Here is a 115,343-nt window from a genome sequence, read left to right as displayed (position 1 = left end):
GAACGTAATGGAGATTTGCACCTCGCAATAAAGAAATTACTTGATTTCAAAACTACCTAGCAATTCGGCCTTGGCCGATGATGGCCCAATCAATAATTTAACCTTACCCGTTATGGTTCCCAAATCATCTTTAGCATCAACATAATGTTGTATATCTGTATAGTTTAATTCGAAGTTTACTGCTTTCGTTTCCCCTTTTTTAAGGTGAATTCTTTTAAAGCCTTTTAGTTCTTTTAGTGGATAATGATCGCCCTCTTGCTTAATGTAAAGCTGTACCACTTCATCGCCATCGTAAACGCCTGTATTACTAACGGTTAAATTTATTCGTAATGGTGATTTGATGGTTAAAATTGAACTCGATAACTTTAAATTTCCATAGGTAAAATGAGTATAACTCAATCCAAATCCGAACGGGTAAAGCACCGATTTAGTAACATAGCGATACGTTTTACCTTCCATACTATAATTGTCGAATGCAGGAATATCTGCAATTGATTTATAAAAAGTAATCGGCAATCTCCCTGCTGGATTATAAATACCTGAAAGGACATCCCCAATGGCTTGTCCGCCTCTCTCGCCACCATACCAGCCTTCTACTATGGCATCAAGGTTTTCATTTTCCCAGTTAATGGATAAGGCACTTCCATTTAATAACACCAGAACAATCGGTTTTCCTAACTTCTTTAATTCCTTTAACAAATCGGTTTGTACTTGAGGCAAGTTTAAATCCGTTTTATCACCACCTAAAAAGCCAGGTACTTTAATCTTTAAGTCTTCACCCTCTAAACGCGGCGAAATACCACCCACAAAAACAATAACTTCGGCCTTTTCAGCTACAGTCAATGCTTCAGTGTATTCTTTTCGGCGATTGTACCCGGGTGTATCGATTACTACGCATCCTTTAGCATAGGTTATGTTTGCGTTAGGAAAAGCCATTTTCATCCCCTCTAGAGGGGTAACAATGTGTTTAGGTGTACCGTTATAATTGCCTAATAAAACTTCGGCATCGTTCGCATTCGGACCAATTAGGGCAATCTGTTTTAATCCATTCTTAAGTGGTAAAATACCGTTATTTTTAAGTAATACTATCGATTCTCTAGCCATAGTTAAGGCTTGCGCCTGATGAGCTTCATTGTTAACCACATTGTAAGGAATATTGGCGTAGGGGTTACTCGCATCAGCATCAAAAAAACCAAGTTTAAATTTAGCTCTTAGTAAGCGAGCAACCGCAGTATCTAATTCACTTTCTTTTAATAAACCTTGTTTAATTGCTGGAATTACAGCTTTGGTATAGCCATAACATTGATTATCGGCCCCTGCCTTAATGGCTTGTGCAACCGCCTCAATGCTATCCATCGCCGTTTTATGGAACATATAAAAATCGTACACTGCTCCGCAATCTGTTGCTACAAAACCTTTAAAACCCCATTTGTTTCGTAAAATATCGTTTAATAAAAAGGCATCACTACAACAAGGTTTACCATATAGGCGGTTATAAGCACACATGAAAGAATATACATGCCCCTCTTGGGTTAACATTTTAAAGGCAGGCAAATAGGTTTCCCATAAATCGCGTTTACTTGGCTTTGCATCAAATTCATGCCTAGTAGGTTCAGGACCACTATGTACTGCAAAATGTTTTGCGGTGGTAATGGTTTTAAAATAAGTTGGATTATCGCCCTGCATACTTTTCACAAAAGACACCCCCAATTTACCTGTTAAATAGGGATCCTCGCCAAAGGTTTCGTGGCCGCGCCCCCATCTGGGGTCCCGAAAAATATTTACATTAGGCGAATAAAAAGTTAAACCTGTATACTCTCCCCTGTTCCCATCTCGTATAAATTGATGATGTTTTGCCCTTGCTTCGTCGCTCACCATGGTACCCATGGTAAACATACTTTGTTCGTTAAAAGTGGCAGCCAAACCAATAGGTTGAGGAAATGAAGTAGCTAAGCCGGCTCTTGCTACACCGTGTAAAGCTTCGTTCCACCAATTATAAGCAGGGATTTGCAATCTTGGTATTGCTGGTGTTCGATTATCCATTTGCAAGGCTTTTTCCTCTAAAGTCATGCGTTTTAATAAATCGTTAACACGAGTTTCGAGTGGTAGCTTTGGGTTTAGATAAGGTAATTGCTGTGCGAAAGTAGCATTACAGATTAATAGAAGGAAAAAAGATAGCTTAGCGTTCATAATTGATTTATTGGCGGTAAGTTCGCTATTTAAGGCGAGAATTTAAAAGAACACACTTGCATTTATTAAATTAATTCCCTTATAAATCAGTAGTGTACGAAGAGGTGTTAAAAAAATCTTGCATTAAAGGGGTTATAATTCTATATTTGCACCACTTTAAAGAAAAGTATTAACAATTCTTTAAACGATTCCGTAGCTCAGCTGGTAGAGCATTACACTTTTAATGTAGTGGTCCTGGGTTCGAATCCCAGCGGGATCACAAGATTCAACATCAAAACGACACAAAACCCTGCAAATCAAATGATTGCAGGGTTTTTGTTTTTAGGGAAAACACCAAATTATGCACCAATTCTCATATAAATGGTGAGTGATTCGGTGAGTAGTTTTGAAATATTGTACGACTCACCGAATAAGTTATAACTAATTGTAAAACAACTAGTTCAGTAACTGTACATCTTGTAAACATCATTCTGCAAAGCTAAGTTTACATCGTTAATTAAATTGTTTTTTAATGGCGATGTAGCTCTCGTCCCGAAAATCGGGTCTCGGGTTGTTTAACTAAAATCATTGAATGATGAAAACTAATTTTAGCCTGCTCTTCTACATGAAGAAGCAAAAGAACTACACCAAGGGCATTGCCCCTATCTACATGCGTATTACCGTCAATGGAAAAAGGGCAGAATCTGCAACTGGCAGATACTGCGAACCTGAACGCTGGAATTGCAAATCTGGCAGGTCAATTGGTACGAAAGAGGATTCCAGATCGTTGAACTCATTCCTAGATCAATTGCAAAATATGGTCTATAATGCACACGCAACACTTCTCAAATCTGGACATCAAATTACTGCCGACTCAATCAGGAACATCTTTATGGGCAGGGAGGTTAAATCACAAACGTTGATACAGGCCATCACCGAGCATAACGAAAAGGTGGAGACTCTTGTTGGAAAGGAATTTGTACAGGGAACTCTCAACAGGTACAAGGTACTTAAAAAGCACTTGGAGATTTTTTTAACTTTTAAGTATCAAGTTAAAGATCTTGATATGAGGAATGTTGATGTCGCATTTCTGAATGAGTTTGACTATTACCTAAGGTCAGAGAAATCCTGTGCCAACAACTATACCGTTAAAATGATCAAGAACCTTGGCAAGATCATCAATATCAGCTTTGAAAATGGACATATCCAGACCAATCCATTTGCTTTTTATAAGGGGAGAACTAAAAAGGTAGACCGCTATTTTCTCAATCAGGAAGAAATACAGATAATAGCAAACAAGAAATTCGCTTCCGAAAGACTGGATATGATTCGGGACGTATTTCTTTTCTGCTGTTTTACGGGACTAGCCTATGCCGATGTAAAAAAATTACATCACTCCCACATCAGCAAGGGCATTGATGGCGAACGCTGGATCATCAAGAACCGCCAAAAGACCAATACAAGATCTGCCATAGGTTATTTTCATAATGATTAAAACTTATTAAACTATCTTAATAAATATATCATTAAATGCAAAAATCTGACTATTTTAAATCTTTTTTATTTATTTAGATGCCTTGCACAAACAGTCTAGTTCTATATAACATTCCCTGTTGCCCATAAGTGAAAACGTAGCGATCTCCATAAGTCAATTCCAATCTTGAAATTATATTTACGAGACCTGTACTTTCAACTCGATTATCATAAAGTCCACCACTTTTTGGCAGGTTGCAGGTAATAACCTCCAAGCCTTCTATATCACTTTTTACTATAATTTCCCCTGGGTATTCTTTGTTAGTCAAATCCCCATGCTTAAATAAGTTTTCTACCAACGTAAGCAACACAATGGGGAGTATCAAAATATGCTCGCGTTCTAGTTCAGTTCGATAGTTGATATGTAAGCTGTTGCCAAATCGCAATTGATTTAGACTAATTATATTTTCTATCTGTTTAAGTTCCTGATCAAGTTCAACAAATCCGTCCTTGGCACTGCCTTTTTCCATTGCAAAGGTCATAATTTCCGAAAGCTTGATGATGGCTTCGTCTGCCTGGTCTGGCCGATTTTTGGCAGCATACTTTACAAAGTTCAATGTATTAAACAGAAGATGTGGATTAATCTGGGAACGCAAAAAATCCATTTGCGCTTTTGTAAGCTCAAGATTTAGACGTTCCATTTCAATAGCTTCTTGCATTTGTTGCCGAAGTTTATCCATATAAGAAATCATAAAATAATATCCAGTTGAGAAAAGGATAAAAAGCGATCCACGCCAAATTATTGAAATATAGACTCGCCAATCAAATATAAGTGGTTCTTTTCGCGCATTAATTATATGGAGAAAATTACTAAAGAAAATGGACAGCACAACATATATTCCCATTTCCAATACAAGTAATAAAGGCAAACGCAAAAGTGATGATGGAATATTCCTAAAGGAACTTCGCATCACAATCAAAGCATGGGTATAAAACAAACCGACATTGAGAAAATAGAAAAAAAGATAGTAAAGAAAATGACTATATCTTCCTGAAAGGGCTCTGGACACTAAAACCTCATACCCAATATAAATACTCCAGCACAAAATATGCAACCAAGCCCGCCTATTATTCCATTTTATTGATTTCATATAATATTTCTGATGGTTAATATAATAAAGATGCGGATGAAATTCTGATGAAATATCCTTGGTTTTAATTAAAAAACAAAACCATTGATATTATGAAAAAAGCAAAACTTACAAAAAAAACACTCATCTTTTATTCAAAAAGCACTTCGGGTAAATATTACTTCGAGACTGACCCCACTACGTCAACCATTACAACAACAACCTTAACTGGTATCTTTAATAATGTAAAAAAGTTAAGCAGTTAAGAATTTAAGGTGCGTTTCCTTAGAAATTCGTGAAACGCATCTCTATATTTTTCACCAATTGTGAATGCTCCACCATCATTCAGTTTTACTACGTGGCCATCCACCCTATCCACAAAATTTAAATTTATAATAGAGGATTTAGAAATTCTGAAAAAATTAGCTTTCTTCTTTAATATGTCTTCCAGTTTTTTTAAGCCTACATATGTAATTTCATCTCCTTTTAACGTATATATTTTAACATAATTCAACATGGCCTCAATACGGACTATATTGCTGAGTGTTAATTTAATAAAAGCATTCTTATGGCTACCTTTAATAAAAATAAGATCTTGATCAACATCCCTCTTCGGATTTCTTATATCCAGTGTTATTTCTGCAATCTTGGTAACAAAAGCTTCTATACTAACTGGTTTTAAAAGATAGCCTGCTGCGTTAACACTGAACGCATCTATGGCAAAATTTCTATGCGCAGTAACATATATCAAGTAATCACAATATGTCTTTAAGATATTCGCTGCAGAAATCCCATTTATAAGTGGCATATCAATATCCGAAAAGATGATGTCAACATGATGACCATCACTTAAAAATTCTACTGCATCGTTTACGTTATTAAACGAAGCGAGTAGCCCGATACCGGGAGTTCTTTTAATCATATCTTCTAGCTCACTTATGGCATGTGGCTCATCATCTATTATTATGCTGCAAATCTCCATTCAAAGGTTTTAAGGTCACCTACAATTATAATAATAAATTCGTTCATTCAAGTTGAGAAATATAAGCACTTCATATAATAATTGAGGTAGTTGATATAAAAAAATATCAAACAGAAAAAATTGTATTTAAATTGATTTGTATTCATTCACCTAATCAAATAATATTAAATTATCATGCAACGAATTTTTTTAGTATTACTTATATCCATTTTTTTCTCATGTGGATCAAAAAATGTAATGTTTGATGATAGTGATAAACTTGAAGCATTTATTAAGGTTAAAACAGGATCAAGTTTAAATGATAGCAAAACAAATAGTTTATTAATCATTTTGCAAAATGAAGATTGCATTTGTACAGACCCTGATATGCAACTGACTAAAGAATTATTTGAGGACGAAAAATTCAGAACTTTCAAAAAAATACTTATCGTTAAAAACAAAAATCATAAGGTTTTCAAAAAGATATCAAAGCGTACTATGGAAAACTTAGTATTGATATACAATGAAAATAATGATTTATTAAGTGCTGGTTACCTTGCTCTAACGGATAGAGTTATACGTTACGAGAATGGCAATTGTTCTTATTATGGGGATTTACATATTAAAAAACCAGCTGTAGTTAAAACAGAATTATTATAGAATTATTAACCAATAACTAAATTAAAATCAAAAATGAAAACAAAAATCAAACTATGGAGCCCATTGTCGGCTTTTGTACTAATTGTATTATGTACAATTTCAGTTAACGCTTTTGCAAAAACAGAAGAAACAGGGCAAACGTATACTACAGAAAAATGCGAGTACTTTTTAGGCGATGGCAGCGCAATTGATGGAACAAGATGTTATCCTCCTGATCCAAATGGACCTTGTGATAGACGCTCAAATTGTCACATATAGCATCAAACTAATAAATATTCATAAATAATTAATCCATTTAAAATGAAAAAGAAAATTAAATTTTTAGGCCTAATTTCAGCTTTTGCATTTATTGTAGTATCTGCAATATCTATGAAGAGCTTTGCAACCGAAGAAAACCCAGCCGAACGATACGATACAGATGCTTGTATAGTTCACTATGCAGATGGTGGATGGGCTCTTGGATCTAGATGCATAACCCCTAAAGCCTTGGGACCATGTACTAGAATCTCAGATTGTATATCATCAAACTGATATAGAAATTTTTGTTTGTAAAATTATTTGCAAAGGGAATTTATATATTCTTTTACAATGAAAGCATCATGAGTATACTGCTCACAACGAGAGGAATATACTCATGATAGCTTCATTACTGCTAAAAAACAAATAACATTTAATGAAAATAATGATTTATTAGGTGTTGATTAGCTTGGTTTAATGAATAGAGTTCAAGTAACAAATTACAAATCAAAATGAAAACAAAAATCAAACTAGGAAGCCTATTATCGGCTTTTGTATTAATTGCATTATGTACAATCTCAATTAAAGGTTTTGCAAATACAGAAGAAACAGGGCAAACGTATACTACAGAAACTTGTGAGTACTTTTTAGAGGATGGCAACGCAACAACTGGATCAAGATGTTACCCTCCTGATCCACTTGGACCTTGTACTGTGCGTTCAAATTGTCGTATATAAGTGATTAACTTCGATACAGGCTGGTATCATTATAAGTCTGGCTACATTTCTAACTTGATTTATTAAGTACCAATTAGCTTACCATTACGAATAGCGTTACAAATAACTAATTAAAAATGAAAAAGAAAATTAAATTTTTAGGTCTAATTTCAGCTTTCGTATTTATTGAAGTATTTGCAATAAATATGAAAAGCTATGCAACCACTGAAGAACCAGACAATCTTTACGATATTGAAGCTTGTTTTTATTTCCTTGAAGATGGTTCACCCGCTGTTGGAACTAGATGCATAACCCCCTCTGCCAATGGACCATGTATGAGAATCACAAATTGTATGCCTTAATCCTATCAAACTGCTATAGAAATTTATGCCCGTAAAATTATGTAAAAAGGGAATTTATATATTCTCACTTCTTATTCTTTTCTCTTGTAAACAGAAAGAAGATTACCAAATTGTTCGACCGAAACTATCCGATCAAAAAATTGCGTTAGATACCTCATATTTAGAAATTCAGATAGATAGTAATGGTCTTTTTGAGTATCCAACTTCGTCATATACTCAAAATGGCATATATTGTGGCTATAATTTCAAATCAAATTCACTAGATTTTTTTGACCTTATTCATAAAAAACAATTATTTAAAAGTAAATTGAAAACGGATAGTAAAATTGGATACATTGCTGGCTGTGCCCTTATAAATACAGATTCGGTATTCCTTTTAACAGATAATAGTCTCCTTCTTGCAAATAAAAAAGGAGAAATAACAAAGTCTACAAAGATAAATTTTGATTCACAGGACCCTTTTTTTAAAAAAAATTATTTAATTGAATTTCAAAGAAGCCGGAGTTTCCTTTACGATCCATCAAAGAGGAAAGTAATTGCCACCAACGTAAATCCCAAAGGAATGCGAGAAACGGAAGATTTTAATGCTTCTCCTGCTGTAGAAATTGGTATTAATGAAAAACTGAATTTTGAAGGTATTCCAATATCTTGGAGTAAATTATATCAAAGAGGCAATTACGGATATTTAATCAAGCCCTATCTAACTTCGATTCAAGAAAATCTAATTGTAAGTTTTCCAATAGACCCCAACATCTATGTTTATAATGAAAATAGTAAAAAGTTAAAAGTGTACGGAGGTTCACCAGATTTCAAAAGTTCCAATCCAATTCCTTTGCCTTTAGACCCAAAGTTCATAGATGATGCGGATAAAAAGATGATGCATTTATTTGAAAATATAAATTATGGAAAAATTATCTCTGAAGCTGATGGTAGATTGCATTATAGAGTTATCAAATCGGCATTGACTGGTGAGGATAAAATTAAACATGATTTTAGCAAAAGAAAAAATTCCTTAGTGGTATATAATAGTAAATTTGAAATTGTAAAGGTGCTAGATTTAAATGACTATAAATATGTAGTAGATGCAGCTTTCGCAATAAAGGATAATTTATATATACCCTGTATACGCGGCGCTAATAACTTAAGATTTAAAGTGTTTAAATTTAAAATATAATGAGAAATCAAATTTCTTTAAGCATGTATTAATTTACCGCTATCGAAGGGAATTGGATGCATTATATATTATATTAGTCATTTAATTAGCGTCATCACAATTAAAAAACAACTTATATACAGATGAAAAAAAAGTTTTATACGCTGCTAATCCTATCAACACTCTTTTTTGTAGCTAATGCCCAGGAAGATTATATTGATGTTTCAAAAACGCAAACATTAAGGTTAGACCCAAGGTCGACCCGAGGGTTAACCGTTTCGCAACTTTTCGATGAGGTAAAATTTGTTCCCCTTGAAACTACCCCCGAAAGTCTTTTTGGCAGAATATCTCGATTGGAAGTTGCGAATAACTGCTATATTATATCCGATCAGGATACCTACTGCATATTGCTGTTCAATCTGGATGGAAGTTTTAAGACAAAAATAAAACTGGAAAAGAAGCCCTTTAACTTTGAATATAGATTGATAGACGAACCTCTTGAGACTAAGATCTTTGTACAGAATGGCCTTACCGAGCTAACCTATGATCTAAATGGGAAACTGTTAAAAAAAGAAGATATAAAACAGAACGAGTTTAAAAGACCTTCATATTACCTTAAACCAGAGGGGATAGAAGTGAATCTCGAATATATTTTGGATGACAAGGTCTATGAAATTGCAGCGTTAAAAGATGGTAAGGTAATCTATAAGGTATTTCAGCACGAGAGGGATTATATTTCTAAACAACCTGATTTGCGAACACGTTCAACTTATCCCAACATGCCAAATGAACTGTTTTTTACAAGACCTTTTGAATACAATATATATAGGATTTCCCCAAAGGGGATCAAATTGGATTATAAACTTATTTTCCCCAGTGAATTCTCTTTAGCTGAAGGCTTCACAACCGTTTATGATAATTATATTAAAAGGTCAGATTTTAAGAATAAGAATAGAAAGATTTTTTATGGGCTAAGCAACCCAATCAAATCAGGAAACTATTTATTTTTTGGCGCCAAAGGCTTTGTTTCAACAAGGGGCGAAAAGAGAGATTTTGTATACAATTTTAAGACAAATAGTTTAATTGCATTGGTAGATATAGAGCCTGATGCACTTTCTTATTACCTACCGGTAACCTCGATTGCACTAAATCCTGACTTCAGCATGTCTGGTGGTTTTAGTTTATTCAAGAACAACTATATGTATACAAGCTTCTCTTCTCTCGATATGAAAGCGCTAAAAGACCAAAACCCCAATAAAAATGTGAAATACAATAGCGCATTGGCTAAGTATTTCGAAAACTATAAGAGTTCGAATAATCCGGTGTTGGTGGTGCTTAAACCTAAAAAGGATTGATAGATGAGGGTATGCACATGCATTCTATTTTTAACCATATTTGCTGTTCAAGCTGTTCATTCACAGCAAAAAACGGAAGTATTAGGTTCGGTAAAGGGAATAGTGCGTGATACAGCCAATAATTATGTGCTTAGGTCGGCCACGGCATCTATATACAAGGCTAGCCCACAAGATATTACGCTGTTAAGCTATCAGATCACCAATACTTACGGTGAATTCAATTTTACCAACCTGCCTTTAAATAGTCCGTTAAAACTGATCGTTAACAATGTGGGCTATCATGTGCTAATTAAAGAATTTTCAATTCCAGCCGACACAAAAACATTAGATTTAAAAACATTAATAATGTCAGAAAGAGCCACTTCCCTAAAAGAAGTTGTAATTTCTATACCGCCCATTAGCATGAATGGGGATACATTGGAATTTAATGCGGCTGCATTTAAATTGGATAGTAATGCGGTGGTAGAGGATCTTTTGAGGAAGATACCCAATATTGTAGTATGGGGTGATAACACCATCACCGTAAACGGACGTGAAATAAAAAAGTTAACGGTTAATGGAAAAGATTTTTTTGGTGGCAACTTTAAGGTAGCCACGCAGAACCTTTCTAAGAATGTAGTTGATAAGGTACAGGTTTTTAGCACGGCTATTTCGAATACGCTTGATTCGACCCTTAATATGAACATTAAGCTAAAAAAGGGACAGGAATTTGGGTACTTTGGCAAAATTGGGGCTGGCCGTGGTACGGATGGCCGATACGAAACAGATATGAGTATAAATGCATTTAGCCCCAAAATGCAATTCGGTATCGTAGCCGCTATAAACAATATCAATAAATTAGCAAATAATGTAAATACCATACTTACCAATAGCACCTTTAAGGGGGTTGGTACCGCTATAGAATATCGTCCGGATTTTAGCATGGGCGGAATTACCAGGTCAAAGGCTATAGGGTCTACCTTTACCTATAACTTTGTTGAAAAGCCTACACGTGTTGAACGGAATACCCTAAATGTTAATTACTTTTTTCGCGATAGGGATACAGAAAATGCTTCTAATGCCAGAACCATTACCGCTAGGGGAAATTTGGACAAGATTATTGACGACAATATAAACAACATCTTCTCCAACACCTTGGGGCATAAGCTCGATTCGAAATATGAATGGACTGAAAATAATCACGCATTAACTGTAAATCAGTCTTTTATTAACGACAGAACCCAAAATAATATCCAGACACAAAGTCGCTCACGTAACGAGCAAGATTTGGCGATAAGCAAGTATTCGGGCATCAATGCTACAGATGAAAATAGGAACACCTATAATCTTTCGATTAACTACGAGATGAAGGAAAAGCAGGGGAAGAAATTTAAAGGATTATCGACCACTTACAGCTTAGGTGTCGACAATAGAGAGGAGAAACGCTTAAACCAAACAGACTTCTTGTCGTTCATCACCCCCCTATCCAATCAACGTTTTAACCGAAAATACAATACCGACTTAAAAGAAGTAGATCAGGTATTAAATTTCTCACTTAACGATTTGAAAACGGTATTTTTTGACCGGACCAAATTTTCTGGCTTCGATTTTTCATTAAGTAATGATCTAAAATTAAACCATAAAAGGGAGGGCAATATAATTGAAGACTTTAATCCTTCTACTTCCTTGTATGAGCATAATCGGTACTTGACCAATAACGTAAGGACCAACACTACGGAAGATGCACCGGCATTAATAGTAAGCAAATCTATTAGGTCTACTTTGTCAGATCGGTTTGCTAAAGACTGGACATTCAGGTTAGTGGCGAGACATTTATTTATTTATCAGGAGAACAGATCGGACAAAGCTTTTCAAAATATCAATAGAACGTATAGCCAGTTTGCTCCTGAAGCATCCATTAATTATACAAACAGGCAATGGGGCAAATACAGCGAATACTATGACCTGAGTTTTAATACAGGCATAAAGGCGCCAACTTTACAGCAGCTTGCGCCATTGATAGACAGTACCTCAATAACTAATATACACCAAGGAAATTTGGACCTGCTTGCTGCTGTAAATAGAAATATCCAGCTTAGTTATAGGCATGAAGATCAGACTGGAAAAAATACCCTTAACTATAATTTTGCTTTCAATCTTAATTATCTACAAAATAATATTATTGATAGTGTTTTAATAAGTGATGATAACAGACGAAACATCTATCCGGTAAATGATTCACATGCCAATAATAATCTTAGTTTTAATGCAAATATCCGCAAGGCCTTGAAGTTAAAAACAGCTGAATTTCAGCTCGGTTTAACCACAATAATCGGTAAATCTAAAAACGGTGCTTATTTGAACGGAGGCTACACTTTTTCGGATAATTTGAATGCCATCATCAAGCTTAATACAAATTTCACGTATAAAGATAAGATTGCCCTTGAAGTTGTTCAATCGTATTCGATGTACAGCCTGAAACAGGCGGCATTTAACACAAAGTATAACGGTGTCCTTTCATCAACAACCCTCAGTTCCAGTTATAGGCCTACCAAGAAAATAACCCTGAATAGTGATATTACTTATAACCGGAATACATCGACAAATTTAGCTGCCATTGATTTTACATTATGGAATGCAAGTGCAACCTGTAGGTTTTTAAAAGGAAATAACCTTGAACTTAAACTTTCTGCCTTGGATCTTCTGCGCCAGAATAGCAGCATCATCAATGAAGGAAGTTCGACCAATTTTACCGTTGGCACAAGAAATGTGCTGAAACAATATTTTATGACAACGGTTTCATATTATCCAAGGCACTTTGGGAAAAAGCAAAAGCAGTAAGGATAGTTAAAACGTATCCACTGTAAATTATGCCAATAAAAAAACTAAAAGTCCAAGATCTTATTAGCTAATTGATCAATTTTTGTTATCTTTAACTAATAGCATTTGCAGCTAAAACGTATATAAAAAAGGTGAGTGATTCGGTGAGTACTAAATCAAAAAGCCTCAGAATATTGAATAAACCCATAGAATTCGACTAGGTTCGAATCCCAGCGGGATCACAAGAATTCAAAAACCTTTCAGAAATGAAAGGTTTTTTTGTTTAATATCCCCATCCCGATGGGGTTCGAACTGAAGGGTTGGCCAGGGTTCGATTTGAAAAAGGCACAGGGCCAAGTGCGGGCGTTGTGGGGCTGTGCCAATCCCAGCGGGATCACAAGAATTCAAAACCTTTCAGAAATGAGAGGTTTTTTTGTTTAATATCCCCTTCCCGATGGGGTTCGAACTGAAGGGTTGGCCAGGGTTCGATTTGAAAAAGGCACAAAGTTGAAAGTTGGCTTACCTATAAAAATAAGCCAGTCTTTAACCAACTTGTAATCTGAATTGTATATAAATACTTTTTCGGTTGCATCCATATTGGGCTTGTCGGGATTGATTGACTTTTCAGCAACAGCTAAACCATTTTTAAACTCGTATTCCCAACTGACATAATAACAGCATTGCCCACTTCCGTCAAGTTTTTGAAAAATATATTCTATTCAACTTTATCAACGTCTCGACTGATTTTGCGATACATCCTGTCTTCAGCAATATTTAACTGCTGTATGTGATAGAGTCTAAAAGAAATAATAGTATAGTTGAAAATATCTTCATTTTTAATTGGTTTTTTTATGCTTCAAGTGCCTTTTATTTTTACAGTTGATGTACTTTTATCAGTCAATAAACCCAAGCTTTATTTTATAACGGTACATTTTTCCATTTACTTCCTGTTCCAGTTTAAGCACTTCTTTTGTTTTCTTGCTAATCCAAAATTTTTCTTTATTTCCTGTTGTTTCATGAGTTAACATCCAACAGGCAACCTTTTCATTATCATATCCCGTTAACTGGTCTTCTCCCGAAACAGTGTAGAAAATATTATCAGGCTCTTTATATCCTGCTTCGTAGAAAGGTATGGCATAGGTTGTTCGGAATGCAAGTGGCAGTGTAGAAAAAACTTCAAGGTCTAAATGCCAGTTAAGATGATAAGAATCCGCAGCTTTTAAAAAGCCTTCATATAACTGCCTGTCATTTATTGAACTATCTTTTAAGGCCTCATTTCCATTAATGATTATCTGCTTTGTTGCATAGTTATACACCGAGGTTAATATTTTACCTCTTACTTTCCACCAGCTTTCGTGAAATAGGGGTTTGAATGTTTGGGCATCACAGATTGATTTTGCAGTGTGTATAATACTATCTTTGTCTTCCCAGGATTGATAAACTTCTATTATATTTCTTTTGTTATCAGTCTTTCTTTTTACCTCTCTCGTCCAAAACTGTGTCATTGTGCGTGTTGCCTCTTTATGTTCTTTGTAATAGACCAAATAGACACTTTTTCCTTCTTTTAAGTTATCAACCTTTATGTTCTTTGGATTGATATAAACAGTATCACTTTTTTGAGCGAAACTAATATTGCTTATCAGGATAAGGCTTAATATATAAAGATAAAATTTCATTGTTTTCTGTTAATAGTTTAGTTGTTTCTTGATTGCTTACCGGGTAGTGTTTGATATTATTTCTTTTGCTTGTTCTTTAGCTAAGCTATCATTTCGGATAAATCCTAAAAGTGAAGCTCCAATTCCAAAAAGTTCATAATCGTATTTTTCAAATAATATTTAACTGCCGTAATTTTCTTTCAACTTTCGCATCAAAAGTCTTACACCTTGCTGTGTTTGTTGGTTAAAGGAATTCGTGAAAATTATGTAAGCAATGTTTTTTGTTCTGTCTATATGCACAATTGTGAAGTAAGTAAAAGCGCCAGTTCCTGAATGCACAGACAGCTCTTTCCTATTTTCATAGACATTGAACCATCCTAATGAATAATTTTCTATGCCTTTGTGAATAAATCTATAAGTTCTTGATTTTAGGTAATTGTCTTGTCCTTCAAGTCCTAATAAATTGAGTTGGATAAATTTGACATAATCGACGAGTTTTATGTTTAAATCACCTGCTGGCTCGGTGTAATCTAAGTGATAATTCCAGTCTGAAGAAACGGGTTTCAGGCTATCATTTTCTGTAAGATGTCCCCAAGTATCTTTTATTTTTTGATTTTCAGGCCAGGATAGCTTCACGTTTAATTTCAAATCTTTATTAAAGACTTTTCGCACGAGTTCTTCCCAGCTTTTACGGGTCACCTTTTCCACCATTAAGGTCGCCAATGTATATCCCGCATTTGAATAAATGAACGGATTATGGTCGTCAGGTTTTACGGGTTCTAAGGTTAGTACAAACTGACTGAATTGTTTTCTTTTTTCAGGGTTGGTTCCTTTATAATCGGGGATTTGAGGGTCATTTTCTCCCTGAAAGGGTTGAATTCCTGCTTTATGTGAAAGCAAATCTTGTAAGGTAATATTTGCATATTCAGATTTGCTTTTTTCTTTCCATTCTGGAAATAAATCAAAGAATTTAGTCGTCCATTTTAGTTTTCCTTTTTCCACATACCTGGCGATAATAAAAGCTGTCATCGCTTTGGTATTTGAGCCGATATGGAAACGGTCGTCTAAAGTTGCAGTATCTGGAAGATTGATGGAGTGCTTACCCAATACTGCAATTTCTAAAGTAGATTTTGAATTAACTACTGCATAACTTATTTCAGGAATGTTATAAGCATTACGAATAGTGTCTGCAAATTGAACCGTTCGTTGTCCGTAGCTGATTGTTGAAACTGTTAATAGAAATATTGTGGCTATTTTTTTCATATGATTTAGGTTTTATATTCCCATTTTATTTTTCATTGTCATCAAACTGATAAAAATAGTAATTGACAACAATGTACCTAAAGGAAGATACCATAATGTAAACAATGAAATTATCAGCCCGAAAATATATGCCCAACTTTGTGTTGTACATAAAGCATAAACCCAAATGAGCCACAGTATACCGAAAGTAATAAAAATCGGTCCTAGTTTGAAGACATCGATGTTTAGTTTATAGAATAAATTTGCCCAAGGCCCAGGTTTATCCGTCCCAATAAATTTTCCTTTAAGCATTACAAATACTCCATCAACTAGCATGTATCCGCCATTCAGAAGCCCGAGCATTGTCAAAAATATTTTCATCTTGTTATTAGTTCCTTTTTATTTACGCATCCGTTAGTGGTCCGTAATTGTTTTTATTTTGTATTTATTCAGTAACACGTTTAACGGCTCTACATTGTGCTTTTTTCTTTCTTCATCATTTGCCAAAGTTGTATCAATAGGAGCCAATAACATTTCACCAGTTTTGTCATCAAATACAAATTGAGTTCCGAATTTTTGGTAGCCAAATGTGAATAAAAGGTATCTGTCATAATTTAAAGCCACAATTCGTGGAATGTTCTCTTGCCTGATTGTTAAAGTATCTTTTTCCTTTTCGAGTTGAGATAGCGCAGCTGAAGATAACTTGTAAGCCAACAGAAAATTTTCAGGGCTTATACTTGTTAATTCTCCTTCACAAAGTTTAGCTGCCGTGTGCTGTAAAATCCAAGCAGCCCTAATTTTATCCTTACTCGTTAAAACCTTATTTTCGGCAAGTAACTGAAATATTTGCTCACGGTGTATTTTATCATAATTCTCTAAATTAACAGTATCTGTTTTTGCGTCAAGTTTTCGTATTTCAACATCATTAAGATAAAGTGATTTGATTAAGGCGTTGTCTTTTATATCTAATACCTGCATATTATTTTTAATTGAACAGCCAATGATAGAAATGAAAAGAAAAAAAGAAAAAAATTTTACTGTAAATTTACTCATACATTTTTAGACTATTATTTTCTGCTCATAATGAATACAGATACTGATTTTAATACTAACTTTTTAAAAAACCACTACCGGTGCTGCTTTTGTAAAACTGCCCGACGCATCTGCCGTAGCAACAGTAGGTGTGCCTACAACTATATTTCCTCTTTTTATAATTAGTGTTACTTGTTGCCCGGCTGTACCTCCATTTCCTGAAACCGCAATATTAGCGGCTGTTACATTTGAATTGTATGTGATTTCTCTATCCCAAGACAAAATGTTAATCTGTTCATTGCTTGTTCCGCCATTGGCTGTAGTGTAGGAAACTATGAGATTAGTACCTGAAAAATTGCCAGTTAAGCTATAATGAAGTGTGCGCGATGTGTTTATAGTTTCTTTGTCGTCATCTTTACTACACGAATAAAAAAATGTAAGTAAAGTGAATACTATCAATGCTATTTTTTTCATAATACAGATTTTAGGGTATTTATTATAATGTCTTTTTTAGTTTTACCTCTACCTTTTCGCCTTCTTTTTTAATACTAACCACTTTTTGAATATTTGCAGTAGAATTTGATGAGTAAGAAAAAACGCTGGTGTAAACCTCATCGCCCTGATAGGTGCCGTTTACAATTACGGAAGCTCTGCCAGTTTCTTCTGTTTGACGAGATGTGTGCTTATAACCAAAGGCTGTTACGAGCAAGTATTCTCCGGGCTTTAAATTAGTAAATTCAAAATTACCGTCGTCATCATATACAGTTGTTCTTTTAAAACAGTCAAAAGCATCTTTTGGTAACGGTATTGGTTTTGCATTTTTAATTTCGTGTTGTTTTTCGTTTCGTGAAATCCATTCTTTGAAATAAGCTGTATATGGAATTAAAACAATTTCAGTTCCTTTGGCTGCATATTGTTTTTTATTGATGTTAAGCACAGCCATTCCTTTTAACCCGCCTTCGTTTTCATTATCACGGGCAAAAGCAGTACCTTTAATTACAGCGCTTCCATTTTGTACCATTGCAAATGTTGTTTTTTTATCAAACGGGGCTTTGAAAGGGTTAAAATCTGCTTCAATATTTGTCATTGCTATTTTATCTCCTTTGGCAGAAACGATATTGATCTTCCATATCCTCCTGTTAGCTTTGTCAATAAAATAGTCGAAACGATGTCCCGTATTTCCTTCTAAAACAGCTACTTTCCAAACTTTATGCTCTCCTGTAAGGTGGGAAGTGTGTACATCACTTTTTACTTCAATAATTTCTATATGATGTGTTTTAGCCTTATCAGTTGCTTCATAATCAAATATGGGCATTATTGCTCTGTACCCAACATCTAATGGAAGCATTTGAATGATGTATGGATAAACCGAAACATCAAAGCAATTTTTGGGTAAATCTTCATTGATTAGCTTTTTCTTTTTTGATTTCTTATCCAAAAAGAAGCCTGTTATCCTATTTGAAAAAGATAAAGACAAGGTTCTTTCGTCCCTGTCTGAGTAACTGCTTAAAGGCAAGAAACTGTTTGCATCTGCTACAAAATTTTCAGTCCATTGGATATTTGTTTTTGTAAAAGAAAGTGAGGTATTCACCTTCAACTGGTTTTTTACAAAGGTCAGTTCAGTAAAATATTGGCCAAGCGGCACCCATTTATTATTGTAATTAATGGTATAAGCCATCGTGTAGGTACCTGGTTTAAGCAGAAATGTATTAATAGATTTATCACCCGGTAAAACAGTTACTTGTGCAAAGCAAACTGTTTGTAAAAACACGAATATAACAGTCCATAATTTTTTCATTAGATAATGTCTTTTGTACAGGCAATTTTATAAAGATTGGATGTTTTAATCCGTTAACTTAAGTTAATAAAGTAAAATAACTTTCATTTTCCATTCAAGAAGTAGGATATCATCAACAAATAATTTTGCTATACTGTATATCCTTTTCAGCATATTTCTCAAGGTATAGAAATACGTTCTTTTTGCATAAATGCTTCATTTTGTAGTTGTATATTTTTTAACTGAAGACGTCAACTTGAAAATGTAAACCTGTTTGTTTTCTTCTGGCATCAACAAAACCATTAGTTTCAACAGTAACTTTTTTCATTGGTTTTTATGATTCCATACTAGGCCATTTCCACGCAAAGCGAATAATCAAACAAAGAAGAATTACTTCTACAACAGCGGCAAAATACATATGCAACCAAGCCTCGCCTGCCAAATTAAAAAGCATATAAGGAATGAATATTGTGGCTACAATTAGGTTTGTCGAACGATTTACTTTAGCAGGAAGAGCAACAGAAAGGAAAATCATAAGGGTTGGAATGGTTACCAAAATCATTACTATAAGCAGAAAGCCGTATGAAATATCAAATACAAATACTTTTCCTTCCAAAATACCTTTTATCGAGCCAGGCATATATAAGTGGAAATAATCAACGTAGGCGTATAGAAACATAAAACTCGCCCACAGCATTGCAAGCTTCAGTTTTATACTTACTTTGATGTCCTGCAATACATTGTTTGAAGTATTCATAGTTTTTCTGCTAAAAGTTAAATCCAACATTAAGTCCTGGTTCAGGAAAAATGAATTTAGACCATTTATCATCCAACTGTTTAAATCCATCAGGTAGTTGAGTATGATAGGCACGATGGGTCACACAAATAGATGGTTGAAAGAAAAATTTATCCTTGCAAAGTTTGATATGATAACCCATTCGGTATGAATTGAAAATCTGAAAACCATCATCTATTTTCTTGCTTTTATCATTCGCAAAAACCTGATAGGTGGGCATTACATCAAGCTGGGCATATAAGCCTTTCCATAAAAACCGGGCATAAGAAGCGGTTACCCCATACTCACGTACATAGCCAGGAAATTTTTCTTCCGGTTTTTTGTAAGCCTTATTTAAAAATGGGTGGATACCGTTAGGCCAGGCGTATTTCCAGGTTTTTGGAGAAATTCTGATGACATCTTTACCTGTAATGCGATATCCAATATCTAGCTGAACAAAATTGGGTGGGTTTTCTCTGTCAAAATTCCCGAATAATACAAATAAAGAGGTACCAATAAACCACCTATTATACGTACTATCGGTTTTGGCATATTGTGCATTCACCTGTAAACTGCTTGCCAACATCGTGACAATTACAGTCAATAAAACTTTCTTTTGCATATCTTTTTATTATTAAATGATACTGCAAAAGTAGATTAGAGATATGCTATAATTCGTTCACTAAAGTTAAGAAAGGATGTCTTATTAGACAGAAAGGAAGATATTATTTCTTTACAAGCCGGCTTCTTAACCTACTAAGTGATTGAGGCGTGATGCCCAGATAACTTGCTAACTGGTGCTGTGGAACGCGTTGAAGCAGATCTGGTCTTTTCTTTACTAAACTCAGGTACCGTTGTTCAGGCGAAGAAGTTTTAAACTCGTCAAAATCAATTTGTTGTTTGGCTAAAACTTCTGCTGAAAACATTCTACACATTACATCAAACTTTGGAAATTTAGTATTTACTTCTTCTTGCATATCAGCATTTGAAATAATAAGTAACGTGTCTTCTGTGCAATTTATATAATATTCGGAAGGAGTTTTGCTTAATGCACAAGGAGGTGTAAGGGCTTCCATTTCAGTGTAGAAAGCAGTAGTTCTTTCCTCACCATCTACAAAATAATAACACCGAATACAGCCTTTTAGAACGAAGTAACTATCTGTAGATTTTTGTCCTTCTTTGAGTAAAACCGTTCCTTTCTTTAGGGAGTGAAACAGGTTTAACGAAAGTAATATGTCCTTTTCCTCCTCCGTAAGCGAAATATATTTAGATATAAAGTCGAAAAGTATTTTTTCCATTTTTCTACGATCAAAATCCTTTATTTACAAAAACAAAGGTATTAAAAAACAAGGTTGGGAAGTTATAAATCATTGTCTTTTAGCGATAGCTATTTAAAATTTCATTATTAAACAGCATGAATAAATTTAACTGCATAACGCGAAATTTTGGTTGTTATGTTTTATTAAGCCTAATAAAACTAAAAATCAAAAGCTCAAAAATTAAATGGAAAAATTTTACAACGACTTGCTTTGTGAACTGGAGATTGAAATCAACGAATTAGAAATTGAAGCCCATTGTCACATCTAAAGGATAGAAAATGTTATACACATAATTATACCAAACTATAGATATTTGCGCTATCGAAGAATTATTCTTTTTGTTTCTGGGTTCTTAGTATTGCAAGCAGTTAAGAATATACAAATGCCAGTGCTAAAAATAGCCAAGACTGCACAAAGCTAAGTAACTTGTACAGCCATGGTTTAAAACTTTTAATTGGCTACTTCAATCTCAGTTCTTCTATTTAACATTCTTCCAGCTTCATTTGCATTGCTACTGATAGGATCTTTATCGCCATGCCCTACAATTTTAAAATTAGCAGCGTTTAAACCCGCATTTACAAAATACGATTTAACGGCATTTGCACGATCTACCGATAACGATAAGTTATGTGATGCTGAACCTTCTGCAGAAGAATGTCCGTTAAGGATAAATTTCGTATCTGGGGCTTTTTTCATCTCGGCAATTGCCCTATCTAAAATGGGTAAAGAAGCAGTTTTTAGCACAAATGAATTAAACTCGAATTGAACATTTGCGATGTTAAAATTGGGCTTTTCTATTGGAGCTGGCTTTTCTTCTTCCTTTTTTACAGGGCTAGGCTCTACTATTTTCTCCTCTACTGGGGGTGATGGAGGAGCAACTGCAACTGGTGGTTTTACAACTGCTTTTTTTGCTTTACAAGATTGAAATGCCATCGCTGAGAGACCGATAAGGCATAGTGCTAAAATTTTCTTCGTTAAATTGATCATAATTTGATTTTGTGTGGTTAAAGCCCCTAATATAAAAATAATGGTAAAATTTAGAGAGTTTTTGTTGTAAATGTATTGTTATCGTTTATAACGTGCAATGAGGTCTAAAAATTGCATCATCGGTGTTTCCCTCGTCAATCAAGTAAATGTGAAATATATTGCCAAGAGATTAAATCTATCAAAATAATGGCTAACAAAAACAAATTATAAATCGTGGAGCGGTAATTGCATGCTAGGTTTATGCCTCATTTACAACTGCTTATCCTTAAACATTCCATTATGAAATATGCTGATCATACGCTCATTGCCAACCAACTTAGGCTAGCTAACGATAATCTCGCCTCTCAGTATCATGAAAAGGAAAAACGTGCAGAAGAACTTATCATCGCAAATAAGGAACTTGCCTTTCAGAATAAAGAGAAAGACGCCAGAGCAACTGAACTCATCGCTATTTACAAAAATCTTAAAAAAGCCGAAACGTATCAAAAAGAGTACATAAAAGGCTTAGAAAAAATGATGTATTTAATTTCACATCGCGTTCGTCAGCCTGTATGCCAAATTGTTGGAATTTCTAATTTACTTGAAACTCCAAACTCGGCTGAAGAAGTTAAAAAAATGTTAGGTTATATAAAAGCATCAGCTTCATCTTTAGATGTATTTACAAAAGATTTAACAAAGTTGATTAAAAAGTTAAAGAATAAAAGTCATTTGAATCAAGAAAGCGTTCTTGTATTTCCAGCAAAAAATTAACTGCATTCGTCTAACAAATAAACAATCGACTCATAATTTTTCCCTACCGCTTCTGAAAGTGCAATTTCGCAGGTTTTACCGCTCGAATAATAGCCATCGTAACATTGCTGCTTTACTTCTTCAGCCTCTGGCTTAGTGGCAGAAGCTGTTAATTCAGGAAACAAGAAACCTCGATCTCCAGCCATACCACAGCAGCCTGCCTTTAATGGAACGTTAACCTCATGCGCCAATTGTTTGGCAATATTTATAAACTTATTCTCTAAGCCCATCTTTTGAAGCGAACAAACGGGATGCAATACTATTTTATCTTTCTTTTTGATGATGTTTACCTTAGGCAAAAGATAATCCATCACATAATCTACACTATCAATTATTTTAATGTTCTCAAATTTTCGTTTGTTTTCAGGTGTAAGTGCATGGCCACAGTCTTGCAACGTTAGTGTACACGAGGTAATGTCGATTACAATTGGCAAGGCACCCTGATTACTCCACTCCCATAATTTACTTACTGTATCGTTAACGGTATATTGGTAAGCCAAACTAAATCCTTTCGATGAGAAAATTTGACCACAACAGGTATTTTGAATTTCTTTAGGGATAATAAAGCCAATACCTGCTTTATTCGAAATGCTAATAAACGTGTCGATAATATTCTTTCTACCCGCAACATCACCCCCCATTACTCTTGAGATGCAGGTTGGATAATAGACTACTGCTGGCGTTGTAGTTGAACTATCTTTTGTTAAATAAGTAGAAAAATTTGCAGTGGGCTTAATTTGATTAGACCATAAAGGTACTGCAGGAATAACTTTTTTAACTCTTTTGGTAAGATTAAGCATCGCATTTTGCCCAAACAATTTGTTAACCGCAACTGCTGCAAATAGGCCAGTTTTTACAACGGTTGTTATCGGTTTAAAGTTTTTGGCGATGCGCAAGGCTAATCCGTTAGCAAATGCGCTATGATTCTCCCTTCGTAACCGCTTTACTAATGAACCTGTATTAATATCAACGGGACAAGCAGTAGCACACAGACCATCTACCGCACAAGTATCTAAGCCATCGTATTGGTATTGCTGTAAAAGTTCTTTATATGGTATCAAATCGTTTTTTCTTTTCAGCTTAAGAAGCTCCCTACGTACTACAATTCTTCTTCGCGGCGTAAGGGTGACGTTTCGGCTCGGACATTTATATTCACAAAAGCCACATTCCATGCATTTATCAACTTCTTCTTCTACTTTAGGTAAGTCTTTTAAAGCGCTTAAGTGGGCGCTTTTATCGTTGTTGATAATTACCCCTGGGTTAAGCAGGTTTTGCGGATCGATAACCTGTTTTAAGGCTTTCATAATCTGATAAATTTCGCCTCCCCATTCGGTTTCTACGAAGGGAGCCATGTTACGTCCTGTTCCATGTTCTGCTTTTAAGGCACCTTGGTATTTCTCAATCACTAATGAAACCACTTCCCTTAAAAAGTAGTCGTACCGCTTTATTTCTGAATCGGTATCGAAAGCTTGAGTTACCACAAAGTGGATATTGCCATCTTTCGCGTGACCAAAAATGATAGCATTCTCGTACTTGTGTTTGATAAATAATTCTTGCAAATCAAGTATGGCATCTCCCAAACGGGCTACGGGTACGGCAATATCTTCTAAAATTACAGTTGTGCCACTCGCTCTTACCGAGCCAACAGAGGGGAACATTCCCTTTCTTACTTTCCATAAAAAGGCCTGTTCGGTAGCATCATTAGTAAAAACCGGCGTTTCGAGCAATGTAAGTAAAGGTGCAACGGCTAAGAAATTATCAGATTTTAACTTTAGTTCTGCTACCGTATTACCTTGATACTCGACTAATAAAGCCGCTGCAGTTTCTGGTAGTGTTTTGATAATTGCCGGTACACCTTTCATCAATTCTATAGAACGTAAAGACGCACGATCCATCAGTTCTACTGCTTCGGCGCCCGATTCGGTTAAAGGAACAATGGCTTGGCAAGCTGCATAAATATCACGGAAATAAAGTAAGGCGGTGCTTTTTACCGGATAATCTGGAACGGTGTTTAACACCGCTTCGGCAATAAAACCTAAGGTTCCTTCAGCGCCTACCAACACATGCGCTAAAATATCGAGTGGGTCTACATAATCGATAAACGCATTAACAGCATATCCTACCGTGTTTTTGGTTTTATATTTATGCCTAATAAGTTGATGAAGGTGTGGGTTGGCTAAAATTTGATTGCGTAAAGCCTCAATTTCATAATATATTTCAGGGCACTCTGATTTAAAACGTGTATAGTCTTCTTTACATTCTGTAAAATAAACTTTACCATTTGGTAAAATAAACTTTACATTTTTTATCGTATGGTAAGCGTTCTTGCTTACACCACAACACATTCCGCTGGCATTGTTAGAGATAATACCCCCCATCATGGCAGAATTTATGCTTGCAGGATCTGGACCTATTTTACGTCCGTACTTCCTCAGTTCTGAGTTAACAACTGCTCCAATCACACCAGGATGAACCCGAACAGTTTCCCCATTATTCTCTACCCGTACAAAATTCCAGTGTTGACTTAAATCGACCAAAATGCCGTCAGAAACCGATTGTCCAGATAAACTCGTACCCGCTGCACGAAAAGTAATAGGTATTTGGTATTGGTGGGAGAATTTAAACAGGGAAATGATTTCATCGTCAGAAACAGGTTGCACTACAGCTTTTGGTCGGAGGTAATAAAACCCAGCGTCGGATGCAAATGCGACTACATCTATTAACCTAGCTTTAATCCTGTCTTTGGATAAAATAGTTTCTAATAATTTGGCTATGTTAAGCATGGTTCAAAGATAATACATCGCAACGGAAAACGAGTACATGAGATTTGAGAATTGCGTACTTAGATAGGTTGCATAAAAAAAGTCCCAACTCAATAGCTGGGACTTTATGTTTAATTGAACGAAAAACCGTTATAACTAGGGTTTGGTGTTACTGGGTTCTGGTGCTTTACCAATTAACTCCATAAATTGATCTAATTTAGGCGTAATAATAATTTGTGTACGTCTATTCTTAGCTTTTCCGGTTTCCGAATCATTGCTAGCCACCGGATTAAATTCGCCTCTACCTCCTGCGGTTAAACGTTTTGGATCAACACCATAATTGTTCTGTAAAGACTGAACCACTGATGATGCTCTCAATGCACTTAAATCCCAATTGTTACGGATGTTTGCCATGCTAATAGGCACATTATCGGTATTACCCTCAATTAACACATCATAACCATTATAATCTTTAATAATTTTAGCGATCTTGGCAAGGGTTGCTCCTGCTTTATCTGATATTTCGTAGCTACCCGATTTGTACAACATATTATCGGCAAGAGAAATATACACTACGCCTTTTAGTACCTTTATATCTACATCGCTCATTTCTTCACGACTTAACGAACGAGTTAAATTATTGGTTAAAACTACGTTAAGTGAATCGCTTTTGTTTTTGCTATTTACCAATTGCTGGATGTACTTGTTAGAAGCATTAATCTCATCAACCAATTTTGAAATATTCAAATTACCCTGATTACCAGAATTTAAACACTTGTTTAAGGCCGCTTGTAAAGAGGCAACATTTGCCCGTTCAGAGGCAATTTGTTCGTCTAAACTTTTAATCCTGATTTTAGAACCCGATAATTCACTTTCACTAGCTTGTAACTTCGAATTAAGTTCTTGATTGCTTTGCTGAAGCTTTGTATTGTTTGCTTGTAACTCTGCGTATTTTTTGTTGCTAACACAACTCTGAGTTAATGTTGCCGCAACGAGTAAGCATGATGCTAATAATGGTAATTTCATAACGTTTAATTTTATTCTTATTTAACTTGATAGTTAAAGAACAATCTAAACGCTATAAAGTTTGAAAGGCCTATTTCTTAGGATTTGATAAAAGTTTTAGTTCTTTCTTCGTCATCTCCTTTTGTATGATCTGCGGAGTTGAGGCGACGATATATGTTTTTTGAGAAACAAGAACTTCATTTAAACTGTCTTCAGTCATAAAATGAGGAGTTATAAAACCGTAAAAGCTTTTTGATTTTGATAAAGACGTAGATCTATTTTCGAAATCGGCCGATTTTAGATAGGTTATCATAATGGATACATTATATTTCCCGTTCTTATCGTATCTGCTATTTACACCTAATAATGTTCCTGGAAACACCGTTTGGCCTACCTTTACCGTAAAAGTACCTTTTTTAAAACCTCTGTAAGTGGCAAGCGTACCATCCTCATGTTCGATTATTAATTCGTTTGTTTTACTGGTATAGGCCACAGCATTTTCATCAATAGTTTCATATAAATCCTTAATTTCAACAACTATCCCTTTCCGAATTGCAGTTACAGTATCTTGCTCGTTTGTGTAAAAACGATACGATTTCCAATCGTCGGGAGTAGTATCCCCAAAATAGGTTGCCCCTAAGAAATTAGATTCGGAAACTTGCACTTTTGCCGCATCTTTATAGGGAAGAAGATAAATAAAATCGACATCATATTTAGGCTTTAATTTACCTCGTATGTAAGAAAAGCTATAGCTATATCCAATTCCTTGTTCCTTAACCGTAGGGGTTAAACTAAATAGACGACCGCTATAGTCAGCCGCTTTAAAAAAAGTTCCAGGATTCGAAGTATTGCTAAGATTACTAAAGTTAAGCACTACCGTGTAGGTTCCAGGATCTGTTTTCTGAAAATTAAAATCGACACTTTGATTTTGATTTCGTTTTGGCTCTAACTTAATTGGGCGTTCTTGGGCGTTTGCACTTAAAAAAATGAAGAAAATGGAAAGGCTAAATAATATTGTTTTCATAGACCACAAAGCTACGAAAAAGCCCGACTTTTAATCGGGCTTATTGTTAGGCTTTATTTTCGTGCTTTCGCGTATTGTCTTTATTCGAGGTCTGATCAGAACGCTGACCACCTCCATTGCTTATACCATTCATTTTTTTGTCTGCTTTAACATCATGATGGCTACGGTCTGCAATCGGACTTCCTTGGGTAGTCGGATTGTTTTTAGGTGCATTTACATCTTTCATAGGATTAAATTTTAGTTAATTTTTAATTGATGTGAGCGTTATTAATTAACGTGAAACTATACGTTTTGTTTTTTTTAATAAATAATTGCCATTCATAATATTAATTTCTATATTTGCCCCTCCTTAATCATAGGGAATGATTCCGTAGCTCAGCTGGTAGAGCATTACACTTTTAATGTAGTGGTCCTGGGTTCGAATCCCAGCGGGATCACAAGAATTCAAAACCTTTCAGAAATGAAAGGTTTTTTTGGTTAATATCCCCCATCCCGATGGGGTTCGAACTGAAGCGTGGGCCAGGGTTCGATTTGAAAAAATTTATTTTCTACTGGTGATAGCATGAGATCTCTTCATTACTTTGTCGTCATTTTTGTGTCTATTTTGCAGGAGTAGTTTCAATTTCAAATCGTCATATAATATTCCAATAATTAGCACTGCAGCTGCAATTGCTAACACATGAAGCTTTAAAGTAGAATAGAAGATCCCGCCTAAAAGTCCACCCAAAAAAAAGAAAGTGATGATGGTCAATCGTAATTTTATGGAAGAGTAAAGTTTTTCCTTTTGTTCTTTTTGCCTATAAAAAAACAATTGGGATAGTTCAATTCCTAAGTCTGTGAACAGTCCGGTTAGGTGTGTTGTACGAACGGTTGCGTTTGAAATTGTCGTTACCAATGAATTTTGTAAACCCATTGCAAAAAGTAAAGAACAAGCAAGAAGATTTGGATTTTGTGCGACTAGAAACCGTCCGAATACAGCTAAAGAGAACAAAATAAGACTTTCGATAATTGTTGGAATAATATAAATCAATCTATTGTTTGTCTTAGCTATAATTTCAACTAATAAGTTTGATACAAATGAACCAAAGAAGAAGAAGAAAATGTATAAAAAATAGATAAACCCTTGCCAAAAATTCAGTTTAAAAATTTCGTCTACAAAAAAGGCAAAGTGTCCTGTTACATTTGTGGTCAGGCGTTGAACAGCCAGAAATCCAGCCACATTCACAATTCCAGCTACAAACGACAGCAACGATGCAATTCTTAAATTATGCTTTAATTTTCTTGTTTTTCCTTTGTGTCTAAACATACATTTGTTGTTATTTGTGAAGATATCTGTCTAAAAGTGAAGGTAGAAGCTTTTTCCCCACTTGCCCAACTGTTAAGTTTGTCATTTCTTCAGCCAGCTTGCTCATAAATATAAGTTAGATCCGCCCGGGAGTCTATGATAATTTAATTATGGCCATACCTAATGCATCAGCAGCAGCATCAGCTCTGTCAGACATGTTTGAAATGTGCCGGTATACCTCTCTAAGTTTTAATACCCTCTGCAGGTTGTCTGCTAGTTTGTCCTTATCTTCAAACAATACTTTTATGGCATCTCTATATAATCTGTCAACCTTTGTTTCAAGCTTCGATACATTTAATACATGCTCATAAGCAATTCTCGGATTTTTCATCAACCTTGTAATGGCGTTTAATAGTTCCGTTGCTTCTGCATTTACTTTTTCTACCATTTCAAGAATAAACGAATCCGGAGTAACCTTAAGAAAATAAATCTCCTCCAATGTAGTCTCTGCATACTTTGCCATTTCGAATAAGCAAACAGAAATATTATAAATATCTTCCCTATCTATAGGGGTAATAAATGTATTGTGAAGATCATCCATCAAAAGCATTTTAATATCGATGATCTCATCGATCAGCAGTTTGCTTTTTTTAATGATGTTATCATCAGCCTTGCTCATGTTCCGTTCCAGAAAATCCACACATCCTATGGTTTTCTCTGCTTGCAGTTTCAGTTGTGAAATGAAGCTATTTTCTGTTGTGTTTGTGCTAAATAATCCCATAATTATGGTCTATAAAAAGAAGAATTTTAAAAGTAAATAAACTGGAACAGCAAATACGACAGTGAACGGGATGGTTAATATCCATGATAAAAAAATGTCTTTCAGTGCCAGCCATCTTACCTTCGACAATCTTTCCCCGGCACCTGCTCCCACAATAGACATGCTTACCACCTGGGTGGTGCTCACAGGCCCACCAAGTATCGACGACAAGGTGATAACAGTTGAGGATGCTAATTGTGAGGTAAAGCTATGAAGGGGCTTTATTTTATAAAAACCCGCCCCCATTCTACGTATAAGCCTCCAACCACCCACTAATGACCCGATACTTTTAGCGCCGGCACATACCAATACTACCCATAAAGGGACGAAAAAGTGGTCTTGATATCCAGCACTCATCAATCCGAGTGTAATAATCCCCATTGTTTTTTGTGAATCATTTGCTCCATTGCTTGCGGCAAGTATAATCGCAGTAGGAATTTGGCCTAACTTAAAAAAATAATTTATCCCTGGTGTGGCGTTCTTCAACAGCCGATACATTATCTTTATGGTTATCCAGCCAAAAAACAACCCAGCGGCAGGTGAAAAAAGTAAAGCTATACAGACTTTAATAATGCCACCCAAAAGTAGCACTTTCATACCGCTACCTATCATAACAGCCCCTATTAGCCCCCCTATCAAGGCATGCGAGGAACTTGAAGGTATGCCATAAGCCCAGGTAATAAGGCTCCATACCGTAGCACTGGTTAGTGCGGCTGCCAATACCGGAGTACTTATATATTGAGCAACTACAATATCACTTGCAATCGTTTTAGCAACCGCAAAACCAAAGATAAATGGTCCTGCAAAACCTGCAATCATGGCAATTCCAAGGGCGGTTTTCACACTCATAGAATGAGAAGAAATAATCGTTGCAGTTATATTTGCACTGTCATTAAAGCCATTGAACACATCAAAAATAATCGAACAAACAATTAATACAAGCAACCAATTTAATGGATCCATAATATGACCTTACTTTCTATACCATTCGTTTTATTCTCAAAATTATGCGGTTCATAGCGCTTTAGTCATGATTACCATCATACAAAAATCTGAGGGTCATCATAACACAATACATGTACATAGACATGCTGGATCAATAATTCCTGCAACAAGGTAAGGTTCCAAGTGGCCCTTAGAAAAACACCCCATTAGGTGTATAATGTAAATAGCGAAGTAAGGTCATTCCCCAGATGATGATCATTATCCAGGCGATAAACATCATTATAATTCCATATTTAAACGAATCAACCATACTATATTGATTAGTAGAATAAAGTAATATTGCAGGCTTGCTGTTAAAAGGAAGTACATACACGTGTTCAATAAGCAGCGCAACGGGAAAGGCCAAACTCATTATTGGGTAGCCAAATTTCTGTGCAATACCAATAGCCATTGGAACGAAGATCAGCGCTCTTGTGGTTTTAGACTGAAACAGTACTGCGCTAAAAAGCATCACAAAAGTGAGCCCTAGATATAAAATCCAAAACGGGGTTGTTTTTGTAATATTAAAATGAGTAAATAATGCGTCGATCATACTGGCAGGAAGATCTGTTGTATCGAGCCCAATACCCAACGCATAGGCACCCGCCGAAAATATCATTAAATGCCAGGGTATATCAACGTCATTCCATTTTACCACACCTACTTTAGGGAGCAGCGCTACAATAGCACCCATTAATGCAACAGCAGTTTGAGATATACCATGTTGTTTATCTGTAGCCCACAAGACCAGAACAACAACAAATATGGCGATGGATTTGTATTCATTAGTGGTCATTTTACCCATGAGTTTATATTCCTTTCGCAATCGCTCCATCCCGCCAGCAATCTGTGGTGTTTGTTCGCTTAACTTCATCGGAAAGATTAGCTTTGTCCCAAAAAACCACCCCGTTATAATCAGAATGATCGAAAGTGGAAACGCAGCAATAAACCAATCTTGGAAGCCAAAGAACTTCCTACCTAATGCTCCGGCAATAATCGAACCCGCCAACAAATTAGCGCCAGAACCAGTAATAAAGCCGCTAGCACCTACAGTGATCTGATACAGATTTTGAAGCACGATGTTTCTCCCGAAATTATTTCGATGAGTTGCACCAGCTCCATAAATGGCTGCAATAACCATAAAAATCGGCAAAAGAATAGTGGCTTTGGCCGTAGTAGCAGAAATGAAAATGGATAAGACAAGATTGATTACGATAAAGCTGAAAAAAATTCCTGTAGCGTTCTTGCCAAACCGTATAACAAACCATAAAGCAAACCGCTTAGCTACATGAGTGGTTACCAACATGCTAGCAAGTATAAATGATAAAATATTCAGCCACATTACCGGATGCCCTAATTGCGCATATGCTACTTCTTCCGACGTAACCCCAGTGAGTACCATTGCGAGGATTACCATCAATGAAGTGAGGTAATTTGGAATAGCTTCAGTTATCCATAAAATAATGGCCGAGGCAAAAATTGCCAACATCGCATAATTAATGTGACTAAATTTAATAGCCCCCAATTCTTTTAACCGTTGTAAGCCACCTGATTGAAGTACATCGGCTTTAGCATGATTGAGATAAGAAATATTTGCAAAATAATAGATAAAAATAAAGGATACAATTGCCGCTGGTAAACCGAATATCTTCATCCACCTTTCGAAACCAACTTTTTCAGTAGTTTTGAATAGTTCAACTCGATAATTGTTCATATCCAAAGGATCGATGATTTCTTCGATATCTGTAGGCGTTTTAGTTTTCATCGCTATTGAATTACCATTTCATAAATGGTTTTTTGATTAACATCGCATTATAATATTTTTGATCACCCGTTACTTCTGCACCTAGCCACAAAGGTCTTTCAAAATAATCATCTTCAGCCTCAAGTTCTATTTCAGCAATTACAAGACCTTGATTTTCTCCATAAAATTCGTCTACCTCAAACTTATAGCGTGGCTTTGCATTTACTTGAAAACGAGTTTTATCAATAACCCCAGGCTCACAGATTTTTAATAATTGTTCTGCTTCTGCTAAGGGAATTTCTATTTCCCACTCATATCTCGATACCCCCGAATCGTTTCCAATACCTTTTATCGTAAGAAAACCTGATGAGCCTTTAATACGAACCCGCACTGTACATTCGGGAACGGATGATAAGTACCCCTGTTTGATGCGTATTTCTTCAACAGCTTCTTTTTTAAAAATATCGGAATTGACTAAAAACTTTCTTTCTATTTCTTGGCTCATGTTGAATGTGTTAATAGTTGATTATTCATGCCGATTATCCTTTTTATTGCCTTAATATAATTCACGTTCTCAACGCTACCTAATCCAATATCTTCAATTGTTGCCTTAATATCCTCTATTTTAGTAGATTCTGAACTTATAGTTAAAATTTTTGCTCCATTAATAAAGACCGTAGCTATTTCACAAATTGTATTATTTACATTATAACTTGATCTCTGTTTATGTACACTTACAGCTTGCAGAGATGAGTGTAAACTCACCAAAGCAATAAAATCATCGCAACTATAGATCGGTTGATCAAGTTCGGGTGTTTTTACAGACAGCGCCTTAAACACATCATTTATTAATCTTAAATCAGCTATCGGAAATTGAGCTTTCATTACAGGGCACCATTGTTCAAGTCCATCTACAGATTTAACAAAAGATTTTATATCTATCTTACCCTCCCGGATCTTTACATTGCAAAGATCATTTTCGCGAGATAAGATATAGACTTCCTCACTTTTCCTTTCCCATTCGCTTTCTGGAACAGGTATCGAAAGGCGAGCCATTCGTTTAGCCGAAATATCAAAGTCTTGACCAAATGCACGAAATTCAAATCTCAATTCTGGATAATCTTCAATTTTAAATTCTTTTCTGCTCATTTGAATTTTCAATTTGAATAAACATAAACCTCTAAATTTTCAGCGGCTTACGCAATGTCGCTAATTATTTGAAGTTCCTTTTGTTGGTGTATTAAAAATAGCCAAAGTGGAAGATCCGTCTGGCTGACGGCCGTATGATTTCTTACCGGAAAGATTTATAGTAAGAAAATCCAATGAAGCAACAATTTCGCCGCTGGTATTTTCGAGATATGCCCCATCTCCAGAAGTACTTAAACCAAACTCAACTGCATATTCGCCTCCCGTATATTCAGTTTTTAAAACCAAAAAACCTTTAGCTTGAATAACCGCGCCAGCATTGAGGATACGTTTAGGCTTAGCACCTCCCGAAGTTTTAATACCATCGTCGTAAAAAGCGTAACCACTTAAATCGATAGGTATATCGGAACCATTATATATTTCTACCCAATCAGGATCTGTGGCATCTTTAGTGCCATCTGCAAAAACCTCGTTAATGTAGAGCTTAATCACATTAGAAGCACCAACGGTATAATTTGCAAGTTGGTTGGGTGCTGTTGATGGATACACTGTAGTAAAACCCCCACTATTTTTAGCTTCAACATAATATTCAACTTTTGTTCCCATTGGCAAAGCAGGGATGGTTGCGTTGTAAAGAAATCCCGAAGCAACCGCTGCTAGTGAGGTGAATGTTCCGGTAGATGAGGTTCTGTAAAATATTTTCACAGATAAAACCTCCTTTAGATCAGTTACTCTAGCGGTTATCACCACATTGTCAGTAGATTTTGGACTTTCTGGAAGGAACGATACCTTCTCTATATCAGCAGCTCCATTGTAAACCTCATCTTTTACACATGAGGTAAAGATCATCATCAGGAGCAACAATACAGCGTATAAATTATTAGGTTTCATGATTTATGGTTTAGAAATGTATGATTTTAAAAATTAATTTCGAAGCGGATACCTAGCTGTTTGTAGTCTTCTCCCGCTTTTCCTGCAGCTGTTGCCACCTTTTTGGGATCTTTAGTTAATTCCCCAGTAAGGTCCTTACCCACATATAGCTTGTTTTTTCCACTCGCATACCTATCATGATTTATGCTACTTAAATTGAACTGGAATTTTATGTTTCTTGATGCATAAAAATTTAGACCACTGGTAAATGCCTCTGCAGATCCTCCATAAACAGTTTTATCATTTAGATCGACAAAATCATATCGCAGTGCCAGTTCAATATCGCCCCACTTTTTCCCCCTGTCTGGTTGGGTAAATTCTCCTTCCGATTTATTATATACCTGCCTGCCACCAAACAGCATGTAAACAGCCTGAACGTAATAACCTCCGAAATTCAGCGCTTCGAGATCATTTTTTCGTTGCGTACGGTTATTAATCAGCTCTGCTTGTACTGCAAAACCTTTATAATAGACAGCCATCTCGATATTACTTAGTAGCTGATTTCTGAAATAAGGAATCACATCTGTATCCAGATACTTTTTGCGGTTGATATTACTGATTGAACGGGTATTGTAACGAATACCGCCATATTCTGAAGGATCGACATCGGTTTTTGGTTGGCGGTATGAGTAGGCATAAGCTAAATGTAATCCATAATCCCTATTTTCTCCAAACGGTTGAAAAACGAATTTTCCGGTAAGCGAAATGCCTTGATCTCTTCCAAAATCTTTATTGTTATCTTCAATATAGGTTTGAGTTTCCTGATCCTTTACTTCCTGAAAGAAAACTCCAGCTGATGCAAAAAACCGTTTTCCGTTATATGCACCTTCCCATCCGATATGACGGGATGGAGCAAAAGTAGTAACTACCATACCGCGTTCCATAAAATTAAGATATCGAGAAGAAGCAGTCTCAGACATAGAGAACCTTTCCTTGTAATTGCCCACCCGCGTTATAAATCCATTTAAAAAGTTATAGCTGAGATAAGCATCTTCAAGTTCCAATACGCCGTTGGCAGCATTGAGATCAAGTTCGCCATACCAATTTTTACCAAGATTAGCTTTAGCTGCAAATCGAGCACGGCGAATAGTTACCCCGTTGCCAATCGGATTCATAGTTTTACCAAGCGTTATTTGCCCATCTGTTTGCACACGAATATCGAACCACAATCTATACGTTTGATCTTTTGACTCGAAGACCAATATTCCATCACGATTTTCAGTTATCAGAGGGGTTCTATCCACTCTTCTTCCATATTGGTCAGTCCTGGCGGCAGTATCAAGAACTTCTTGACCAAATAGGCTACTGGAAAACAAAGCCAACACCGCTATTAATACTATTTTTTTCATTGCATTATCGTTTTGGGAAGTAAATAGATGTAAAGATGCCATGCCAAAACGGATAATGAGATGATGGTGGTCACAACAGATTATGTTTTAAATCAGATGTCAACCAATAAACGTCTATTTAAAATTCACATCCATATCTACCATGTTCACATTCTACCTATTTCTTGTAGCTGAAGCGTATTATTTTTGATTTTAAATCAACTAGAATATGAAAACAATAAAAAATTTAATCCTGGTGTTCATACTTTTTAGCCATTTTTTGGCTGGTGCTCAAGAAGTAAATACGATGTCCAAACGTATCCAAGAAATGAATAAAGAGCAAGTTCCTGAAAAAAATGTGGCTACTATGTTTAGCATCATTAAAGAATATAAATTAGATACGCTAAAAAACGTAGAGGAAATTGACGTGTTGAAAGGACAGGTCGCTCTTTCCTATCTTAATGTGGGAGCTTTTAACGAATTTGAAAACTATATCAAGCGTATCAAAAACAAGTTTAATCAAACCTCATATATGAATATGGCGGCCGATGAATTGCTGCGCAAACAAACCCATTTGAAAACGGCTGCAATTATAGCTCAAAAAACAGTATTGGCATACGAATCTTATAAAGATGATCCAACTGCAAAGCCAAGCACATTCCCGTTAGCAGACTGGTCTAGGTTTATGAAAATGGCGGCGTATCCCTATTATGAAACTTATGCAAAGGCACTTCACCTGCTTAATAATGATGTAAAAGCTTTATTTTATGAAGAAAAAGCAATCGAAGGTAAAGACATTGAAGAACTAATGCAACCGTCTGTTGAATTGTATACCGAACTTTTAACTGGTGCCGGACAAACAGAAAAAGCATGTAGCCTACTTCTAAAAATGGCAAGTATAGGCAAATCGAGCTTAAAAATGAATGCGCAGTTAAAAAATTTACTTGTAGCGAAATTAGGGCCGAAAAAATCAACTATATTTTTGGATTCTTTACAGCGAAATACCGCCAAAATCTATAAAATTGAAGTTGCTAAAAAAATGATCGAAAATACCGAAGCACCAAACTTTACTTTATCCGACTTAAATGGGAAACTTGCCAGCCTTATTGATTTTAAAGGTAAGGTAGTAGTGCTCGATTTCTGGGCAACGTGGTGTGCTCCGTGCATTGCAGCAATGCCGGCCATGAAAAAAATGATGGAGCATCATCCAGAAGTTGTCTTTTTATTTATAGCTACCCAAGAGATCGGTGCTGATGCAGAAGCTCGGGTTAAAGCATATGTAAAGCAAAATAATTTCCCAATACATGTATTAATAGATAAACCAAATCCAAAAAACCCAAAAATATTCCCGGTAGTTGCCGCTTACAACGTAAAGGGTATCCCCGCAAAAATGGTTATCGATAAAAAGGGCAATCTTCGCTTTGCTACCGAAGGTTTTTCAACGGATAGCGAATTGATTAATGAGCTAACAGCCATGATCTCGATAACTGAAGCCCAATAATTAGTGTTTAAAACAGTATATTAGCAGTAATCATGAAATCAAAGTTCATTCGTTTTATATCCCGCTCGGCTCACTGTATTGTCCTTACATTATCCCTATCACTACCTATATTTAATTTGCAAGCTCAGCAACAGGTTGCATATTTTGATTTTACAGCAGCCGGAACAAATAGCGGTCCGATAAAGACATTTCATCAAAAAAAATTAGTTAGGGTGCTAACTGTTGGTGGTTACGTAAATATTAGGGCTACAAAAGCGCTAAGAATAAAAGAAGGTATTGGTTTTCGGGCCTATTTCATAAGTAAAAAAGAAGAAAAAATAATCGAAAATCCATTTAATGGCCCTATTTATCTTTTTCCCGGAACTGAATTTTTTATTGATTTATTTGAAATCAATACGAATAGAATTTTAATTAGGTATATTCTTCAACGTCCATTACTTTATCCGAAAATAGACTGTTACAAGGAAGATAATCATCATTTTCTCACTTCTAAAACAGATGGGGGAAATGGTGAATTTAGTTTATCACCTAATGAAAAAATTAGAATAGAATTCATCCAGCCTAACGATTTTGAAGGTATGGAAGTAGAATATTCATTGCAGAACCTACGCACAAAGCGATCGCAACAAGGAGTAAATAAATACAATATTAAAGACTTAAACTTTGAAGAAAATACCGATTACGTACTTCGGCTTAATTATACAAATCAAAAGGAAAGTACGGCCGTAATTTATATCCATGTAAAACCTTATTGGTATCAATCTCCAATTACGTATGTTAGCTTTTTGATTATTTTAATGGCAATGGGTGTTTTGTTATTAGCCAGATCCTTTAAAAAAAGAATCAACATTTCGAGAAAGGAACAGCAGAACCTAGAACAGGCTGCCATTAGATTGCAGTCGCTTCTTAATCCGCATTTTACCTTTAATGCTTTGAGTTCTATTCAAGGGTTAATGAACACCAATCGTATTGATGAGGCTAACCAATATTTAGAAGAATTTAGTGCTTTGTTAAGGAAAACCTTAGCAGCCAGTAAACAAGTTTATACCACTTTAGATCAAGAATTGGAAATGATGCGATTGTATATTAAGTTAGAAGCCTTTCGATTTAATTTTTCTTGGGAAATAGAACTTTCAGCCGATTTAAATCCAAGTACAATTGAAATTCCAACCTTGTTGCTACAGCCACTTATCGAAAACGCTATTAAACATGGAATTGGTAATTTAGCAGATCGTGGGAAATTACTTATTAAATGTAAGACAGGTGATAAAAAAGATACCTATGTAATTGTAATTAAAGATAATGGAACATGGGTAAATAATGTCGTAAGTAAAGGTTATGGCATTTCTTTAACTGAAGAAAGAATACATACGATTAATAAAATGAAAAAAGAACAAAACATTGTATTAAGATTCAATAAAGATAATGGAACTGAAGCCATTTTAACATTTCATAACAGCCTATGATCACTGCCATTTTAGTTGACGATGAGCTCATCAATATCAGTAATTTAAAAGCATTAGTTGTTCGGCACTGCCCACAAATTGATATTATAGCAACAGCTACTAGTGCCGATGAAGCCCGTAACTTAATTCTTGAATTTAAACCTGATGTAGTATTTCTAGATATTGAAATGCCCGGAAAGAATGGCTTCGATTTGTTAAGATCATTTCATGAACCTGAATTTGATGTTGTTTTTGTAACTGCATATGATAGCTATGGCATTATGGCCATCAAATTTTCGGCATTAGATTATCTATTAAAACCAATCAATATAAACGAACTTAAAAGTACAATCGAAAGAATCGAAAAATCTAATAAAGTTAAAAAACAAAACGCACGAGTTGACAATCTACTTCGATTATTGGATAAAAAGCAAATAGATGATCATCAAAAAATAGCCTTGGCTACACTGAAAGAAACTTATTTAGTACCCGTTAAAGATATATTGAGGTGCGAATCTTCAAACAATTACACTACATTTTATTTAACTAGCGGATTAACACATTTAATTTCTAAACCTTTGTATGAATATGATGAATTATTAAGTCCGTATGGGTTTATACGATGTCACCAGTCTCACTTGGTAAACAAAGTACATGTGAAAAGTATACTAAATGAGGATGCAGGCTATTTAATTATTGATGGGGATAGTCAAAGAATCCCGATCTCCAAACAACGAAAAAATGAAGTTAAAACTTTACTGAAAATGTAAGGTATTGTTAATTTCTATTTTTCACTGCTTCATTTATTTACAAATGCGATTGCGCTTTAAGCGTATAATTGTCTCTTTTTAAGTGAAGCCTAATACGCAATTTATCAGCCAATTAGCTTTTAACAAGAATGCGAATTAACCGTATAAAAAAAGTTTATAACAATCTATATATCAATATGTTATGCTTAAATAAATTTGTTATCTCATTTATTATTACGCTATATTTAGGCTAACCTTATATAAAACCAATTGATATGTACGTAACCAAGTTTTCGAAATTGCACTTTTGCATTGCGATTTTAGCCCTACCCTTTAGTTTTATCACCTGTAAAAAGAAAGTAACCGAAACTAAAATAACGCCTATCCCAACAATAGTTTTACCCGCAACTTCTTCTACATTTGATTTTGTTCACCCTAGCATCTTAACTACCAAAAGCAGTTTAGATCTCATTGCAGCCGAAATTGAGGCAAACAATGCCGAACGTTCAAATGCCTTTAAAAAAATACTAGACTACACCAATGTTGCCAGTCGATATCCTACTTCGTTCCCTTCCATAGTAATTGTAGGCTCAAATGGAGCTACCACACCGTCGAAAGACCAAATTAGGCAAAATGCTGAATTAGCCTATGCAACTGCTCTACGATGGGCCGCAACGGGCGACTCTAATTTTGCAAAGCAAACTATTGCTATTTTGAATGGTTGGGCATCTGCATTTCAAGCATACGATTTATTGGTAAATCCAACTAGTCCTACCAATCCAAATCAACCTTCTTTAGAAGCATCGTGGACTACACCTACTATGGTTGCAGCAGCAGAAATTATGCGTTACTATAAGCCCAAAGGCGCTTCATCGGGCTGGCTAACAGCTGATATTACTAAATTTGAAAGTTATTTAACTAAATTGCTTGTTACCATCAACAAAACTCCTGTGTATAACAATAATTGGAACGTTTCTGCTGGCTATGCTAAAATGACGATTGGTATTTTTCTGAATACTAAAACAATATATGACGAAGGTGTAAATTATATAAAGAAGTATCTTCCAATAGTAATTAGTGTTGATGGAACCATCGACGAGTTGTGCGATCGAAAAGATTGTGTACACTTTCAATACTCATTAACTGGATTTACCTATGCTGCAGAATTAGCTAGAATTCAAGGCGACGTTTCAATTTATACCTATGGGAACAATTTGATAAGTTTAGGGTATAATTTTATGAAGAATGCATACGACCGGACGGGATGTAATTATTGTTCTACTACCAGTCCGGTATTTCCAGGTACAGAAGTTGCGTATAATTATTATAAAACACCCACACTTAAAGCCCTAAGAGAATTACAAGCTCCTTTAGCGTTGCCCAATGATAATACTTTTTTAGGATTTACTTCGTATACACACTTCAATGTTAAATTGAACTAGCCAATAATAAATAGTAGAAAACGAAGCAACATTTCGTAAGGTTAAACGACTTTAATGTATAAGCTATTAATCGAGCAGAAGCTGGAAAAAAGATAGCAGCCTGCTTAATGAAGGAAATTTTACTTTTAAAGGAATACTTTCATTGCCTACCGTTGCGAGATTATCTTATGCAAAAGGCGCTACACAGATTATTCTCGAACCTTCTACAATGAATGTAACCATTAAAAAGGTTAATATCCTATCCTTCAAGATCTTTAAAAATAGTTTCGATTAATATGCCCCTCGGCGTTCGCAAAAATATTCTTCTGATGCTTAGCTCAGGTACATCCATAACCGAAAATTGGATGTTTAAATCAATCAGCTTTTGCTTGAAACTATCGTAATTTTTCAATACGAAAGCCGTGTGATCAATCGCTTCGGCAGCGTCATCTTGCCGATCCTGCATTGTAGGCTGACTTTGGATAATGTGAATTAAAGGCCAATTATTGTGATATAACCAATACCCATCTACAGCAGCTGCAATCGTTGCTGGTCGTGGTCCCTCAACCAATTCGAAAATTGCGATTAAAAAATCTCGCGTTTGTTCGAGATGATTAGTGCGAAAAGTAGTGTGATCAATATGCATCTAACTGTTTTTTTAGCTTTTTTTGGTTAATAATGACCTCTAATCTGATTCTTTATCTCTTCGTTATATAATTTTCGTAGCGCTTGGTGAGTTCCAAAGGCCAAGCTGGGTAAATTCGACGCCTCAACATTGCTAGCTACTTGACTAATTTTTGAAGCACCTGGAATTACCGTGGTTACCTGTGGATGATCCAATATCCATCGTAATGCCCATTGTGCAGTGCGTTCATCGGGAAGTAAATGTTGTATCTGCTTCGTTAAACGGATGCCCTCCTTAAATTGAACACCCGAAAATGTTTCACCAGCGTTGAACGATTGTCCGTCGGCATTAAAATTTCGATGGTCTTTAGTACCAAATGTAGTTTCTTGCTTAAATTTCCCACTTAACAACCCACTCGCCAAAGGTACGCGTACAATCAAGGCCACTCCTTTTTCGGCAGCTTTTTCAAATAATTCATCAGCCACATGTTGCCTAAACAGATTAAATATGATTTGCAGCGATGCTAAACCTTCCTGTTCTAAACAAATAAAAGCCTCTTCGGTAGTTTCTACACTTGCTCCAAAATAGCGAATTATGCCTTCTTGCTGTAGCTTCCGTAAATGATCGAAAACTTTACCTGAACGCATTTCATCGGGCGGAATGCAATGAAGCTGTTCTAAAAATAATTGCGATTGGCCTAAGTTTTCGAGCGAGCTTTCTGCTTGGCGTTTCATGGCATCATAATCAAAATTCTGAGGCCATCCATAATTTTCATCACTTCTTCTACCTTGTTTGGTAGCAATGAAAATTTCTTTATTTAAAGTTTTTAAAAATTTTCCAATTATCTTTTCACTTAGTCCTCCCCCATAAATGTCGGCTGTATCGATAAAATTGCCTCCAGCATCGGTATAGGTTTGTAAAATGCTTAAAGCAACCTCTTCATCAACATTACCCCACTCAGCACTACCAAGTTGCCAAGTACCAAGCCCTACATCGGCAATTTTCACGTCTTTGAAAGATCTATAGTTCATTTTTTTCTTTTAATAATTTAATAAAAAGTGTTAAGATAAGTTAATTTTTATAGTTAAAAGCGAAACTTTCTAATTCAATAATTGTTTTCCTATGATGAGATCAATTTGGAAAGGTTCAATCGGCTTCGGCCTCGTTAATATCCCAGTTAAACTATACTCTGGTGTACAAAATAGTAATCTAGATTTAGATATGCTCGACGAACGGGATCACGCCAAAATTAAGTTTCAGCGGGTAAATGCCGATACCCATAAAGAAGTACCTTATGAAAAAATCGTTAAAGGATATTTGTTAAAAGACAATTATGTTATTCTTGATCCTCACGATTTTGAGGAGGCTGCGCCCGAAAAGAACAAAATAATTGAACTCGAAAACTTTGTTGATCTTAAAGACATCAATCCAATCTATTACGAAACCTCGTATTATACTGAACCCGAAAAACAAGGCACCAAAGCTTATGCTTTATTGTTAAAAGCACTCGAAAAATCAAAAAAGGCGGGAGTTGCCCGGTTTGTACTAAGAAATACTGAAAATTTGTGCGTTATCCACCCAATGGACGGGATAATTGTCATTACAAAAATTCGGTTTCAAGAAGAAATACGCAGTTTGAGTGATCTTAAAACCGTAGGTAACATAAACATCTCCAAAAAAGAAATGGATGTAGGTATGGCTCTAATTAAGCAGTATAGCTCAGATTTTGATATTTCGGCATTTAAAGATGAATATAGTGTTGAACTCCTAAAAATTATAAAAGCTAAATCGAAAGGCAAACGTGTTGTGGTTAAAAAGATGAAACCACAAAAGGCTACAAGTGATAATTTATACGACCAGTTGATGCAAAGTTTGGGAACCAAGAAAAGAGCTTAGCGAATCACCTTCCTTAAATCAATCCCCTTTCCCAAAACAGGCTTAAACAAATCTCCTGTGCTTTCTATTCGTTCTAAGGCATTGAAAATTGTAAAATCTTTCATCTTTAATCCCTTTTTAACCTCGTCCCAAGCCAGGGGCATTGATACGGTTGCACCAGGTTTAGGTCGCACAGAATACGGTGCGGCAATGGTAGCAGAGGCCCTGTTCTGCAAGAAATCGAGATACATTTTCCCTTTTCTATCTTTCACCGTTCGCTCTAAACTAGTATACTTTGGCAATTCACGGTTAACTAGCGTAACGATTATTCTAGCAAATTCTTTAGATTGTTCATAGGTATATTTTGCACCTAAAGGGATGTAAATATGCAAACCTGTTGAACCGCTCGTTTTGCAATAACTAGGAACTCCCATATCGTCTAAAATTTGCCTAGTTACTTGAGCAGCTTCAATTACCTGGTTAAATGAATTCCTATCTGGATCGAGGTCGATAATACACCACGTTGGATAATCAGGCTTTTTAATCGTACTGTTCCAAGGATTTATTTCAATACAACCTAAACCTGCCATATAAAGTAAAGTAGCCTCATTATTCCCCAAAAGAAAATGTTTTTCTTCATCACTATCTTCTGTATGGTATAAATACGTATCCATCCATTCGGGCACTTTACCGGTTACATCTTTCTGGTAAAAACTTTGCCCATCTATGCCATTAGGGTGACGATTAAGGGACTGTGGTCGGTTCTTCAAATAGGGTAAAATATAGGGGGCAACTTGATAATAGTAATTAATTAACTGTCTTTTTGTAATCTTGTCAACTGGCCAATAAATTTTATTTAGGTTGGTAAACTTTAACTCATGATTATTTACTTTCCGTACTTGAGTTTCGTCGGTAGGATTTAATAAAGTTTTACGCGCACCTTTTTTTTCGGGCTTTATATATTTGTTTTTAATCACTTCTTTAACCTCTGCTTCTTGTTCTAATACCACTTCCTTTGCATTTTTATCTTCACGCATTCCTTCAAAAGAAGGATGCCGCATTACGTTATCGCTCGTCATCTCAGTAAAGCTTACTTCACAAATCAGTGTAGGTTTTAACCACTTTGCTTTAGCGTGAGGGGGATTTGGTCTGAAGCGACTTGGTTTATTGATATCAGGTTCTTCATCAAACGGATGTTTATTTGTAATTAATGGCTCAAATAAAGTAATTAATTCTTTTTGTGTTTGAATTGTAAAACCAGTTCCAATTTTACCCGTATAAATTAATTTTCCTTTGTCATATACTCCAACTAACAAAGCGCTAAATGGCTTGGGGGAGTCATCATTTTTTGTAAAACCCCCGATTACAACTTCCTGTCGTTTATTGGATTTAATTTTTAACCAATTTGCTGTTCTTCTGTCTACTTCATATACACTATCCTTGCGTTTGGCCATAATGCCCTCTAGGCCCATTTTCTTAGCGGCCGCTAGGAATTCAGTACCAGAAGTATCGAAATCTTTGCTCATTCGTATTAGCGAATTGTCTGGGATAAGTTGAGCGAGAATGGCTCTTCGCTCTACCAAGGTAAGTGCTTTCAAATCGTAACCATTGTACCATAAAATATCGAAAACATAATACAGTAACTCGCCATCTGCCTCGCTTCGCCAGTTCTGCAAAGCACCAAAATTGGCCATTCCTTTTTCATTAACCACCACAATTTCTCCATCTACAATTGCATTAATTTTCCAGTCTTTAATCGCGTTAAATATTGGATAAAATTTCTCTTCAAATGGTTTGTCGTTACGGGATTTTAAAAACTTCACCTTCTTATTCATAAAAGCAATGGCACGATAGCCGTCCCATTTAATCTCATACAACCATTCATCATTATCGATGGGCTTCTCAACTAAAGTAGCCAAACTTGGTTTAACCTTTTCGTAAAAGACGCTCTTGACTGCCTTTTTTAATATCGATCTTTTTGATATTGACTTTTCAACAGGTTTGCTGTGGTCTAATTTCTTCGCTACTTTTTTAACAATATCTTGTGTCGATTGCTCTTTTTCTTTTCCGTAAATAATCTCGCTAGTTTTTTCAATTTGCGCAATAGTTTTTTTAGATCGTACGGATTTATCTTTTTTAAGGATGTCGTCTTTACTTGCGTATTTATCGTTGTGCTTAATAAGTAGCCAAGAATTTTCGCCTTTCCAATTGGTTTTTACGAGAGCAAACTCTCCCTTTAATTTTTTACCATGTAACACAATTTTTAACGACCCTGCTTTTAACTGTTTAAGTAAGTGTTTTTCTTGCAACTTAATATCACGTATTTGTTCTAATGGTTCATATACACCTTCATCCCAAACCATGACGGTTCCACCACCATATTCTCCTTTTGGGATAATGCCCTCGAAATTTCGATAATCATAAGGGTGATCTTCGACCATCATTGCTAATCGCTTATCTTCGGGATTTGTAGAAGGCCCTTTCGGAACTGCCCAACTTTTAAGTACACCGTCCATCTCTAAACGAAAATCGTAATGCAGGTGTGATGCATCGTGTTTTTGAATAACGAACATTAATTCTTTAGTGGTACTTTTTCCACCTTGTGGCTCGCTAGTTTTGCTAAAGCTCCGCTTCTTTTTGTAGGCTCTTAAACTCATTTTCCAAGGCTTTGATATCACACTAACAACCCTGAAAAAAAAAAGTTTACAAAAGCCTTAATAAATGCAGTTCCCTATATAATTTGAACTCATATTGCCTTCACAATAAATTAAATAGAAATTGACCTTTTAACTTTTGCCCATTGCTCATCAAAAAAATCACACGACATGTAGTTAACGCCTACCCGCAAAGCTTTTAATCCACTCACACCTTGTAATTCTTCGAGTTCGAGTGTTTCTAAGTTATCTTGTAAAAAGCCTTGTTCTTGTAGATATTTAATATATTCTCTGTATTCATTTGCTTCGTAGGTATTAAAATAAACCAAAGCAATTTTACCAGGTTGGGTTAATCTTTCGTCGGTTCCTTTAACCATTACCTTATCTATTCGTTTTTTAACAACTTCGTAACGAATATTATAGGCCCCTTCTACATCAAACCTACGTTCATCATTCCTAAAGCTTATATCAATCGGATTAGAGTGAATAAAAATTAATTGTGTGGTTAATAACGCTCTGGGCATTTCACTTACCAAACCATTGGTTAATCTAGCCACCTCAACCATAGCGGTTAATTGCCAAAGGCGGATGTTTTTTAAGTACAGAAGATCAAAAGGCCTATCTGGAGCAATATCTTGTCCAATGTAAATATCATACTCTACTCCATCGGTTCTAAACTTTGCAAAATAACAAGGATAGGATGCTTGAAGCGTGTGTTGTGCTTCTTCGAAATATTCACTAACCGCATTATTTATAAATTGCATCGATGTTTCTAAGGTTCTCCTATTTTCAAAAGCCTCTCCGTGTTTTGGATTAATGAATTGAAAATATTCTTGAATAATATCTGCAGCACTTTTATGCCCTTTCTCTATATGTTTAAGAACCGGATATACTTCTAATTCGAAGAATTCATTTAAAAGGGCTTCCTCACTAGAGCTGATAAAGTCGTCTATTTTTTTGATCCAATCTTTACAATTAAATAAAATTTTATCGATAAGGTCTAGGTGTACAATAATCTTAAGCTTAATAAGGGTATCGCTTAATTTTTCTAATTGGATCTTTAGATCTGCCTGTAAAGCGTAGTTTCTTTCTACAGTAGAATTTCGAATATCGATTGCTCCAAAAAGTGGATAAAGGCCTTTAAAGGTAACCGTATCTATATCTTGAGTCTTCTTTTTACCTTTGTTCTTTTTTAGAAAATCCCAAACAACTTGATTAAATTTCCATTGTACAGAAGGTTGCAACGCGGTAAATTTATCTTTTAGAACTTCGTCCATTTGAAGATTAAATTCTTCAATTCGATATTGTAATAACTGCCCCAAAAGTGGTAAGGCGGTATGTAATTTCGAGATTAACTTGTCGTCTACTTCTAAATCCTCTTTCGAGTAAATTTCCATTACACCTGCAAGTTGATTATTGTAGTAAATTGGTAAAAATGAGTACGAACGAACATCATTTTTCCTAAGTACATCTAAAAACGGAAATCGCTGAACCACCTCATCAGTTAAGTTGTTAAAGAAAATAGGGCGTGGATTTTCTTTGTAATCTTCTACTAAAGCATAAAATGTTTCTTCCTGTAGTTCATGCTTTTTCCCTGAGTTAATTAATATACTTTGGGAATCTTTTGCATTATCAAAAACAAATTTATTGTTTACCGTTAAAAAGGGCAATAAACCAAATTCGATGTGCCCATCGCCAGCTAGAGTTTTTAAAGCCTGTATAACGTGTTCGTAAGCTTCGTTTTCATAGGTATGATTTACCAATGCATTTCTTATGCCTTCTATTGCATGTGGTAAGGTAACATCGGCTAAAGAAATTACAGTAAACCCATCGAACTTAAATTTATTTAAAGGAAGAACTTCTTGTAAATATTCGATCTCTGTGCCCTCTTGTACTTGCGCAGCTATTAATTCGAAGTTTAATTCTGGCAGTTCGCCTTTATAGGTAATATTGATAAATTGGGTGTCGGCATTAATATTATAATACTGAGTTAATTGGGTATCTGGATTAGTATAAGCGTATAGAATATCGTTTTTTTGAATAGAGGTATAATTAAAGAATCGATTTAAAATCATTCTGTAAATAAACTGCAGTTGTTGCCTTTCTTTCGTTTCTTCGTTTTCGGTACCATTTAATTTCTTTTGCTCGCTATGTAAAGAAAGTACTTCGAAAAAAGCATCGGTACTAAAGAATATTTTGTCTGGCACAGGAGTACTTAAAGCCCACATTAAATCTTTCTCATTTGCCATTAAAGGCGTTAGGATGGTATAAATTAACTCTAAGGTATCTTTGTGCTTTACTAAATCGTCTACATCAATTTCGTTTTTTAAGGTTTCCTCTCGTTCAATTTTTTCTAATAGAAAGCGATAAAACTCTGCCTTTAACGTCTTTTCCGTTTTAAGCCTGTCTTTTAAATACGTAATTAAGGGTCTAAACGACAGGGTAGCTTCAACCTGGCAATTTATACACTCATTTCTGTTAATTTGAATTACGCTCGTGTTCATTTCACTTTCTTGTTAATACCTAAAACTCATCGATACATAGGGGTACCAACCTTCGTCTGATTTTCCCATAACAAAACGGAATATAGCTAATGAGGCTGGCGCAAAATATATACCACCTCCTACACCATGATGCCATAAAGCTGATTTTTCGTTAGTTGCCCACACTCTACCTACATCATAAAAACCAATTAAGCCTACCTGCCCAGGCAGAACATAACTAATAAAGTCGCCGAGTTTTGCCCTTAACTCTAAATTGTTATAGAAACTATGATGTCCAGCAAAGCGGAATTGTCTATAACCCAACAAATTTCCTTGGCCGCCCAAATATAAATGCTGATAAAATGCGGGTTTACCTATGGTTATGCCTCCGCCAAAACGATCGGCCAATACCAGCTTAGCTCTTCCATCTAAATTCTTATATAAAGAAATATCGCCTGTAAATTGTCCATATGAATTTGCATACTCATTTAACCCTTTAAAAATAGACCATTTAAAATCTACATAACTCCCTAAAGTTGGTAAAATATCGTTATCTCTCGTGTTATTTACGAAATTGGCCACCACACCACCATACCATTTATTTTGAGCAACAATTAAACTGTCGCTTGAGTGTAATTGCGATGGAAGGGTAAGTATTCGGCCGGCATTATCTTCAGAATCATATTTATACAAATGAAAGCTTGGCCCGATACTAAAAGTAGATTTCGGCCTGCGCCAGCGCAATGCCGACTCTATCTGATAGATATTAAATCGTGCTCGATAATACCTTAACCCATATTCGTTTTTAGTTTCGTTACCAACACCAAAAAAGTTCTGCGTATTATCAGGTGCGTAAGCATCTGCTTTTAAGGTAATATCAGCCTTGCCAATGGCCTTTAACCAATCGCCTCGATAATTAAATCGAAAGGCCGTAGTGGCAAATGAATGAAGAAAAGAAAATTTCTGCGAATTGCCATAAGGTTGTTTTCTAAAGCCTGGATTGGTTATCCGGTAGGTTATTCCCATTAGTAAACCATCGTCGTTATTAAAACCAGCATTCAAGTTTAAGGATGAACGGCTGTACATATCTTTTCCTAGAAAGCCCACATTCGCAGTATCAATCGACATCTTTTTGCGCAAACGATCTTGATCTGATCCAGTAAACGTAGAATTACCGTTTCTACGACCAAAAAGTTGAACGGTAGCTTTACTGTTCTCCACATCGTACGTTTTCCTTCCCCCTCCGGCTATAATTCGAAGTTTAATTGGCGCTGTTTTATTGTTCAGCAAAAGACTGTCGTTTCCATCTTTCACGTACAAACGGATTTCTTTTGTAATTGATGGATCAAAGGTACGGCTAAAAATTTCTTCTTTAATATCACCATCTTTAGCAATCTTATTAATTTTTACACTTAAATGTTGATTTGCAGAATCGGTTATCAACACCCTTTCGTTTTTATTACTGGTTTGAATATCTACAATTCGATTAAAGAAATGATAGTAATCGTTCATCAATTTTGGCATCGAGGCTCTTCGCTCTTTTAAGCGCGCTAAAAATTGATCGTGACGAAGGGTATAATTGGGCTCTGGCAAATTCTTTAATGCTTTTTCAAAAACATCGTCTGTTAACTTGGCGCAAAAATCTAGTACCAATTTATCCCATTCTTGCTCAGTAAACTGCGACATTAATCGACTATTCATGGCTCTTCCTTCCCATAAAAACCAATCAATATTTTGAATTTCTCGTTCGTAGCCCTGCATCATCGGCAAAAGTGAGGATGACTGCGCATAACGCTGGATAAAGCCATCAGAACTGTAAAAAACTTGGTCACGATCTCTTGGAACGGCAATGTAGCGCTTTCCTTTTTCGGTTTTCTCTGGATACCATCGCCATTGATCTTCGTGACGGTCCCAATCTCCCACCATAATATCTAATGCCCTTGCACGTAATAAGGATGCACCATCGTAAGTATTATCATTATCCTCATCCAGCTTCCTAAACATTTTTCCGGTATTATCCGATTCGCCAAGGGGTTCGCGCTCTTCGAACAAACAAAGTGTGTTTGCAAAACCAGCCATATATTCGCCAAGTGCAGGATCTGGGGCAACCCAACCAATTATAGGCGTACTATGCGGTACATTAACCGCTTTGGCTAATGTGGGCACAATTAGTGCCCCAAAGGGATGCTGTGCCGACATGTTATCTTTAATAATATCTTTGGCAAAAGTTTCTCGTAAACCTTGCGGTAACAATACTTCCGGATATTTTTCTACACTTCGCAACACATATTCCTTGCCTTTCTTATCTTCTAAACGCAGTGAACGCGACTGATTGCCTCCACCCACTTGAGTAGGCTTTAGTCCACCTTTTAATTTAGAAATTCGTAATACAGGAAATCGAGTTTCCATGGCATAATCCTTTCGGTAGTTTTCACCAAAAAGAAATCGATGCACTTTTCCAACGCTATCATAAGAGGGATGAACTCGGATACTAATGCTATCGCCTTTTATGGGTTTATATGCTATAGGTACTTTTGCAGCCAGCTCTTTATAGGGTTGTGTATAACTAAACACTTCTTTTACACCTGAGTCGATATATACAAAGTATTTATAACGCATATTGTTATTAATTAACTGATCGGCAATAACGTATCCTTGGCGTTCTTCTTGAAATAAAGAGTTCTTTCCCTTTTTATTGGCAGTTACTTTAGCACCAGACCCACTTACAATTTGAAGTTGATCACTTTTAATAAATTGCAATCCATGTTCATGTCCTGCCGCATAAATAATATTTGGCTTTTTGCCAAATATCGCATTTACACTTCTTATCATGTCTTTGTAAAGCGGATGATTAAGGTCTTCCGGACTTAGTAAAGTAGAACGCAATGCCGGGTACACAGAGCCCAATCCTGGTAAAGGGATATATAAACTATGATTGAGTGAAGTTAACGGGAATAGGTGGTTTCGTAACGTAAAGTATCCCCCATGTGCACCATAACTTTGAAAAGGATGATGAGATGCTAAAATGATAATTTTATTTCTGTTTTGCTCAAGTAAATCTTCCATCCGCTGCAGTACCTCATCTTTGGTTTGGCAATCGCAATCGGGATTGGCTTTATTGTATGGAAAAAGAAACCATTCGCTATCATAGGCAATTATAGTTAACTTATCGGTAAGTTGTATGGCTACTGGGTCTGGACAACCATTGGCAGGAATCATTTTCAACATCTTATCGTTGAATGAGGCTAAATAATCGCTCTGCGCTTGTATTTTAGCTAAACCATTGGGTCCCGATTTATCCCAATCGTGATTACCAGGTATAAAATAAACTGCCGAACCTGCATCACGCATCGGTTTAAACTGCGATTCCAATATTTTTGAAGTTTCTTCGAAGCTACCAAGCCCAGGAATAGCCATCCCCACTGGATAAATATTATCGCCTAAGTAAAGTGTAGATGTTTTTCCTTTAATCACATGCTTAGCCGCATTTTTAAGCGATTGAGCCTGACCATCATTCATCTCCCCAGCATCGCCAATTAAGATAACCCGGTATTTTACTGAATCTTGAGCATGAATACTGATAGTGATAAATAAACTTATAACAAAGAGTAGTCGTTTTAACATATTTATTTCTTAATCACAGGTTTATAATCGAATCTTAAAATATTACCCACTTCTGTTTCACTGCCTTCATTAGAAATATAAAGATTTCCATCTTTATCGAACGCCATACCTTCGGGTTGATTAAACACGTTGGCACTTAAATGATAAGCATTTTTTACCTGCCATTTGCTGTTTAGCACAACAAGCACTTTATTAACCGAAGAAACAATATACCACTCTTTGGTAAGGGGATTTAAAGCTAAACCAGATGGGTGAAAGTCACCCTTCTTTTTACCGGTTAACTGATCAATTTTACTAGCATCTACTTTAAAAGTTCCTTTTGCTTTTAAAGAGCCATCTTGTTGAAAGCTCAAAATATACCCACTCGTTAATTTACTATCCTTATCTTCTTTGCAATTTTTACATAAAAGATAAACTAGACCCGTTGCCTCATCGGCAAACATCCCTTCGTACTCTCCTTTTGGCACCAGATCCATATTTTTTTTTACATTGTCTGTTTCCTCTTTGGTAGTTTCACTTAATGGAAAGGAATATAAATCGCCATTGCTTTTTAATAGAATTGCCCAATTGTTAATAATAGATACGTCTTCGTAATCGCCTTTTCCTGCAAATTTAGTCTTGGTGTCGTCTTTCGTGCCAAGTGGAAGTTTGAATAATTTCCCATCTTCATCTTGCTGCGCGTAAACGATAGCATTATTTCCCTTATTAAATGCTATTCCCGAAATCTCCTGCAAAATATCTGGCATACTGTATTTCTGAGGATTATTTAAATTATAGCCTGGGGGACCAATTACAGCTTTTTCTTTCTTGCCTACGCATGAGATGGCAATAAAGCTTACGATCAGTGATAAAGCGGCAATCCCTAAAATCTGTTTATTATAATTCTTTAACATGAGCTTTATTCTTTAATAATTCATAGATACGGTATTGTGATTGCACTGGTTTACCTTTTGTTACAACAGGAATGTTAATCATTTTGTCATTTATTTCTACTGCTTTAACATTATCCGATAATTGAAGTTTTAAAATTGATTTAATTTCTAATTTTATATCCACATCAAGCACAGGAAAACAGACTTCAATACGGCGATAAATATTTCTATTCATCCAATCGGCAGAACCCATATACAATTCTTCATTACCCCCGTTGTGAAAAACAAATATCCTGCCATGTTCTAAATACCGATCTACAATTCGTTTAACGATAATATTTTCGCTCATTCCAGTTACTCCAGGTACTAAACGGCAAATACCCCTGATAATTAATTGTATGGTAACTCCCGCCATAGCGGCTTCATACAGTTTGTTAATCATTGTTTTTTCTTCAAGGTTATTTAGTTTAATGATAATTGAGGCGGGCAGGCCTTGCTTTGCATGTTCGATTTCTCGATCAATCAACATTAAAAACCGTTGCTGTAAGTTAAACTGAGCAACTAATAAATACTGAAAGGAAATTAAATCAGGATCGGCAGGCTTTATTCGTTTTGCTAGAAACATAAAAAGCAATTCCACTTCTCTTAATAATGCTTTGTTGGCCGTCATCACAATGTGATCGGTATAAAAATTAGCTGTGGTTTCGTTAAAATTACCAGTCGCCAAAAGTCCGGTATATATAGTGCGCAAATCAACCTTCCTTTTTACAAGGGCTACTTTGGCATGTACTTTTAATGCGGTAACACTATAAATAATGGTTACCCCAGATGCTTTCATCTTCTTTGCCCATTTAATGTTATTCGCTTCGTCAAAACGTGCTTTAAGCTCGACTAAAACAAATACATTTTTACCGTTTCTTGCTGCACTAATGAGGGCATTTACAATTTTAGAATCGCTGGCCACACGATATAAGGTTACATAAATTTCTTCTACTCTTGCATCTGTAGCTGCTTCGTTAAAAAAACGTAAAACACTATTGTAAGATTGGTATGGGGGGTTAATAAGAATATCTTTTTCTAAAATCTGCTCATATAACAATTTATTTTTCGCTAATGGCGGATGATTGATCTTCGTCCAATCTTTATTTTCAAGCTGCTCATTTCGTATTGGAAAGCTAGCGAGATCTTTTAAATTATGGTATCTCCCCCCGGCAACTTGATTTGCTTTTTGAAGGCTTAACTTTTCAATTAACAAATTCATCACCTCTTCTGGAGCACCTGGTTGATACAAAAACCGTGTGGCTATTCCGAAATCTCGCTTTTGCAATTGTTTTTCTATCTGTTCAGCAAGGTCTTTTTTATACTCGTCTTTTAAATCAATTTCGGCCGTTCTCGTAATTTTAAAACTATAACAACCCGCTACCTCTTCGTCTGGAAATAGAAAATGAAGGTTATTTCTAATTATGTCGTCTAAAAAAACAATGTGCGTTTGTGCTTTTTTAGTAATTTTATAAAACCGAGGTAGGTTACTAGATGGAATATTTAAGATTACTACTCGCGCAGGTAATGTAATTAAAAAATAGAGCTCATTATTATTCGGGAAGAATGTATTTTCTTTAGCATTAAGGTCTACTGGTTGTAAAAATGCTAAAACCTGACTTAAAAAATAACGGCTAATTTCTTCATTCAATTCCTCTGGTAGATTTCGGCCATAATTAAAAATTACATCTTTATCTTTCAATTGTGGAATGATGGATTTCCGTAAAATCTCACCATATTCTTGTTGCTGATGATGAATCATCTCGTTAGCAATGTCTAATAAATCATTAGGCAGAGAAATACGGTTCTTTTCTTTTTTACTGAGTTTCGTTAACGCCAATAGAACTGGCATTCTTACCCTGTAAAATTCATCCAGGTTTGACGAATAAATTGATAGGAATTTTATCCGCTCTAATAAAGGCACATCCACATTTGCGGCCTCCTTCAAAACACGTTCGTTGAACGAGAGCCAACTTAAATCTCTATCAAAGAAACTATTTTCGGCCATGTTAAGAAAGTTTACCGTAGGCTATATAAGAAACTACATAAGCCAGTATTGCGGCAATAAGTCCAAACATGAATATATTATAGGCAATTCGTATGAGTTTATATTTACGACCCAAAACTACGCCTTGCGAGTATACATCAGTTATTAACGTACCGTATAAGAACTCGTTATCGTTCATTACCTTAATCATCCCTTTAGAATAATCGCTAAGAGACATTTTATAAAAATTACCAAAAAAGAGAAGATTTACTTTTTTACGCTCAAGATCATTATCTGAAAAAACACCATCAGGAATTGAAGGACGGGTAGCTAAAATGGAGAAAATAATTGCACCTAATGCAACCATCAATAAAATAAATGTTGGGATAATTAAAAAGGCATTATCTTCAAGCCTTCTCAGCACCAAACTTACAATCAGTGACAGGATAATTGAGTTCACGGTAATTAACAGTTGTGCCTTATTATCGGCCATATCACTTAAACGCTGGTTGTTTGAAGAGGTAATGCGAAACATGGTTTCTATTCCTTTATCCGGACGTTTTTTGTCCTTTTTGGGCAGTAATTTCTCTGCATTCTTTACACCTACGCTTGCATCGATGGGCAAAGGTTTAAAATCCTCTTTCTCATCTTTTATTTTGCTTCTTAATTTATCTATATTCTTTTGTTTTTGATCGTTAAGCAACAACATGCAGTAATCAGTATGGTAATTTTGGCTTTCGAGAAATTCAACGTCACGTATGCGCCATTCTTTTTTACCTGTATCTGTTCCATAAAGCAAGGCCATTTCTTTGTGCATCAATTTACGTTTATTGGTAAATTCTTCGGTGCCTAAATGAAAAAGATCCCCATCACACAAAATATTTTCGAGCAAGTTTGTCGGTCGTTGAGGCATTTTAGTCGATAAAATTACTTGCATTACCGAATCCCTTACATCAGCGGGTACATCTTGCTTCTTCAAGAACTCAACGGCTAAGTCGCCACCTTTCTGCTCATGATTTTGAATATCTTCAAAGTAACCAGTATCATGAAACCAAGCACCAGTACATACAATAAAAAAATCCCTATCATTTAATTGATAATGATTTGCAATTTGCATCGTGGCCTTTACTACACTCTGGGTATGATCTAGGTTGTGATAAACTAATTTGGCATCGTGATGTGTATGGAAATAGTCTAATACAAAGTTTTTAACTTCTTCTAGTAGGTTTTTATAGTTTAATTTGGCCATATTAATAGATTTTCTGCCTTTGCATCTAATAATTTACATATTTACGAAATATACTAAATATTTAATCAGAGCATATCAATAACTTTATAAAATGAGAATTGTTTGAGGGACCTTAGCTTTCTAAACACAGAGAAACGGAGAATTCACAGAAAACGAGTTTATTTTTAGCTTTAAGTGAACCTTGTAATCGACCACCTCCAAAACCTCTGTGAAAACTGTGTGTCTTTTTTAAAAAATAACCAAATATGAATCCAATGAAACCACTTTTTCTGCTTTTAACACTCGCACTATGTGCTTTTAAACCCGATCCTTCATTTAAAAAAGTAGTGGTTTCCACCTTAAAAAACCAAGTGCTAAACGAAGCCAAATGGGCGATGCAACAGCTACCTATTACCGTTACCGCGCATAATTCGGAAAGAAGTACAGGCGGCAAAAATGACTTTTATTCTGAGGGTGATTATTGGTGGCCTAATCCCGAAAATCCTGATGGACCTTATATTCAAAAAGATGGATTAACTAATCCGAAAAATTTTGTTGCACACCGCTTGGCAATGATTCGTTTTAGCCAAATTATTGGCGCACTAGCATCTGCATATGAGTTAACTGGTGACGATAAATATGTAAAGCAAGCAGTAAAGCATATCGATGCCTGGTTTTTAAATCCTTCCACCTTAATGAACCCTAATTTACAATATGCGCAAGCTATTAAAGGAGTAGCTACTGGACGTGGAATTGGAATTATCGACACTATACAGCTCATGGAAGTGGTACAAGGCATAGTCGCAATGCAAAAATCTAAAGCACTACCAACGCAAACCCTTGATGGCACTAAAAATTGGTTTTCGAACTATTTAAATTGGCTAACCACCCACAAATATGGTGTCGACGAAATGAATGCCAAAAATAACCACGGCACCTGCTGGGTTATGCAAGTGGCTTGCTTTGCTAAATTTACACAAAACACAGCGTTGATAGAATTTTGCAGAAAACGTTTTAAAGAAGTACTCTTACCCCAACAAATGGAAAAAGATGGAAGTTTGCCATTAGAACTTAAAAGAACCAAACCATATGGTTATTCTATCTTTAATTTGGATGCACTTACTACTATTTGTCAGCTTTTAAGCACGCCAAAAGATAACTTGTGGGCCTATAAAACACCAGAGGGTTTAGGAATTAATCAAGGCGTGCTTTTCTTATATCCGTTTTTAGCCGAAAAAGAAAAATGGCCTTATGCCAAAGACGTAATGTATTGGGATAATTGGCCCGTAGCACAACCTTCGCTTCTCTTTGCTGCATTAGCTTATGGTGATAAAAAATTTTTAGCAACTTGGAAAAAAGCAGATCACCAACCAAGAAATGAAGAAGTAATACGGAATTTGCCAGTGAGACATCCTTTAATCTGGTTGTAAACAACTTCTATTCAATTTTGTTATTACTATATTAGCTCCCTTAATTATGTCTACTAAAAAATTTCAGTTCCTACCATTTATCATCTGCTTGCTAACTCCTCTTACGATTGGAGCAATTGGTGCCTTTTTAACGTTTGAATCAGTTAAAACTTGGTATACTACGTTGAATAAGCCTTCATTTAATCCGCCAAATGCTATTTTTGGACCGGTTTGGACTACCTTATATATTTTAATGGGAATATCATTTTATTTCGTTTGGCAAAAGCGCAAACTAGTAGCTGATTACCGTTGGGCATTATTTATTTACATTTTGCAGTTGTTCCTAAATTTAATGTGGTCTTTCTTATTCTTTTATCAAAATCAAATCGGATTTGCACTCGTAGAAATCGGAATTTTACTGTTAACCATTATTGCTACAGCATTTATATTCTACCGAATTGATAAACTCGCCGGTTTGCTGTTTATCCCCTATATTTTATGGGTTAGTTTTGCTTCGTACTTAACATATAGCATTTATATTTTGAATTAAGCGATAAATTTTTTGTCATAAATCACATCATCAATACGTTATTAAAAGAAATAACGATATTTTTATAGATGATGTTTCGCAAATGCTTATTTCTTTTAGCTCTTATATTTTTTGCGCTTCAACTTAATGCGCAAAAAGTAGGCTTGGTTTTAAGTGGTGGAGGAGCAAAAGGCTTAGCACACATAGGCGTTCTTAAAGCGTTAGAAGAAAACAATATTCCAATAGATTATATTACAGGAACTTCTATGGGTGGCATTGTTGGTGCAATGTACGCCGCTGGATACTCACCCAAAGAAATGGAGAAAATAGCCTTAAGTAGCGATTTTCAAGACTGGGTAGGCGGAAGATACAGTAGCGATTATAGCTTTTACTATCAAAAAAACAACAGCAATGCCTCCATATTAACCGCTAAACTATCGGCCGATACCAGTTTAAGAATTAGTTTTAGACCGAACCTTGTAAATGATATTCCCTTAAATTTTGCCTTACTAGAACTTTTTGCTCAAGCATCTGCTATTGCGAAAGATAATTTCGATAATCTATTTGTACCCTACCGATGCATGGTTTCTGATGTATTATCACAAAAAAGCATTGCCGTTAATAAAGGGAGCCTGGCCGAAGCGGTAAGAGCCACTATGACTGTGCCTTTGGTGTACCGACCAATTAAATTAGACGAAAAATATGTATTTGATGGTGGCCTTTACAACAATTTCCCAGCTGACATAATGAAAGAACAATTCAAGCCAGATTTTATCATCGGCGCAAATGTTTCATCAAAAATATTTAACGAATATCCAAAAAACGATGATCGATTGATGAATCGTTTCTTGGTGTACATGTTTCTATCTAAATCGGATTCTACATTAGTGGGTAAAAATGGCGTATATATTCAGCCTGCTCTGGCCGATTACACCACCACAAATTTTGCTCCCGTAGCAGAACTTATTAAACAAGGTTACGATGCTACCATGGCCGATATGGAAAGGATTAAAAATTCTATTTCTCGTAGAATAAGCGAACCAGAACTCTTGGCAAAGCGGAATGGCTTTAACGAACGTAAACCCAATCTCATGTTTAGTACGGTAAGCGTAACGGGTGTAAATACACAGCAGAAAAAATACATCGAACGATTGTTCAAAAGAGATCAGGCTACATTTAATATGACAGATATTAAGCAAGGTTATTATAAACTAGTGGCCGACGAAACCTTCGAAACCGTTTACCCAAAAATATCTTATAACCAATTAACCGATAGTTATAATTTTGAAATCGTAGCGCAACCTAAAAAAAGCTTTAAAATAGATTTCGGTGGAAATATTTCTTCTCGACCAATAAGTAATGTGTATTTGGGCCTACAGTATAATTACTTAAACAAGAGGGCATATACCTTTGGGACAAATTTTTACTCTGGCCGATTTTATGAATCATTCCAATTAAACGGCCGGGTAGATTATCCATCGGCCTTGCCCCTTTTCTTAGCTGCCGAGTTTACATATAACCATTGGAACTATTACAACAATAGTGAGATTTTTATCGAAAACCCAAACCCCACCTACATCGAACAAGCCGATCGAAGCATTGATTTAAAAATGGGATTTCCGCTAAATAAAAATGCAAGAGTTTCTTTGATAAACTCATTTATTAACAATAGCGATAACTACAGCCCCACAAACACCTTTAACGTTGGAGATATATTAGACCGAACAGTATTTAATGGTCTAAAAGCAAGCTTAGTATTTGAGAAAAATTCCTTGAATAGAAAGCAATACGCTAACCGTGGACAAAGTTTCTTATTAAGCATTAATTACACCACTGGAAAAGAAAATTACACACCAGGAAATAGTTATAGTTTTGCAACGGTCAAGCCCACAGTATTTAGGCAGTTTAGAAGTTGGCCTTCTTTGAAAATAAGCGATGAATATTATTTTTTTCATAGCAAAAAATACACTGCTGGTTATTTAATTGAAGGCGTTTTATCAGACCAGCCTTTATTTAACAACTATTACGCCTCCCTACTTTCTGCACCAGCATTTTATCCGCTACAAGATAGTAAATCGTTATTTCTTCATAACTTTAGGGCAACTAGTTACGCTGCTGGTGGAATAAAAAATATTTTTAATCTCAAAAAAAATTTCGATTTAAGATTAGAAGGATATTTATTCATACCTTATAGAGAATTTGTACAAGCTGGTCCTGAAAACGTTTCTTATACCGATGCATTTAGCAAATGGCGATATGCAGGTACAGCTGGTTTGGTTTATCATACTCCGGTTGGGCCTATTAGTTTAAGCTATAATTTATATGATGATGCCATAAAGAGAAATGGCATTTTGTTACATTTGGGATATTTAATTTATAATAAACGATCTATAGAATGAAATACATTTACCTATTTGTGCTGTTATTTAGCTTTAATACTGGCTTTGCACAAAGTTCTAATATCAATAATTTTATAGTTAAAGAAAGTCTTCTCAAAAATAGTAAACTCGCTATTATCGCAGCAGACTCCCTCGATCAACCTTTAGAAAGTATTAATGGAATTTACACCTTTAGTGTAAGTGGTTTTAGCCAGGAAATAACTTTTGCTAATGGCGTAGCTATTTTACCTTTACAAATAAACAAATCAACCTTCGTTTACTTTAAGCACGAAAATGATAGTGGCACACATAGCAAATTACTTTATGTGATTAAAAAAAATGGCGACTTAAAGCCGATTACCATAAGTATAATTTTTTTAATACTTATTCCCTTAATTATTATAATTCTCGCTTTTGCCTTTAAAAAGTTCATCTACATTGCGGTTATTTTGCTATTAATATTTATGTACTTTAACCATAGCAACGGACTTAATATCTCAACATTTTTCGAAACCACGATTGATTACCTCAAAAACTTAGTATAATTTTTAGTCCGAAAGTCAAAAGATTGGGAGATTTTGTAACGCGCTATTAATCCTATGATTTTAGTAATCCTAGCAAAAAAAAAAAGCAGTAACCTATTAAGTTACTGCTCTATAAACTCATTATATAACTATTTACTAAAGTCCATTATAATCTCGAGTGTGATCTCTATAAATAGTTTGATATTGCACATCATTTGTAAATATTGTTCCTTTTTTAACCATAAATTCTATCCACACACTTGGTCCATCAATGCGAACATAGTCGCCATCAGCCATTAAAAATGAATTTGGATTACCTGAGTTTGCAGTAGGGTTACCACTATACGAAATGTAAGTATCGGCCATTTCTGCTGTATAAATATTTAATAATCTAGTTTTTAAATCATAGCTAAAATCATTTAACCATGGATGTAAAGCCAAAATGAAGTTGTTTTGACTTGCTGAGCTTAAAGTGCTCATTTTAACTCCGGCTCTAGTGGCAGGAAATTGGCCGTCTTTACCAGCTCCTAACATTAAATCTGTCATAGGTGAAGCTAATTTTGCAGATGCCAACTGTGCAGTTGATAAAGAAGCCAATAAAGTAGTCATCACATCATGCTCTTGTGCTAATGGTGCATAATTGACGCCACCAAAATCCCATGATTTAGGTTCTGTACCTTGTAACGAAGGTGAACCGCTAACCGCTACCCCATCTTTATAAGTAATGTTTTGTGCATAACCATGTCCCCCAAATTGCAACATCCAAGTGCCCTCTAATGCAGGGTCGCCTAAAACTGCAATCGAGTATTTTCCTGTTCCATAAGCAGAACCACCAATCGAACCTAAATAGGCATCGCCTAAGTTAATTTGATTAAATTCATCCCAACCTTCGTTTACAGTTATGCCGGCAGCACTAGAAATAATAGATTTTGCAGCAGAAACTTGAGCTGGTGTTAAGGTGCTAAATTCTACTCCATTTCTAAGGGTTATGCCACCCGTAAGGCCCGACCATTTTACAGCGTTAGTTTTTGATAACGGGATTTGTAAGGCAGAAGCTTGATCAGCAGTTAAACTTGCTTTAAAGGTTTGAACGAGGCAAGTTACTTTAGCAACATTTCCTGGAGCCGAACAAGGGTCGACAGCCGCTGCCGTCACGCTAGAGTTTTTTGAAATTCCATTTTTTTGATCAGCAGTTGCCGAGGTTTCATTTAAGCTATCTTCTTTGCAGGCAGAGAAGCAAACCAATAGTAAGAGTAAAAAAGATAAATTTTTCATGTTAATTATATTAGGTTAAACATTAATTAGCGGTATTGCTATTTTTACTACTACTACAATCGACGTAAGTATTTGGTTTTCAAAAAGAAAAAAATATTTGTTAACGGCTTAGGATTTTAAAGAAGAAACACATTTTGTTTCAATAAATATATTTATCGATTTGCGATCGCTGTTCATCGATATCCAACACCTGTATAGCAGGCTAATCCTAAGAAATTAACTTTATTTTAAAAAAAGAGTGAAGCCAAAATTGCTTTGAAAAAGCGGGTATGATTAAGGTTGACGATACTTCAACTACTGATGGGTTAAATAGAAATAAGCAGAAGTTAAATATAACTAATTGAAGGTTAAAATTGCGAAAATCCTTGTATATACACTATTTTCTTTAACTTTGAAGCTATTATATTAAGCAAAACAAACATCATCCTAAGCGCTCATCATGATAAAAAAAATAGTTCTAATCCTAGTTCTGATTTTTGCCTATGGCTTAAGCAAAGTTTCTGCACATTATGGCCAATATACAGGGTGCCTTTCCGCAAATACTCAATATATTTATTATACGTCTTATGGAACTTATAAGGGCGTTCCAAACTTCAATTGGGATCAGGGTTATTACGACGGTGAAAGGATAGCCTTATCAAACACCTATTGTTCTAATGTATATGGAGGTAACAATAGCTGTAGAATAAATGGTAGCGGTAGCGGTAGCACGTATGGAAAACTTGTTACTTTCTACTTTTTTCCATGCCCAATAGACGATTATATTCCGTTACTTTTGGTGGCCATTGGAGGTTTTGGCTTCTTAATTTTAAGAAAAAGAACCACAAATTCCTTTTTTTATTTATAATTTATCCACCAAAAAAATGCCTCTAAACATGCTAAATCCCATAAAATGAAAAATGTTAGGTATAAAAAAATAAATAATTTAAAAGATAATATGAATCTGAAGTAAAAATATCATAGATTTGTTTTATACTTTTAATATCATAAAAACCATAATCTTAATTAAAGGCCTTAATCTCACCAGTTAAGGCTTTTTTCATGAATCAGATTTTCTTAGATTTCTTCTCCATTTAGATCTGTTGTAAGAACATTGCTCATGTAATTAAAAAATGGAAGCATCGCTTTAAAAGTATCATCTACTTTTTCTACAAAATCATCATTTAACACTTCTACATCTGTAAACCGCTTTATTAATAAGAACTGCTTATATTTTAATAAATCGATCGCAGCATGATTTGGATCAAAACCCTTTGGTGCAATTTTGAGCTGATTACCTGCTAACTTTCCAAAATTTTGGATAAAAGTGGTGGTTGATATAATTTCCCTTAGCGTATGATCATCTAATGCGATTTCTTCTCTTATCCTTTTCAAATCTCTCGCATTTGGACCCCAAAATCCTCCTGCTAGTAAACTATTTCCTTTTTCAAGATGAAAATAGTATCCTCCCCTTCTGAACTTACTAGCGCGCCTAAAACCACCTCCCCAATAGGTTTGATAAGGAGTTTTATCTTTCGAGAAACGAACATCCCGGTAAATACGGTACAAACTCCTCTTTCCACTTGGTGTTTCAATTACATCATGCTTGTTTAAGTTAACTAGTATTTTTTCAGCAAATGCTACCACATTAGCCTGCTCTTTCTCAAATTCGGCTTTGTTGGCATTAAACCATTCACGGTTATTATTGTTGCTTAGTGTAACTAAAAAATTGAGATTGGAAGGGTAAATCATAGCATGGCAAATCATATTTTGAATTTCAAATTTAACTATTCTGCAATATCCTTGGTGCTCCTCAGGGTTATTTTATTATCTTCGTTGCATTAGAAAAACGTATACCTAAGAATGAAAGTTTCGTACCTAATTCTGGCACATGGTGATTTAGTGCACCTAGAACGCCTTATTGAAGAGCTGAGTGACGAAAATTGTAGAATTTACATTCATTTAGATAAACGTGTTGTTTGCCCAGCACATTTACAAGAAAAATCAAGAGTATTCTTTATTCCTGATCCTTTGCAAGTATATTGGGGTGGTTTTTCTACAGTTGAAGCCCTTCTTAAACTTATGCGATACGCCATAAGGGATCGATTTGGCGATTACTATACTGTTATTAGTGGCTCAGATTTCCCTGTTAAAAGTAAATCGGAATTTTATGCTCATTTAAAACAAGGAGGTGAGTTTATGAGCATTCAATTGGCTGATCAATCTCGACGATCGTTGAGATATCTATTTTATCATTTCGAAAAGTTCGACCGCCGAAAGTATTGGCATCCTTACAATGCCTTTTTCCACCTGTTAGAAACTATAATAAAATTAATTACAACCAAACGTAAGCCTCCTTTTAAATTATACTATGGCCCGGTCTGGTTTATACTTTCAAAAAGATGTATGCGGTATGTTCTAGAAAAGGCAGACCGTGATAAATATTATACAGAATTCTTTAAGAATACACTTTGTTCTGACGAAGCATTTTTTCATTCCATTATTGGAAACTCACCTTTTCTGCAACAAGCTAGACCTAATTTAACGTTTACCTACTGGCCATCCAAACTAGCTCCTGGTAAAATTACCGAAAAGCAAATAGATATCATTAAGAATAATACTACTTTTACAGGCATGTACGGAACATTTACGCCATTTTTTGCCAGAAAATTTGACGACCATTCTACTGAAGTAATAGCATATATTAAAAAGAAACTTCTTTAGAGCTATCAATGAAGCAGAAATACAAAAATTATTTGGGCTGGGCCATTAAAGTTGGTATAGCGGTATCCATGATTCTTTTTTTATACTTCAAGTTAAATAACAATAAAAGTATTCGAGAGCTTCACCAGATTGCCATAAAACTTGATATGGGTTCCGTCACTTTTGTATTAATGGGCGTAGTTGCCTTAATGATTTTAAATTGGCTTAGTGAAGCCTATAAATGGAAAATCTTAATTAAAAAAATTCAGCCAATTAGTTACTGGACCTCTGTTTATACCATCATCTGCGGCATTTCATTGGGAACCATAACACCAGGTAGAATTGGCGATTATGGAATTCGAATGATGCTATTGCCACCTTATAAAAGAGTTTTCGGTACTATTATGCTTGGAATGGGTGTTTTCGCTCAGATTATTATGTTCAACATACTAGCGAGCATAGCAATTCCAGTGTTCACTTACCTCTACAAACCCGAGTATATAGATTTTGTATACGTAATGCTATTCGCAAGTCCTGCTTACATTACGCTTTTACTAGTTCTTTATCTAAATGTTGGCTCACTAGATAAGCTGATCCAAAAAATTGGTTTCTTACGTCGATACCGTCGCTTTTTTATTATCTTATCGAGTTATAATCGCACCTATTTGCTAAAGATAATCGGAATTTGTTTCTTTAGATTTTTTATATTAGTGATTCAGTTTTCTTTGTTGATTCACCTCTTAATTCCAGCAATTACTTTTGCACAAGTAGCTTTGATGATAACTTTATTCTACGCCATTCAAAGTATAATACCTACTATCGATATACTAAACGTGGGATTAAGAGGAATAACTGCAATCTATTTATTTGGTTTTATTACAGACCAACACACTGCCATTGCCGTAATTACTACGGCAATTTGGTTAATTAACTTAATATTACCCTCTTTAATTGGCTTAGTGCTAATCATTAGGCTGCCGCAAAACAGGAATGCCAATTGGTTGAAAGTGAGTGGGTAATAAAAAAAGTCCCGACTGAATGCCGGGACTTGGTGCGCCCACCTGGGCTCGAACCAGGGACCAAAAGATTATGAGTCTTCTACTCTAACCAACTGAGCTATAGGCGCCGAAAACCTATTCGGTTTTGCGATGCAATGTTAGCTATTTCTAAGCAATTTTAAAAGTCCTTTTTATGGAAATATTAAAAAATTTAGTAGAAAGTGAATAAATTCTATATTTCCTCTATAATAAGATATCTTCAATGGTTAAGGAGAGATCGATAATTCCTTTTTTATGCAACGCAATTATATTGTATAAAAAAAGGAATTTATCTAAGTTTGTCTCATTATGAATACCTTTAAAAACATCATATTCGACTACGGGAATGTAATCTTCGAAATTGATTTCGAGAGTACTCAAAAAAAATTTACGCAGCTTGGTATTACCGATATCCAAGATTTTTTTGCCCATAAAGGGCATAATACATTGTTCGATGATTTTGAAACAGGGAGCATTTCCACCTCACAGTTTAGAAATGGAATAAGGGAAGCCGCAAATAATCAATCTATTACAGATCAAGAAATAGACCATGCATGGAACAGTTTACTCATCGGTGTTTCAGGTAATAACCATGAAGTTTTGATGCAGGTAAAAAACAGATACCGTACTTTTCTATTGAGCAATAACAACGAAATCCATTACAATTGGATTATCGACTATTTAAAATCGACATTCCAAATAGAAAATTATGATTCCTTTTTCGAAAAAGCTTATTTCTCACAACAGATGCGCCTTCGAAAACCAAATGTTAACATTTTTGAGCAAGTTCTGAAAGAAAATTACTTAAACCCAGAAGAAACGCTATTTATAGATGATAGTCCACAACATATTGAAGGTGCAAAAAAAGCCGGCCTGCAGACCTTAACTATGAATGTTCATCCAAAAGAATTAGCAAACTTTTTACGGCAACATAAAATTTTATAATTCTTCATTAGGATTGTAATCGAAAGGCAGAATTCCTGCCAGTCTCCTATCGCCCATATCCCCATAAATAAATAATCCCAATTCTCGATAATATCCGTTTGACTGTATATTAATTCCCTCTTTATTAAAAAATAACATATATGAATTCCAATCTAAAGGGAATTTCTTATTTTTTTTTGGTTCCTTAAGCTGTTTTGTCTTATTTAAAAGTTCATTAACAACGGCAGATTTTTTCGCAATCGTTGGATCTTCACCACGGTAACGAACCATTAGTGTATCCGATGTATAAAAGTTAACAAAAATACTACCTCTATTTGGTTTAATTACCGATGGGCGTGCTAATCGAACCGTATCAAAATGAACATAGTTCTGTTGCAACATCACCATACGATAATAATTAATCGTATCTTTTGATGTAAAAAGATCTTGTAAAGCAACCTTAGGTCGATTGTGATTTGCATAATTGTATTCAATTCTTTCACGTATTATTTTTTGAACTCTTTGCCTTTCTAAGTTTTGCACGGAAGTGAATTTATATATCCCAAAACCTTGATCATCTAGCGTATTACTATACAAAGCACGCATAAAATGCATACTAGAACCCGCATACAGCAACTTTCTCGTTTTTTCTACTTGTTGCATTCTCGACTTAGGAAAAGTCAAATTCTCGAAAAACAGGGAGTACTGAAACACTACTTCTTCTGTTTCAAAACTATATATAAATTCATCTAACTCTACTCTAATTAAATAGCCCAACGCTGTATTTTCAATAAGGAGGGGCCTACGTGCAAAAACCTGCAACTGTTTGCTAAGTTTATTGTAGTCAAAAAACAAAACCTCGGGGTTCGTTATTCTACACCTAGCGCTTATTCCAGGATATTTTCCTATTAAATTAACTGCAAACAATTCGGTCCAATTGGCCAAACTCAATTTACTAGGTTTTTTACCTTTAATAACCACTTGATTAAGCATGTTATGTTGAAAATTCATTTCAATTAACATATTCTCACTCTTTTCTGGTAATACAACTATCAGTTTCTTCTCATAAACGAGGTGAGAAATAACCAACTCAATTTTTCCATTCCCAGGTACAACTAATCTGAATTTACCTAAACTATCCGTAACTGTACCAATACTCGTATTATTTACGTAAACATTCATCCCATTTAGGGGTTCTTTAGTCTTCGAATCAATAGCTTTACCGCTTACTACAACTTGTGCCAGCGTTTGATTTACTATGAAGAAAAGTATAAGCATCAAATAGTGTTTGATCATAAAATTTGTATCCTCCTAAGGTTTTAGTAAATTTATAATAAATAGCCAAAATTAAAACATGAACGAAAAAAAATTTACTTCCATAAAAGAATTTTACCCCTTTTACTTAAGTGAGCATCGCAATTCTACTAGCCGTGTGCTTCATTTTATTGGTACGGGATTGGTCTTATTAACGCTAATTGGAGCGATACTTTTCCACGATTGGCGGTTTTTTATCGCCATTCCGATTATTGGTTATGGATTTGCTTGGGTGGGGCATTTCTTTTTTGAAAAAAACAAACCAGCTACTTTTCAATATCCAGGTTATAGTTTAGCAAGTGATTTTATACTTTTCTTTGATTTGTTAACAGGAAAGCAATCTTTTAAGGTGAAGTGATATCAAAATCATAAGGTAACGACATTGCAATCCTACGTTCCGCCATATCGCCCCACATAAATAGGCTTAATTCTGGATAATAACCATTTGATCGAATATTAATTCCCTCTGGTTTAAAGAAATACATATATGTATAAAGATAGATGGGTTGTGGAATATCTGTACGATCTTTATTTTTTCCCATCATAGCCGCAATTTTTTTTTCTCTATTTAATTTGTTTACATCATACGTAACGGTGAGCGTGTCTGGAAAATTAAAATTGATTGTTCTTGTCTGCTTATCTTTTGTAATAAATTTACTCACCGCTACAGGAGAAAACTCCGATTTAATCACCGTTGCTTGATTTAGCACGTCCTTATAATACTTCAACGTATCGCCAGAAAATAAACCATTCAGCGTTAGATCAGGTGTATTATATTTAACATAGGCTTCCGCTTTTTTCTGCCTAATAATTTTCTCAATCCGACTCTTTTCCTTATTTAGTTCAGCATCATACTGATACACATCGAACCACTGCGCTTCAAGATTATTTTTAAATACCGAACGCATAAAATGCATTGCAGACCCTTCATACGCATAGATTCTGTTTTTCTGTATTTGGCTTGTTGTTAATACTTTTCGTGGTGAATCTTCGTAAAAAGCAAAATATTTGAATAGTACTTCATTGGTATTAAAATTATATTCAAATCGCTCCAAATCTATTGTGATTTTGTAATTCAAAAAGTCGTTCTCAACAATTAATGGCGCTTTGGCAAACACGTGTAGGTTGTTGTTAGAATTATCAAAATCAAAATACAAAGCCTCTTTATTTGTTAATCTGGTCGAATGGCCAGCACCTTTATATGTACCAATTAAGTTTAAACTAAACAGCGTGATCCATTTGGTTAAGTCAGCTTTACTGTATTTTTTCGATTTAATAACAACTTCATTTAACACATTCGTTTGTGGTTTTAACGAAAATAATAAGCTTTCCACATTTTTATCTTCCAAGCTATATACCTTTCTTTCATAGGCTAGATGCGAAATAATCAACGTCGTTTTACCTATTAATGTGGCCTTAAACAAGAATCGACCTGCCGTATCCGTTTGTCCACCGAATGTGCTATTGTTTAAATACACCGACACACCAGAAATACCTTGTTTAGTCTTTTCGTCAATAACTTTTCCAGAAATGATAATTTGAGCAGAAGCACAATTAATAATAAACAAGAATGTGAGTGTAAAATAAAATTTCATAAGGGCAAAATGCAAATAAAATATTAATAACTAAATAGATTTTAACTATATCGATATAGAGAAAATCAGTTTGATTCGACGACTTTACTTTCTTAACTTTAAATCTAGACTTAAATATAATGGAAAATAATTCTAACGATATCAGCAAATGCCCATTTCCACATGGAGGGGTAAAAAAACAGAGCATTGGCGGCGACGGAACAAAAAACCGTGATTGGTGGCCAAATCAGTTAAAATTAAGCATGCTACGGCAGCATTCTGCTTCTTCTAATCCAATGGGTAAGGAGTTTAACTACGCCGAAGCATTTAAAAGCCTCGATTATGATGCGTTAAAAAAAGACCTTCATGCACTCATGACCGACTCGCAAGAATGGTGGCCTGCAGATTTTGGACATTATGGTCCTTTATTTATCCGCATGGCATGGCATAGCGCAGGTACATATAGAACAGGAGATGGACGAGGGGGAGCTGGCGGGGGTCAGCAACGATTTGCACCGCTAAACAGCTGGCCAGATAATGTGAATCTAGATAAGGCTCGTCGATTACTTTGGCCAATTAAACAAAAATATGGCAACAAAATATCATGGGCAGATTTAATGATTCTAACAGGCAATGTTGCTTTAGAGTCTATGGGTTTTAAAACTTTCGGATTTGGAGGTGGTAGAGAAGATGTTTGGGAACCTGAAGAAGTGATATATTGGGGATCAGAAAGAGAATGGTTGGGTGGCGATAAACGTTATGCCCATGGCTCTGATGGTGTAGAAAAGCCCGGTGGTGTTTTAGTATCTGACGATGATGCTGATGGAGATGTACATTCTCGAAACCTTGAAAAACCACTCGCTGCTGTACAAATGGGTTTAATTTATGTAAATCCTGAAGGACCCGACGGAAATCCAGATCCAATTTTGGCTGCCAGGGATATTCGGGAAACCTTTAAGCGTATGGCTATGAACGATGAAGAAACTGTAGCCCTAATTGCCGGCGGACACTCATTCGGAAAAACTCATGGTGCCGGGGATGCAACCTTAGTAGGTAAAGAACCCGAAGCATCGCCTATCGAAGCACAAGGTTTTGGTTGGGCAAGTAAATATGGTTCAGGAAAAGCTGGTGACACCATTACCAGTGGTTTAGAAGTTACTTGGACCACCACTCCTACCCAATGGAGTAATAATTTCTTCGAAAACTTATTTGGTTTTGAATGGGAATTAAGTAAAAGTCCTGCAGGTGCACACCAATGGGTAGCAAAAGACAGTACCGATACCATTCCGGATGCATTCGACTTTTCAAAAAAACATAGGCCTACGATGTTAACAACCGATCTTTCTTTACGGTTTGATCCTGCCTACGAGAAAATTTCTAGACGTTTCTTAGAAAATCCTGATCAATTTGCAGATGCTTTTGCGCGGGCTTGGTTTAAGCTTACCCATCGCGATATGGGCCCTAAAGAACGCTATTTGGGACCAGAAGTGCCGCAAGAAGAACTAATTTGGCAAGATCCTGTTCCAGCAGTTAACCACGAGTTAATCAGCTCAGCAGACATTGCAGCTTTAAAAGCAAAAATTTTAGATTCAGGTTTATCCATTGCTCAATTAGTGTCAACCGCTTGGGCATCTGCATCCACCTTTCGTGGGTCTGATAAACGAGGCGGGGCAAATGGCGCTCGCATTCGCTTAGCACCTCAAAAAGATTGGGCTGTTAACAACCCTATTCAACTTTCGAAAGTTTTGGCAGAGTTAGAAAATATTCGGACGTCATTTAATGCTACTGGTAATAAAATTTCTCTTGCTGATCTTATTGTGCTAGCGGGTTGTGCTGGCATCGAAAAAGCAGCAAAAAATGCAGGTTTTGAAGTAGAGGTAGGTTTTGATGCCGGCCGTACAGATGCCACGCAAGAGCAAACTGATGTAGAATCATTTGCAGTACTCGAACCCATAGCCGATGGTTTCAGAAACTATCAACACAGTAAATATACCCTATCTACAGAAGAATTGTTAATTGATAAAGCGCAATTATTAACCCTAACAGCACCTGAGTTAACCGTGCTTATAGGAGGATTACGGGTATTAGATACAAACTTCGAAAATTCGCAACATGGCGTGTTTACCAAACGTTCGGCTGCTCTTACTAACGATTTTTTTGTTAATTTACTTGATATGAGTACAGTTTGGACAGCAGTGGACGAGCATAAAGACCTATTCGAAGGTCGTTCTCGAGCTACAGGCGAATTAAAATGGACAGGAACACGTGTCGACCTCTTATTTGGTTCCAATTCTGAGCTTAGAGCTATTGCCGAAGTGTATGGAAGTGCCGACGCCCAGCAAAAATTTGTAAAGGACTTCATTGCCGCATGGACTAAAGTAATGAACCTAGATCGATTCGACTTGCTATAGCAAATACGCAACTATTTACTGTTACTGCTATTTTTTTAACGGAGTAACAGTAAATAAAATATCTTAATTAAGTAATTATTCTTTTTAAAGTTTGAATTGTCAATAATCAATAGCATATTTGATTAATGCAACAACTCAACAAAAACAATTATTCCCTATTTCATACTTTGAAAAAAAGTAAGGAGTCGGATATTGTTTTTTGTAATCGCAAATTAGATCTGATGAAATTTGTGATATGGTCTACTTTCCAGTCAAAAAGTAAAGACTTTATTAATTAACCCCGAGTTTACCATCTTCTTTTTAACTCGGGGAAATAAGCACTTCTTATTCTCATTTTCGCTAGTTTTTCATTACTGCAGATCGCAGTGTTTATCTTTTACATATTTTTTTTTTGATTATGAATACAAAATCAATACGACTCTCTAAGAGCGACTTTAAATTTTTAAATGAGCATTTTGAAAAAGCTATAATGAGCGAGTATAATAAGACTCGCTTAAGAACTGAAATTAAAAACGCAGTAATATATAGTGACCATGAACTACCAAATGATGTGATTTCCTTAAATAGAGAAACCACCATTATAAGCACAGAAAATGGCAAGGAATTTAATTTCACTTTGGTAAAGCCATCAGAGGCAAATATGGCACAAAATAAAGTTTCTATTTTTGCACCTATCAGTATTGCCTTAATAGGCTATCAAACAGGAGATTTAATTAATTGGGAAATGCCAGATGGCATAAAAGAATTTAAAATAATAGATGTTAAATCTGTGATTTATTAGCAATTACTAAATACAATTTATACGAACAGAATAGCTCAAATTGATAGCCAAAATGAATTAGCTTTTGAGGTTTTCTGTTCTTTTTTTACCCCGCCTCGCCTTCTCTTTTTCTATCAATCCCAACTCCCTACCTGTTTGGCCAGCAACAGAAGTATTTTCTTGCGCTCTTCTGAACAAATAAGGCATAACGGCTTTAATCGGCCCATAAGGAACATACTTTGCCACATTATAGCCCGCATCCGATAAATTAAAGCTCAAATTATCGCTCATTCCTAATAATTGAGCAAAATAAACATGGGGGTGATGGTGAGGAATATCATTTTCATCAATTAATTGCGTTAACAATCGTGAACTTTCCTCATTATGTGTTCCACAAACAATGGCAATTTGATCTAGATGTTTCACACAAAAACGTAATGAATCGTCATAATCTCGATCGGAGGCGGCTTTATCGGGTTGTATAGGCGATGGATAGCCCAATTCTTCGGCACGTTTTCTTTCCTTTTCCATATAGGCCCCACGCACCATTTTTACCCCTAAGATAAATCCTGTTTCCTTGGCGATAAGATAATCAGCCTTTAAATCGGCCAACTTATCGTGACGGTACATTTGATAAGTATTATAAACAATTAATTTCTCTTTGTTAAATTTGGTCATCATTTCGAGCGCCAAAGCATCAATAGTATCCTGTATCCATGTTTCTTCAGCATCAATCATAATTGGAACCTGCTTCTCGAACGCTGATCTACAGATTTTCTCACATCTATTTTTAACTCTTTCGTATTCTTCAGCTTCGATAGATGTTAAGGCTTGCTTCGCATCCAATTTTTCCAATAAAGCAAATCTTCCGATACCTGTAACTTTAAATACTGTAATCGGGATGCGAATATCACCATCAGCTCTATTAATTGTGCGAATAATCTCGTCACAAGTAAAATCAAAAACTTCCTCTTGTTCCTCACCCTCAACCGAATAATCTAAAATTGTACCCACCTTGCCTCGATATAATTGTGCAACCGTGTGTTCACATTCTTCGATGGTTTCTCCACCACAAAAATGTTTAAAAATGGTAGCCTTAATTGCCCATTTAATCGGAAAGCCAATGTTTAGTAAAAAATTTGCTATGGGTGGACCAACATTTGTTAAAAAATTACTGCTGATAATTTTAAATAACCAATAGCCTTGATTAAGTTCCGCATTAGATTTATTGCGAAAAGCGATTTCAGTATTGTCGAAGTTAATTTTTTTTTTGGGCGATGGTTCCATTCTAAGTATTTACTTGGTCAGCAGAGTGCAAAAATATAAATTCAAATCATTGTAAAGGATATTAATTGTAAATTTGTAGAATAATGATACAATTTAAACTCGAAGGCGAATTTATACCGCTAATTGCACTACTAAAAGCTACTGGATTAGTACAAAGTGGCGGAGAAGCACAAACTGTAGTACAAGATGGTTTAGTAAAATTTAATGGTGTAGTAGACTACAGAAAGCGACTTAAAGTACGTGCTGGCGATAAAATAGATTTCATGAGCAAAATAATCGAGGTAATTTAATGGAACCAATTAATAGCGCCGGACATTCAATTTACTTCGAATCGAGTTTAAGTCCACTTAAAGACCTTGTTGCCAAAAAAAAATACAGCAAAATTTTCGTGTTTGTAGACACTAACACCTCCGCTCTGTGCATCCCAATTTTCAGGGAATTTTTAGATGAACTTGAAGATTTCGACATCATCGAAACCGACCCCGGTGAAGAAAACAAAAACATCGATTTTTGCATTGGCATTTGGAAAACCTTGCTAGACTTTGGAGCCGACCGTAAATGCTTGATGATTAACCTAGGTGGAGGTGTAATTACAGATATGGGCGGCTTCGTCGCATCTACCTACAAACGAGGTGTAGATTTTATCAATATCCCAACTACGCTCCTATCTCAAGTAGACGCTTCTGTAGGGGGTAAAACAGGAATTGATATTGATAATGTAAAAAATATGGTGGGTACGTTCGCATTGCCAAAAGCTGTATTTATAGAGCATACTTTTTTAACTACACTTTCGAAAAGGGAACTGTTATCGGGCTTCTCCGAAATGATAAAACATGGTCTAATTGCAGATGCTACCTATTACGATCAATTAAAAAAAAGCGACTATCAAAATATCGAACCACATGCAGTCTATCGTTCTGTACAAATTAAAAACGAAGTAGTAACAGAAGATCCATTAGAAAAAGGTTTACGTAAAATCTTAAATTTTGGACATACAATCGGCCATGCCGTAGAAACCTATGCCCTAACGAACGATAAAACACCACTTACACATGGCGAAGCGATAGCAATAGGAATGATTTGTGAGGCTTTCCTTTCTTCGAAATATTGTGATCTTACAGAAGAAGAATTGAAGGATATTAGCGTGTATATTTGTTCAATATATCCTAAATATAACATCAAAGAAAAAAGTTTTAAAGCATTACTAACCTTGATGGAAAGCGATAAAAAGAACGAAGATGGTCAGATTATGTTTTCTTTATTGGATAGAATTGGAAAGTGCACGTTTAATTGTCGCGTAACAACGGCCGATATTTTAAGCAGTTTGGCCTACTATAATAATTTATGATGAAGTTTACTGGGAACGATATTTCTGTAGGTGGGTTATTTGGTTTTGTGATTGTTTTAACTTTGGTTGAAATGTATTTCAGTTATGCGCACGACAAGAAAATATACACCAAAAGAGATACTTGGACCAACATTTATTTAATGACAGTGGCAGTGGTGATTAATTTAGGCATGAAAACCGCCACTTTCTTTCTGTTAGATTATTGTTATCAATTTCGCATCTTCGAGATTTCTAACGTTTGGCTGTATTGGATCGTATTAATTCTTGCGCAAGACTTTTTGTATTGGTTTTTACATACCGTTGGCCATTACGTACGATTTTTCTGGGCCATGCACGTTACGCACCATTCTTCTGAACATTTTAATCTAACTACTGGTTTTCGATCAACCGTGTTCGAGCCTCTTTACCGGGTATTTTTTTACCTTCCGCTAGCCTTTATGGGCTTTACAGCGATGGATGTGTTATTTGCCTACTTAGTTACTCAAATTTACGGAAACCTTGTACATACACAAGCTGTGGGTAAATTACATCCTTGGTTCGAGTATATTTTTGTAACGCCATCACATCATCGTGTTCATCACGCAAGTAACGTCAGATACCTCGATAAAAACATGGGAATGGTATTAATACTGTGGGATCGGTGGTTTGGCACTTTCCAAGAAGAGTTGCCAGAGGATGCGATAAAATATGGTTTAACCACACAACCTAAAGATACAGGTCCAGTTAATATCATTTTTCATGAATTTATCGCTTTAGGTAAAGATGTTAAAAAAGCTCCCAATTTTATAGACAAGGTTCGATATATCCTAAATCCCCCTGGATGGAGCCACGATGGCAGCACTAAGATTGCAAAAGTGATGCAAAAAGAATTGCGAGAAACTGAGCAGAGACTTTGAATTTTATTTACGTTATCTTCTTTTTTATTAAATTTTCTGTAAATTTAATATACACTTAAACCTAATAACGAATTATATTCCGATTCTAGGCTACGTTAATCTCTCAAAAAAAATACTGATGATCAATGTTTTAGCTATTCCGAATAAAGATACTGATCAACAAAGGTTTATGGTTTATGTGCTTGCTCTAATTTGGCTTGTTGTACTAGTAAGCGTTGTCTCCGTAGGCTTTTGGTATTTTCCCAATCTATGGTTAAGATGGGTCTTTTTGATAGGTATCTCCGTTTTCATTTCTGGCTCTAATCTTACCTTAAATTCATTAGGGTATGTACGATTTGCCAGTTGGCTGCTGCCTATCATGCTATGGTTGCTTATTACCGTTTCTTGTTATTCATCGGGTGGGATAATGGCACCGAGCGTTCTCTCACAGATGAGTGTAATCCTTACTGCAGGATTTTTATTGGGGTGGCGTGGTGGCTTTGCCATTGGGTTATTAACCATAGGAGCCGATTTTTGGCTAGCATATCAGGAGACAACTGGAAATTTACCTAAGCCAACCGTGTTGCACGATCCAATTAGTAGATGGATTAGCGCCATTATTCCATTCGGTACCATCCTCGCACTCCAATACTATGCCACCAACCATTTGCGTACCAGTTTAGTTGCTTTACAACGCGAGGTTGCCAAACGTGAAGAGGCAGAAAAGTTGAAAAATGAAACGCTTTATAGTTTGCATGAACGAATCAAAGAGTTAAAAACACTCTACGAGGTTAGTCATATTTTGCAGCGTGAAGATATTAGTTTGGAGCAATTATTTAATAAAATAGCGCAAGTGATTCCTGGCGGATGGCAATATCCTGAAATTACAGCTGCTTGTGTAGCTGTTAACGGAACAAATTATGCTACAGTTAATTATAAGCCGTCAAAATCATATATAAATGCCGACGCAAAAACAAATAACGGTACATTAATCAGTATTGAGGTAGTTTACTTAACTCCTATGCCTGAGAGCGATGAAGGGCCATTTCTGAACGAAGAGCGTAGTTTGATAAATATGCTTGTAGAAATGCTAAAGGTTAATCTAGAACAAAGAGAACGGCGCTCAGAACTTAAAGAATATAAGTATGCTTTAGACATTGCTTCTATTGTTAGCATTTCTAAAGTAGACGGAACCTTTTCTTTTGTAAATGAAAATTTCTGTAAAACCAGTAAATACAGCTTAGACGAATTGTTGGGTAAACAACATAGCTTACTTTGGTCTACCAATCATACGCAAGAGTATTTTGATGAAATGAGAACGGCCATGCAAAATGGAAAACCTTATAGGGGTCAGTTTTGCACCAATGCGAAAGATGGCACGGTATATTGGGTAGATACTACCATTGTTCCGTTCTTAGATGAAAACGGAGCAGTATACCAATACCTTTCCATAAGCCACGACATTACTGAAAGAAAGGAGGCTGAAGAAAAGATCAGGCACAGTGAACGATTGATGAAGAAAATTACCAGCCAAGTTCCTGGTAATACCTACATGTTTGAGATTGAGGAAGATGGACAATCTACCATACTCTTCAGTAATCGGGGAACAGATACTTTTAATCATCTTTTTGACGCTCAAGAACTCATAAATAACCCCGAAAAATTGAGAGAAGTATTGCATGATGATGATAAGAAAAAATTTAATGATGCAATGAAAGCAGCGTATCGATTGCACACACCCCTTAGTTTCCAATATCGGATAATTGTGGGAGGTACCATCAGATGGCGCTGGATGCAAGCAATTCCAGGAATTGATAACAAGGGAAAGGTGATCTGGTACGGGTCAACCTCTGACATCACACCTTTGATAGATTATATTGCTTCCATCGAACAGATAATTTTCGATATCAGTCATGTAATCCGAAGACCTATTTCTAAGATGATTGGCGTAACGAGACTCATAATTGACGACGATCTGAGTGCAAATGAGATTAAAGAAGTTTCCCAAAAACTATACCTTATAACTGAAGAACTAGACAAATTTATTATCGAGTTAAATGAAGTTTATCAAGAAAAACGAAGAGCTCCAGAAATTGATATTGATCTAGGTTCGTTAATCGACAAGCGTAGTTCCTTGTTTCAGTAACCGTATTACACTTTAGAGACGAACTCTCTTTAATGAGAAAAAGGGAAACAACCTAAGTCATTTCCCTTTTATAAGACTTATGAAGTTAGTTTATAAACCTTCATAAGTTCTCGTAAGTCTATTTATTTTACTGCATCAATGATTGCTTTAAAAGCATCTTTATGGTTCATTGCTAAATCTGCTAAAACTTTACGGTTTAACCCTATATTTTTTGCGGCCAATTTACCAATTAATTGAGAGTAAGATACACCGTGCTCGCGTGCTCCAGCGTTAATACGTTGGATCCACAATCCGCGGAATTCTCTTTTCTTAACTTTACGGTCACGGTATGCATATTGCAAACCCTTTTCTACCGTATTTTTTGCAATGGTGAATACCTTGCTTCTTGATCCCCAATAGCCTTTGGCCATATTTAGGACTTTTTTTCTTCTGCGTCTAGCAGCTACTGCGTTTACCGAACGTGGCATAGTGTGTGTGTTTTGATAAGCGGTGTTGAATTAACAATCTTAGGTACCGAGTATCTGGTTAAAAATTAATTATTTACCGATTGCAAGCATACGTTTAACGTTGCCCATATCAGCGTTACTTACCAGACTTGTCTGGCCTAAATTACGCTTACGTTTAGTGCTCATTTTTGTTAAAATGTGACTTTTGTATGCGTTCTTTCTTGAGATTTTACCTGTTCCAGTAAGCGAAAAACGCTTTTTAGCACTGGAATTGGTTTTCATTTTTGGCATAACCCTTTTTTAATTTATATAATTTATTACTTCTTTGCTACTTTTGGTGCAAGCGTCAAAAACATACGCTTACCCTCTAATTTAGGCAACAATTCTACCTTGCCTATGTCTTCTAATGCCTGAGCAAACTTTAACAATAAAATTTCGCCTTGTTCTTTATATACAATGGCCCTACCCTTAAAGTGTACGTAAGCTCTCACTTTTTCGCCGTTTTCTAAAAAACTAACCGCATGCTTTAACTTAAATTGAAAATCGTGATCGTTTGTGTTAGGACCGAAACGAATTTCTTTAATTACAGTTTGTTTCGCATTTGCCTTAATCTCTTTTTGCTTTTTCTTTTGTTCGTAAACAAATTTGCTATAATCGATTATCCGGCATACCGGGGGAACTGCATTTGGAGAAATCTCTACTAAATCGAGTTCCAATTCATCAGCAAGTGCCAAAGCTTTAGACAAGGGATAAATCCCTGGCTCAACATTATCTCCAGCTAATCTCACCTCTTGAGCTCTGATATACTGATTAATATTATGTTCTGCTTCTTTTTTCTTAAAAGGAGGACGTGGTCCCCTATTAAATCCTGGTCTTCCTAATGCCAAATGTAAATTCTGTTTAAACTGTTATTTCTTTAATTATTAATGCACTAAACTCCGTTAAAGTCATTGCTCCTAAATCTCCTTCTCCATGCTTGCGTACCGAAACTTTTCCTTCTTCCGCTTCCTTTTCACCGATTATAAGCATATAAGGCAACTTTTTAACCTCAGCGTCTCTAATTTTCCTTCCAATTTTTTCATCTCGAAAGTCTATCAGACCGCGAATATCGGAATTATTTAGTTCTTGCGAAACTTTTTTTGCATATTCTTCATACTTTTCTGAGATTGGAAGAATAATATATTGCTCAGGAGAAAGCCATAAGGGGAAGTTACCTGCACAATGTTCAATCAAAACTGCAACAAAACGCTCTAACGAACCAAACGGCGCACGATGAATCATAACTGGACGATGCTTTAAATTATCACTTCCAGTATATTCCAATTCAAATCGTTCTGGCAAGTTATAATCAACTTGTATGGTACCTAATTGCCATTTTCTACCCAATGCATCACGGACCATAAAATCTAATTTCGGACCATAAAACGCTGCTTCTCCAAGTTCAACCACCGTTGGCAAACCCATTTCTTCAGCAGCTTCAATAATTGCCGATTCGGCTAATTTCCAATTCTCGTCAGAACCAATATATTTTGCTTTATTTTCTGGATCACGTAATGACACTTGTGCAATGTAATTATCAAACCCCAAAGATTTAAATACATACAACACCAAATCAATTACTTTTTTAAATTCTTCTTTAACCTGATCTGGCCTACAAAATAAATGGGCATCATCTTGTGTAAAACCTCTAACACGAGTAAGACCATGTAACTCACCACTCTGCTCATAACGATAAACCGTACCGAATTCTGCAAAACGAACCGGTAAATCTTTATACGAACGAGGCTTAAATTTATACATTTCGCAATGGTGTGGACAATTCATTGGCTTCAAGAAGAACTCCTCCCCTTCTTGTGGCGTTTTTATAGGCTGAAAACTATCCTTACCGTATTTCTCGTAGTGACCAGATGTTACATATAAGTTTTTGTGGCCAATATGTGGAGTAATTACTTGTTCATAACCCGATTTAACTTGCGCCTTAGTTAAAAACTGAGCTAAACGTTCGCGTAAAGCAGTGCCTTTTGGTAACCACATCGGCAATCCTGCCCCCACTTTTTCTGAGAACATGAACAACTCCAATTCTTTACCCAACTTCCGGTGATCACGTTTCTTCGCCTCTTCAATCATTAACAGATACTCTGTTAATTCGCTCGCTTTCGGGAAAGTTACGCCATAAATACGAGTCAATTGCTTTTTAGTTTCATCACCCCGCCAGTAAGCACCAGCTACATTCATCAGTTTCACAGCCTTAACAAACCCTGTATTTGGGATATGCGGACCGCGACATAAATCAGTGAAAGCACCCTGAGTATAGAATGTAATTTTTCCATCCTCCAAACCTTCTAAAAGGTCTAATTTATATTCATCGCCCTTCTCAGTGAAATACTTAATCGCATCTACTTTAGCTACACTTTTTCTGCTAAATACCTCTTTTTGCTTCGCTAATTCAAGTATTTTAGTTTCAATAGCTTTAAAATCATCAGAAGAAAACTCTCTGTCGCCAAAATCTACATCGTAATAAAAACCGGTTTCGATGGCCGGACCAATGCCAAATTTAGTGCCTGGATATAACGCTTCTAAAGCCTCGGCCATTAAGTGGGCCGAAGAATGCCAAAACGTTGCTTTACCAGCGGTATCATTCCAGGTTAATAATTTCACTGTTGAATCGGTTTCGATAGCACGCGATGAGTCCCAGATTTCTCCGTTAACCTCTGCTGCTAAAACGTTTCTTGCTAAGCCTTCTGAAATGGATAAGGCAATTTGATGGGCAGTTGTGCCCTTTTCGTACCTACGACTAGAGCCGTCAGGTAAAGTAATGTTAATCATCTACAACTATGATTTAGAAATTGAAAAAATTAGTTAGTAAATCACCTACTACGTGATTGTGAGACGCAAAGATAAGGATTTAAAACAAAAATCCCGCCTAATAAGGTCGGGATTTAAGAAAATTAAAAGTGATTTCTTATTAGTTAATGATAATGCTTCTAGCCTGACCCATTCCACCTTGTCTGTTACCACCCTGACCTCTCATTCTATTAGCCATATTTTCCATTTTTTTCTGATATTCTTCCTGAGTAATTGGAATGGCTTTTTTAGGAGCCGTTACATCTTTTGAACTCACACCTCTGTATTCTATACTTGTTGCTGTAACGCTTGTTCCTTTATTCTCTAATGCAAGAACTGTTCCTTCTGTCCACATATTCGGATTTGGAGAGAAATTGAAGCCTAAATCACTTGTATGCCAAATTGCAGTTTCATCAGTTACATCTTTCTCCATACCTAAAACAGTTGCTTTACGAATCGATTTAACAATCGTTTTTTTACACGTAAATCCTAAAATTTTCTTTGTTTCATCAGTTTTAACCACTTCTAAGGTTGGGGGACCTGGTAAAAACACCACTGCATTTTGAGCAGCTGGAGCCGCAGCGTTGGCAGTATTAGCACCTTGTCTTTGTCCCCCCATATTTGCCATCTGAGGAGGATTAGCTACAGCTAACTTACCTTGCATTACATATGTGGTATCACTTACATCGAACACCTCTACCAATTTCTGATCAGCAAAGCTGTAATAATATTCCCGTGCACCGCCTGCACCGCCTGCAAATCGCATCATCATACGACCCATTCCGCCACCGCCGCCACCATTGCTGTCTTCATTTTCTATAACAGGCATGTAACTTGCATTGGTAGCTGTAAATAATAACTCAAAATTTGCTTTTATCGATTTCGGCATTCTTGCCTTCATTTCGTCACTCATCTGAATTCCACTCGCAGCCATTGTTGCAGCAGGATCTAATGTGGTTTCATATTGAATCGCACCAGAAGTCTTTTTTTGCGCCTGAACGGCTATACTCATGGTAAATAAGCCTAAAAAGGCTATAAATAATTTTTTCATTTTTAAATTTATATTTTGAACATACAAATCTACCTTAGTTTTTAAGATATATATGTTAAAAAAGGTTAATTTCTTTGTGACATTAAATAATTAGTTAATTCCGAAAATGGCCAATTCGCTAACTATCACATTCTAAAAATAGCGATTTAATAATCCAACCAGCCATTTACCAGCACATCGGCAATGTGCATTGTTTTCAAAGGAATATTATTTTTTTGGATATACCCATCTAAGTGCATCAGGCACGATAAGTCGGTCGAAATAATATACTCTGCTTCCATTGCTAAAGCATTGTTCACTTTTTGCTCGGCCATGGCCGATGAAATTGCATCGAATTTAACAGCAAATGTTCCACCAAAACCACAGCACATATCCGTGTCAATCATTTCTACCATTTCTAAACCATGCACCTTTGCTAACAATTGTCGTGGTTCTTCTTTAATTTTACACTCGCGTAAACCACTGCACGAGTCGTGATAAACAGCTTTACCATCGAGTTCTGCTCCAAAATAATCTCTTTTTAAAACGTTAATGAGAAAATCAGACAACTCGAAAATAGTACCTTGAATAGTTCTACATGTATTGTGAACTATGGTATTGGTAAACAAATCATTATAACCATTCTTCACCATTCCTACACAAGAAGCAGAGGGTGCTACAATATAATCGGCAGATGAGAAATCGGTTAAAAATTTATTGCCTATTTCCTTAGCTTGCTCCCAATAACCTGCGTTATAAGCTGGCTGACCACAACACGTTTGTTTTGCATTATAGCTCACTTCACAGCCTGCCTTTTCTAAAAGCTTTATGGTATTAAAAGCGGTTTCTGGATATAACTGGTCTACAAAACAGGGAACAAATAATTCTACCTTCATGAAAAATATTAAGAGTTTTTAGCAATAACCGTTTTAGGGGCTACCGGTTTTACAAAAAGCAAAAATAGCAATCCTAAAATGAAAAACAGCGTTAATGCAATAACAGAATTACGCATGCTTCCAGTTAGCTCTTCAATATATCCAAAACTGAACATTCCAAAAACCAAGGCAACCTTTTCAGTTACATCATAAAAACTAAAATAAGAAGTGTGGTCTGGACTATCTTGAGGTAAAAATTTAGAATAAGTAGATCTAGATAGCGATTGAATTCCCCCCATAATTAAGCCAATAACTCCTGCTAAAGCATAAAACTGATATTCGGTATGAATAAAATATGCCGCAATACAGGCTCCAATCCAAATTATCAATACTCCTATTAAAACATTTACATTCCCATATTTCTTTGAAGAAAGATATGACATTAACATGGCTCCTGGAATGGCTACTATTTGAAGCAATAGTATGGTAGCAATAAGTTTTGAAGTAGCTAAATTCAATTCCTTTTCACCAAAAATTGTAGCTACTAACATTACGGTTTGCACACCCATCGAATAAAAAAAGAACGAAAAAAGAAAACGCTTTAAATAGGCCATTTTTTTTACGTTAGCCCATACTTTTTTAAGCTCTTGAAAGCCACTCACCATCACATTTCCTTTTTCTACCTTAAAATTGGGACTCCCTTTTGGAAGATTTTTAAAAGGGATTTGAGCAAAAACCATCCACCAAATACCCACCATTAAAAAAGACAATCTCGCCGGAATAGACTCATCAACAATCCCAAACCATTCTGGCTTAAATACAAATACAAAACAAATAATTTGCAGAATAATACTCCCAATATAGCCGTAGGTAAATCCTTTCGCGCTTACTCGATCTTGCTCACCAATACTTGCGATCTCGGGTAGATAAGAATTGTAAAAGACTAAGCTTCCCCAAAAACCAATTGCCGCCAAAATAAAGAAAACAACACTTATCTCTAAGGTTTCAATTTTAAAAAAAAACAATCCACAACATGCTAATGCCCCTAAATAGGTAAACATTTGCATAAAAATCTTCTTGTTTCCACGGGTGTCTGCTGTCGACGATAAAATTGGCGAGACTATCGCTATAATTAAAAATGCAAAAGCCATTGCATAACTATACAAGGCTGAATTTACAAATTTTCCCCCTAAAAAGGTCACATAATCTATGCTACTATCGTCCTTATCTGAAGTAATAATGGTATAATATGCAGGAAATATGGTCGAAGTAATAACTAAATTATAGGCAGAATTGGCCCAATCAAAAAAAGCCCAAGAGCGTATTACTTTTTTATCATCTTTTTGTTGCATACGCTAAAATAGAGAAAATATTGTTAAATTTTATTTAACGTTAAGCGAATGTAACTTTCCTAAATCTCCAAACGGATAATCCCACTGCAGAAAGCATAAGTAACCAAACATAATCATCAATTGGACAATTAATTTCTGCCCAATCATTACTGAAAGCATCACTATATAACGTATAACTATTATTATTCCCTAACGGACCACTATTATATAGTCTGCAATTACCATCGTTACCCGTAGGCGTGTAGCCACATACATTGGTTATATTGCCTGGTGAGCGATAAAAAAAACGATTTCCCTTGGAAGTATTTGTAGTATAAAGCACACCTCCTACATAGCAACCACGGCCCAATTGAGCATGGGCTGACTCGTAAAATAAAGAAATCAGTAAAATTAAACAAACGCTAGTTTTTACCCGCTTAAAATTTCCCATAGCTATAAGAATCGTGTTTAAGGTAAGTATTTTTTTAGGATCGAAGCGTATTTATACTATCTTAATTGCAGGTGTTTACTATTAATTAAAGAACTTTAATTTCAAGTTAAAATAGCTAATTGAAGCGATACCTAAGGCTACATATAATACCTTTTCCCGTCACTTTTAATCTTACCTGCATCAAGCAAATCTCGGATTCGCTCTATTTTGTCGGTTTCATTTCCAATGCTTATGCTATTTACCAATTCATCTAAACCATATGAATGCGTTTGTAAATGTGTAGCAATTTCAAAATCGATCTTATCTTTTAGTTGTGCCAAATCCTCCATTTTTTTCTCGTGCAAACATACATCACAAACCTTGCATTTAGCTGCGCTGTTTTCGCCAAAATAATGAAGTAGTTGTTTACTTCTACACACTAAAGTAGTTGAATACGAAAGAACTGCATTAATTTGCTCTTGCTGTATTTGCTGTCTTAACTTTATATATTTCACATCAATATCTAGATGCAATTGGTCTGCTCGGGGTAAAACAAATTGTAGTTGAGGTTGATCAGTTTGGGGCAAATAGGATAAAATTTCGAATTGCTGAAGCTTATTCAAATGATCAACAACCTCGTTAAATGATAACCGTAAACGTTTTGCAAGATCAGATTCTTTTATCTTCACATAGCCGTCGAAAGCACCGCCATAAGAGCGTTGAATGGTTTTAATGATCAAATCATACCCGGCATTTTCTATCTGGAAGCGATAAACATCTTCGTGATCAGCCGTAAACATAATTCTCGATTGCAGAAAAATGTTCTCCGATAAAACTAAATATCCATCGTGCTCTAAAAATTTTAAAGCTGCCAACGTATTCATCACCTTTAAACTAAACCGTTTACAAAAATCGGCCAAATCGAATTCAAAACTTAAGCCCTCTCCTGCTCCGAATGCCAATTGAAAATAGCTTCCTAAATAATGATATGTTTTTTTTATCTCCACTATTGATGGAAAACTGTCTTTATATTTTCCTTTAAGTATTAATTGATCTGATTCATTTGCCAATAAAACGGCAAAGGCACGTTTTTCATCCCTTCCTGCCCTACCCGCTTCTTGATAATAGGCCTCTAAACTATCGGGCAAATCTAAGTGAATCACAAAACGAACATTTGGCTTATCGATACCCATCCCAAAAGCATTAGTGGCCACCATTACTCGAACCACATCTGTTTTCCAGTTTTCTTGCTTTTTAAACCTCAACTCCTTTTCTATACCGGCATGATAAAAGTCGGCCACAACCCCATTTCTCTGTAAAAAGGAGGCTATTTCTGCAGTTTCGCGCCTATTTCTTACATAGATTAACCCTGAGCCTTTAACATTTCTAACAATTTCGAGCAATTTTTTATGTTTATCTTCTACGTTTAAAACTGCATAACTCAAATTGGAGCGTTCAAAACTTTTTACAAAAACGTTTGCATTTTTAAAGGCTAGTTTAGCTTGTATATCATTTTTTACAAAAGCAGTAGCGGTAGCCGTTAAAGCAAGTATAGGTTTATCGGGATGTATTTCGCGCAAGTTTGTTAATTGTAGATAAGGGGGCCTAAAGTCGTATCCCCATTGCGAAATGCAATGGGCTTCATCTATTGCAATTAAATTCACATTCATGTACGAAATCCGCTCACGTACAATCGGCGATAATAAACGCTCAGGCGAAAGATATAAGAACTTAATGTTACCAAAAATGCAGTTATCTAATAAAATATCAATCTCCCTCTTCCCCATTCCAGCATAAATGGCAATCGCATCAATTCCTTTGGCTTTTAAATTTTCGACCTGATCTTTCATCAAAGCGATTAATGGAGAAACGACGATACAAATTCCATCCATCATTAATGCAGGAACTTGGAAACAAATTGATTTACCACCACCTGTTGGTAATAAAGCTAATGTATCGTTTCCGTTTAGTACCGATTGAATAATTTCATCTTGAAGTGGACGAAATTGATCAAATCCCCAATATTTTCTTAAAATCTCAGTTGCTGTCATAAAAGGTTGCAATCAAAACTACATCAAAATAGTCGAAAGTTGAAATAGATTGCCGTCAACCGATGCCTATCTAAAGGATGCAAATACTCATCAGATGACGGAAAATTTGTAAAGATTGCTAACTTTGAATATTACGACTATCCTTACTTCATTATATGAACCGACCATGATTAAAGAATCATTATTTAATCATGGTAAGGAACATCTGACAATTAAAAACAAAATTATAAACAGATGAAATATCTTAATTTATTAACTGTTATAGTATTAATCTCATCTAATTTAAGCGCGCAAGATAAAACCGCCTCGACGGTTAAAAAAGACCCATCCAAATGGGACGTAGAGAAATATCAAGGACCTACAAAAAATTTCACCATTACTACCGACGAGGGTACCTGGATGAATTTAGATGTTAGTCCAGACGGCACTACCATCGTTTTCGATTTATTGGGCGATATTTATACCCTTCCAATTAGTGGTGGACAAGCGAAGCTAATTAGCGGCGGTATTGCTTTTGATGTTCAGCCACGTTTTAGTCCGAATGGAAAATATATTTCTTACACTAGCGATAAAAGTGGTGGTGATAACATATGGATTATGGACCGCAACGGCGGAAACAAAAAACAGATTACAAAAGAAACCTTCAGGTTGTTAAATAATGCTACTTGGATGCCGAACAGTGAATATTTAGTTGCAAGAAAGCATTTTACCGGCACTCGCTCATTAGGTGCGGGCGAAATGTGGATGTACAGTATTTATGGTGGCGATGGCGTGCAATTAACGAAGCGAAAAAATGACCAACAAGATGCTGGAGAGCCAAATGTATCGCCTGATGGTAAATTTTTATACTTTAGCGAGGATGTTTCTCCAGGTCCAAATTTCGAATATAGCAAAGATCCAAACGGTTTAATTTATGCGATTAGGCAATTAGACTTAACTTCTGGAAAGTTAACCAATCTTATTGCTGAGCAAGGTGGGGCCGCGCGACCTCAAATATCGCCCGATGGTAAATTTATGGCCTATGTGAAGCGAGTGCGATTAAAATCGGTACTCTTCATTCAGAACTTGAAAACAGAAGAAGAATGGCCGCTCTTCGAAGATCTATCGCATGATCAGCAAGAAACTTGGGCAATTTTTGGTGTATATCCAAATTTTGCATGGACACCTGATGGCAAAAAAATTGTTTTCTATGCTGGAGGAAAAATTAAGCAAATTGATTTAAATAATCTAAATATAACCGAAATACCTTTTGAAGTAAATAGCAGTCAAACTGTTCAGGATGCCTTGCATTTTGAACACCAGGTGTACGCACCCGAATTTACTGCCAAAATGATTAGGCAATTAACAACCTCACCAGATGGCAAAATGGTAGTTTTTAATGCTGCGGGCTATTTATATAAAAAAGAACTGCCAAACGGTACTCCAGAACGACTTACAAGTGGTTTAGATTTTGAGTTCGAACCAGATTTTAGTCCAGATGGAAAATTTGTAGTGTACACCACCTGGAGTGATGAATTTAAGGGAGCAATTAAGCGAACTGAATTAAAAAATGGGAAAACGCTCGTTTTAACGGATGAAAAAGGGTATTACTACTCACCAAATTATTCGAACAAAGGTGATAAAATTGTATTTAGAAAAGGTGTAGGAAACGAAGTTTTAGGTTTAACTTATGGCAAGGGAACGGGTATATTCATCATCCCCGCTAATGGAGGTAGTAAAATATTGGTAAATGAAAATGGGATTAAGCCAATGTTTAACACAGACGATAGCCGTATTTTCTTTCAAGGCAACGAAGCTGGAAAAAAAGCGTTTAAAAGTATCGATTTAGATGGCAAGAATGAGCGTACTCATTTTACATCTCAATATAGTAATCAATTTGTTCCAAGCCCAGATGGAAAATGGATGGCCTTTACCGAATTGTTTAACGCTTACATCACTCCTTTACTAACAACAGGTTCGGCACTCGACCTTTCGGCGAATAATAAGTCCATCCCATTGGCCCGGGTAACAAAAGATGCTGGTACATTTTTACACTGGAGTGCAGATAGTAAAAAACTGTTTTGGACACTAGGAGAGCAATATTACCAACGTGAAATTAAAAATACATTTAGCTTCATTGATGGTGCACCACAAGTACTCCCAGAATTAGATACTGTTGGGATTTCCATGAATTTAAAATTAAAAGCTGATGTACCAAGTGGATTAATTGCATTAAAAGGCGCACGTTTAATTACCATGAAAGGTGATGAAGTAATTGAAGAAGGTACGATCTTAATAGAAAATAATAAAATTTTGGCGATTGGAAAAGTGGCTGATGTGGCTGTTCCAGAAAATACAAAAATTATCGACGTAACCGGTAAAACCATAATGCCAGGCATGATAGATGTGCATGCACATTTACGTACTAGTCCGGATGGAGTGAGTCCGCAGCAAGATTGGTCGTACCTAGCAAACCTATCCTTTGGCGTAACCACTGCACACGACCCATCTAGCAATACGGAAATGGTATTTAGTCAAAGCGAGATGTTAAAGGCAGGAAGGATGATTGGTCCACGGTTATATTCTACGGGCTCTATTTTATACGGGGCTGATGGCGATTTTAAAGTGGTAATTAACAGCTTACAAGATGCATTATCGCATTTAAGACGCTTAAAAGCAGTGGGTGCATTTTCGGTAAAATCATACAATCAACCTCGAAGAGAGCAACGTCAGCAGATTTTAGAAGCTGCACGACAATTAAAAATGGAGGTGGTGCCTGAGGGCGGCTCAACCTTTTTTACGAATATGAATATGGTGGCAGATGGACATACCGGGATCGAGCATAGCATTCCTGTATCACCTGTTTATAAAGATGTAGTTAACTTTTGGGCAAATACTAAGGTGGGCTATACGCCTACTTTAATTGTTGCTTATGGGGGGCAATGGGGTGAAAATTATTGGTATGACCGCACTAATGTTTGGGAAAATGAACGTTTGTTAACATTTACTCCTAGAGCTATAATTGATGCCCGTTCCAGAAGGCGCACAACTTCAGAGTATGGCGATTATAATCACATTGAAGTGTCGAAAGCCGTTAAACAGATTGCAGATGCTGGGACGAAGATAAATTTAGGTGCACATGGCCAAATTCAGGGCCTAGGAGCTCACTGGGAGCTTTGGATGATGGTTCAAGGAGGTATGAGCCCTTTACAAGCAATTCGTGCAGCAACGCTTAATGGAGCCTCTTACCTCGGAATGAATAAAGAAATAGGTTCTTTGGAAGTTGGAAAATTGGGCGATTTAATAGTTATTGATGCTAATCCACTAGACGACATACGAAATTCTGAAAAAATTAAATATGTGATGGTTAATGGCCGACTTTACGATAGTTTAACCATGAATGAAGTGGGTACTAGAGAAAAAGTACGGAGTAAATTGTGGTTTGAGTTGGATAAAGGTGTGGCTTTTTCAATACCGTATAAGTCTTCAGATACCTGGACATTTACCATACCAAATTGTGATTAAGCACCCAAATCAAGTTTTACAACACCAATAAACCAAAATTCCGTAGCGTAGTAATTGGCTTAGCATACCAAAACAATTCGAAATGTTCTAAATTAGTTTCAAAGTCTGCTTTAATTTCTTGGAAACTGTAGACCTTAGCATTTAGAACAGTTATTTTAGCTAATGTAGATACTAACCATTCTCCTTCTTGTTGGTTGGTTACAATGCGAAAGCTTTCTTTTTTACGATGAAAAGTTAAGGTAGTTTGCTGCCAAGAATTGCCCTTCTTCGACTTGGTAAAGGTTTCGACAATTGGTTTTCCGCCTAACCAAATTAACTTGGCTGTTGGTTTAGTAATGACGTTTTCTTCTTCACGTAGTGCGTTGCTGATAAAATTAGCAGGAATGGTAGTTCTTGGAATTTTAAAATCGAACCAATCTTGCAACTTATAGTCGAAACATATACCGTGCATAAAATTGAAGAGGGATTTTTTTAATCCAAAGCTAAATTTAGAATGATCGATTCCTGTTTTATCGACATAGTTAAGGTCGTTATTTGCAAAACTCCCTATCAATTCCGTTTCTTTTACTACGCCAAATTTCTCTGGGTACATACCAACCGGACTATGGGCGGTCATAGCAAATTGATGCCAAAATCCAGATTGTAAAACACCAGTTTCGAACAGCTGGCGGACCATCTCTAAGCTATCCACTGTTTCTTGGATAGTTTGTGTGGGATAGCCATACATTAAGTAGGCATGGACCATAATTCCGGCCTCAGTAAAATTTCGTGTTACTTTAGCAACTTGCTCTACCGTAACACCTTTATCAATAAGTTTTAACAATCGATCAGATGCCACTTCCAGTCCACCAGAAACAGCAATACAACCTGATTCTTTCAACAATAAGCATAAATCTTGTGTAAAGCTTTTCTCGAAACGAATATTTGTCCACCAAGTAACCACCAATTTTCTTCTCAATATCTCCAAAGCTACTTCACGCATTAATGCCGGTGGAGCCGCCTCATCCACAAAATGGAAACCATTTTGACCAGTTTTTTTAGATAAATCTTCTATTCGATCTACAATTAATTTAGCAGCAACTGGTTCATAAACCTTGATGTAATCTAGCGAGATATCGCAAAATGTACATTTTCCCCAATAACAACCATGAGCCATGGTTAGTTTATTCCAACGCCCATCACTCCACATTCGATGCATTGGATTTACGATTTCGATTACAGAAATATATTTATCTAGTGGTAAATCAGTATAATCAGGAGTTCCTACATCGGCTTGTTTATAGTCGCTTCTTATGGAATCGTTTTTATAGGTAACCTTGCCGTTTTCGAGTAAAAAAGTTCTTTTATAAAGATTAAAGTTCCCGGCGTTATTGATTGATTGGTACAACAATTCGATGGGCAATTCTCCATCGTCAAGGGTAATAAAATCGAAAAATTTAAACACTCTTTTATCAGATAAAGAACGAAGTTCGGTATTGGCGAAACCGCCGCCCATCGCTATTTTAATTTCAGGATACTGTTTTTTAACATATTGAGCACATCGAAATGCTGAATATAGATTTCCGGGAAAGGGTACAGAAATGAGCAGTAATTTAGGCTGAACCTCTGTTATTCTTTTCTCAAGTACTTCAAATAAGATCGTATCGATGTATGTAGACTGCTGATTCAGCGCTTCGTATAATTCATTAAATGAATTTGCACTTCTCCCTAAGCGTTCTGCATACCTACTAAAACCAAAATTCGAATCAATACTTTCTACAATAAAATCAGAAATATCTTCAAGATAGAGTGTTGCTAAATGTTTGGCTTTATCTTGAGTTCCCATAGTACCAAATGCCCAGTCTAACCCATTAGCAATCGGGTCTGCTAATTGAGCGAAACGAGAGGCTTCGGGTAAAAAATCTTCCGAGCAAATCTGTAAAGCTAAGGTTTGATTTTTTCCTTGCAGAAAAGAAATTACCGCATCAATGGTGGCTAGGTATTCTTGTTTTAAAGCAAAAATACGTTGTGCGTTGGGAGATAATGAACTTGTTTCATCAATTTGGGAAAACAATTTTTCCAACCCATTTTTAGAAAACAATTCCAAAATTACTTCAATCCCTAAATCTGCTTGTGTTGATGCAATATTTTTGGTATTTAGAAACCCTTTGATATATGCAGTTGCCGGATAAGGTGTATTCAGCTGAGTAAATGGAGGGGTAATAAGAAAGAGTTCTGCTCTCATAAATGTTGTGAAATTACATACCCACTAGCCCAGGCCCATTGAAAATTATATCCCCCAAGCCAGCCCGTAACATCCATGCATTCGCCACCAAAATAAAGCCCTGGTATCTTTTTACATTCTAACGTTTTAGAAGACAGCTCGTTGGTATCAATACCGCCCCGCATTACCTCTGCCTTATCGTAGCCTTTATCGCCAGCAGGCTTAACTTTGAAAAAATGTATGGTGTTATTTATTAACTCTAATTCCATTTTATTCAGATCAGCTACCTTTCTGGTTAAAGGTAGAAATTTTCCTAAGGCGTCAGTAAATTTCTTTGTATAATAACGATTTAAGAGAGTCGATAAGAGTGTTTTTCCACTCATTCTTCGCTCTGTTTCCAAATGTGATAAAATACTTTGCTTTGGTAAGAAATCAATGTTTATTTCTTCTCCCTTACGCCAATAAGAAGAAATTTGCAGTATAGCAGGTCCGCTTAACCCCCAATGCGTAAATAAAATATTTTCTTCGAACGAAATTTCAGCTGTACTTACCTCGCAAAAAACACTATTTCCCGAAAGCTCGCTATACCATACTTCCTCTTTTCCAGTAATGGTTAAGGGTACTAAGGCAGGTGCCGTTTCAATAATTTTTAAGCCTTTCTCGCGTGCAAATCGAAGCGCAAAATCGCTCGCGCCCATTTTTTGAATCGGTAAACCCCCACTAGTAATTACAAGTTTTGGAGCGGTGATAGTCTTTATTTTATCGCCTATGGCATAACTTACCTTAAAACCATCTGTTAAAGCTTCGATTGCCTTCGCATCTGCATTGCATCTAATTTCTTGCCCCATTTCTGCACAAAGTGAGGTAAAGATCTCAACTACGGCTGCGGCATTTTTCGTTTCGGGAAAAAGCTGCCCTAAGGTTTTTTCTTTTCCTATAAGGCCATACGTTTCAAAAAAATTGATGGTATCTGCTACTGTCCACTGGGTAAATGCCGATTTTATGAAATGTGGATTGGCAGAAATAAATTGTTCGTGTGTGGCCCATTGATTTGTAAAATTGCATCTCCCTCCCCCAGAAATTAAGATTTTAGCCCCAGGTTTACTGTTTTTTTCGAGTAAAATAACGCTCTTACCCAAAAATCCCGCCTGTACAGCGCACATTAAACCGCAAGCTCCGGCACCAATAATTATCGCATCTGCATCCATTGGTACAAAGTTACGTTTTAAGTTCTAAGTTGAATAACCCAATACGCATCACTTATTAATTAATACTTAAAACTCCATCGGCGTATATTTTTTATTATTTTTGCAACATAAAATGCATTCTAAATAATGGCAAAACAAATAAGTGAGTTAAAATTAGGCATATTAGGTGGCGGACAATTGGGCAGAATGCTCATTCAGGAAGCGATCAATTATAATTTAACCACCATGGTTTTAGATCCAGACCCCGACGCTCCCTGTAAATACATCGCTAATAAATTCGAATGCGGTTCGATTACTGATTTCGATACCGTGTATAATTTTGGTAAAAAGGCCGATATTATCACCATAGAAATCGAAAAAGTAAACATAGAAGCATTAGAACAATTAGAAAAAGAAGGGAAATTGGTTTTTCCACAATCTAGGGTTATTCGCTTAATTCAAGATAAAGGTATTCAGAAGCAGTTTTTTAAAGAAAACGATATCCCTACGGCTCCTTTCCAATTAGTAAACTCAAAAAATGACTTAAGTAGTGGTAATTTTGCCTTTCCTTATATTTTGAAGCAACGCAAAGACGGTTATGATGGTAAAGGAGTAATGAAAATTAATAACCTAGCTGATATTGAACATGCCTTCGAAAGTTCTTCACTAATAGAAGAATTGATAGATTTTGATAAAGAAATTGCTGTAATCGTTTCTAGAAATGCCAACGGCGACATGAAAACCTTCCCAATGGTAGAAATGGAGTTCAATGCAGAAGCCAACCTGGTGGAGTTCTTAATTTCACCATCTACCTATCCAGATGAATTGCAACACAAAGCCGAAAAAATTGCTTTTAATATAGCATCTGCTTTAAATATTACGGGCATTTTAGCCGTAGAGATGTTTGTGACCAAAGATGGTGAGATTTTAGTGAACGAGTTAGCACCAAGACCACACAATAGTGGCCATCAAACCATCGAAGGCAATTATGTATCGCAGTTTGAACAGCATTTAAGGGCAATTTTCAATTTACCTTTAGGTGATACACGGTCCATTAATAATGCGGTAATGATTAATCTTTTAGGCGAAAAAGGACATGATGGCCTAGCAAAATACGATGGTTTAGAAAAAATATTGGCTATTGATGGTGTTTATGTACATTTATATGGAAAAAAGTACACTAAACCTTTCCGCAAAATGGGTCATGTTACTATTGTCGATCAAAACCGTGAAAAAGCAATCGAGAAGGCAAGATATATACAAAAAACATTAAGAGTGGTGAGTTGAAGGAATGGAAAATGGAAGATGGAAAACCGCGAAGCGAAAAAAATAGATTATGAGTAATCAAAAAAATCCTTTAGTTGGCATTATAATGGGCAGTAAATCAGACTTGCCTGTAATGCAAGATGCTGCTGATATCTTAAAAGAATTCGGAATACCTTACGAAATTACGGTAGTTTCGGCACATCGCACTCCGGAGCGTATGTTTCGTTATGCGAAAGAAGCAGTGGATAAAGGTTTGAAAGTTATTATTGCTGGTGCTGGGGGTGCTGCTCACCTTCCTGGAATGGTGGCTTCTATCACTACCCTTCCTGTTATTGGAGTTCCTGTTAAATCGTCCAATTCTATCGATGGCTGGGATTCTATATTATCTATTCTTCAAATGCCTAATGGTATTCCTGTAGCTACTGTAGCTTTAAATGCCGCTAAAAATGCAGGTTTATTGGCTGCTCAAGTTTTAGCAACAGCTGATGAAACTTTAGTTGTAAAAATGCAGAATTATAAAGATGACTTAAGAAGGAAAGTTGAGGAAAGTGCAGAAGAAATGAGCTAACTAATTCAAACTCGGATCGCTCGGAAAATTACTGATATGGGCGTATTTCGGACCAAGGTTGATAATTGCTTCTCGCCATAATTCCTCTTCAGTTTGAGAAAAAACTAAATCTGGATGAATTTTTGAAGAAACAATCCAAGTGTTCGCTTCAATTTCTTCTTTCAATTGCTCCTTTCCCCAACCAGAGTAACCCAAAAAGAATTTCACTTCATTTTCTGAGATGCTGTTGTTATTCACCAAAATTTTGAGTGTCTCGAAATTTCCTCCCCAATAAATGCCATCCATAATTTCTTCACCACTATTTAATTTTTCATAACAACGATGTACAAAATGGATGGTATCTACTTCAACTGGTCCGCCAATAAAAATCGGATAATTAGCTTTCCATAAATCTGGCACTAAATCTTTAAGTAAAAGCGTGCTCGGTTGATTTAAGATAAAGCCTACTGTACCCTCATCAGAATGCTCAGTTAAAAGAATAACCGATCGTTTAAAATTGGGATCATTTAAAAACGGTTCAGAAATGAGAAGCATTCCAGCCGATGGTAATAGTGTACTTAACATTTGCGAAATTTAAGCAACCATGACGATATAAGCAAAATATCGTTTAGATTCTTCGCAAGCTCAGAATGACAAATTTTTAGCTTATTTTTGCATATGGAGTTTACAAAAGAAATGATACAAAACTTAAGGCAAGATTACCGTGCTGCAGAATTAACCGAAAAAGAGGCAGATAAAAACCCCATTAAACAATTCGAGAAATGGTTTAATGCAGCATTGGAAGCACAATTATATGAGCCAAACGTAATGACTTTGGCTACTGCTGATAAATCGGGGAAACCAAATGCCAGAATAGTATTGTTAAAAGGTTTTGATGAGCAAGGATTTAGTTTTTTCACTAATTACTTAAGTACAAAAGGAAAAGAACTAAAAAAGAACCCTCAAGCTTGCTTAGTCTTCTTTTGGGCCGAATTAGAGCGACAAGTACGTATAGAAGGCAAAGTAGAGAAATTAGATAAAGAAGCCTCAGAAAAATATTTTCATTCACGTCCACAAGGTAGCCAAATTGGGGCTATCGTTTCTCCACAAAGTCAGGTAATTAGCGATAGACTAAGTTTAGAAAAAAAAGTGGAAGAATTAACTTCAATTTATGAAGGCAAATTAATACCTAAACCAGCACATTGGGGTGGATACATTGTTAAACCTAGCTCGATCGAGTTTTGGCAAGGTAGAACAAGCAGACTTCACGACCGAATTAAATACGATTTGATTAATGGAAAATGGCAAATCAACAGACTGGCTCCTTAATATAAAATAACACCAAAATAAAATGAAAATAGCAGTAATTGGATCTGGAACCATGGGAAATGGAATAGCCCATACGTTTGCGCAATGTGGGTACCAGGTAAATCTCATCGATATAAGTTTAGATGCCCTTGGCAAGGCAATCGTAACTATTACCAAAAATTTAGATCGCCAAGTTGCTAAAGGTTTACTTAGCGATGCACAAAAAGAGCATGCATTAAGCAGCATCAACACCTTTACCGATTTACAAGCTGGCGTTGCCGATGCCGATCTCATTGTAGAAGCAGCCATTGAAAACTTAGAATTAAAACTTCAACTCTTCAAAGATTTAGATCAATTCGCTAAACCAGAAGCGATTTTAGCGAGTAATACGTCTTCCATTTCCATCACCAAAATAGCATCCGAAACCAAGCGTAGCAGTCAGGTTATCGGTATGCATTTTATGAATCCCGTTCCAGTAATGAAATTGGTAGAGGTAATAAGGGGTTATGCCACAAGTGACGAAACCACAAAAACCATTATGTCTCTCAGTAAAAAACTAGGGAAGATCCCGGTTGAAGTGAATGATTACCCTGGCTTTGTGGCCAATCGAATTTTGATGCCAATGATTAATGAAGCAATTTACAGTTTGTACGAAGGAGTTGCAGGGGTGAATGAGATCGATCAGGTGATGAAATTAGGCATGTCACACCCTATGGGTCCTTTACAATTAGCCGATTTTATAGGTCTTGACGTTTGCCTGGCGATATTAAAAGTTTTACAGGATGGCTTTGGCAATCAAAAATATGCCCCATGCCCACTATTGGTAAACATGGTTATAGCAGGAAAAAAAGGAATAAAATCTGGCGAGGGATTTTACAACTATGCAAATGGTGTTAAGGATGCACCCGTGTCTGATAAATTTTCTTAAAAGTAGCAAGATTTAAGTATCAAGTTTCAAGACCATATATGGAGGCAAATGTTCTAATTAGGCATTATTTTTAAAAAATTAAACTGTATTTTTGAGTATCGGATTATCAATCTCGATACTTGATGTTAGCTACCTGATACTCCCATATGAACGAAAATCTCGACCCTTCTTACGAAAACTTAAATCCTTTAGAACGTGATATTGAAAAAGTACTCCGTCCGCAGGCATTTGAAGATTTTACAGGGCAGGAAAAGATCATGGAAAACCTTAAGATCTTTGTAAGTGCTGCAAAATTGAGGGGAGAAGCATTAGATCACGTTTTGCTTCACGGCCCTCCAGGATTAGGAAAAACTACACTTTCACATATCATTGCCAACGAAATGGGAGTTGGTATTAAAGTAACGTCTGGGCCTGTGTTAGATAAACCAGGCGACTTAGCGGGCTTATTAACCAATTTAGAGGAAGGCGATATTTTATTTATTGATGAAATTCATCGGCTTAGTCCATTAGTCGAAGAGTACCTATACTCGGCTATGGAAGATTTTAAAATCGATATTATGCTCGAAAGTGGTCCAAATGCACGTTCGGTACAAATTAATCTTAATTCATTTACGTTAGTTGGGGCAACCACTCGATCGGGTTTGTTAACAGCTCCTTTACGGGCTAGATTTGGTATTAACTCACGATTGGCTTATTATGATGCAAAATTATTAACCACTATTGTGCTCCGCTCATCCGAAATCTTGAAAACACCTATTAGCGATGAAGGAGCTTATGAAATTGCAAGAAGAAGCAGAGGAACCCCACGTATCGCTAATGCATTGTTACGTAGAACAAGAGATTTTGCACAAATTAAAGGCAATGGAAACATCGATACCGAAATTGCTCGCTATGCCTTAACGGCATTAAATGTAGATGAACATGGTTTAGACGAAATGGACAATAAGATCTTGCTGGCTATTATCGATAAATTTAAAGGCGGACCAGTAGGCTTAAAAACGATAGCTACTGCCGTTGGTGAAGACGACGGAACTATTGAAGAGGTTTATGAACCTTTCTTAATTCAAGAAGGTTATTTAATGCGTACCGCGAGAGGCAGAGAGGTAACCGAAGCCGCATATAAGCATCTTGGTCGAATTAAACTAGGGGAAACAGGAAAACTATTTTAAGCTTGGTGTTTTCTACACCTCGCAGGTTGCCAACCTACGAGGTCCCTAACCTACGAGGTGTTAGTTTGTTATATTATTTCTAAAGTATACAAAATAAACTACCAATAAAATAATAACTACTATAGGAATAATCCATTTAAGAGCTACTCCTGCTCCTTTATTATCAGGTTCATTAACCGTTGGCGCCGGCCCTGGATTATCTTTATGCGCTTCATAATTCGTTTCAACCGGGACTGGCGTTTGATGTATATCTTCTTTTTTAGTTTCCATAGCAAGGAGAGTTAAATAATTTCGTTGCTAGTTTAACAAATTAAGCCTTGAAATGTTTTTAAAGCAAATAGTTATCTTTGTTTAATAGATGCTAAAAATTAACGAAACCCATAGTAAAATAATTAAAGCCGAAGCCCTCCGTCTTGGATTTATGACTTGTGGTATTTCTAAGGCAGAATTTTTAGAAGAAGAAGCTCCGCGATTAGAAAGTTGGTTAAAGAACAACTATCAGGGCGAAATGAACTACATGCAAAATCATTTCGATAAACGATTAGATCCACGTTTACTTGTTGAAGATGCAAAATCCGTCATATCTTTAACCCTAAATTATTTCACTACCGAGAAACAGATCGATCCTAGCGCACCTAAAATTTCTAAATATGCCTATGGTGAAGACTATCATACGGTAATTAAAGAAAAGCTAAAAGAATTAATGGCTTTTATCCATAACGAAATAGGAGAAGTAGGAGGACGATGCTTTGTAGATTCTGCCCCTGTTTTAGATAAGGCCTGGGCACAAAAATCGGGTTTAGGTTGGCGTGGAAAAAATTCGAACTTGATTAGCAGAGAAGCAGGATCCTTCTTTTTTCTGGCAGAATTGATTGTTGATTTAGAATTGAAATATGATTCACCTTTTGTGGCCGATCACTGTGGTTCGTGCACCAGATGCATCGATGCTTGCCCTACCGATGCCATTATTGCACCCTATATCGTTGATGGAAGCAAGTGTATTTCGTACCTTACTATTGAGTTAAAAAATGAAATTCCCGCAACATTTAAAGACAAAATGGAGAACTGGATGTTTGGCTGCGACATTTGTCAAGATGTATGCCCATGGAACCGCTTTGCTACCCCACATCAAGAATATGCCTTTAATCCATCACAGGAACTATTGCAATTTACCAAAGCAGATTTAATTGAAATGACTGATGAAGTATTTAAGAGAGTTTTTAAAGGTTCTGCAGTGAAACGAACGAAATTTAGTGGATTGAAGAGAAACATAGAATTTTTATGAAAAACACATACACACTCTTTGCATTAATCTTCCTATTGGTACAAATTTCATTTGCTCAAAAGTTAAAATTAACTTCCCGAAAGGCAGCAGCCTTAACAGGTACTGCTTTTGCTAATTCCATTTCAGATAGCACCTTAAGTTTAGCTGAGCGCGAAAAAATAATCTATCAAGAAATAAAAAACGGAAACGTGCCTGATTTTTTAAGAAAATTAAGTTTAGTGGAATACGAACTTAGTATTGAAGGAATAAAATATAAAGTTAGTTATTTCTCTTTACCAGATTATATGGCGATAGGCGGTAATGACGACTATTTCTATATCCCTATGACACCCATTTTAGCACAAAGGGTAGCTAATCTTCTAAAATGTTCATTGCCTACAAAAAAAATAGTCGATTTAATAGATGAGCAAGCAAAGATTAAATTAGCCCCAAACCCAATTCCACCTACAAAAGCGATGACAACTGTTCCTGTTTTCATCACCCACAACCTCATGATTCGACAACAATTAGTGCCTTATATAACACGGCATAATCAAAGTGAGTTAACCTCAGGCAACAAAAAAGACATTATTGTTAGTAACAAAATATACACTGAAAAAACGCCAAAAGTGGTAATTTATGGATGGCATCAGCTCAATGGAAAAGCAATTCAGCCTGTTTACAATAAACATAGTAATACATGGGCCGATTATAGTCACGGGGTAAGGCTAATACAAAATAAAATAATTATTAACAACAAGAAAACGACTTTACAAAAAGTGCTAGCTGACCGTAAATTATGTGTTTTGTTGAGCGATGAGGGGGTGATTGAAAAGGCTTTTTATCCATAAAAATCGAAAGTCTATTTCACCAAAAACGTATTATCGCTCTTATTTTTATCTGGCACGTGACTGCTTCCTAATACAACTTTTACAATTTTTTTCTTTGTTTTAACGACAGATAGATAAGTACTACTTCCATTTTCCCAAGCCGCTATTGATTGGTGTTGTTTTTCAATAGAACCGTCATCAAATGTTATTGTTAAATCTATTGGTAAGGGCTTATTACTTTTATTATCGACTTGAATTGAATACTCATCATTGCTTACTTGCACAACATTTTTAATGGCCATATCCACAATACCATCTTCAAAAAACCAACGCTTCCAGAACCAATCAAGGTTTTTTCCAGCTCCAAAATTCATGCTGTAAAAGAAATCGTAAGGCATAGGGTGTTTGCCCTGCCACGAAGTGATATAATGATGCAAAGCTTTTGTAAATAATTTGTCGCCCAAATAATCTTTAATAAACAGATACCCAAAACCAGGCTTTGGGTAATTATTTGTAAATGATCCAGAACCTTTTAGATCGGTGGTTAAGGTGATAATAGGAACATCATCTTTTGTGCCAGATGTACTTCCTGTCGGACCAACCCCATATCCATCTACAATTGTGCTATCAATCATCGGAGAGATTAACCATTCGCCAATTGTTGCCCATCCCTCGTCCATCCACGCATATTTGGTTTCATTAATTCCCATATAAAAAGGAAACATGGTATGAAAAATTTCATGGTCGGTAAGGGTAATCGCATCTTCTTTACTGCTAACAGGATTATCATTTACCATCATGGGATATTCCATCTGATCTAAACCATCGAACACCGTTTCGTGATTATATGGAAATGGCCATTTCGGGAAGGTATAACTCATGGCATAAATGGTTTTACGCGCAAAGTCTATTACCTCGAAATAATCTTTATGTTTGGGATTAAAAACGGCATCAACTCGTGTTCTTCTGCCTGTTTTTGGGTCTACTACTAAACTATTCGATTTCCATAAATAATGGTTACTCGTTGCAAAAGCAAAGTCGACTACATTTTTAGCAGAAAATTTAAAGGTGTTGAAGGGTTTTTGTTGGGTTACCTTACCTTGTGCTAAATCTATACTATCAATTACATTTATCGTTTCGTCACTTTTTTCGGCCAATTGCAATTTCTGGCTAATGTTTTTTTCAAAAACGGCCGTTGCATTTGTTAAATCGCCAGTGGCCCAAACTGCAAAATCTTTTGGAACAGTAATCGCTACTTTAAAATCGCAAAAATCGTTATAAAACTCTTCATCGCCACTATATGGAATTTTGTTCCAACCATCTATGTCATCATAAACCGCTATACGTGGAAAGAAGTAGGCTATAAAATGTGCACCCTCGTCTACCTGACCAGTACGTATATGTGAGCCTTTGTTTAAAGTATAATGATATGAAATCTTTAATTTTACACTTTTACCAGCCGCCACTTGAGTTGGTGTATGCATATTTGTACCTTCGATAACTAAATTTGTTAACGCTACAGGAGCGTTATTGATATCAAATGAAGTAATAGCTACACCCTCGCCTAAATCGCGTTCACTAATTTTCGATTTTCGAGAAACGTCTTTTTTGTATAGATTTGGATAGAGTTTAAACCAAAGTTCTGTAAGATTATCAGGGCTCTTATTGATGTACTCTACTTCTACAGTTCCAGATACAAGTCGTGAAAGTGGATCAAAGTTTATCTTTAAGTCGTAATTTGCTGTATTTTGCCAGTAATTTTTCCCTGGCATGCCTGTTTCTGATCGCGTTCCTTTTTGATATGCCTGTCTAAAAATTTGCGCTACTGGCAATTGTGCATCCGCCGTAATGGCGAAAAAAAAGGCAATGAGAATTATCTTAAAAAATTTCATTCTACTTACCAAACTTCATTTTTAACTGTTCTAACATATCTGTTGTAACTATAGCAGATAATTTTTGAGTGGCTTTAGGTGCTCCCGCTCTCTTTTCTTGAACTGGACTTGGTTTTGAGGAATAATTTTGTTGTTTTGCTTGCCTTACCTGTTCTTTCTTTTTCGACCATCTTGTCCAAATCTCATCTAATTTCTTTTTGGTATATAAGGGAAAATCGCCTTGTTTCATCCAGGCATAATAACTAGGTTCTGTATCAAAAATGCTCTCTACTGTTCTACCCTTATGCTTTCCAAAATTGATTACTTCTTCACCTTTTTCGTTATACACCATTCTTCCAGCAAAATCTACTGGATTATGCAGATTAGTAAATTGATGTAGTGCTTCTACATCATTTACTACAGGTTTAGATACTTTGCCTTGTTTATCTTCAAAAGGAGTGTCTTTATATCGATCTATTTGTGCTAGCAATACTTCATATGTAGCTCTAATATCCGCTTCTGCACTATGTGCATTAATAATTTCTTCGCCGCAATAAAATTTATAAGCTGCCTTTAATGTGCGTTGCTCCATTTGATGAAAAATATTCTGCACATCTACAAATTTACGTCCAGTCATATCGAAATCAATTCCCGATCGTAAAAATTCTTCTAAGAGCATTGGAATATCGAATTTATTGGAATTAAATCCAGCTAAATCTGCATCTGCAATAAAATCGGCTATTTCTTGTGCTACGGCTTTAAAAGTAGGTGCATTTGCGATATCCTCATCATAAATACCATGTATTAAGGAAGTTGCTAATGGAATAGGCATCTCTGGATTAATACGCATCGTTTTAATTTCCTCTGTACCATCGGGCATAGCTTTTAGGATGGCAATCTCCACAATTCGGTCGGCTCCTACATTTATTCCTGTTGCTTCAAGATCAAAGAACGCTAAAGGGCGTTTTAAATTTAATTTCATCTGTATATTCTCTATTTTCATCTTTCAGATGGAGCCTTTAATCCTGTCTCCTTCATGCCCATATCAGTCTCTTCTGAAAAGCTAAACTACTAACAATATCTCTAATATTATACTTTCTGATGCAAGTTTTCCTTATTTTCGCATTATAAATGCAAAAATTAAACTATAAACCTTACCTGATTAAAACAATTATTAACTATATAGTTATCCACTTATTTTAACCATGGCAGGCTCCATCTAGCTACTAAAAACAAAATTATATTAGATGAAATTTTTCACTACCCTTATCCTGTTCATTCTTCTTCTTTTAGACGCAAAAGCACAAAATTTTAGATTTGGCGACATAACGAACAACGATTATGTAATTAACAGAAATACAATAGATAGTAATGCAAATGCCATTGTTATTCAAGAATTTGGTAGATCAACTATGCAACTAAATGAGGCCGATAATCGTTTACACCTCATTTTCGATTACCATGTGAAGCTAAAAATCTTTAACAAAGATGGATATAGACAAGGGAATATCATCATTCCACTTTATAAAGGAGAAAACCAAGAAGAGTTTATCACTGAAATTAAAGCAAGTACATATAATTACAATGCGGGTTCTTTCGAAGAAACCATTATGGATAAGAAAAGTATTTTCTCAGAAAAACGAACAAAATATATTGAGCTTACAAAGTTTACACTCCCAAATTTAAAAGATGGATCGATTATAGAATACAGCTATCGCTTAGAATCGCCTAATATCTTTAACTACAAATCATGGAACTTTCAAACAGATATTCCCAAAATAAGTAGTTTATATGAAGTAAATATACCTGCCATTTATAATTATAATGTGCTTTTAAGGGGTCCGTATAAGTTAAGCGATCAAAAAGTAGAACTTTCTAAGGAGTGTCTACGCTTACAAGGAACCAATATCGATTGTTCAAAGATTTCTTACCTCATGACAAAAATTCCGGCATTTATTGAGGAAGATTATATGACGGCGGCTAGTAATTTTAAATCGGCCATTTATTTTGAACTCTCCGATATGCAGCGCATTGACGGCAGTAGGCAAAGTTATACCAAAAGCTGGAAGGATGTAGATTACGAGTTAACTTCTGCACCTAACTTTGGTTCGCAAATGAAAAGGAAGGATCTATTTAAAGATGTTATGCCGAGCTTACTAAAAAATGCGAACACAGATTTAGATAAGGCAAAAACCATCTATAGCGATATCAAAAAGAGGCTTAAATGGAATAATTACTATGGAATGCATAGCGAAGGGAATATAAAAGCGGCCTTAGAAAATAGATCGGGTAATGTAGCTGATATTAACTTAAGTCTAATTGCCGCGCTTTCTGCCGCAAATTTAGATGCTGAAGCGGTAATTTTATCGACCAGGGATAAAGGAATGGTTAATAAACTATACCCCGTCCTTACAGAATTTAACTATGTTATTGCAAAAGTTAATATAGGCACAGAGAGCTACCTTTTGGATGCAACCGAACCACTTTTGCCTTTTGGATTATTGCCTATCCGCTGTATTAATGATCAAGGTAGAGTAATTAATTTAAAAAAACCCTCATATTGGATCGATTTAAAAGCTTCCCAAAAAAGTGTTACCAGTTATGTATTAGATGGTGTGTTAACCAAAGATGGAAAAATTAAAGGCACAATTATTACATATAATCTAGGTTATGATGCTTTTAATAAAAGAACTGCCATAAAAAAATACAATTCAGTAGAAGAATATGTAGAAAAGTTAGATGAGCAAATGCCCTATTTGAATATTACAGGAGAGGAAATTTCGAATATTGATAGTTTAGATTTGCCTCTTACTGAAAAATATGAGGTCGAATTTTCGGCGCATAATAGCAATAATGCTTCGCAACTCTACCTTAATCCATTTTTTATTAATCGAATCACTAAAAATCCCTTTAACTTAAACGAAAGAACCTATCCAGTAGATTTAGGTACGGCTAACGACGAACGCATTATGATTAACATTAGCTTACCGGAAAAATATGAATTGTTAGAAAGTCCCAAAGATTTAGCAATTAGCTTGCCCAATAATGGTGGAAAATACCTATTGAAAACAGTTTTTGAGGATAATAAGCTGTCAATTAGTCAACTTAAACAATTTAGTAAATCTATTTATCCATCAGAAGAATATTTATACTTAAAAGAGTTCTATAGTAAGATTATTCAGAACCAAAAAACCGATTTATTATTAAAAAAAGTGAATTAATGAAGTATATTCTCCTTATTTTATTTATAACTGCCTATTCTTTTAACAGCATTGCACAGGAAAATTACAATGCCGACCTTATTCCTTTCGCCCTAAGAAGCCGTGCAAATGCCACCATTCGCAATGAAGAAACCGTAGTTAACATGCGTGCAAAAGATAATGTTAGCTATACAGTAAAACAGGTAATCACCGTATTTAATAAAAATGGCGAAAATAGTGCACGATTGGATTTATTTTATGATAAAAATACTTCAATAAAAAGTATTAAAGGAGAGATTTACAATGCAGAAGGGCGATTAGAAGGGAAGTTTAGTCAACGTGATTTTTTAGATCAAAGTGCTGTCCACGATTTCTCACTCTATGAAGATACACGAGTAAAGCGCTATTTACCAACCAGAAATACGTTTCCATATACCCTAGTTTATGAATATGAAGTGCTTTTTAAGCAAAATCTTATTATTCCAAGTTGGTTCCCAAAACCATTAGATGATGTTTCTGTAGAAAAAAGCAGTTATACTTTTATAAGTAAGCCCGGCGATAAATTTCGCGTTAAAACGCAGAATTTACTTCAAAAAGCAGAAGAAACTAATAATGAAAAACAACAAATTTTAACTTGGAGAGTAAATAATTTACTTGGTGTTAAAACAGAACCGTATAGTCCGATTCAAGATACCTATCAAACCTTTGTTAAAATTGCACCCGAAAATTTTAATTATTACAACTACGCAGCAAGCTATAAAAACTGGGATGAGTTGGGTAAATGGATTTACGACGATTTGTTAGCTGACCAAAAAACCTTACCCCAAAACACAGTACAGTTTATAAAAGATTTGGTTAAGTTAGCGAAAACAGATAAAGACAAAGCGCGTAAAATCTATCAATACTTACAAGATAAAACGAGGTATATTAGTGTTCAAATCGGTATTGGTGGCTTTAAACCTTTTAGCGCAGCCGATGTAGATCGCTTGGGCTATGGCGATTGCAAGGCTTTGGTAAATTATATGCAAAGTTTGTTAAAGGCAGCAGATATCGATTCGTATTACTGTATTGTTAATGCAGGAGATGAAAAAAAGAGCCTCGACCCTTCTTTCGCTAGCATGAACCAGGCAAACCATGTTATTTTATGCATGCCCTTAGCAGGTGATACGACCTGGCTAGAATGTACGAGTCAGAAAATTCCATTCGGCTTTTTAAGCTCCTTTACAGACGATCGCTTGGTAATGGCCTGTACCTCATCTGGCGGAAAATTGTTGCGTACGCCAAAATACACTGCACAGCAAAATCTTCAAAAGCGAATTGCGACGCTATCGCTCGATAAATACGGCAACATTAAGGGCGAATTGAACACGCTTTTTACCGGCATACAGTATGATAACCATGAGGAAATACAAGGAAAACCGATGAGCGATCAACAAAAAATATTAACACAAAAATATGCTATTGATAATATCAATTTTGAGACAGTAACCTATACCGAAAAGAAAGATAAGCTACCAGAATTGCATGAAAGTTTAAGTTTAACAATAAGAAATTATGGTGCTGTTAATGGTGATAAAGTCTTTCTGGGCATTAATCCTTTTCATTTAAAAATACCTATTCAAGAGGTGCGAAGTAGAACACAACCTGTTTATGTAAATAGAGGTTATACCGATGAAGATAGCATTACTTATACCCTAGCAAACGAATACCTTACTATTTTCGAACCACTAGAAAAATCATTCCAAAATCAATTTGGCAGTTACTGGGCCAAAACGAGCATTCAGGGAAATGTAATTACACATTACCGAAAATTTACCCTAAACGAAGGAAATTATGAGGCAAAGAGTTATGTAGATTTTGTTAAATTCTTAACAGATGTGAATACAGCCGAGCAATTAAGATATGTGCTTAAGTTAAAAGAATAATTCCTAAGGCAATACCAATGATCATAATGAGGTACATCAAAATTTCGGTGGTAGCAAATTTTTTGTATTTAGTCCAAAAGGAGTCGGTTTCTTTCATTAATTTTATTTCACCAATTTGTTTACTTGTTCTTCTACAAATTTATGTTTGGGTTGTTTTTTAATGTCCATTTCATCATCAATATCGCCTCTATAAATAATTAGAAATCCATTTGGTTTCTTTTGTAGCACAATTGCGGTTGGGGTTTTGCTAACGCCAAATAACGTAGTGTATTTGAATTGAGAATCGGAAACATAGGGAAAAGTAAATCGTTCCTTAATCGCTAATTTTTTCATTTCTGGCAAAGCATCTAACGGATATTGATCGGGATAATCGCCATAAGGACCAATAGCAACAATTGGATAGCCTTTTGGTTTATATTTTTTATCCAAGGCCATTACTCGGCTTTCATAAGCTCTACAATGATCACAACTTGGGGTCATAAACACCAAAATAAAACCCTTTACATTTTTTTGTGCTCTAAGATCGTATTGCGTACCATTTGTGGTTTTTAGCGAAAAGTTGGAGAATACATCTCCAGGGTTCAAGGATACCATTTGCGCATTTAGCGATAGTGAAATACCAATACATAGGGAGAGAGAAAATAATAATTTACGCATATATTTATTTTAAAGTTCCAGTTTTTACAATCGCATTTTGATAAATAGGTAAATTTAAATCATCAACAACCACGCCACGAGTTGTAGAAGCGTGTACAAAAAAGTTGTTGTTTAAATAAACGCCAACATGATCCACTTCATTGCCTCCAAAAGCGAAAAAAATAAGGTCGCCTTCCTTGAGGTTATCTTTATCTTTTTTCCTAACTGCTTCAGCTTGGTCTTTCGACCGGCGAGGTAAAGTTAAGCCATAAATATCTCTTTCTAAAATTAAAGCGAAGCCAGAGCAATCAATTCCTTTTTTATCCATCCCCCCTAGCCTATAGGGCGCACCTGTCCAATGGGTAATGAAACGATAGAGATCCTTACTTTTTAAGTTCGCCATGGCCTCTGCCGCCCGAGCGGCTTTTGTGGTAGAGACGGCGTGTTTTTTTGAACTGCAGGAACCGAACAGTACAGCCATATACAATAGCAGAAATAATTTTTTCATCTATATAATTTGTCCTCTGAGGTGATGAAGCTACCATGATTTTTTCATTTCCACGGTGTGATTTGTAAAATCATGATGGTTTCATTAATTGATGTTGTAAATTGCCCTATTGAGTTTTTGCAAACAGACCTCCATTATTCGTCCAAACATGAATATCAAATTTGTCTTCGCTTATAATGTCTAAATCGCCATCATTATCTATATCGTGAGGCCTTAACCAAATGATCCATCTTGGATTATCGTCCCTATAGTTTCCGATAACTGCTGAACTCATATCAGAAAAATTCGTACCGCCATTATTTTTAAGGAGTTGAATATAGTATCCTTGATAAAATGGCAGAGTAGAAGCACCATCGCCAGTTTTAGTAATTAATAAGTCTATTTTCCCATCTTTATCATAGTCTAAGATGTTAAAATTATTGCTAACCCCATAATTAGGAACAACGGGTAGTATTGTGGAGTTTGTACTTGTAAATTTTCCACTAGGGTTACCCCACAAAATCATAGGTTTAGCCGATATGTTTGGATATAATTTAACATTGGCGTCGTTGTCATGGCCACTAATGGCTAGATCTAAGTAGCCATCGGCATTTAAATCATAAAGTACAGACGTAAAGTAGGTTTTACCTGTAATATCATTCGGAAAAACAGAGGCATCGTAAGTAAAATTTCCTGCTCCATCGTTGAGTAGAAAAATTCCTCCAGGCTGAACCATGGTACTTGTCATAAAAATATCTACATCGCCATCATTATCAATATCACCAGAGCAAACAGAATGGGTAAAAGGAAGTCTAGTACCCGAAGGTAAAGGAAGCTCCTTAGGCGTAAATTTTCCATTGTTATTCATTAACACATAAGATTTCTCTCCTGGAAATGGGTCTTTATCATAACCATGTCCAATTACGACAACATCCATAAATCCATTTTTATCAAAATCGCTCAGAATAGATTGACGTGAGTGAACATAGGTTGGGGTAAAACCCTCGAAAACTGTTTGATCTCGTTGATAACTTCCTCCATTATTTTTATAATAGTGAAGCGGAAAACCAACATTTGCATCAAAATTAAAGGTACCACCAATTAAATCCAGATCTCCGTCTTTATCAAAATCATAAAAAGATCTAGCAGCGAACTCATCTACAAAATATCCACCATGCTGAGTTTGGAAAATAGTACCGAGATTGGTGTAGAAAAAATTCTCTTTTTGAGCATAAATAAAGTAGGAAGTCGTCTGATTAATATTTGACGATGGTGAATTACCAAACTTACTTAATTGAACTGAATAGGCAGCGGTAGAGCCATCTTCGGCAACAACTGTATAAACAACTGGATTAGTGAAATTATTCTTTGAGACCCCGCTAATTTGAGAAACGTTAGCAACGGTTAACTTTGCCTGAGGACTAACTGTAAAATCAGCTATAAAATCTCGATCAGTAATATTTGCAGGAATTGTTATGGTAATTATAGATCCTTTAATATCTCCTTGTAAATCAGTGTTTAAAGAAGGGTTTTTAGCTTTGGTAATCACAAACGAAGTAATTACTTTTTCATTACTTAATTTGGGAGCATCTTCGGTGGTTTTTTTGCAAGAAATAAAAATTAAAACGGCAAGAACGACAATTATTTTTTTCATCAATAGAGATTATTTGTAATTAGTTCATGTTATTAGTGGTACTCATGAGCCCTATGGAGGTTTGTTTTCAATTGTGATAAAGCTATCATGATTTTTTCCATTTCACCGTGTGATTTTGAAAATCGTGATGGTGTAATCATTTTTTATTCTAAGATATTAATAAATTAAAAATTAAACTACGTTTTTATCAACCGTTGTATCTCATCCAATTTTAGCAAAGCTTCAACTGGAGTTAATAAATTAACATCTAAGTTATTGAGGGTATCTCTTATCTTAACCAAAACAGGATCATCAACTGCAAACATTTGTAATTGATAGGCCTGGTTTTGCACTTTCTTAATACTGTCTTTGATACTTTGCCCCTCAGTTCGGTCAATTTCTAACCGCTTTAAGATTTCATTTGCTCTGTTTATCAATTTAGAGGGCATACCTGCCATTTTTGCAACATGAATACCGAAACTATGCTCGCTTCCACCTGGCACCAGCTTACGCAAAAAAATTACCTTGTTCGACATTTCCTTTATCGTTACATTAAAGTTTTTTATTCGCCCCATGGTATTTTCTAATTCATTAAGTTCATGGTAATGCGTAGCAAAAAGCGTCTTTGGTCGTGCCGTAGGATGTTCATGCAAGAACTCAGCGATAGCCCAAGCGATTGAAATCCCATCGTATGTACTTGTTCCTCTTCCAATCTCATCGAGTAAAATTAAGCTCCGATCTGAGATGTTATTCAAGATACTTGCTGTTTCGTTCATCTCTACCATAAATGTACTTTCGCCACTTGATAGGTTATCTGAGGCTCCTACTCTTGTAAATATCTTATCCACCAACCCAATTTTGGCTGCCTTTGCAGGAACAAAACTGCCCATTTGTGCCATTAAAACAATTAAAGCCGTTTGCCTTAAAATGGCCGATTTACCCGACATATTTGGTCCGGTAATGATAATAATTTGCTGCGTATCGTTATCCAAAAATACGTCGTTGGTGATGTATTCGTCGCCCGGTGGCAATTGTTTTTCAATAACGGGATGGCGGCCACCTTTAATATCTAAGTCTTTTTTATTATTTAACTCAGGCTTAACATAATGATTATTAACTGCCAATTGCGCAAAACAAAGTAAAACATCTAACTGCGCAATTAAATAAGCATTAAGTTGTATTGGTATAATGTATTGTGCAACCTGGTGCATTAATTCAGTATAGAGACGGATTTCAATCGCTTGAATTTTTTCTTCTGCACCTAAGATTTGCTCTTCATATGCCTTTAACTCAGGAGTAATGTACCGTTCTGCATTTACTAAGGTTTGTTTACGAATCCAACTTTCTGGAACTTTATCTTTATGAGTGTGTGTAACTTCAAGATAATAGCCAAAAACATTGTTAAACGATATCTTTAAAGATGGAATTCCGGTACTAGCAGCCTCCCTTTTCTGAATTTCGACCAAATATTCTTTACCCCCAAAGGCAATTTTACGTAAACGATCAAGTTCATCGTCTATTCCCTCAGCAATTACATTTCCTTTAAGCAACAAGGCTGGTGGATCAGGCTGTAATTCTCTTTCCAGTTTCTCCCTTATGGTTAAACAAGGATTTAACTGATCAGCCATTAAGCCTAAAAAGGGATCTTTAGTTAATTCGGCAACTTTTTTAACTTCCTCGATATGTGATAGTGCCCGTTTTAGTTGGCTGAGTTCTCTAGGACCAGCCTTTTGCAGTCCAACTTTAGAAATTAACCGTTCTAAATCGCCAATAGGTTTAATGTGGCTTAAGAACTCCTGTAGTAAATCTTGGTGATTTACCAAATATTCTACCATACCTAACCGTTCTTGAATGGGCGTAAGTTCTTTCAATGGCATGATCATCCATTTGTGTAACATTCTAGCACCCATTGGTGTACTGGTTTGATCCAATACATTAAATAAGGTAACTGCATTATCATTGGCCGAACTCACCAATTCGAGGTTACGAATGGTAAAACGGTCTAGCCACATGTATCGTTCTTCTTCGATACGAGAGATGTTAGTAATATGCTGTAAATTACGATGTTCGGTTTCGCCAAGATAGTAAAGCACCACACCAGCTGCAACTACACCAGATTGCAATTTATCAACTCCAAAACCTTTTAATGAGTTTACTTCGAAGTGATTGGTTAATATTTCTGCAGAATAATCTCCTGTAAACGCCCAATCGTCGATAGGAAAGGTATAAAACTTATCCCCAAAAGTGGATAAAAACTCCTGACGTTTGCTTTTCTGAAAAACCACCTCAGTTGGTCGAAAACCTTGCAGTAACTTATCTATATATTCAGCATTTCCTTGGGCCACTAGAAACTCGCCAGTAGAAATATCACAAAAAGACACACCGATTGTTTGCTTGTCGAAAAATACAGCAGCAAGGTAATTGTTAGATTTCTGGCTTAAGATATTATCATTATACGCAATACCAGGAGTAACTAACTCCGTAACACCCCGTTTTACAATATTTTTAGTAAGTTTTGGATCTTCAAGCTGATCGCAAATCGCTACACGTTGGCCCGCTCTCACCAATTTAGATAAATAATTTTCTAAGGAGTGATGAGGAAAACCGGCAAGTTCGAGTGCTCCGTTCGGACCTGTGCCTCTTTTGGTTAAAACAATTCCCAAAATTTGAGAAGTTTTGATAGCATCTTCACCAAAGGTTTCATAAAAATCGCCCACTCTAAACAACAATAAGGCACCAGGATATTTTGTCTTGATGGTATTGTATTGTTGCATTAATGGGGTTACTTTTTCTGTTACTTTGGCCAAAATTACATTTTTTAGGTAAGGCGTAAATATACAATGTTGCGTGGTAGTGATGAAGTTTTTGTGGAGAAATTAAATTATTGTGGATAGGTTTTCACTTGCTGCGATTTAATTACGTACCTTTACAGCATCACCGTTTAACCCACCTCTCCTACAGTAGGATTTTTATTTAGCTCGAATTACCTACCCACTAAAATTAAAGCCACAACGTTTTTTCGAAAACCCCTATACTTAACTACCATGAACGCAAAAAATATAGCTTATGAAATTGGACTCTTCCTATTTCAATTAAACAATTCGGCAAATGAAAGCGGATTTAACACAAAAGAAAGTTGGGAAGTTAAATTAACTAACGAAGAAGAAATGACCAGATTAGTTAAAAACTTCAAACCTGCTGTAGCTACTCAAATTGCTCCAAAAGCTATCGTTGAAGTATTTAATGCGGTAAAAAACAAATTAAATCAACCAGCAGACGCTGAAATCGCAAAATTAGACGACAAAGGAGTTGCTAAGTTGGAACTTAATTATATTGTTGCATATAACTTGAATAGACCAATACGCTAGTTAAATCATTTCACCATTTAAGGCATAGAAGACACAGAATTAAGACTTACTATTTACTTAATGTTTTATCATAGCCTTATGTTATAAGCGCTAACCTTATATACCCCTTACATTTCTTATCTGGTTGAAAATAACTATTCAATAACTACTTCCAGTTGATCTTCAATTTTCTTCCTATCGTTGATGGCCCAGTTGGCCATGGCATTTAGTACAGGTGTAAGCTCATTTCCTGCTGGCGAGAGCCAATAGGTAACATGTGGAGGCACTACATCTTCTGCTTTTCTAATCACCAAACGATCCTCTTGCAATTGCTTTAAATGCTGAATTAACATTTTTTCGGTAATGGTGGGAATTGCCTTACGCAATTCGTTGTACCGCTTTGCACCATCCATTAACTGAAACAAAATAATTGGCT

Annotated in this window: 100 protein-coding genes, 3 tRNA genes and 1 pseudogene (1 of these 104 running past the window's edge); 45 read left to right on the top strand and 59 right to left on the bottom strand. The window is 35.8% G+C overall.

Features of this window, described 5'->3' with window-relative positions:
- Positions 1-36 precede the first annotated feature (36 nt).
- Entirely contained in the window at positions 37-2,190 is a 2,154-nt protein-coding gene (locus tag WG904_RS16130; RefSeq protein ID WP_339580366.1) for a glycoside hydrolase family 3 C-terminal domain-containing protein, read from the bottom strand.
- A 186-nt stretch (positions 2,191-2,376) separates the two neighbouring features.
- Here WG904_RS16130 and WG904_RS16125 point away from each other — a divergent pair.
- Both WG904_RS16125 and WG904_RS16120 read left to right on the top strand, forming a co-directional pair.
- A tRNA-Lys gene (locus WG904_RS16125) sits at positions 2,377-2,449 on the top strand.
- Positions 2,450-2,764: 315 nt separating this feature from the next.
- On the top strand, positions 2,765-3,664 hold the full coding sequence (locus WG904_RS16120) for a site-specific integrase (RefSeq protein WP_339580365.1): 900 nt from the start codon (positions 2,765-2,767) through the stop codon (positions 3,662-3,664).
- A gap of 73 nt (positions 3,665-3,737) precedes the next feature.
- Here WG904_RS16120 and WG904_RS16115 read toward each other — a convergent pair whose 3' ends face one another.
- The gene (locus tag WG904_RS16115; protein WP_339580364.1) at positions 3,738-4,793 is read right to left on the bottom strand and encodes a sensor histidine kinase; all 1,056 of its coding nucleotides are present in this window, start codon (positions 4,791-4,793) and stop codon (positions 3,738-3,740) included.
- A 92-nt stretch (positions 4,794-4,885) separates the two neighbouring features.
- Here WG904_RS16115 and WG904_RS16110 point away from each other — a divergent pair, with 92 nt between their 5' ends.
- The gene (locus WG904_RS16110; protein ID WP_339580363.1) at positions 4,886-5,038 is read left to right on the top strand and encodes a hypothetical protein; all 153 of its coding nucleotides are present in this window, start codon (positions 4,886-4,888) and stop codon (positions 5,036-5,038) included.
- Here WG904_RS16110 and WG904_RS16105 read toward each other — a convergent pair.
- Complete coding sequence (locus tag WG904_RS16105; protein ID WP_339580362.1) at positions 5,035-5,754, bottom strand: LytR/AlgR family response regulator transcription factor; 720 nt, start codon at positions 5,752-5,754, stop codon at positions 5,035-5,037. The genes WG904_RS16110 and WG904_RS16105 overlap by 4 nt on opposite strands.
- A 174-nt stretch (positions 5,755-5,928) precedes the next feature.
- On the opposite strand from WG904_RS16105, the gene WG904_RS16100 reads away from it, so the two are divergent.
- The 8 genes from WG904_RS16100 (at position 5,929) to WG904_RS16065 (ending at position 13,036) form a co-directional block, all read left to right on the top strand.
- Complete coding sequence (locus WG904_RS16100; RefSeq protein WP_339580361.1) at positions 5,929-6,393, top strand: hypothetical protein; 465 nt, start codon at positions 5,929-5,931, stop codon at positions 6,391-6,393.
- Between the two features lie 33 nt (positions 6,394-6,426).
- Positions 6,427-6,651, top strand: a complete 225-nt coding sequence (locus WG904_RS16095) for a hypothetical protein (protein WP_339580360.1) — start codon at positions 6,427-6,429, stop codon at positions 6,649-6,651.
- A 42-nt stretch (positions 6,652-6,693) separates the two neighbouring features.
- Entirely contained in the window at positions 6,694-6,924 is a 231-nt protein-coding gene (locus WG904_RS16090; protein WP_339580359.1) for a hypothetical protein, read from the top strand.
- A 218-nt stretch (positions 6,925-7,142) separates the two neighbouring features.
- Entirely contained in the window at positions 7,143-7,367 is a 225-nt protein-coding gene (locus WG904_RS16085) for a hypothetical protein (protein WP_339580358.1), read from the top strand.
- Between the two features lie 116 nt (positions 7,368-7,483).
- Positions 7,484-7,708, top strand: a complete 225-nt coding sequence (locus WG904_RS16080) for a hypothetical protein (protein WP_339580357.1) — start codon at positions 7,484-7,486, stop codon at positions 7,706-7,708.
- Positions 7,709-7,733: 25 nt separating this feature from the next.
- Positions 7,734-8,882 (top strand): DUF4221 family protein, encoded by a 1,149-nt coding sequence (locus WG904_RS16075; RefSeq protein ID WP_339580356.1) that lies wholly within the window; start codon positions 7,734-7,736, stop codon positions 8,880-8,882.
- A gap of 122 nt (positions 8,883-9,004) precedes the next feature.
- Positions 9,005-10,216, top strand: coding sequence for a DUF4934 domain-containing protein (locus tag WG904_RS16070; RefSeq protein WP_339580355.1), 1,212 nt, complete (start codon positions 9,005-9,007; stop codon positions 10,214-10,216).
- A 3-nt stretch (positions 10,217-10,219) separates the two neighbouring features.
- Complete coding sequence (locus WG904_RS16065) at positions 10,220-13,036, top strand: outer membrane beta-barrel protein (protein WP_339580354.1); 2,817 nt, start codon at positions 10,220-10,222, stop codon at positions 13,034-13,036.
- A gap of 872 nt (positions 13,037-13,908) precedes the next feature.
- On the opposite strand, the gene WG904_RS16060 is transcribed toward WG904_RS16065, so the two are convergent.
- The 10 genes from WG904_RS16060 to WG904_RS16015 all read right to left on the bottom strand — a co-directional run bounded on the left by WG904_RS16060 (position 13,909) and on the right by WG904_RS16015 (position 21,802).
- Positions 13,909-14,691, bottom strand: coding sequence for a DUF3108 domain-containing protein (locus WG904_RS16060; RefSeq protein ID WP_339580353.1), 783 nt, complete (start codon positions 14,689-14,691; stop codon positions 13,909-13,911).
- Positions 14,692-14,850: 159 nt separating this feature from the next.
- A complete protein-coding gene (locus tag WG904_RS16055) occupies positions 14,851-15,933 on the bottom strand; it encodes a serine hydrolase domain-containing protein (RefSeq protein ID WP_339580352.1) in 1,083 nt (360 codons plus the stop codon).
- A gap of 12 nt (positions 15,934-15,945) precedes the next feature.
- Positions 15,946-16,293: a hypothetical protein gene (locus WG904_RS16050; protein ID WP_339580351.1), complete on the bottom strand. Its 348-nt coding sequence runs from the start codon at positions 16,291-16,293 to the stop codon at positions 15,946-15,948.
- Between the two features lie 33 nt (positions 16,294-16,326).
- Positions 16,327-16,965 (bottom strand): hypothetical protein, encoded by a 639-nt coding sequence (locus WG904_RS16045; protein WP_339580350.1) that lies wholly within the window; start codon positions 16,963-16,965, stop codon positions 16,327-16,329.
- A gap of 63 nt (positions 16,966-17,028) precedes the next feature.
- The gene (locus tag WG904_RS16040) at positions 17,029-17,418 is read right to left on the bottom strand and encodes a hypothetical protein (protein WP_339580349.1); all 390 of its coding nucleotides are present in this window, start codon (positions 17,416-17,418) and stop codon (positions 17,029-17,031) included.
- A gap of 22 nt (positions 17,419-17,440) precedes the next feature.
- The gene (locus tag WG904_RS16035; protein WP_339580348.1) at positions 17,441-18,742 is read right to left on the bottom strand and encodes a carboxypeptidase-like regulatory domain-containing protein; all 1,302 of its coding nucleotides are present in this window, start codon (positions 18,740-18,742) and stop codon (positions 17,441-17,443) included.
- Between the two features lie 313 nt (positions 18,743-19,055).
- The gene (locus WG904_RS16030; RefSeq protein ID WP_339580347.1) at positions 19,056-19,478 is read right to left on the bottom strand and encodes a DUF6326 family protein; all 423 of its coding nucleotides are present in this window, start codon (positions 19,476-19,478) and stop codon (positions 19,056-19,058) included.
- A 10-nt stretch (positions 19,479-19,488) separates the two neighbouring features.
- Entirely contained in the window at positions 19,489-20,118 is a 630-nt protein-coding gene (locus tag WG904_RS16025; RefSeq protein WP_339580346.1) for a hypothetical protein, read from the bottom strand.
- 103 nt (positions 20,119-20,221) lie between these two features.
- The gene (locus WG904_RS16020; RefSeq protein WP_339580345.1) at positions 20,222-20,794 is read right to left on the bottom strand and encodes a Crp/Fnr family transcriptional regulator; all 573 of its coding nucleotides are present in this window, start codon (positions 20,792-20,794) and stop codon (positions 20,222-20,224) included.
- 471 nt (positions 20,795-21,265) lie between these two features.
- Positions 21,266-21,802, bottom strand: coding sequence for an OmpA family protein (locus WG904_RS16015; protein ID WP_339580344.1), 537 nt, complete (start codon positions 21,800-21,802; stop codon positions 21,266-21,268).
- 279 nt (positions 21,803-22,081) lie between these two features.
- On the opposite strand from WG904_RS16015, the gene WG904_RS16010 reads away from it, so the two are divergent.
- Positions 22,082-22,552 carry an ATP-binding protein gene (locus WG904_RS16010; protein ID WP_339580343.1) on the top strand — a complete coding sequence of 157 codons (471 nt, stop codon included), beginning with the start codon at positions 22,082-22,084 and terminating at the stop codon, positions 22,550-22,552.
- On the opposite strand, the gene WG904_RS16005 is transcribed toward WG904_RS16010, so the two are convergent.
- From WG904_RS16005 to WG904_RS15990, 4 genes are all read right to left on the bottom strand, one after another.
- Positions 22,549-25,374, bottom strand: coding sequence for an FAD-binding and (Fe-S)-binding domain-containing protein (locus WG904_RS16005; protein WP_339580342.1), 2,826 nt, complete (start codon positions 25,372-25,374; stop codon positions 22,549-22,551). The genes WG904_RS16010 and WG904_RS16005 overlap by 4 nt on opposite strands.
- 135 nt (positions 25,375-25,509) lie before the next feature.
- Positions 25,510-26,379, bottom strand: coding sequence for an OmpA family protein (locus tag WG904_RS16000; RefSeq protein WP_339580341.1), 870 nt, complete (start codon positions 26,377-26,379; stop codon positions 25,510-25,512).
- Positions 26,380-26,449: 70 nt separating this feature from the next.
- Complete coding sequence (locus WG904_RS15995) at positions 26,450-27,382, bottom strand: M23 family metallopeptidase (protein ID WP_339580340.1); 933 nt, start codon at positions 27,380-27,382, stop codon at positions 26,450-26,452.
- 46 nt (positions 27,383-27,428) lie between these two features.
- A complete protein-coding gene (locus tag WG904_RS15990) occupies positions 27,429-27,608 on the bottom strand; it encodes a hypothetical protein (RefSeq protein ID WP_339580339.1) in 180 nt (59 codons plus the stop codon).
- A 138-nt stretch (positions 27,609-27,746) separates the two neighbouring features.
- Here WG904_RS15990 and WG904_RS15985 point away from each other — a divergent pair.
- Positions 27,747-27,819 (top strand) — tRNA-Lys (locus WG904_RS15985).
- A gap of 104 nt (positions 27,820-27,923) precedes the next feature.
- On the opposite strand, the gene WG904_RS15980 is transcribed toward WG904_RS15985, so the two are convergent.
- The 8 genes from WG904_RS15980 to WG904_RS15945 form a co-directional block, all read right to left on the bottom strand.
- Entirely contained in the window at positions 27,924-28,688 is a 765-nt protein-coding gene (locus tag WG904_RS15980) for a YoaK family protein (RefSeq protein WP_339580338.1), read from the bottom strand.
- Between the two features lie 133 nt (positions 28,689-28,821).
- Complete coding sequence (locus WG904_RS15975; RefSeq protein ID WP_339580337.1) at positions 28,822-29,448, bottom strand: DUF47 domain-containing protein; 627 nt, start codon at positions 29,446-29,448, stop codon at positions 28,822-28,824.
- A gap of 9 nt (positions 29,449-29,457) precedes the next feature.
- Positions 29,458-30,450 (bottom strand): inorganic phosphate transporter, encoded by a 993-nt coding sequence (locus WG904_RS15970; protein WP_339580336.1) that lies wholly within the window; start codon positions 30,448-30,450, stop codon positions 29,458-29,460.
- Between the two features lie 172 nt (positions 30,451-30,622).
- A complete protein-coding gene (locus WG904_RS15965) occupies positions 30,623-32,236 on the bottom strand; it encodes an SLC13 family permease (RefSeq protein WP_339580335.1) in 1,614 nt (537 codons plus the stop codon).
- A 10-nt stretch (positions 32,237-32,246) separates the two neighbouring features.
- Positions 32,247-32,720, bottom strand: a complete 474-nt coding sequence (locus WG904_RS15960) for a CYTH domain-containing protein (protein ID WP_339580334.1) — start codon at positions 32,718-32,720, stop codon at positions 32,247-32,249.
- Positions 32,717-33,364 carry a hypothetical protein gene (locus WG904_RS15955; RefSeq protein ID WP_339580333.1) on the bottom strand — a complete coding sequence of 216 codons (648 nt, stop codon included), beginning with the start codon at positions 33,362-33,364 and terminating at the stop codon, positions 32,717-32,719. The genes WG904_RS15960 and WG904_RS15955 overlap by 4 nt, the downstream gene beginning before the upstream one ends.
- Positions 33,365-33,424: 60 nt before the next feature.
- Positions 33,425-34,252: a lamin tail domain-containing protein gene (locus tag WG904_RS15950; protein WP_339580332.1), complete on the bottom strand. Its 828-nt coding sequence runs from the start codon at positions 34,250-34,252 to the stop codon at positions 33,425-33,427.
- 26 nt (positions 34,253-34,278) lie between these two features.
- Positions 34,279-35,682: an OprO/OprP family phosphate-selective porin gene (locus tag WG904_RS15945; protein ID WP_339580331.1), complete on the bottom strand. Its 1,404-nt coding sequence runs from the start codon at positions 35,680-35,682 to the stop codon at positions 34,279-34,281.
- 166 nt (positions 35,683-35,848) lie between these two features.
- Here WG904_RS15945 and WG904_RS15940 point away from each other — a divergent pair, with 166 nt between their 5' ends.
- The 5 genes and pseudogenes from WG904_RS15940 to WG904_RS19660 form a co-directional block, all read left to right on the top strand.
- Positions 35,849-37,120, top strand: a complete 1,272-nt coding sequence (locus tag WG904_RS15940) for a TlpA family protein disulfide reductase (RefSeq protein WP_339580330.1) — start codon at positions 35,849-35,851, stop codon at positions 37,118-37,120.
- Between the two features lie 32 nt (positions 37,121-37,152).
- Positions 37,153-38,586 (top strand): sensor histidine kinase, encoded by a 1,434-nt coding sequence (locus WG904_RS15935; protein ID WP_339580329.1) that lies wholly within the window; start codon positions 37,153-37,155, stop codon positions 38,584-38,586.
- On the top strand, positions 38,583-39,335 hold the full coding sequence (locus WG904_RS15930) for a LytR/AlgR family response regulator transcription factor (RefSeq protein WP_339580328.1): 753 nt from the start codon (positions 38,583-38,585) through the stop codon (positions 39,333-39,335). Before WG904_RS15935 ends, WG904_RS15930 begins: the two co-directional genes overlap by 4 nt.
- A gap of 254 nt (positions 39,336-39,589) precedes the next feature.
- Entirely contained in the window at positions 39,590-40,756 is a 1,167-nt protein-coding gene (locus tag WG904_RS15925; RefSeq protein ID WP_339580327.1) for an alginate lyase family protein, read from the top strand.
- Between the two features lie 97 nt (positions 40,757-40,853).
- Positions 40,854-41,030, top strand: a pseudogene (locus WG904_RS19660) (hypothetical protein); the annotation flags it as partial.
- Here the strand turns inward: WG904_RS19660 and WG904_RS15920 are convergent.
- Both WG904_RS15920 and WG904_RS15915 read right to left on the bottom strand, forming a co-directional pair.
- A complete protein-coding gene (locus WG904_RS15920) occupies positions 40,995-41,381 on the bottom strand; it encodes a VOC family protein (RefSeq protein WP_339580326.1) in 387 nt (128 codons plus the stop codon). The pseudogene WG904_RS19660 and the gene WG904_RS15920 sit on opposite strands and share 36 nt — an antisense overlap.
- 26 nt (positions 41,382-41,407) lie before the next feature.
- Positions 41,408-42,391, bottom strand: a complete 984-nt coding sequence (locus tag WG904_RS15915) for an aldo/keto reductase (protein ID WP_339580325.1) — start codon at positions 42,389-42,391, stop codon at positions 41,408-41,410.
- A gap of 94 nt (positions 42,392-42,485) precedes the next feature.
- Between WG904_RS15915 and ku the strand changes: the two genes are divergently transcribed.
- Positions 42,486-43,256, top strand: a complete 771-nt coding sequence (gene ku, locus WG904_RS15910; RefSeq protein WP_339580512.1) for a non-homologous end joining protein Ku — start codon at positions 42,486-42,488, stop codon at positions 43,254-43,256.
- Here ku and ligD read toward each other — a convergent pair.
- The 6 genes from ligD to WG904_RS15880 form a co-directional block, all read right to left on the bottom strand.
- The gene (gene ligD / locus WG904_RS15905) at positions 43,253-45,892 is read right to left on the bottom strand and encodes a DNA ligase D (RefSeq protein ID WP_339580324.1); all 2,640 of its coding nucleotides are present in this window, start codon (positions 45,890-45,892) and stop codon (positions 43,253-43,255) included. The genes ku and ligD overlap by 4 nt on opposite strands.
- A 110-nt stretch (positions 45,893-46,002) precedes the next feature.
- Positions 46,003-48,393 carry a GAF domain-containing protein gene (locus WG904_RS15900; protein ID WP_339580323.1) on the bottom strand — a complete coding sequence of 797 codons (2,391 nt, stop codon included), beginning with the start codon at positions 48,391-48,393 and terminating at the stop codon, positions 46,003-46,005.
- A 12-nt stretch (positions 48,394-48,405) separates the two neighbouring features.
- Positions 48,406-51,996, bottom strand: coding sequence for a BamA/TamA family outer membrane protein (locus WG904_RS15895; RefSeq protein WP_339580322.1), 3,591 nt, complete (start codon positions 51,994-51,996; stop codon positions 48,406-48,408).
- 2 nt (positions 51,997-51,998) lie between these two features.
- On the bottom strand, positions 51,999-52,889 hold the full coding sequence (locus WG904_RS15890; RefSeq protein WP_339580321.1) for an SdiA-regulated domain-containing protein: 891 nt from the start codon (positions 52,887-52,889) through the stop codon (positions 51,999-52,001).
- Positions 52,873-54,915, bottom strand: coding sequence for a polyphosphate kinase 1 (gene ppk1, locus WG904_RS15885; RefSeq protein ID WP_339580320.1), 2,043 nt, complete (start codon positions 54,913-54,915; stop codon positions 52,873-52,875). Before ppk1 ends, WG904_RS15890 begins: the two co-directional genes overlap by 17 nt.
- A gap of 1 nt (position 54,916) precedes the next feature.
- A complete protein-coding gene (locus tag WG904_RS15880) occupies positions 54,917-56,143 on the bottom strand; it encodes a Pycsar system effector family protein (protein ID WP_339580319.1) in 1,227 nt (408 codons plus the stop codon).
- Between the two features lie 254 nt (positions 56,144-56,397).
- Here WG904_RS15880 and WG904_RS15875 point away from each other — a divergent pair, with 254 nt between their 5' ends.
- From WG904_RS15875 to WG904_RS15860, 4 genes are all read left to right on the top strand, one after another.
- Entirely contained in the window at positions 56,398-57,552 is a 1,155-nt protein-coding gene (locus WG904_RS15875; protein WP_339580318.1) for an alginate lyase family protein, read from the top strand.
- Positions 57,553-57,598: 46 nt separating this feature from the next.
- A complete protein-coding gene (locus WG904_RS15870) occupies positions 57,599-58,081 on the top strand; it encodes a TspO/MBR family protein (protein WP_339580317.1) in 483 nt (160 codons plus the stop codon).
- 68 nt (positions 58,082-58,149) lie between these two features.
- Complete coding sequence (locus WG904_RS15865; protein ID WP_339580316.1) at positions 58,150-60,459, top strand: patatin-like phospholipase family protein; 2,310 nt, start codon at positions 58,150-58,152, stop codon at positions 60,457-60,459.
- Entirely contained in the window at positions 60,456-60,983 is a 528-nt protein-coding gene (locus tag WG904_RS15860) for a hypothetical protein (protein ID WP_339580315.1), read from the top strand. Before WG904_RS15865 ends, WG904_RS15860 begins: the two co-directional genes overlap by 4 nt.
- A gap of 135 nt (positions 60,984-61,118) precedes the next feature.
- On the opposite strand, the gene WG904_RS15855 is transcribed toward WG904_RS15860, so the two are convergent.
- The gene (locus WG904_RS15855; RefSeq protein ID WP_339580314.1) at positions 61,119-62,237 is read right to left on the bottom strand and encodes a DUF3500 domain-containing protein; all 1,119 of its coding nucleotides are present in this window, start codon (positions 62,235-62,237) and stop codon (positions 61,119-61,121) included.
- 439 nt (positions 62,238-62,676) lie between these two features.
- Here WG904_RS15855 and WG904_RS15850 point away from each other — a divergent pair, with 439 nt between their 5' ends.
- Positions 62,677-63,084: a hypothetical protein gene (locus WG904_RS15850; protein ID WP_339580313.1), complete on the top strand. Its 408-nt coding sequence runs from the start codon at positions 62,677-62,679 to the stop codon at positions 63,082-63,084.
- 209 nt (positions 63,085-63,293) lie between these two features.
- Here WG904_RS15850 and WG904_RS15845 read toward each other — a convergent pair whose 3' ends face one another.
- On the bottom strand, positions 63,294-63,968 hold the full coding sequence (locus WG904_RS15845) for a DUF2461 domain-containing protein (RefSeq protein WP_339580312.1): 675 nt from the start codon (positions 63,966-63,968) through the stop codon (positions 63,294-63,296).
- Positions 63,969-64,079: 111 nt separating this feature from the next.
- Here WG904_RS15845 and WG904_RS15840 point away from each other — a divergent pair, with 111 nt between their 5' ends.
- Together WG904_RS15840 and WG904_RS15835 are read left to right on the top strand one after the other, a co-directional pair.
- Entirely contained in the window at positions 64,080-64,940 is an 861-nt protein-coding gene (locus WG904_RS15840; RefSeq protein ID WP_339580311.1) for a beta-1,6-N-acetylglucosaminyltransferase, read from the top strand.
- A gap of 8 nt (positions 64,941-64,948) precedes the next feature.
- Positions 64,949-65,938, top strand: coding sequence for a lysylphosphatidylglycerol synthase domain-containing protein (locus tag WG904_RS15835; RefSeq protein WP_339580310.1), 990 nt, complete (start codon positions 64,949-64,951; stop codon positions 65,936-65,938).
- Between the two features lie 30 nt (positions 65,939-65,968).
- On the opposite strand, the gene WG904_RS15830 is transcribed toward WG904_RS15835, so the two are convergent.
- Positions 65,969-66,045: transfer RNA gene (locus tag WG904_RS15830), tRNA-Ile, on the bottom strand.
- A gap of 220 nt (positions 66,046-66,265) precedes the next feature.
- Here WG904_RS15830 and WG904_RS15825 point away from each other — a divergent pair.
- Positions 66,266-66,901: an HAD family hydrolase gene (locus WG904_RS15825; protein WP_339580309.1), complete on the top strand. Its 636-nt coding sequence runs from the start codon at positions 66,266-66,268 to the stop codon at positions 66,899-66,901.
- Here the strand turns inward: WG904_RS15825 and WG904_RS15820 are convergent.
- Positions 66,896-68,176 (bottom strand): carboxypeptidase-like regulatory domain-containing protein, encoded by a 1,281-nt coding sequence (locus WG904_RS15820; RefSeq protein ID WP_339580308.1) that lies wholly within the window; start codon positions 68,174-68,176, stop codon positions 66,896-66,898. The genes WG904_RS15825 and WG904_RS15820 overlap by 6 nt on opposite strands.
- Before the next feature lie 58 nt (positions 68,177-68,234).
- Here WG904_RS15820 and WG904_RS15815 point away from each other — a divergent pair, with 58 nt between their 5' ends.
- Complete coding sequence (locus WG904_RS15815; protein ID WP_339580307.1) at positions 68,235-68,552, top strand: Mpo1-like protein; 318 nt, start codon at positions 68,235-68,237, stop codon at positions 68,550-68,552.
- Here WG904_RS15815 and WG904_RS15810 read toward each other — a convergent pair.
- On the bottom strand, positions 68,539-69,789 hold the full coding sequence (locus WG904_RS15810; RefSeq protein ID WP_339580306.1) for a carboxypeptidase-like regulatory domain-containing protein: 1,251 nt from the start codon (positions 69,787-69,789) through the stop codon (positions 68,539-68,541). The genes WG904_RS15815 and WG904_RS15810 overlap by 14 nt on opposite strands.
- A gap of 119 nt (positions 69,790-69,908) precedes the next feature.
- Here WG904_RS15810 and katG point away from each other — a divergent pair, with 119 nt between their 5' ends.
- A complete protein-coding gene (gene katG, locus WG904_RS15805; RefSeq protein ID WP_339580305.1) occupies positions 69,909-72,179 on the top strand; it encodes a catalase/peroxidase HPI in 2,271 nt (756 codons plus the stop codon).
- 397 nt (positions 72,180-72,576) lie between these two features.
- On the top strand, positions 72,577-72,960 hold the full coding sequence (locus WG904_RS15800; RefSeq protein ID WP_339580304.1) for a GreA/GreB family elongation factor: 384 nt from the start codon (positions 72,577-72,579) through the stop codon (positions 72,958-72,960).
- 57 nt (positions 72,961-73,017) lie between these two features.
- Here the strand turns inward: WG904_RS15800 and WG904_RS15795 are convergent, their stop codons facing one another.
- On the bottom strand, positions 73,018-74,226 hold the full coding sequence (locus WG904_RS15795) for a proline dehydrogenase family protein (protein ID WP_339580303.1): 1,209 nt from the start codon (positions 74,224-74,226) through the stop codon (positions 73,018-73,020).
- An 83-nt stretch (positions 74,227-74,309) separates the two neighbouring features.
- Between WG904_RS15795 and WG904_RS15790 the strand changes: the two genes are divergently transcribed.
- The 4 genes from WG904_RS15790 (at position 74,310) to WG904_RS15775 (ending at position 78,595) form a co-directional block, all read left to right on the top strand.
- Positions 74,310-74,516, top strand: coding sequence for an RNA-binding S4 domain-containing protein (locus WG904_RS15790; RefSeq protein WP_339580302.1), 207 nt, complete (start codon positions 74,310-74,312; stop codon positions 74,514-74,516).
- Complete coding sequence (gene aroB / locus WG904_RS15785) at positions 74,516-75,574, top strand: 3-dehydroquinate synthase (RefSeq protein ID WP_339580301.1); 1,059 nt, start codon at positions 74,516-74,518, stop codon at positions 75,572-75,574. Before WG904_RS15790 ends, aroB begins: the two co-directional genes overlap by 1 nt.
- The gene (locus WG904_RS15780; protein ID WP_339580300.1) at positions 75,571-76,470 is read left to right on the top strand and encodes a sterol desaturase family protein; all 900 of its coding nucleotides are present in this window, start codon (positions 75,571-75,573) and stop codon (positions 76,468-76,470) included. The genes aroB and WG904_RS15780 overlap by 4 nt, the downstream gene beginning before the upstream one ends.
- A gap of 118 nt (positions 76,471-76,588) precedes the next feature.
- Positions 76,589-78,595: a PAS domain-containing protein gene (locus WG904_RS15775; protein ID WP_339580299.1), complete on the top strand. Its 2,007-nt coding sequence runs from the start codon at positions 76,589-76,591 to the stop codon at positions 78,593-78,595.
- Between the two features lie 122 nt (positions 78,596-78,717).
- On the opposite strand, the gene rplT is transcribed toward WG904_RS15775, so the two are convergent.
- From rplT to WG904_RS15730, 9 genes are all read right to left on the bottom strand, one after another.
- On the bottom strand, positions 78,718-79,062 hold the full coding sequence (gene rplT, locus WG904_RS15770; protein ID WP_055131818.1) for a 50S ribosomal protein L20: 345 nt from the start codon (positions 79,060-79,062) through the stop codon (positions 78,718-78,720).
- 69 nt (positions 79,063-79,131) lie between these two features.
- Positions 79,132-79,332 carry a 50S ribosomal protein L35 gene (gene rpmI, locus WG904_RS15765; RefSeq protein ID WP_173269083.1) on the bottom strand — a complete coding sequence of 67 codons (201 nt, stop codon included), beginning with the start codon at positions 79,330-79,332 and terminating at the stop codon, positions 79,132-79,134.
- A gap of 26 nt (positions 79,333-79,358) precedes the next feature.
- Positions 79,359-79,928 (bottom strand): translation initiation factor IF-3, encoded by a 570-nt coding sequence (gene infC, locus WG904_RS15760; RefSeq protein WP_339580298.1) that lies wholly within the window; start codon positions 79,926-79,928, stop codon positions 79,359-79,361.
- 13 nt (positions 79,929-79,941) lie between these two features.
- Positions 79,942-81,867, bottom strand: coding sequence for a threonine--tRNA ligase (gene thrS / locus WG904_RS15755; RefSeq protein ID WP_339580297.1), 1,926 nt, complete (start codon positions 81,865-81,867; stop codon positions 79,942-79,944).
- Positions 81,868-82,006: 139 nt separating this feature from the next.
- Positions 82,007-82,936 carry a hypothetical protein gene (locus tag WG904_RS15750; protein ID WP_339580296.1) on the bottom strand — a complete coding sequence of 310 codons (930 nt, stop codon included), beginning with the start codon at positions 82,934-82,936 and terminating at the stop codon, positions 82,007-82,009.
- A gap of 146 nt (positions 82,937-83,082) precedes the next feature.
- Positions 83,083-83,811: a (Fe-S)-binding protein gene (locus WG904_RS15745; protein ID WP_339580295.1), complete on the bottom strand. Its 729-nt coding sequence runs from the start codon at positions 83,809-83,811 to the stop codon at positions 83,083-83,085.
- Between the two features lie 8 nt (positions 83,812-83,819).
- Positions 83,820-85,142 (bottom strand): MFS transporter, encoded by a 1,323-nt coding sequence (locus WG904_RS15740; protein ID WP_339580294.1) that lies wholly within the window; start codon positions 85,140-85,142, stop codon positions 83,820-83,822.
- Between the two features lie 40 nt (positions 85,143-85,182).
- Positions 85,183-85,572 (bottom strand): hypothetical protein, encoded by a 390-nt coding sequence (locus WG904_RS15735; RefSeq protein WP_339580293.1) that lies wholly within the window; start codon positions 85,570-85,572, stop codon positions 85,183-85,185.
- 137 nt (positions 85,573-85,709) lie between these two features.
- Complete coding sequence (locus WG904_RS15730) at positions 85,710-87,602, bottom strand: RecQ family ATP-dependent DNA helicase (RefSeq protein WP_339580292.1); 1,893 nt, start codon at positions 87,600-87,602, stop codon at positions 85,710-85,712.
- 234 nt (positions 87,603-87,836) lie between these two features.
- Between WG904_RS15730 and WG904_RS15725 the strand changes: the two genes are divergently transcribed.
- The gene (locus WG904_RS15725; RefSeq protein ID WP_339580291.1) at positions 87,837-91,106 is read left to right on the top strand and encodes an amidohydrolase family protein; all 3,270 of its coding nucleotides are present in this window, start codon (positions 87,837-87,839) and stop codon (positions 91,104-91,106) included.
- Between the two features lie 16 nt (positions 91,107-91,122).
- Here WG904_RS15725 and WG904_RS15720 read toward each other — a convergent pair whose 3' ends face one another.
- Positions 91,123-93,330, bottom strand: a complete 2,208-nt coding sequence (locus WG904_RS15720; RefSeq protein WP_339580290.1) for a B12-binding domain-containing radical SAM protein — start codon at positions 93,328-93,330, stop codon at positions 91,123-91,125.
- A complete protein-coding gene (locus WG904_RS15715) occupies positions 93,327-94,517 on the bottom strand; it encodes a BaiN/RdsA family NAD(P)/FAD-dependent oxidoreductase (RefSeq protein ID WP_339580289.1) in 1,191 nt (396 codons plus the stop codon). Before WG904_RS15715 ends, WG904_RS15720 begins: the two co-directional genes overlap by 4 nt.
- Before the next feature lie 126 nt (positions 94,518-94,643).
- Here WG904_RS15715 and WG904_RS15710 point away from each other — a divergent pair, with 126 nt between their 5' ends.
- Positions 94,644-95,783: a 5-(carboxyamino)imidazole ribonucleotide synthase gene (locus WG904_RS15710; protein WP_339580288.1), complete on the top strand. Its 1,140-nt coding sequence runs from the start codon at positions 94,644-94,646 to the stop codon at positions 95,781-95,783.
- Between the two features lie 49 nt (positions 95,784-95,832).
- Positions 95,833-96,330 carry a 5-(carboxyamino)imidazole ribonucleotide mutase gene (purE, locus tag WG904_RS15705; RefSeq protein ID WP_339580287.1) on the top strand — a complete coding sequence of 166 codons (498 nt, stop codon included), beginning with the start codon at positions 95,833-95,835 and terminating at the stop codon, positions 96,328-96,330.
- Here the strand turns inward: purE and WG904_RS15700 are convergent, their stop codons facing one another.
- Positions 96,331-96,894: a YqgE/AlgH family protein gene (locus WG904_RS15700; protein ID WP_339580286.1), complete on the bottom strand. Its 564-nt coding sequence runs from the start codon at positions 96,892-96,894 to the stop codon at positions 96,331-96,333.
- Positions 96,895-96,987: 93 nt separating this feature from the next.
- Here WG904_RS15700 and pdxH point away from each other — a divergent pair, with 93 nt between their 5' ends.
- From pdxH to ruvB, 3 genes are all read left to right on the top strand, one after another.
- Positions 96,988-97,638: a pyridoxamine 5'-phosphate oxidase gene (pdxH, locus tag WG904_RS15695; RefSeq protein ID WP_339580285.1), complete on the top strand. Its 651-nt coding sequence runs from the start codon at positions 96,988-96,990 to the stop codon at positions 97,636-97,638.
- A gap of 22 nt (positions 97,639-97,660) precedes the next feature.
- A complete protein-coding gene (locus WG904_RS15690) occupies positions 97,661-98,545 on the top strand; it encodes a 3-hydroxyacyl-CoA dehydrogenase family protein (protein WP_339580284.1) in 885 nt (294 codons plus the stop codon).
- A gap of 146 nt (positions 98,546-98,691) precedes the next feature.
- Positions 98,692-99,714 carry a Holliday junction branch migration DNA helicase RuvB gene (gene ruvB, locus WG904_RS15685; protein WP_339580283.1) on the top strand — a complete coding sequence of 341 codons (1,023 nt, stop codon included), beginning with the start codon at positions 98,692-98,694 and terminating at the stop codon, positions 99,712-99,714.
- A 60-nt stretch (positions 99,715-99,774) separates the two neighbouring features.
- On the opposite strand, the gene WG904_RS15680 is transcribed toward ruvB, so the two are convergent.
- Positions 99,775-99,984 carry a hypothetical protein gene (locus WG904_RS15680; RefSeq protein ID WP_339580282.1) on the bottom strand — a complete coding sequence of 70 codons (210 nt, stop codon included), beginning with the start codon at positions 99,982-99,984 and terminating at the stop codon, positions 99,775-99,777.
- Positions 99,985-100,072: 88 nt separating this feature from the next.
- Here WG904_RS15680 and queG point away from each other — a divergent pair, with 88 nt between their 5' ends.
- Together queG and WG904_RS15670 are read left to right on the top strand one after the other, a co-directional pair.
- Positions 100,073-100,999, top strand: coding sequence for a tRNA epoxyqueuosine(34) reductase QueG (queG, locus tag WG904_RS15675; RefSeq protein WP_339580281.1), 927 nt, complete (start codon positions 100,073-100,075; stop codon positions 100,997-100,999).
- Positions 100,996-101,829, top strand: a complete 834-nt coding sequence (locus WG904_RS15670) for a hypothetical protein (RefSeq protein ID WP_339580280.1) — start codon at positions 100,996-100,998, stop codon at positions 101,827-101,829. The genes queG and WG904_RS15670 overlap by 4 nt, the downstream gene beginning before the upstream one ends.
- Before the next feature lie 11 nt (positions 101,830-101,840).
- On the opposite strand, the gene WG904_RS15665 is transcribed toward WG904_RS15670, so the two are convergent.
- On the bottom strand, positions 101,841-103,700 hold the full coding sequence (locus tag WG904_RS15665) for a M1 family metallopeptidase (protein ID WP_339580279.1): 1,860 nt from the start codon (positions 103,698-103,700) through the stop codon (positions 101,841-101,843).
- A 1-nt stretch (position 103,701) separates the two neighbouring features.
- Positions 103,702-104,661, bottom strand: coding sequence for an exonuclease domain-containing protein (locus tag WG904_RS15660; protein WP_339580278.1), 960 nt, complete (start codon positions 104,659-104,661; stop codon positions 103,702-103,704).
- Between the two features lie 265 nt (positions 104,662-104,926).
- Here WG904_RS15660 and WG904_RS15655 point away from each other — a divergent pair, with 265 nt between their 5' ends.
- Entirely contained in the window at positions 104,927-106,900 is a 1,974-nt protein-coding gene (locus tag WG904_RS15655) for a DUF3858 domain-containing protein (protein ID WP_339580277.1), read from the top strand.
- Complete coding sequence (locus WG904_RS15650; RefSeq protein ID WP_339580276.1) at positions 106,900-108,804, top strand: DUF3857 domain-containing transglutaminase family protein; 1,905 nt, start codon at positions 106,900-106,902, stop codon at positions 108,802-108,804. The genes WG904_RS15655 and WG904_RS15650 overlap by 1 nt, the downstream gene beginning before the upstream one ends.
- Before the next feature lie 102 nt (positions 108,805-108,906).
- Here WG904_RS15650 and WG904_RS15645 read toward each other — a convergent pair whose 3' ends face one another.
- The 4 genes from WG904_RS15645 to mutS all read right to left on the bottom strand — a co-directional run bounded on the left by WG904_RS15645 (position 108,907) and on the right by mutS (position 114,367).
- On the bottom strand, positions 108,907-109,461 hold the full coding sequence (locus tag WG904_RS15645) for a redoxin domain-containing protein (RefSeq protein ID WP_339580275.1): 555 nt from the start codon (positions 109,459-109,461) through the stop codon (positions 108,907-108,909).
- Positions 109,462-109,465: 4 nt separating this feature from the next.
- Positions 109,466-109,948 carry a C40 family peptidase gene (locus WG904_RS15640; RefSeq protein WP_339580274.1) on the bottom strand — a complete coding sequence of 161 codons (483 nt, stop codon included), beginning with the start codon at positions 109,946-109,948 and terminating at the stop codon, positions 109,466-109,468.
- Between the two features lie 106 nt (positions 109,949-110,054).
- Positions 110,055-111,581 (bottom strand): FG-GAP-like repeat-containing protein, encoded by a 1,527-nt coding sequence (locus WG904_RS15635; RefSeq protein ID WP_339580273.1) that lies wholly within the window; start codon positions 111,579-111,581, stop codon positions 110,055-110,057.
- 176 nt (positions 111,582-111,757) lie between these two features.
- Positions 111,758-114,367 carry a DNA mismatch repair protein MutS gene (gene mutS / locus WG904_RS15630; RefSeq protein WP_339580272.1) on the bottom strand — a complete coding sequence of 870 codons (2,610 nt, stop codon included), beginning with the start codon at positions 114,365-114,367 and terminating at the stop codon, positions 111,758-111,760.
- Positions 114,368-114,604: 237 nt separating this feature from the next.
- On the opposite strand from mutS, the gene WG904_RS15625 reads away from it, so the two are divergent.
- Entirely contained in the window at positions 114,605-114,928 is a 324-nt protein-coding gene (locus tag WG904_RS15625; protein WP_339580271.1) for a hypothetical protein, read from the top strand.
- A 134-nt stretch (positions 114,929-115,062) separates the two neighbouring features.
- Here the strand turns inward: WG904_RS15625 and WG904_RS15620 are convergent, their stop codons facing one another.
- Positions 115,063-115,343: the 3' portion of a winged helix-turn-helix transcriptional regulator gene (locus tag WG904_RS15620; protein WP_339580270.1), read on the bottom strand. Its footprint extends 103 nt past the window's final position; the window shows 281 of its 384 coding nt (coding positions 104-384); the start codon falls outside the window, past its right edge; it ends in the stop codon at positions 115,063-115,065.

The organism is Pedobacter anseongensis (genome assembly GCF_037482965.1).
In the GTDB taxonomy this organism is placed as follows: Bacteria; Bacteroidota; Bacteroidia; order Sphingobacteriales; family Sphingobacteriaceae; genus Pedobacter; species Pedobacter anseongensis.
This window is presented reverse-complemented; position numbering and strand designations above follow the sequence as displayed.

Bases quoted from the DNA above. Each gene is read 5' to 3' on its own strand.
- WG904_RS16130 (WP_339580366.1), bottom strand. From the start codon at position 2,190: ATGAACGCTAAGCTATCTTTTTTCCTTCTATTAATCTGTAATGCTACT.
- WG904_RS16120 (WP_339580365.1), top strand. From the start codon at position 2,765: ATGAAAACTAATTTTAGCCTGCTCTTCTACATGAAGAAGCAAAAGAAC.
- WG904_RS16115 (WP_339580364.1), bottom strand. From the start codon at position 4,793: ATGAAATCAATAAAATGGAATAATAGGCGGGCTTGGTTGCATATTTTG.
- WG904_RS16110 (WP_339580363.1), top strand. From the start codon at position 4,886: ATGAAAAAAGCAAAACTTACAAAAAAAACACTCATCTTTTATTCAAAA.
- WG904_RS16105 (WP_339580362.1), bottom strand. From the start codon at position 5,754: ATGGAGATTTGCAGCATAATAATAGATGATGAGCCACATGCCATAAGT.
- WG904_RS16100 (WP_339580361.1), top strand. From the start codon at position 5,929: ATGCAACGAATTTTTTTAGTATTACTTATATCCATTTTTTTCTCATGT.
- WG904_RS16095 (WP_339580360.1), top strand. From the start codon at position 6,427: ATGAAAACAAAAATCAAACTATGGAGCCCATTGTCGGCTTTTGTACTA.
- WG904_RS16090 (WP_339580359.1), top strand. From the start codon at position 6,694: ATGAAAAAGAAAATTAAATTTTTAGGCCTAATTTCAGCTTTTGCATTT.
- WG904_RS16085 (WP_339580358.1), top strand. From the start codon at position 7,143: ATGAAAACAAAAATCAAACTAGGAAGCCTATTATCGGCTTTTGTATTA.
- WG904_RS16080 (WP_339580357.1), top strand. From the start codon at position 7,484: ATGAAAAAGAAAATTAAATTTTTAGGTCTAATTTCAGCTTTCGTATTT.
- WG904_RS16075 (WP_339580356.1), top strand. From the start codon at position 7,734: ATGCCCGTAAAATTATGTAAAAAGGGAATTTATATATTCTCACTTCTT.
- WG904_RS16070 (WP_339580355.1), top strand. From the start codon at position 9,005: ATGAAAAAAAAGTTTTATACGCTGCTAATCCTATCAACACTCTTTTTT.
- WG904_RS16065 (WP_339580354.1), top strand. From the start codon at position 10,220: ATGAGGGTATGCACATGCATTCTATTTTTAACCATATTTGCTGTTCAA.
- WG904_RS16060 (WP_339580353.1), bottom strand. From the start codon at position 14,691: ATGAAATTTTATCTTTATATATTAAGCCTTATCCTGATAAGCAATATT.
- WG904_RS16055 (WP_339580352.1), bottom strand. From the start codon at position 15,933: ATGAAAAAAATAGCCACAATATTTCTATTAACAGTTTCAACAATCAGC.
- WG904_RS16050 (WP_339580351.1), bottom strand. From the start codon at position 16,293: ATGAAAATATTTTTGACAATGCTCGGGCTTCTGAATGGCGGATACATG.
- WG904_RS16045 (WP_339580350.1), bottom strand. From the start codon at position 16,965: ATGAGTAAATTTACAGTAAAATTTTTTTCTTTTTTTCTTTTCATTTCT.
- WG904_RS16040 (WP_339580349.1), bottom strand. From the start codon at position 17,418: ATGAAAAAAATAGCATTGATAGTATTCACTTTACTTACATTTTTTTAT.
- WG904_RS16035 (WP_339580348.1), bottom strand. From the start codon at position 18,742: ATGAAAAAATTATGGACTGTTATATTCGTGTTTTTACAAACAGTTTGC.
- WG904_RS16030 (WP_339580347.1), bottom strand. From the start codon at position 19,478: ATGAATACTTCAAACAATGTATTGCAGGACATCAAAGTAAGTATAAAA.
- WG904_RS16025 (WP_339580346.1), bottom strand. From the start codon at position 20,118: ATGCAAAAGAAAGTTTTATTGACTGTAATTGTCACGATGTTGGCAAGC.
- WG904_RS16020 (WP_339580345.1), bottom strand. From the start codon at position 20,794: ATGGAAAAAATACTTTTCGACTTTATATCTAAATATATTTCGCTTACG.
- WG904_RS16015 (WP_339580344.1), bottom strand. From the start codon at position 21,802: ATGATCAATTTAACGAAGAAAATTTTAGCACTATGCCTTATCGGTCTC.
- WG904_RS16010 (WP_339580343.1), top strand. From the start codon at position 22,082: ATGAAATATGCTGATCATACGCTCATTGCCAACCAACTTAGGCTAGCT.
- WG904_RS16005 (WP_339580342.1), bottom strand. From the start codon at position 25,374: ATGCTTAACATAGCCAAATTATTAGAAACTATTTTATCCAAAGACAGG.
- WG904_RS16000 (WP_339580341.1), bottom strand. From the start codon at position 26,379: ATGAAATTACCATTATTAGCATCATGCTTACTCGTTGCGGCAACATTA.
- WG904_RS15995 (WP_339580340.1), bottom strand. From the start codon at position 27,382: ATGAAAACAATATTATTTAGCCTTTCCATTTTCTTCATTTTTTTAAGT.
- WG904_RS15990 (WP_339580339.1), bottom strand. From the start codon at position 27,608: ATGAAAGATGTAAATGCACCTAAAAACAATCCGACTACCCAAGGAAGT.
- WG904_RS15980 (WP_339580338.1), bottom strand. From the start codon at position 28,688: ATGTTTAGACACAAAGGAAAAACAAGAAAATTAAAGCATAATTTAAGA.
- WG904_RS15975 (WP_339580337.1), bottom strand. From the start codon at position 29,448: ATGGGATTATTTAGCACAAACACAACAGAAAATAGCTTCATTTCACAA.
- WG904_RS15970 (WP_339580336.1), bottom strand. From the start codon at position 30,450: ATGGATCCATTAAATTGGTTGCTTGTATTAATTGTTTGTTCGATTATT.
- WG904_RS15965 (WP_339580335.1), bottom strand. From the start codon at position 32,236: ATGAAAACTAAAACGCCTACAGATATCGAAGAAATCATCGATCCTTTG.
- WG904_RS15960 (WP_339580334.1), bottom strand. From the start codon at position 32,720: ATGAGCCAAGAAATAGAAAGAAAGTTTTTAGTCAATTCCGATATTTTT.
- WG904_RS15955 (WP_339580333.1), bottom strand. From the start codon at position 33,364: ATGAGCAGAAAAGAATTTAAAATTGAAGATTATCCAGAATTGAGATTT.
- WG904_RS15950 (WP_339580332.1), bottom strand. From the start codon at position 34,252: ATGAAACCTAATAATTTATACGCTGTATTGTTGCTCCTGATGATGATC.
- WG904_RS15945 (WP_339580331.1), bottom strand. From the start codon at position 35,682: ATGGCATCTTTACATCTATTTACTTCCCAAAACGATAATGCAATGAAA.
- WG904_RS15940 (WP_339580330.1), top strand. From the start codon at position 35,849: ATGAAAACAATAAAAAATTTAATCCTGGTGTTCATACTTTTTAGCCAT.
- WG904_RS15935 (WP_339580329.1), top strand. From the start codon at position 37,153: ATGAAATCAAAGTTCATTCGTTTTATATCCCGCTCGGCTCACTGTATT.
- WG904_RS15930 (WP_339580328.1), top strand. From the start codon at position 38,583: ATGATCACTGCCATTTTAGTTGACGATGAGCTCATCAATATCAGTAAT.
- WG904_RS15925 (WP_339580327.1), top strand. From the start codon at position 39,590: ATGTACGTAACCAAGTTTTCGAAATTGCACTTTTGCATTGCGATTTTA.
- WG904_RS15920 (WP_339580326.1), bottom strand. From the start codon at position 41,381: ATGCATATTGATCACACTACTTTTCGCACTAATCATCTCGAACAAACG.
- WG904_RS15915 (WP_339580325.1), bottom strand. From the start codon at position 42,391: ATGAACTATAGATCTTTCAAAGACGTGAAAATTGCCGATGTAGGGCTT.
- ku (WP_339580512.1), top strand. From the start codon at position 42,486: ATGAGATCAATTTGGAAAGGTTCAATCGGCTTCGGCCTCGTTAATATC.
- ligD (WP_339580324.1), bottom strand. From the start codon at position 45,892: ATGAGTTTAAGAGCCTACAAAAAGAAGCGGAGCTTTAGCAAAACTAGC.
- WG904_RS15900 (WP_339580323.1), bottom strand. From the start codon at position 48,393: ATGAACACGAGCGTAATTCAAATTAACAGAAATGAGTGTATAAATTGC.
- WG904_RS15895 (WP_339580322.1), bottom strand. From the start codon at position 51,996: ATGTTAAAACGACTACTCTTTGTTATAAGTTTATTTATCACTATCAGT.
- WG904_RS15890 (WP_339580321.1), bottom strand. From the start codon at position 52,889: ATGTTAAAGAATTATAATAAACAGATTTTAGGGATTGCCGCTTTATCA.
- ppk1 (WP_339580320.1), bottom strand. From the start codon at position 54,915: ATGGCCGAAAATAGTTTCTTTGATAGAGATTTAAGTTGGCTCTCGTTC.
- WG904_RS15880 (WP_339580319.1), bottom strand. From the start codon at position 56,143: ATGGCCAAATTAAACTATAAAAACCTACTAGAAGAAGTTAAAAACTTT.
- WG904_RS15875 (WP_339580318.1), top strand. From the start codon at position 56,398: ATGAAACCACTTTTTCTGCTTTTAACACTCGCACTATGTGCTTTTAAA.
- WG904_RS15870 (WP_339580317.1), top strand. From the start codon at position 57,599: ATGTCTACTAAAAAATTTCAGTTCCTACCATTTATCATCTGCTTGCTA.
- WG904_RS15865 (WP_339580316.1), top strand. From the start codon at position 58,150: ATGATGTTTCGCAAATGCTTATTTCTTTTAGCTCTTATATTTTTTGCG.
- WG904_RS15860 (WP_339580315.1), top strand. From the start codon at position 60,456: ATGAAATACATTTACCTATTTGTGCTGTTATTTAGCTTTAATACTGGC.
- WG904_RS15855 (WP_339580314.1), bottom strand. From the start codon at position 62,237: ATGAAAAATTTATCTTTTTTACTCTTACTATTGGTTTGCTTCTCTGCC.
- WG904_RS15850 (WP_339580313.1), top strand. From the start codon at position 62,677: ATGATAAAAAAAATAGTTCTAATCCTAGTTCTGATTTTTGCCTATGGC.
- WG904_RS15845 (WP_339580312.1), bottom strand. From the start codon at position 63,968: ATGATTTACCCTTCCAATCTCAATTTTTTAGTTACACTAAGCAACAAT.
- WG904_RS15840 (WP_339580311.1), top strand. From the start codon at position 64,080: ATGAAAGTTTCGTACCTAATTCTGGCACATGGTGATTTAGTGCACCTA.
- WG904_RS15835 (WP_339580310.1), top strand. From the start codon at position 64,949: ATGAAGCAGAAATACAAAAATTATTTGGGCTGGGCCATTAAAGTTGGT.
- WG904_RS15825 (WP_339580309.1), top strand. From the start codon at position 66,266: ATGAATACCTTTAAAAACATCATATTCGACTACGGGAATGTAATCTTC.
- WG904_RS15820 (WP_339580308.1), bottom strand. From the start codon at position 68,176: ATGATCAAACACTATTTGATGCTTATACTTTTCTTCATAGTAAATCAA.
- WG904_RS15815 (WP_339580307.1), top strand. From the start codon at position 68,235: ATGAACGAAAAAAAATTTACTTCCATAAAAGAATTTTACCCCTTTTAC.
- WG904_RS15810 (WP_339580306.1), bottom strand. From the start codon at position 69,789: ATGAAATTTTATTTTACACTCACATTCTTGTTTATTATTAATTGTGCT.
- katG (WP_339580305.1), top strand. From the start codon at position 69,909: ATGGAAAATAATTCTAACGATATCAGCAAATGCCCATTTCCACATGGA.
- WG904_RS15800 (WP_339580304.1), top strand. From the start codon at position 72,577: ATGAATACAAAATCAATACGACTCTCTAAGAGCGACTTTAAATTTTTA.
- WG904_RS15795 (WP_339580303.1), bottom strand. From the start codon at position 74,226: ATGGAACCATCGCCCAAAAAAAAAATTAACTTCGACAATACTGAAATC.
- WG904_RS15790 (WP_339580302.1), top strand. From the start codon at position 74,310: ATGATACAATTTAAACTCGAAGGCGAATTTATACCGCTAATTGCACTA.
- aroB (WP_339580301.1), top strand. From the start codon at position 74,516: ATGGAACCAATTAATAGCGCCGGACATTCAATTTACTTCGAATCGAGT.
- WG904_RS15780 (WP_339580300.1), top strand. From the start codon at position 75,571: ATGATGAAGTTTACTGGGAACGATATTTCTGTAGGTGGGTTATTTGGT.
- WG904_RS15775 (WP_339580299.1), top strand. From the start codon at position 76,589: ATGATCAATGTTTTAGCTATTCCGAATAAAGATACTGATCAACAAAGG.
- rplT (WP_055131818.1), bottom strand. From the start codon at position 79,062: ATGCCACGTTCGGTAAACGCAGTAGCTGCTAGACGCAGAAGAAAAAAA.
- rpmI (WP_173269083.1), bottom strand. From the start codon at position 79,332: ATGCCAAAAATGAAAACCAATTCCAGTGCTAAAAAGCGTTTTTCGCTT.
- thrS (WP_339580297.1), bottom strand. From the start codon at position 81,867: ATGATTAACATTACTTTACCTGACGGCTCTAGTCGTAGGTACGAAAAG.
- WG904_RS15750 (WP_339580296.1), bottom strand. From the start codon at position 82,936: ATGAAAAAATTATTTATAGCCTTTTTAGGCTTATTTACCATGAGTATA.
- WG904_RS15745 (WP_339580295.1), bottom strand. From the start codon at position 83,811: ATGAAGGTAGAATTATTTGTTCCCTGTTTTGTAGACCAGTTATATCCA.
- WG904_RS15740 (WP_339580294.1), bottom strand. From the start codon at position 85,142: ATGCAACAAAAAGATGATAAAAAAGTAATACGCTCTTGGGCTTTTTTT.
- WG904_RS15735 (WP_339580293.1), bottom strand. From the start codon at position 85,572: ATGGGAAATTTTAAGCGGGTAAAAACTAGCGTTTGTTTAATTTTACTG.
- WG904_RS15730 (WP_339580292.1), bottom strand. From the start codon at position 87,602: ATGACAGCAACTGAGATTTTAAGAAAATATTGGGGATTTGATCAATTT.
- WG904_RS15725 (WP_339580291.1), top strand. From the start codon at position 87,837: ATGAAATATCTTAATTTATTAACTGTTATAGTATTAATCTCATCTAAT.
- WG904_RS15720 (WP_339580290.1), bottom strand. From the start codon at position 93,330: ATGAGAGCAGAACTCTTTCTTATTACCCCTCCATTTACTCAGCTGAAT.
- WG904_RS15715 (WP_339580289.1), bottom strand. From the start codon at position 94,517: ATGGATGCAGATGCGATAATTATTGGTGCCGGAGCTTGCGGTTTAATG.
- WG904_RS15710 (WP_339580288.1), top strand. From the start codon at position 94,644: ATGGCAAAACAAATAAGTGAGTTAAAATTAGGCATATTAGGTGGCGGA.
- purE (WP_339580287.1), top strand. From the start codon at position 95,833: ATGAGTAATCAAAAAAATCCTTTAGTTGGCATTATAATGGGCAGTAAA.
- WG904_RS15700 (WP_339580286.1), bottom strand. From the start codon at position 96,894: ATGTTAAGTACACTATTACCATCGGCTGGAATGCTTCTCATTTCTGAA.
- pdxH (WP_339580285.1), top strand. From the start codon at position 96,988: ATGGAGTTTACAAAAGAAATGATACAAAACTTAAGGCAAGATTACCGT.
- WG904_RS15690 (WP_339580284.1), top strand. From the start codon at position 97,661: ATGAAAATAGCAGTAATTGGATCTGGAACCATGGGAAATGGAATAGCC.
- ruvB (WP_339580283.1), top strand. From the start codon at position 98,692: ATGAACGAAAATCTCGACCCTTCTTACGAAAACTTAAATCCTTTAGAA.
- WG904_RS15680 (WP_339580282.1), bottom strand. From the start codon at position 99,984: ATGGAAACTAAAAAAGAAGATATACATCAAACGCCAGTCCCGGTTGAA.
- queG (WP_339580281.1), top strand. From the start codon at position 100,073: ATGCTAAAAATTAACGAAACCCATAGTAAAATAATTAAAGCCGAAGCC.
- WG904_RS15670 (WP_339580280.1), top strand. From the start codon at position 100,996: ATGAAAAACACATACACACTCTTTGCATTAATCTTCCTATTGGTACAA.
- WG904_RS15665 (WP_339580279.1), bottom strand. From the start codon at position 103,700: ATGAAATTTTTTAAGATAATTCTCATTGCCTTTTTTTTCGCCATTACG.
- WG904_RS15660 (WP_339580278.1), bottom strand. From the start codon at position 104,661: ATGAAATTAAATTTAAAACGCCCTTTAGCGTTCTTTGATCTTGAAGCA.
- WG904_RS15655 (WP_339580277.1), top strand. From the start codon at position 104,927: ATGAAATTTTTCACTACCCTTATCCTGTTCATTCTTCTTCTTTTAGAC.
- WG904_RS15650 (WP_339580276.1), top strand. From the start codon at position 106,900: ATGAAGTATATTCTCCTTATTTTATTTATAACTGCCTATTCTTTTAAC.
- WG904_RS15645 (WP_339580275.1), bottom strand. From the start codon at position 109,461: ATGCGTAAATTATTATTTTCTCTCTCCCTATGTATTGGTATTTCACTA.
- WG904_RS15640 (WP_339580274.1), bottom strand. From the start codon at position 109,948: ATGAAAAAATTATTTCTGCTATTGTATATGGCTGTACTGTTCGGTTCC.
- WG904_RS15635 (WP_339580273.1), bottom strand. From the start codon at position 111,581: ATGAAAAAAATAATTGTCGTTCTTGCCGTTTTAATTTTTATTTCTTGC.
- WG904_RS15625 (WP_339580271.1), top strand. From the start codon at position 114,605: ATGAACGCAAAAAATATAGCTTATGAAATTGGACTCTTCCTATTTCAA.